Here is a 110,985-nt window from a genome sequence, read left to right as displayed (position 1 = left end):
CACGGCGCCCCGATAAGAACATCGCCGACCTCAAGGCGCAGGTCGCCGCCAACGCCAAGGGCGAGGCCGAGCTCCGCCGCATGGTCGCCCACTTCGGGCTCGACGTCGTGCAGGCCTATATGCGCCACGTGCAGGACAACGCCGAGGAAGCCGTACGCCGACTGCTGTCGCGGCTCGATGACGGGCACTTCCGCGTCGAGACCGACCAGGGCAGCGCCGTCGAGGTGCGCATCACGGTGGATCGCGACAAGCGCACGGCCAAGGTCGATTTCACCGGCACCAGCCCGCAGCAGGAAAACAACTTCAACGCGCCCGAGCCCGTGACGCGCGCCGCCGTGCTCTACACCTTCCGCGTCATGGTCGACGAGCCGATCCCCATGAATGCCGGCTGCCTGAAGCCGATCGAGATCATCATTCCCGAGGGCTCGATGCTGCGCCCGACCTATCCCGCCGCCGTCGTCGCCGGCAACGTGGAGACGAGCCAGATCGTCACCAACGCGCTGTTCGCGGCGATGCGCGCGCTCGGGTCGGCGCAGGGCACGATGAACAACCTCACCTTCGGCAACGACGAGCTGCAGTACTACGAGACGTTGTGCTCGGGCGCGCCGGCCGGCCCCGGCTTCGATGGCGCCGCGGCCGTGCACGTGCACATGACCAATACGCGCCTCACCGATCCGGAGATCCTGGAGCTGCGCTATCCGGTACTGGTGGAAGAGTTCTCCATCCGCCGCGGCTCGGGCGGCAAGGGCAGATGGAAAAGCGGCGATGGCACGCGGCGCGTGATCCGCTTCCTGGAGCGCATGCACTGCGCCATCCTTTCCGGCTACCGCCGCTTAGCACCGTTCGGCGTCGAGGGCGGCGAGCCTGGGGAAGCGGGCGAGAACGTTGTGCGCCGCGCGAGCGGGCGCGTCGATCACCTGCAAGGCTGCGACGAGACCGAGCTCGAGGCGGGCGACGCCATCGTCATCATCACCCCCACCGGCGGCGGCTTCGGGCGCGCCTGAGCGTTACACTGTTTCCACCATGCCTGTGGCATATCGGGGCGCAGCGCCCGACTTTTCGGGAATTGAGAGCTGCGGCCCCTTGTGCGCGCCGGGCACGGCACCCCATCATAGGGAGAGCCTTCACGCGGCGATGAGATAACAAGATGAAAACGACTGATGCCGCACGCCCATCGCTACGGCGCAGCCTGGTCCTTGCAGCCGCCCTGCTGTTCAGCCTCGGCGCCGGCGCCGAGGAAACCGAGCCCGTGTCCCCCGAAGCCGACTTCACGGTGCGCGACATCACCGCGGCACTGTTCAAGGCCAAGCCGGGCGAGCCGCTCGACTACTCCAATCACGACCTCACCTACCTCGACCTATCGGGGCTCAACTTCAAAGGCGCCAAGCTGGCTAAGTCGAACCTCTATGGCGCCGACTTCACCGGCGCCAACCTGCGCGGCACCGACATGTCGGGCACGCGGCTCGACCGCGCCGTGCTCATCCGCGCCGACTTCTCCGGCGCCAATCTTTATGGCGCCAGCATCCTGCGCCCGACCATCTACACCGACCTCACTGAGAACATTGCCGATGCGCCGCGCTTTGCCGGCGCCAACCTCACCGGCATTCGCGTCATGGCCAACATGTCGGGTGCCGACTTCCACGGCGCCGATCTAACGAACGCCAACTTCACCCCGCGCGAGGCGCGCCCCGGTCAGGGCACGATTACGACGCTGGCCAAGAACATGCTGAAGTCGACCGACTTCACCAAAGCGATTGCGCGCGGGGCAAACTTCGACCGCGCCGTGCTGACGTTCGCGCGCTTTGCCGGCGCCGATCTCACCGGTGCCAAGCTGACGGGCGCCGACTTGTCGCGCGCCGACTTCACCGGCGCCGATTTGACCGACGCCGATTTCACCGGCGCCGATCTCGACGGGGCGACGCTCTTGGGCGTCAAAGGCCTCGACACGGTGAAGGGGCTGTCCACCGCGCTCAACTTCGACAAGACCATCCGCTGACAAGTAAACCGTGTCATCCTCGGGCTTGTCCCGAGGACCCACGGTTCGGCACGTTCCAGCCGCCGCAATTGGCCGCCCGTCATCCACAACCGAAGTCAGAGACTGCTGATCGCTGGATCCTCGGACCAAGTCCGAGGATGACACCTGGACGGCGAGCCGCTGACCCAAAACAAAAAAGCCAGGGCGTGGGCCCTGGCTTTCGTTTGCGTGCGGCTGTCGCCGGCTGGTTAGGCGCTGGCGCCCTGCGGACCTTCGCTTGCGGGACGCGAGCGGCGGTCGGCCATGAACTGGTCGAACTCCTCCTTGTCCTTGGCCTTGCGCAGGCGCTCCAAGAACTCGCGGAACTCGCGCTGCTCCTCCTCGAGGCGACGGATCGTCTCCTCGCGGTACTCGTCGAAGGCCGCGTTGCCGCTCGAAGGAAAGCCGCGCATCTCGCGGCCCCAGCGCTCCATGTTGCGCTCCCAGCGGTCCGCCATGCGGCGCTGCCAATGGCCCATGTCACCGTGCCGTCCACCACATCCCATGCGTCCACTCCAGATCAGGTAGGCGAGAATTGCGAGGCCCACGGGCCAGAACAGGATGAAGCCGAGGACCATGACGGCAATCCACGCGGGTTTGCCCCAGTCGTCGAGCGTCGCCACAACTCCAGTCATCGCAGGTCACTCCCATCGAATGCTTCATGTGAATGTTTATCACATTTACATAGTTGGCAGGAGGCCCGGCGCCCGTCAAGGGGATGCTTCGGAAAAATCGGACAGGCTCGGCGGACCGGCCAAAGTTGCCTAGACATGGGAAGTGGCAGGCTGTTCCGCTAGCCGCACACATCAACCACACAAGGTTTCGTCCTCGGGCTTGTCCCGAGGCCCCACGGCTCACCGGGCTCCGCGTTGAAGCTTCGCCCGGCGCTGACGCACGCGGCGCGTTTGATCCTCGGCATAAAGCCGAGGATGACAGTTGAGTTCGACACTCTTGAAAACGTCATGGCTACGTCATGGCGGAGCCATGCTCCGCATGGACCGGCCATCCACGCAAGTCGCAGCGGTCGAGACGACAGCTCGTGCGCGAAATGGTCAAACGCACTGACCTCGTTCGCCAGAAGAGCTTGGGGAAGCTGGCGTGGATCCCGCTCTTCAGCGGGATGACGGTTGAGTGCGTTCCAAAGTGTTGAAGTTACTTATCCGCCGGGACGCCGAGGCCGTCGAGGTAGATGAGCACCGCGGCCTCGAGCAAATCCTCGGGCGACATCGGGATCGGCCGGCGCGCCGCATCGCCTCTGCCGAACAGCGCCGCGATGCCGTGGCTCAAGGACCAGATGTGCAGCGCCATCATCAGCGACGGCGGCCGCTTCTCTTTCGGCAGCGTCGCCGCCACCGCCTCGCAGGCCTCGCGCAGCACGCCGAAGGCGCGGTCGCCCGCCTCGCGCACCTCCGGGTAATCGCCGATCGGCACGCCGGATTCGAACATGGCCGAGAACAGCGCCGGCTCTTTCGCGGCAAACTCGAGATAGGCGCGTCCGACCCGCTCGAAGGCGGCGCGCGGGCTCGGCCGCCCGTTGTCCCAGGCGCGCGATAGCGCTGCGGCGAAAGCATCGAAGCCGCGCCGCGCCACGTCGGCCATCAGCGCGTCGCGGTCGCGGAAGTGCCGATACGGCGCCGCCGGGCTGACGCCGGCCGCGCGCGCCGCGTCGGCGAAGGTGAAGCCGGCCGGCCCCTTCTTGGAAATGAGATCGAGCGCCGCCGCGATCAGCGCCTCGCGCAGGTTGCCGTGATGGTAGCCGCGCCGCGCGCCGGGGCCATCCTTGTGCCATGTCATGGCGCGCTTGTAGCGCAATTCGCCCGGGTAGGGCTATCAGGCTGCAGCGAGCACGTGCACGCTGAACAGGGCCTCGGCGTCCGTCCACACCGCCCCGGGGCGCCAGCCGGCACGTCGCGCTAAGGCCCTAAAACCCTCGATGTCGTACTTGTGGGAGTGCTCGGTGTGGATACGCTCGCCGGTAAAGAAGCGGAAGCGGTGGCCGAGCACGTGCACGATCTGCTCGGTGCGGCTGACGAGGTGCATGTCGATGCGCCCGTGGCGCACATCGTAAGTGGCGAGGTGTGCGAAAGCATCGACGCTAAAATCAGCGCCCAGCTCGCGGTTGGCGCGGTGCAGAAGATTGAGGTTAAAGGCGGCGGTGACCCCCGCCGCATCGTCATAGGCGGCGATGAGGCGGCGCACGTCCTTCTTGAGGTCGGCGCCGATGATCAGCGTGCCATCCTCGCCGAGGATTTCCCGCATGTTGGCCATGAGCTCGACGGCCTCGTCCTCGATAAGGTTGCCGATGGTCGAGCCGGGGAAAAACCCGAGCCGCGGCCTGGCGGCGATCTCCTTTGGCAAGCGCAGCGGCTGGGAAAAATCGCCGGCCACGGGGAGCACGTGCAAAGCCGGAAACCGCGTCGCAATACGGGCCTGCGCCGCGCCGAGCGCCGCGCCGCTGATGTCGATCGGCACGTAGGCGTGGAGAGCCTGCATTTCGGCCAGCAACAGCTCCGTCTTCAAGCTGGAGCCGGAGCCGAACTCGATGAGCACCGCCCCCGGAGATGCCAACGCCGCCATGTCGGCGGCGTATTCACGCAGGATGCGCATCTCGGTGCGCGTCGGATAATACTCGGGCAGCTCAGTGATGCGCTCGAAGAGCGCGCTACCTGCAGCGTCGTAGAAGAAGCGGCAGGGGATGAACTTCTGATGCGCCGACAGGCCCGTGACGAGCGCGGCGGCAAATTCGCCGCAAGACTCGACATCGATTGGGAGTGCATGTCGTGCCGCATCCAGGTTCATGCGGCATCCTCGGCGAGGCGCAGACCGGTGAACTGCCAGCGCTGGTACGGATAGAAGAAGTTGCGGTAGGTGGCGCGGATGTGCCCTGGCGGGGTCGCGCAGGAGCCGCCGCGCAGCACGTTCTGGCTGACCATGAACTTGCCGTTGTATTCGCCGACGGCTCCCGGCGCGGGACGGTAACCCGGGTAGGGCAGGTAAGCGCTGGAGGTCCACTCCCACACATCGCCGAACATTTGTGAAAGGCGCCCGTCGTGCACTGCAGGTGCCGGGCGAGGGCGCAGGGCGTTGGTGCCGAGGTCGTTGCCGGCGAGCGGATAGCCGGCGCTCGCCACCTCCCACTCGAACTCGGTCGGCAGCCGTTTGCCGGCCCAGGCCGCAAAAGCATTCGCCTCGTAGTAGCTGACCTGCGTGACGGGTGCGCACTCATCGACGGGCAACAGCCCTTCGAGCGTCATCTGATGCCAGAGCCCGTCGCGCTCCTCCCAATAGAGAGGCGCATTCCAGCCCTGCGTCTTCACGGTGGCCCAGCCGTCGGCGAGCCAGAGCAACGGGTCGCGGTAGCCGCCCGCCTCGATGAAGGCGAGCCACTCGCCATTGGTCACGCAGCGGCTGGCGAGCCGATAGGGATAGAGCAGCACCTCGTGGCGCGGGCCCTCGTTGTCATAAGCGAAGCCGGCGCCGTCGAAGCCGATGGCGCGGATGCCGCCGTCGAAGCCGATGTACTCGATATCGGCGCCGCCACCGCGCGACTCCACCTTTGGCAGCGGGGCGCGATAGGCAGGGCGCAGCGGCTGCGCGGCGAACAGGCTGAGGACGTCGGTCAGCAGCAGCTCCTGGTGCTGCTGCTCGTGATTGATGCCGAGCTCTATCATGGAAGCAAGATCGGGACGCTCGCCGACGATGCCTTGCGTGAACAGCCGCGCCAGCGCTGCATCGACGTGCGCCCGGTAATCGCGCACCTCAGGCGCCGATGGCCGCGTCAACAGTCCGCGCCGGCCGCGCGGCTGCCGCTCGCCTTTGCTTTCATAATAGGAGTTGAAGCAGTACTCGAAGTCGGCGGAGAACTCGCGGTAGTCCGGCAGGTTCGGCTTGAGAATGAACGACTCGTAGAACCACGTGGTGTGCGCCAGATGCCACTTGGTCGGGCTGGCATCGTCCATCGGCTGCACGGTCTGATCCTCGTCGCTCAGCGGCGCCGCGAGCGCCAGCGACAAGCGGCGGCTCGATAGCAGGCGAGCCTGTAGCCCGGGAACGTGCGAGTTGGCTTCGGTCTGGGCGGCCGCGTCGGCCGGAAGCGTTGACAGCACGAGGGCCTCGGAATCTGGGGTGGCTGCGGAAGCGGGTGAAGAACTGCCTAGTTTTGATCCAGTCGCAGATAACGATCGGTTGCAGCTGATGGTTCGCCGCATGGCGAAAGATAGTTACTCCATTGCGCCGTCGAAACCTGTCAGCAGCGGGTGCGTGGCCATCTGCCTCCATTTTTTGCACCCGCGAATACTCATCCTTCAGCCTCAGACGCTTAGGTTGCCGTGTTCTGGGGCAACGGGCCCCGCCTGAGGCGAAGAAGGATGAGGGCATGTCGCGGCGCGAGCTCGATGTCGGATCGTTCGTGCATCTTGCGGGGCTGGAGACCGGGCTCCTGGCGCCCGAGGCCTCCTATCGCATCGAGCAGCTGTTGAAGCGCGAGGACGGCGGCACGCTGTACAAGATCCGCCACGACGGCGAGCCGTTCGACCGCGTCGTCTCGGAGCGAGATCTGAGCAAGACCTGAAGTTTCGGCCACCGCTTGAGGGCAAGTCCGATGCGCCTGCTGCCGCTGATCGTCGCCCTACTGGCTTGCTTCTCGCTCGCACGTGCCGATACGCCGTCGGTCGTCTTCGACGATGAGCGCTACGCACTCAGTTTCGAGGATCAAGCGACACTGCCCGACGGCGAGCCGGGCGACGGCATTGCCGAGTTCACCCTCGCCGGCGAGAGCGTCGACAACTGGTCGAAGCTGTTCGCCTTTCACGCCTATCCGGAGATGGGGGATGATCCCGTGGCGGCGGTGGAGACGCTCGGCAAAATCGTGAAGGAGAACAACAAGGACGCCAACTACGCGATCATCACCAACGACGAGAGCGGCGAGGCCATGATCGACTTCCTCACCTGGGCGCCGGAAAGCGACGTCATGGAGTTCAACGTCTTCAAGTACGCGCGCTCCGCCGACGGCCGCGGCCTCATCGCCATGCAGTTCGCCCAGCACGTCAAGCTCGGCGAGCTGGACGTCGACGGCATGCGTGCCCTGCGCGTGCGCGCGGTCGACGCCATGGCCGCGACCGATATGGCCCAAGCGCAGGCGTATTTCGCCAATAAGCGCTCCACGTCCGCCTCCAAGGCGCCGGAAGAACGGGAGCCCGCGCTGGCCCGTGCTGGCCGCGACGACTGAAACGCGGTAGCGTGTCCTTTCCCTGGTGAGGGGAGACCTCGCATGCGCATTGTTATGCTGCTCGCCGTCATCGCCGCTGCAGCGGCCGCATCGCCAACCGTGGCGAGGATCCAGCCCGACATCGTCTGCCTGGACCCGGACATGGAGTTTCCCGTCGCTTGCGACGACGAGGAATAGCGATCGCCGCGCTTACTTACACACGGTTTTGAGTCCGTCGGGTCCGCGGCGAGCAAGATCGACGTGGAAGTGATCGTGGTGGTTGGCGTCGTAGTCGGGGCTGAGCACGGTGGTGAAGTGCTGGCAGGCCCCGTCATGCACAGCGCGCAGGAAGGCGCGGTCGCGATAATCGCCGCGCCAGCCGCGCTTCACCGAGATGCTGCGGCCGTCGGCGAGGACGAACCCCGATACGTCGAGCGCGTTGGCGTGGCCGTGCTCGGAGAGATATGCACCGGACACGTGGTTCATCGGCCGGCAAGCATATGAGCCGGCTATCTTCAGCTCGACGAGCGGTGCGCCGTAGGCGCGCATGGCTGCCGGCTGAATGGACGTCTGCACCCAGCGGTTGACTTGCGGGATCATCGGACAGCGCAGCAGCGCGGCCGGCTGCAGGGTGACGCGGCCGCCGTCGGTCGCGGCAAGCTCAAAGGGGCGCTCGGCGCCGCACACGGTCGGGCCGCCCAGCGACAGCTTGGTCTTGATGAATGGGCTTTCCTGCACGGCGCCGGAGGCGAGGCAGGCCCGCTCCTCGGTCGCCCGCCAGGGCTCGTCCTTGGCCACGAAGTATTGGCCGCTGCCGCCGCAGCCGGACAGCCACAGGGCGCTCAAGATGCCAAAAGCTACGCGAAAACGGACGGATGGCATGGCCGGGACGCTAACCGCGGTAACCCTAACGGATTATGAATCTGCCATCTTTCCCAAGCGGATAGAGACCAGCGCATTCCGGCGCATTTGCGACTCGAAAGCGGCGTGGGGCAGAGAACTGATGGCGGAACAACGGCAGGCGGCAGGTTATCCACAGCCGGAATGTCGCGACCGCCGCAGCGCCTGCAGACCTGTCATGGTTGGCTTGCTAAGTGTTGGACGCCTGGAGCTTTCCGGGCCCCCAGGCAGCGGCCAATCCGTACCGCATATGCGCTGCATCCCTGGGTGAGTACTGCGTCTTGGCCCCGGCATTGGTCGAGCGCTGGTCCCTTGGCAACCCCGCGTTTGTCTTTTGGGATTCCGGTGCCGATCGCCGGGGCCTCGTAGTTTTGGGCAACTTCCCCTAGCGCTGCTCCGCAAGAAAGCTCAGCACTGCGGCCTTGAACTCCTTGTCGCCGACCGCCTTCATGTGATCGCGGCCGGGGAGCTCCACTCCGCGTGCACCGGGGATCAAGGCCGCTAGCTCCGCGGCCGAGCCCCCGATCACATCCTTTTCGCCGACGACGACCAGCACCGGACAGCGGAGCGCGCCCAAGGCTTCGGCCGTGATCGGCGCGCGCGAGGAACGGATGCAGACGGCGAGCGCCTTGAGGTCGCTCTTCGTCTGCTCGGCAAAGGCGCGGAAGGTGCGCGCGGTCGGGTTCGTCACCTCATCGATGCTGTCGGCTTCGAGCGCACGCGCTACAGGGCCGGTGCCGGCGACGCCGCGCACCATGTTGAGACCCAGGCCACCGAACACGAGGCTGCGCACGCGGCTCGGATGCGCCATGGCAAGGAAGGCGGCGATGCGCGCGCCCATGGAGTAGCCAATGACGTGGGCGCGCTCGATCCCGAGATGGTCTAGCAGCCGGCGCGCATCCTCGGCCATGATCGGCGCGCCGTAGGCGGCGACGTCGTAAAGCTTGGCGCTCTGCCCATGCCCGCGATTGTCGTAGGCGATCACGCGATAGCTGACCTGCGTCAGGGTATTCACCCAGCCGGTGTCCACCCAGTTGGTGGCGACGTTGGAAGCGAAACCGTGGATGAGCAGCACCGGGTCGCCGGTGCCTTCGTCGATATAGGCGATCTCGATGCCGTCGGAGATGAACGTCTCCACCTTCAGGTTCCTCGTTACCGCAGCAAGGCCGCACCCCTATCATTTGCCACCCGGCAGAGCTATGGTCGGCGCCGCATCGGCTAGACAATGCAGGGCAATTCGATGGCCTCGAGCCCCGTTCCCCACCTCGCCAACGATCAGGGCGTGGAAAAGATCTTCATCGGCGTGCGCGAGCTGAATTGCATGGGCGCCCGCCCCCCGTTCGATCATCCGCACGTCTATCTCGACATGGGGGACGATGGGCAGATTCTCTGCCCATACTGCTCGACCCTCTACATCTACGACCCGCGGCTCTCCACCGATCAGAGCGACCCGGCGGGCTGCCTCGTCAGCCTCGTCGAGGATGCCGCCTAGTGTGATGATCGAGAAGTCCGCTAAATCGAGATCGGCTAGGTGGTGCAGCGGACTTCTCGATCTGAATCACACTAGGATTATTGACTTGGCTCGTGTCCTTCAGATCGCGAAATTCGTTCCGACCTTGCCGCAGAGTGAGACGAATTTCGCGATCAGGACACCAGCAGCTTAACGTACTTGGCAGGGTGAGCGCGCCGCGGCCTGCGACGCATAGTATCCCATGAGCGTGCTGCAGCTCGATCCGCTCGCCAACGAGAACGCCGAAGCGGCGCTTGCCCATGCCCGCCAGGGTCAGCCCGGCCCGGTGCTCATCGTCGGCGGTGGCATCGGCGGGCTTGCCGCGGCGCTGGCGCTCGCGCGCCGCGGTATCCCCTCGCAGGTGCTGGAGCGTCGCCCCGCCTTTCACGAGGAAGGCGCAGGCATCCAGATTGGCCCCAACGGCACCCGCATCCTGCGCCGCCTAGGTGTTGCCGACGAGCTGCGTCCGCACGTCGGCGTACCCGATGCGCTCAGTGTGCGCGACGGGCGCACCGGGGCCGAGATCGCTAAGCTGCCGCTCGGCCGCTGGATCGCCATGCGCCACGGCGCGCCCTATTGGGTCGCGCATCGCAAGGACCTGCATGCGGCGCTGCTGCACGCGGTGCGCACCGAGCCGCTGATCGCCCTGTCGATGGGCTTTTCCGCCAGCGAGGTGGCGAGCGGCAACGGGCATGTGGCCGTGGCGGCCGAAAGCGGCGAGGCGTGGAGCGGCAGGGCGCTCATCGCCGCCGACGGAATTTGGTCGCCGCTGCGCTCCCTGCTGTTCGATGCAACGCGGCCGCGGTTCTGCGGCAAGAGCGCGGCGCGCAGCGTCGTGCCGCTCGATGCGCTGCCGGCCGACTTCCAGCGCAACGAGACGACGATCTGGCTGTTCGCCAACACGCATGTCGTGCACTACCCGGTTTGCGGCGGCACCGAGCTGGCGATCGTCGTAGTGCTCGACGACCTGCACGACAGCAGCGACTGGAGCGCGCCGGTGCCGCCGTTCTGGATCCAGCAGAGCATGCCGCCATGCGCCGAGCCGCTGCAGGCGCTCATCCTCGAGGCGCGCACCTGGAAGCGATGGGCATTGCACACGCTCCCCGTTCCACGCCAGTGGGCGCATGGATCGATCGCATTGCTCGGCGACGCGGCCCACCCCATGCTGCCCTTCCTGGCGCAAGGCGGCGTCATGGCGCTCGAGGACGCGACGGTGATAGCGGACGCACTGCACCGATATATCGACGACGTTCCGGCTGCCCTCAGGTGGTACCAGCGTCAGCGGCGCCCGCGCGTTCAGCGCGTGGTCAGGGCCTCACGGCGCAACGGCCGCATCTATCATCTTGCCGGACCGGCAGCGCTGGCACGCAACTTCGTCCTACGCAAGCTCCCCGCGCAGCGGCTGATGGCGCGCTATGACTGGCTCTACGGCTGGCGGCCAATTGAGACGACGTCTCAGTAGGCGAGGCGCTCCACGGCGATGCGCATGAAGTTGTCGTAGAGCCGGCGCGAGTTGCCGAGCAGCTCGGCGAACCCCTCGCTCACCCGCATCCGTAGCGTGCTGCCGTAGCCCGGCGGATGCAGCCGGCGCAATGCGTCCTCGCTCGACGCCGACCAATCGACGATCGACTGATCCGTCGCCTCGACGTGGTACTGCAGCCCGAATGCCGACGACCCGTAGGCGAACGCCGCGATCGGGCAATGGCTTGTCGAGGCGAGCAGCACCGCACCTTCCGGCATCGCCTTCACCTCGGCGCCGTGCCATTGCACGCCGCGCTTCGTCTCACCGAAACCGGCATAGAGCGGATGCCTGCGTCCCTCCTCACTCAGCGCGATATCGAGCAGGTTGATTTCGCTGACTGTCGCCGGGCCGACCTTGCCGCCCAGCGCGTCGGCGAGCAGCTGGTGTCCGAGGCAAACGCCGAGGAACGGCTTGTCGTCTCCGCAGACCCAGGCGCGGATCGCCGCCTTTTCGTCCTTCAGCCACGGGAAGGCATCCTCCTGCCAGACGTCCATGGGGCCGCCCATGGCCATGAGGATGTCGTAACGATCGAGATCAGGGATGGCCTCGCCGCGGTCGAGCTGCACAATCGTCGGCACGATGCCGTCAGCGGCAAGGTGGCCGGCGAGAGTGCCAGCATGACAGTCCGCGGCGTGCTGAAAAATGGCGACGCGGGGCAGCATCGGAGCCCGTGTTAGCTGGATCGGCGGTTTTTCCCTCCAGGAAAGGGATATTCTCCATCCTGAATATTTGCAAGCACCGCTCAGTTGTCGACTCGGCTTAAGGCAGCTCGCGCGCGTAGCTGATCACCGACAAGAAACGGATTGGCAGCTTCACCAGCTCCTCGGGTCCGTGCGGAGCGTCGGCGTCGAAGAACAGGCTGTCGCCCGGCTTCATGGGATAGAGCTTGTCGGCGTGGCGGTACACGACCTCGCCCTCGAGCATGTAGATGAGCTCGTGGCCGCCGTGCTGGAAGAGCGGGAACACCTCGGACTCTTCGGTCAGCGTAATCATGTAGGGCTCGACGACGACGCTGCCCGACAGGCCGCCGGTATGACCCAGCAGTTGATACTGGTGCCCGGCGCGCGTGCCGCGGCGCTCGATCAACAGCCCCTGGCCGGCAGAGACGAACACCGCGTCGCGCCGCTCCTCGAAACGGCGGAACAACGACGTCACCGGCACGCCGAGCGCCTTCGATAGCCGCTGCAGCGTCGTCAGCGACGCCGAGGTGACACCGTTCTCGATCTTCGACAGCATGCCCAGCGACAGGTCGGCGGCGCGCGCCAGATCCGAAGCGGTGATGCCGAGCTTGTTGCGGAAGCCGCGCACCTCGCGCCCGATGGCCACTTCCAGCATGTTGTCGCGCGCGCCCTGCAGCGCATGCGGATCCTGCTCGCCGGCCGATGTGGACTTGCGGGTCGTGACATGCCGGGAAACGCGTCCGGGTATCGGCTTGGCGCTCGCATCCGCCGCGTGCACGGGTTCGCTGAGCGCATCGAGAGGGTTGTCGGCGATGCGCGCTTTCGCCGGACTTTTGGCGCGGGGCTTGGTCTTTTTCATCCGCCTTCGAGCTTCTGCAATGCCTTTAAGCCAACGATGCGCCCACCGAACTCGTCGGCGGCATCGAGGAGACAATCGCAGAAGTATAAGGCGGCGGCACTGTCCACAAGCAAGTGGAAAACGGGGCTGCCCCCCATATCGGCACGCACCAGGATGGCCGACAACCGGGCAATCGACGTTTGCGCGATGGAAAGGTCGCCGAACTTGTCGGGCCGCAGATCGACGGCGCACAGCTTGGCGAACATTTCCGGCGCTGCCTCGCCCCCCACCGCCAGCCAGGCGTGACTGTCGCGGCGCGGCAACGGATAGGTGCGTTCCTCGTCCTCGATGCGCCAGCCCGCCTCGAGTTGTGTAAGCCTCTCACCGTCGCCGGAGAGGTTCGACAGCAAGATGACCTCGCCCGGGGCCAGCACGAGGCACAGTCCCCCGTCCGGCTGCCGGAAGGCGCGGTTGGGCGCCGCCTCGAGGGTGATGCCGCGGCTCTGCATGGCGGGGATGGTGCCGCGCCCCTTGAATCCGAGACGCGGCAACGGCGACAGGTCGGCGATGAAGATGCTGCCGGTCGCCGGCCCCTCGCCGACGAGGTCGGCAATGGCAACATTGTCCAGGTTGCGCCACGTGGCGCCGACCGTCTGGATTCGGCGGCGCAGCGGAGAGCGGCGCAGAAAGGCAACCGGATCAACCATGCTCACTGTCCCTCGTCACATTTCCTGCCGCTTGTTGTCCGGATCGTAGAACGGCACCGCCACCGTCTCCGCCGCGACCATGCGGCCGCCATCGACGCGGATCTCGAAGCGCTTGCCGGGCTCGGCGAGGTCGGGGGGCAGGTAGGCGAGGCCGACGACCTTACCCAGCGTCGGTGAGCGCGTGACCGAGGTGACTCGCCCGGCGATGTCGCCGTCACGGATGACGAGGTGACACTCCTTGGGCGCCGGCGCCGACGCGTCGAGCAGCGCGAAGCCGGCGAGCTTGCGCGTCAGCCCCTTGGCCATCTGCATGTCGATGGCGCGCTTGCCGACGTAGAACGGCTTCTTCTTGGCCAGCGCCCACTCCATGTTGGCCTCGGCCGGATGCGTCAGGCCGTCGGTATCCTGACCGACGATGATGTGACCTTTCTCGAGCCGCAGGATACGCTGCGCCTCGACGCCGAACGGGGCGATGCCGAACGGCCTGCCAGCCTGCATCAGGCGGTCCCACAGCGCCTCGCCCATGCCCGATGGGCAATGGATCTCGTAACCGAGCTCGCCGACAAAGCCGACGCGCAGGATGCGCACCGGTATGCCGGCGAGCTTGCCCACCCGCGCTGCCATGTAGGGGAATGCCGTGGCCGAGAAATCGATGTCGCTGTCGAGCTTCTCGATCACCGCGCGCGCCTGCGGGCCGGCGAGGTTGATGCCCGCGTAGGCGGCCGTGACATTGGCGACGTCGACATCCATCTTCCACTGCACATTGAACCAGGTCATCTGCCGATAGACCTGGTCGACGGCACCGGTGGTCGCCGTGACGTAGTAGTGCCGCTCGTGCAGGCGCGCGGCGACGCCGTCGTCGATCAGGACGCCAGTCTGATCCGTCATCAGCACATAGCGGGCGCGGCCGACCGGCTGCTTCTCATAGGCCCACGTATACATGCGGTCGATGAAGGCGGCGGCGTCGGGACCGCGCACGTCAAGGCCGCCGAGCGTCGACACGTCGATCATGCCGACACCCTCGCGCACGGCGCGCACCTCGCGCTCGATCGCGCGTGCCGAGCCGGACTTGGTGCCATAGTAGGCGGGGCGCATCCATAGGCCGGCGACCATCATCTGCGCGCCGTGCTCCAGGTGACGGTGATGCATGGCGGAGAGGCGCACCGGCTCGAAGCCCCTTCCGGCGAGCGCGGCAAACTTCTCCGGCACCAGTGGCGGACGGAACGTCGTCGTGCCGATCGAGGCGATCGACTTGCCGGTCTCCTTGGCGACGACGCGGATGGTATTGAGGTTGGCGTGTCGCCCCTGGCTCGGACCGAATCCCGCGGTCGAGTAGCGCTTGACCAGCTGGATGTCGTCGTAGCCGTCCTTCACGGAGTTGACGATGTCCTTGGACTGCAGATCCTCGTCGAAATCGATGAAGTCATGGCCGCCCCTGGCGGCAAAAACCGGATAGGGATGGCTGACCTGCGAGGCGATCGGATCGGCTGCCGGGGCCACACGCTGAGTAGACGAGCCATGCCCCGCCCGAGCCGCCGCGGCGGCGCCCGCATGGCGGCTGTCGCCGATCACCGCCGCCTGCGACCACACGCCGGCCGCGGCGCCGACCAGTGAGATGCCGGCCGGCAGATTGGTTGCGCGGTGCATGTTGATGCTGGGATCGAAAACGACCTTGGCGCCCGCGTGGCTGGCAAGGTTGAGCGCCGGCGAGAAGCCGACGCTCATCAGCACCAGGTCGCAGTCGATCCACTCGCAATCGGCCGCCGTCTTGCCGTCGGCGGTGATGCGCGCCACGGCGACGGACGACACGCGCTTGCGCCCCTTGCTGTCGACCAGCGTGGCACCGGGAATGATGCGCACGCCGCGCGCCCGCGCCGGCTCCGCCACCGTGCTGTCGGCGGTGGCATTGAGATCGACGATGGCGGCCACGGCGACGCCGGCATCGAGCAAATCGAGCGCCGCCTCGTAGCCGAAGCGATTGGCCGTGGCGATGACGGCGCGGCTGCCCGGCTTCACGCCATAGAGGCGCATCAGGCGCTGCGCCGCATCGGCGAACATGATGCCGGGGCGGTCGTTGTTGCGGAACACCAGTGGCTGATCGAAGGCACCGGTGGCGATCACCGTCTCTTTGCTGCGGATCTTGAAGAAGCGGCTGGCGCGCACGGCTGAGGTCCAATTGTCCGCGAACATTCCGGTTGCCGTCGTGCCGGTCATGATGCGCAGCTTCGGCGTTGCCAGCGCCCGCTTGACCAGCGCCTCGCGGCGCGCCACGACGGAAGCGCGGTCGCCGCCGCTGCGCCCGTACAACAACGAGCCGCCGAGTTGCGGTAGCTCGTCGATGAGCAGCGTATCTGCCCCAGCTTCGGCGGCCGCGATCGCCGCCTCGATGCCGGCCGGGCCGCCGCCGATCACGAGCACGTCGGCGAACAAATATGCCTTGTCGTAATACTTGTGCGGCGTCGACGGCTTCAGCGTGCCGAGACCAGCCATGATGCGGATTGGCCGCTCGAACAGGTGCTGCCAGGCGCCGCGCGGCCAGAAGAACGTCTTGTAGTAGAAGCCAACCGGCAGGAAGCGGCCGAACAGGCCCATGACCGCGTAGAGATCGTGGTCGAGCGAGCCGAGACGGTTGATCGACTGCACCGCCATGCCGTCGGCGATGACGTATTGGTCGGCGCGCACGTTCGGCTCGCCGCCGACCTGCACCATGGTGTTGGCGTCCTGCCCGGACATGGTCAGCACACCGCGCGGACGGTGATACTTGAACGAGCGCGAGAGCAGGATGCGGCCCTGCGCATAGAGCGCCGAGGCGATCACGTCGCCCTGAAAGCCGCTGTAAAGGCGCCCGTCGAAGCTGAACGACAACGGCCGCTTGCGATCGATCAGCAGTCCGTAGTCCGGCCCTTCGAGGCGGCCCCCCTCCGCTCCAGCGCTCATGCTTGGCTCCCGCGCTGACGCGCAAAGTAGGCGTCGACCGTCATCGTCTCGAGGATCGTGTCGGTCACGGTGTTGCGGCGCGCGATGAACCAGGTGTTGGTCGGCGCATGCAGCCACCATTCGTAGATCTCGCCGGCGACATTGGCGTCGAGGAATAGGTAGGCGGTCCACTCGTCGTCGCTGGCAGCGCTAGGATCGGGCATCGCCTTCACCTCGCCGCCCCAGACGAACTCCGTGATGTTGCGCGGCCCGTTGATCGGACACGTCAGAATCTTCATTTGCCGTTGCTAGTCCCGATTGGTGCCCGTCAATTAGTGGCCGACCGACGCTGCGCCCTTTTCGCCGACGAGATCGAACGTGCGGAAGCGATCGAGCGCGAACGGTTTCAACAAATCCGGCTGCTTGTCGGTGGCGATGCATTCGGCCATGCGGACCCCGCACACCGGCGTCGCCTTGAAGCCCCACGTCCCCCAGCCGGCATCGATGTAGTAGTTCTTCACCGGCGTCAGCCCCATCACCGGCGAGAAGTCCGGCGTCATGTCGGCCATACCGGCCCACTGGCGCAGAACTTTGAGCTCGCCCATGAATGGAAACAGCTCGAGCATGTGCGCCATCAGGCTCTCCTTGAAGTCGAGCGTCGAGCGCGAGGAATAGAGCCCATAGGCATCGGTGGCGCCGCCCATCACCATCTCACCGCGCGCCGACTGCGAGATGTAGACGTGCAGCGAGCCCGACACGATGATCTGATCGAGGATCGGCTTCACCGGCTCGGACACACAGGCCTGCAGCGGAATGGTGCGAATGGGCAGCAGGAAGCCGGCCATGCGTGCCACCTCGCTGGATGAGCCGGCGACCGCCTGCACGATCTTGCCGGCGCGGATGACGCCGCGGTTGGTCTCGACGCCGACGGCGCGGCCGTTGTCGATGAGGATCTTACCGACGCCCGTCTGCGTGTGCACTTCGACGCCGCGCTTGATCGCTTGCCTTGCATAGCCCCAGGCCACCGCATCGTGACGGGCGATGGCGCCAGGCGGATGATAGAGTGCGCCGAGGATCGGATAGCGCACGTCGTCGGAGATGTTGATCGTCGGACAGAGCCGCTTGATCTCATCGGGGCCGATCACCTCCGAATTGACGCCGAGATGCTTGTTGACCTCGGCGCGCCAGCGCGCCGTGCGCATCGCCGCGTCCGTGTGCGCGAGCGTGAAGTGGCCGCGCTCGGAGTACATCATGTTGATGTCGAGGTCGTTCGACAGCCCCCGCCACAGCTCGACGGATTCCTTGTAGAAGTTGACGCCCTCCGGCGTCAGATAGTTGGCGCGGATGATGGTCGTGTTGCGCGCCGTGTTGCCGCCGGCGAGCCAGCCCTTGTCGAGCACGCACACGTTGGTGATGCCGTGGCGCGCCGCGAGATAGTAGGCAATGGCGAGGCCGTGACCGCCGGCCCCGATGATGACGACGTCGTAGGCGGGCTTGAGCTCAGGGCTCCAGCGCAAGTGCGGATCGTCGGGGTGCTCTTTGGCCAGCGCGTACTTCAGCAGGGCGAAGGGCATTGATGTTTTCGTCCTCCGAAGGCGCTGTCGCGGGGGCACAAATCCATTCCCAGAGTGCAAGAATTTTTCCGACCGTTCAAGTGCCCGAAGTATCACCAGGGTGGGGAATAAATAGGCTTGACTCTCGAATAGCCCGGAAAATCAGAGGTTACGCGGCTTGACAAGTTGCGGCAACCCGTCGCACAATTTTCCGCATATAAAAATCAGTTGCCTGTAGGGCAACTACGTCCGGGTGGAAAACAACGCTAGCCAAGGGGAGCTCAATGCAGAAGAGCACTAACGACTCCCGCGTGCAATCCATGTACGCGGGTGACCGGCGATGGGCGGTATTCGCCGTCGCCGCACTCTGGGCCACCTACGCCTTCGTGTTCTGGAAGGTGCTGCCGTACGTCGGCACGCAGGAGGTGATGTACGCCCTCGCGATCGCGGGCGGCATCGTGCTGCTGTTCAACACCGCCTCGATCCTGGCGATGATTGAGCACTACGCCGGCGACAAGGAGCACATCTACGGCCTCGACATCCACTACCTCGATGTCCTGCGCGGCAAGGGTTGAGGAGGGAATTATGGCCAGACCACAGTACAAGCCGCCCGAGCAGTCCAAATTCGGACAGCTCGTCGATTCGCTCTTTCTCCTCGTGCTCGTCGTCGCGAGCCTTTTTGCTCCCGTCTACTTCGGGCTCGCCGGCGGCGGCAAGACGACGATCGAGTTCGCCGAAAAGACTTGGGCCGGCATGGGGCAGAACGCCGTCATGCAGGCGCAGTGGGAGAAGCTCGGCTACACGCCGGAGACGGCCGCCGATCTCATCGCCTCGCGCTTCGACTACTCCTTCAGTGTGCCGGCCCTCATCGTCACGGCGCTGGTGGTGATCGCCTACTTCGTATTCGTCTTCCGCTGGTCGGCGAAGGAATACAAGGACGTGATCAGCGAACGGTTCGACCGGTAACGGAGAGCTTCCATGGAAAATCTGAGTAACTTCCAGCTGCTGGAATATGCGGCCTGGGGCATCTCCGCCGTCCTCGGTCTGTGGATGCTGTTCGACATGCTGCGCACCAACCACGTCTATTCGGAGCAGACGCTGCTTTCATCGAAAGAAGGAGAGATCGAGGACGTCCTCGTGATCGATCCGCCGCACCAAGGGGGGCACCGGTGACCCAATCGACAGCAATCCACGGCGAGAAAGTCTCGCTACTCCGCGTCCTCGGCCCCGGCCACGTGTGGGCGCTCGGCGTCGGCATCGTTCTCGTCGGCGAGTACATGGGCTGGAACTTCGCCGTCGGCAAAGGTGGCGCGCTGGCCGCGCTCATCGCCTGCTGGGTGGCGGGCATGCTCTACACCTGCGTCGCCATGATCGATTCGGAGGTGACCTCGACGGTCGCCGCCGCCGGCGGTCAGTACGCGCAGGCCAAGCACATCGTCGGCCCTCTTATGGCCTTCAACGTCGGCCTGTTCCTCGTCTTTGCCTACACCATGCTGGAGGCCGCCAACGCCATCACCGCCGGCTATCTTGTGCAGACCGTGGGCGCCATGGCCGGCTTCGAAGGCGTGCACGACAGGCCATTCATCGTGCTCACCATCGCGGCGCTCGCCTGGCTCAATTACCGCGGCGTGTTCGCGACGCTCACCTTCAACCTCGTCATCACCGCGATTGCTTGCCTCGCGATCCTCGTACTGTTCGCGTCGGTGCGCCCGTGGACCGACGAGGTGCTGCAGCCGGGGCAACTTCTTACCGGGCTGCCGTACGGCTGGCTCGGCGTTGTCGCCGCCTTGCACTTCGGCCTGTGGTACTACCTCGGCATCGAGGGCACCACGCAGGCGGCCGAGGAGGTGCGCTCGCCGGCGCGTGCGCTGCCGCTCGGCACCATGACTGGCATGATCACGCTGCTCGTAGCGGCGACCATGACCTGGTACGTGTGCGTCGGTCTGATGCCGTGGGAGTACCTCGGCCAGGCGATCACGCCGCTGTTCGATGCGGCGCGGCTGACCGGCTCGCTGCCGCTGATGGTATTTCTGTTCGTCGGCACCATCTTCTCCACGCTCGCCTCGGCCAACGGCTGCATCAACGATGCCTCGCGCGCCTGGTTCTCCATGGGCCGCGACCGCTATCTGCCGGTGTGGTTCGGCGCCGTGCACCCCAGATACCGCACACCGTATCGGTCGATCGTGTTCCTCGTTCCGGTGGCGCTGATCTTCGCCCTCGGCGCTCCGCTCGATCAGGTGATCACGTTCTCGATCCTGTCGGGACTGCTCGGCTACACCTTCATGTCGTTCAACATGGTGATGTTCCGGCGCAAGTGGCCGCTGGGCTCGATCCGCCGCGGCTACGTGCATCCATTCCACCCGCTGCCGGCGACCGTGCTGTTTGTGCTCTGCGCGACCACCTACTTCGCGGTGTTCCTCGGCTACGGCACGCAGCTCGTGGCGATGATGGTGTTCTACATCCTTGCCTCGGCGTGGTTTGCCTTCCACCGCTACAAGTACGTGAAGCGGGGCGACCAGTTCACGATGCCGTGGCCACGTCCGGCCGTCTACTAGAAGTGCAAGAGTGTCGTGCCGCGGGATCCCACGACCCGCGGCACCTCCCCTGGCGATCCCCGTCTGGCTCTGCGGGGGTCGCCCCTTCGTTACCAAGCCTTGCTTCAGTAGCCGCGTGAGAACGAAGCGATGTCCCTGATCATGCTCCTCGCCGCCGGCTCCATCGCTGCCGTCCTCTTCGTCGGCGTACGCGATCATCGCGCCGCGAAAGCAGCGCGGCGCGGGCTGCTCGATGGTTGCGTCAATGCCGTCGAGCGTCCCCACCTCACCCATGGCGGCGACGGTTTCCCGCACCTTTCCGGTCGGCTTCTTGGCCGTGAGGTTCGCGTCGATCTCATCCCCGATACGATGACCATCCGCCGGCTGCCGCAGCTGTGGCTCAGCACGACGATCCTTGACCACAACGCCGCCCTGCCGCGGCTTAGCGTGCTCGTACGCCCGGCGGGCACCGAGTTCTACTCGCTCAACGCGCGCTTCGAGCATCGCTTGGATGCCCCGCACGGCGTCCCGGCCGAGGTGCTGATCCGCGGCGACGCCGGCGCCGAGCGCCTGCTTGCGGCGCTCGCCGAGACGCTCATCGATGTGCTCGCCGATGCGCGCATCAAGGAGATCGTCATCACCGAGCGGGGCTTGCGCATCGTGCGTCAAGCCGGCGAGGGCAAGCGTGGCGAGCACCTGCTGCTGCGCCAATCGGTATTTGAGGACGCCGCGGTGGCGCGGCACGATCTGGCAACGGTGCTCGACCAGCTGCAGACCATCCGCGCCATCGCCTCCGCTTACGGCCGGGCACGCGCCGCATGAGCGCTAAGAAGCCGATCAACCCCTATATCGTTCTCGCCCTCGCCATCCTTGCACCCGGCGCAGGACATGTCGCCGCCGGCGCGCCGCAGCGCGGATTGGGCTTTGCCTTCTTCTCGCTGCTGCTGGCCATCTTGACCTGGCACACGACGACGCCGGACACCTCGTTCATCGGACGCTCCGCTGGCGGCTTGTTCGTTTGGGCGCTCTCCATTCCGGACGCCTATCGCATCGCGCGCCTGCGCTACGAGATGTGGCGTCATGGGCAAAAAGTTGCCTCAGGGGAAAATAGTATTCATAGCAGTTGAATTGCATCGAAGCCCCTGCTAAGTTTCCTCAGCCATCTAAGCATGTGGGGACCGTAGAAAATGTGCGGCATCGTCGGCTTATTCATCAAGGACGCCGAGCTTGAACCGAAACTCGGAGCGCTCACCTCGACCATGCTCGCGACCATGTGCGAGCGCGGACCGGATTCGGCGGGCTTTGCCGTATATGGACCGGCTCTCCAGGGACGAGCCAAGATCACCCTGCAGTCGCCCGATCCCGATCGGGACTTCGCCGGACTGACGGCGACGATTTCCCAGGCCATCGGCACCGATGTCAGCCTCGAGCGCAAGTCGACGCACGGCGTGCTCACCGTTCCCGCCGACAAGGCTCAGGCGGCACGCGAAGCGCTGCGCACCGGCCACCCGAAGCTGCGCATCATGAGCACCGGCGAGGCCATCGAGATCTACAAGGAGGTCGGCTACCCGATGCAAGTCGCCAGCCGCTTCGACCTCAGCAAAATGCAAGGCTCGCACGCCATCGGCCACACCCGCATGGCCACCGAGTCCGCGGTGACCACCATGGGCGCGCACCCATTCTCGACCGGGTCGGACCAGTGCCTGGTGCACAACGGTTCGCTGTCGAACCATCACAACCTGCGCCGCGAGCTGGTTCGCGACGGCATGACCTTCGAGACTGAGAACGATACCGAGGTCGCCGCCGCCTACATTTCGTGGCGCATCAAGCAGGGCATGAACCTCGGCGAAGCGCTGCAGAAGAGCCTCGACGACCTGGACGGCTTCTTCACCTTCGTCGTCGGCACCAAGAACGGCTTTGCCGTGGTACGCGACCCCATCGCCTGCAAGCCGGCGGTGATGGCGGAGACGGATCGGTACGTCGCCTTCGGGTCGGAGTACCGCGCCCTCGCTGGACTGCCCGGCGTCGATAGCGCGCGCATCTGGGAGCCCGAGCCCGCCACTGTCTACTTCTGGGAGCGCTAATCCTAATGCCGACCATCGATCTCGCCACCTTATCGCTACGCGACCTGAACGAGCTGCTGCACAGGCAGACCGCCGGCACTAACGAGACGCAGTGGGAAGTTCTAAACCCCAAGGGCAGCCATGCCGTCGCCGCCGGCGTCGACGCCCCGCTCAACATCGATATCAAGGGCAGCGTCGGCTACTACGTCGCCGGCATGAACAAGCAGGCGACGATCACCGTGCACGGCTCGGCCGGCCCCGGCGCTGCCGAGAACATGATGTCGGGCAAAGTGGTCGTCAAAGGCGATGTCAGCCAGTACGCTGGCGCCACCGGGCGCGGCGGCATGCTCGTCGTCGAGGGCAATGCCTCCTCGCGCTGCGGCATCTCGATGAAGGGCATCGACATCGTCGTCAAGGGCAACATCGGCCACATGTCGGCGTTCATGGCGCAGACGGGCAACCTCGTCGTTTTCGGCGATGCCGGCGATGCTCTGGGGGATTCCATCTACGAGGCCAAGCTGTTCGTGCGCGGCCAGGTCAAGAGCCTAGGCGCCGATTGCATCGAGAAGGAGATGCGCGACGAGCACCTGGAACTCGTCGACAACCTTCTGCAGCGCGCCGGCCTCAATGGCGTCAAGCCGAAGGACTTCCGCCGCTACGGCTCGGCCCGCAAGCTGTATAACTTCAATATCGACAACGCGGACGCCTACTGATGAGCTACCACAACCCGCCGACCACACCGCGCAAGTCCGCCATTTTCGACGAGTACACGCTTTCAGAGATCCGCCGCGCCGCGACGACCGGCATCTATGACATCCGCGGCGGCGGCGCCAAGCGCAAGCTCCCGCACTTCGACGATCTGCTGTTCCTCGGCGCCTCGATGTCGCGCTATCCGCTCGAAGGCTACCGAGAGAAATGCGCGACCAACGTCGTTATCGGCACGCGCTACGCCAAGAAGCCGATCGAGCTGAAGATCCCCATCACCATCGCCGGCATGAGCTTCGGCTCTCTCTCCGCCAACGCCAAGGAAGCCCTCGGCCGCGGCGCCACGATCGCGGGCACATCGACGACGACCGGCGATGGCGGCATGACGCCGGAGGAGCGCGGGCAGTCGCAAACGCTGGTCTACCAGTACCTGCCCTCGCGCTACGGCATGAACCCCGACGACCTCAGGAAGGCCGACGCCATCGAGGTGGTGGTCGGCCAGGGCGCCAAGCCCGGCGGCGGCGGCATGCTGCTCGGCCAGAAGATCTCCGACCGCGTCGCCGAGATGCGCACCCTGCCCAAGGGCATCGACCAGCGATCGGCCTGCCGGCACCCCGACTGGACCGGTCCCGACGATCTCGAGATCAAGATCCTCGAGCTGCGCGAGATCACCGACTGGGAGAAACCGATCTATATCAAGGTCGGCGGCGCGCGCCCCTACTACGACGTGGCACTGGCCGTGAAGGCTGGGGCCGACTGCGTGGTCGTCGACGGCATGCAGGGCGGCACGGCGGCGACGCAGGAGGTGTTCATCGAGCACGTCGGCCAGCCGACGCTCGCCTGCATTCGCCCCGCCGTGCAGGCGCTGCAAGATCTCGGCATGCACCGCAAGGTGCAGCTCATCATCTCCGGCGGCATCCGCAATGGCGCCGACGTTGCGAAGGCTCTGGCGCTCGGCGCGGATGCCGTCTCCATCGGCTCGGCAGCGCTCGTCGCCCTCGGCGACAATGATCCCTCGCTAGAGAGCGAATATCAGCAGCTCCAGACCACGGCCGGCTCCTACGATGATTGGCACGAGGGCCGCGACCCGGCCGGCATCACCACGCAGGACCCTCATCTTGCAGGGCGCCTCGATCCCGTCCTCGCCGGCCGCCGCCTCGCCAACTACCTCAAAGTGATGACGCTCGAGACGCAGACCATCGCGCGCGCCTGTGGACACAATCACGTGCACAATCTCGAGCCCGAGGATCTCTGCGCGCTCACCATCGAGGCCGCCGCCATGGCGCGCGTGCCGCTCGCTGGGACGAGCTGGATACCGGGACAGGGCAACCTTTAGAAACAGGGCGGCTAGGTTTGGGTCTGTTTGCGAAGTTTCGATCGCCCGCGAAGCGCGCCAACGTAACCACGGTTGGGGAAGTACCTATGGCTCAGGATATGGCTCACATCGCCACTCAGGACCTCGCGCAGATCGCGAAGGAACGCGGCATCCGCTACTTCATGATCTCCTACACCGATCTGTTCGGCGGCCAGCGCGCCAAGCTGGTCCCGGCGGCAGCGATTGCCGATATGCAGAAGGATGGCGCCGGGTTCGCGGGCTTCGCCACCTGGCTCGACATGACGCCGGCGCACCCCGACCTGTTCGGGATGCCCGATCCTTCGGCCCTCATCCAGCTTCCCTGGAAGAAGGACGTTGCCTGGGTGGCCGCCGATTGCGTCATGGAGGACAAGCACGTGGCGCAGGCGCCGCGCGTCGTGCTCAAGAACGTTCTGGCGAAGGCCAATGCACAGGGCCTCTACGTCAAGACCGGCGTCGAATGCGAGTATTTCCTCACCAACACCGACGGCACTGCAATCTCCGACACGAAGGATAACGCTGCCAAGCCGTGCTACGACCAGCAAGCCCTGATGCGCCGCTACGACGTCATCAGCGAAATCTGCGACTACATGCTGGAGCTGGGCTGGGGCCCCTACCAGAACGACCACGAGGATGCCAACGGCCAGTTCGAGATGAACTGGAACTTCGATGACGCGCTGATCACCGCCGACCGGCACTCGTTCTTCAAGTTCATGGTCAAGTCGATCGCCGAGAAGCACGGCCTCAGGGCCACCTTCATGCCCAAGCCCTTCCCCGGCCTCACCGGCAACGGCTGCCACGTGCACATCTCGGTATGGGACAGGGCCGGCACCACCAACGCCTTCCTCGACAACACCGACGAGATGGGTCTGTCGCAACAGGGCTACAATTTCCTCGGCGGCATCATGCGCCATGCCGAGGCGCTGGCCGCCATCACCAACCCGACGGTCAACTCCTACAAGCGCATCAACGCGCCGCGCACGATCTCGGGTGCCACCTGGTCGCCGAACACGGTCACGTGGACCGGCAACAACCGCACGCATATGGTGCGCGTTCCCGGCAAGGGCAGGTTCGAGTTGCGCCTCCCCGATGGCGCCGCCAATCCCTACCTGCTGCAGGCTGCCGTCATTGCCGCGGGCCTTTCCGGCATCGCCCACAAGGCAAGCCCGGGACGCCGCTACGATATCGACATGTACCAGCTCGGGTACACAGTCACGGATGCGCCGAAGCTGCCGCTCAACCTGCTCGATGCCCTGCGCAACTTCGACAAGGATGCGGAGCTGAAGGCGGCGCTCGGCAACGAGTTTGCCGATGCCTACCTGAAGCTCAAGCAGAACGAGTGGAACTCCTACGCCTCGCACTTCACCCAGTGGGAGCTCGACAACACGCTCGACGTCTGAGCCCTGAGAACGAGGGGCTCGCATCGTCCGACGGAGACCGTGCGAGCCTCATCCCTCCTCACAAAAAGAAGACGCAGAGCCTGGAGGGTCCCATGACAGCCGCGCCGCCCGGCAATGCATCCCACGCGGCCGAACCCAATCCCCCGCGTTCCGCTGCGGCCGAGCCCCTTCCCTACGATCTGGTGGGTGGCGAAAAGGGCCTGCGCAATCTGGTCGAGACGTTTTACGACATCATCGAGCGCGAGCCGGAAGGACGTGTCCTGCACGTGCTGCATTTGCGCGGGCACGGGGTCGCTCACTCGCGCATCGAGCAGTTCAATTTCCTATCGGGCTTCTTTGCCGGCCCCAGCCTCTATGTGCAGAAGCACGGCCACTCGGACGTGCGCCAGATGCACGAGCACGTGGAAATCGATGCCGAGGCGAAGGATGCCTGGCTCAATTGCATGGCGATCGCCATCGATCGCGTCGGGCTGCCGGCCGATATCAAGGCGCGGCTGATGGCGCCGTTCGCGCGCGTGGCGACGCTCCTGGTCAACCAGAAGTAATCTCAGGCAAAAAAAAGCGGAAGGACGTCGGGTGCCCTTGAGCACACGACTACCTTCCGCAAGTGCGCGGCGCGCGGACGGTAGCGGGCCGGCGCACGCAGCGACTAGGGCAAATTTCCCGGTCTCGATTTCTGAAAGTTCCCGAATAGCCCGACGCGACGTCGCGGGCGCGGTGGTCGGCGCGCTACTTCATTTCCATGGAAACGCGGATCAGATCCGCGGTGCGCTCGACGCCGAGCTTGCTCTTGATGATCGAGCAGGTGTTGGCCACCGTCTTGTAGGCGACGCCGATGGTTTGCGCGATCTCGGTGAGGCTGTTGCCCTCGCCCAGAAGGCGCAGGATCTCGATCTCGCGCATGGTGAGCTGCTGCAGCGGGTCCTCGGCCGAAAGCTGCGTGAAGGCCAGCTCGCCGGCGATCTCGCGCTCCACGTAGCGCCCCCCCTCCGCCACCTTCTTGACTGCGGTGACAAGCTCATCGGCGCCGGCGCTCTTGCTGACGTAGCCGCGCGCGCCGAGCCTCAGCGCCCGGGCGGCGTAGATGGGCTCGGCGTGCATGGAGAACACCACGACGCGCACCTTCTCGTCCTCGCTCAAGAGGCGGCGCAACAGCTCGAGCCCGCCGATGCCAGTCAGGTTGAGGTCGAGCAGCACCAGCTCGGGGCGTATCTCGCGGAACATGGCAAGCGCTTCCTCGCCGGTCGAGGCCTCGTGCAGCTCGGCGCCGCTCATGCCCGACAACAGGCGGCGAACGCCCTCGCGCACGACGATATGATCATCCACCAGCAGGATCTTCATTGCAGCGTTGCCTCGTGACTTTCGTAGGAGCGGGCTGGTGCTGTGGTCGCCCGCGCAGGTAGACGTGCAGTGACGACCACCCCGGGCCCGTCGGTGCGATTGGCCACCTCGAGGCGGCCACCGAGCGTGGCGACGCGCTCTTGCATGCCGACGATGCCGAAGCCGCCAGGCGCCGTGCCGGCCTTGAGGCCGCAACCGTCGTCGGTGACGCAAATATCGATCGAGCGATCGGCGTTGGCCCTGACCTCGATACTTATCGTCGTCGGGGCGCCGTGGCGCACGGCGTTGCTGAGGCTCTCCTGCACGATGCGATAGATGGTGCCGTCGATCAGCTCGCCGAAGCTCTCCTCGGGCACGTCGACGCGGACGATCAGCTTCGGGCGGTGGGCGCGCCAGAACGCGACGAGATTGTCGATGGCGTGCGCCAGACCGACGTCGAGCAGCATCGCCGAACGCAGGCGCCCGAGAATGTCGCGCACGTGCCGCTGCATGCGGCCGATGGCCTCGCGGATGATGCCGACGCGATGCGGAATGTCCTCGTACTCGCCCGCCTTGGCGAGCTGCTCGATGGCCACGGCATCGACGTCGGCGGCAAACAGCAACGGGCCGATTTCGTCGTGCAGGTCGCGGGCGAGATCGGCGCGCTCCTCGTCTTGCACGGAGGTGAGCTGCTGCTGCAGGCGCTTATTCTGCGCCTCCGAGCGCGCTAGCCGCGCAACCATTTGGTTGAAGCTCTGCGAGAGGCGCACGAGCTCCAGCGGGCCACGCTCGTTGAGGCGCTCGCGATAGTCGCCGTCGCCGACGCGCGCGAAGGCGGTGGTGAGGTTCTGCAACGGGCGGATAGTCGTCGCCAGCGTCCAATAGATGAAGGCGAGCACCAGCGCGCAGAAGATGGTGAGCACGCTCAGCGTCAGCCAGACGTCGCTCCACACCTCGGCTACCTCGTTGCGCGGATCGGTCTGCAGTATGACGGTGCCGAACCGATCGAAGACGGGCGGCAGATCCACCGCCACTTCCTTCGGAGGCGCCGCCAGCAGTGAGACCAGCCAGGCAGGCGCGGGGGTTTCCGCCCGCGCGACCTGCGAGGAGCGGAGCACCTTGCCATCCGCGACGAGCATGGCGCGCAGGTGCCGGTCGCCCTCGAAATCCGCCACCAGCAGGGCCAGGCGGCGCGCCGGGTCGGTCGCCTCCTCCCAATCGTCGACGGCGTTGTGCGCGATGCGGCTGCCGACCGCGATTGCCGCCTGCATCTCGGTCTCGATCTTGGCCACCGCATGCCAATAGGTGAAGGCGCCGCCGGCGACGAGGCTCAGCAGCAGCGTGGCAAGGATCGAAACGAGCAGGCGATTGCGCAGCGACAAGCGGAAGTACCTCGGTGCCAGATTTGGAACATTATAACAGTGTGCCGCCTCCGCCTAGAGCGGCCAGGCAATCCTTACCCATAACCTCGAGCTGGCGCTAATGGGCGCGTTGCCAGCCTAGCCGGACCAATGTAGGCGGGACATCATGACGTAAACGGGGAGCAGCGCCGCGGTGAGGGATGGCTCGAGTTGCAGCGTCGCCGTCGTCGGGGGAGGCCCGGCCGGCCTGATGGCGGCGGAGGTGCTAGCCGCCGGAGGCGCCGCCGTTACCGTTTACGACCGCATGCCCTCGCTGGCCCGTAAGTTTCTGCTCGCCGGGCGCGGCGGCCTCAATCTCACGCACAGCGAGGACTTCGCGCACTTCCTTGCCCGCTACGGCGCGGCGCAGGAGCACTTGCGTCCGGCGCTCGAAGCGCTGCCGCCGGCAGCGGTGCGCGCCTGGTGCGAAGAGCTGGGCCAGCCGACGTTCATCGGCTCGAGTGGGCGGGTGTTCCCCGTCGCCATGAAGGCTTCGCCGCTGTTGCGCGCCTGGCTCGCGCGGCTGATCGGCGCCGGGATCGTGTTCCGCAATCGCCATCGCTGGCTCGGCTGGGATGCGGCGGGATGCCTAAGGTTCGAGACGCCCACCGGCACGCGAGCGACAGGCGCCGATGCCGTCGTCCTCGCCCTCGGCGGCGCGAGCTGGCCGCGCCTCGGCTCCACGGGGGACTGGGTGCCAGCGCTCACCGGAGCGGGCGTCGCCGTCGCGCCGCTGGCGCCGTCCAATTGCGGCTTCCTCATCGACTGGTCAGAAACGTTTCGCGGCCGCTTCGAGGGCCAGCCGTTGAAACGCATCGCGCTGAGCTTCGGCAATACGAGCGTACGCGGGGAGGCGCTGATCACCGCGCAAGGCATCGAGGGCGGTGCCGTCTACGCGCTCTCGGCGCCCTTGCGCGATGCCCTCGCGTCCAGCGGAACTGCGGAGCTGCGCGTCGACCTGCGTCCCGACGTGTCCGTCGCCGATCTCGCCGCACGTCTCGGCAGGCCGCGCGGCAAGCAATCGCTGTCGACCTTCCTGCGCAAAGCAGTCGGCTTGTCGCCGGCCGAGATCGGCCTCCTGCACGAAACGGCAACTGCGCGTGTGACCGCCATGGGGGCAGACGCGCTCGCGGCCCTGATCAAGTCGGTGCCGCTGCCACTCATCGCGCCGGCGCCCATCGACAGGGCCATCTCCACCGCCGGTGGTGTCAAATGGGGCGAGGTCGACGCCAACCTGATGCTGCGTCGCCGCCCCGGCGTATTCGTCGCCGGCGAGATGCTCGACTGGGAGGCGCCGACGGGCGGCTATCTGCTGCAGGCCTGCCTGGCGACCGGCGCCCAGGCCGGCCGCGGCGCCTTGCAGTGGGTCGCGCAGCAGCATGTGCTGTCATCCCGGAAGCCGACGCGTTAGCGGAGGCTATCCGGGACCCAGCATGAGAATCGTCAAAGACACCAACGATGAAAAGCATGCGCTGGATCCCGGGTCTTCGCTCGCTGCCGCTCGCTTGCCCGGGATGACAGATTGGTGGGAAGCGTCACGCTAGGCGCCCTCGATCTCCTCGCGCAGGATCTCGAGCTCCAGCCACTTCTCCTCGGCAGCGCTGAGCTCGGCCTGCACGGCCGTCAGCCGCGCCGACTTCTCGGCGAACGCCTTGGCGTCGCGCGCATAGAGCGCCGGGTCGGCGAGCGCGTCATGCAGCTTATTCGCCTCGTCCTGCAGCGCGGCGAGCTGCTTCGGCAGCGTCTCCAGCGCGTGCTTGTCCTTGAAGCTCAGACGGCGCTTAGCTGTGGATGCTGCCGCGGGCCTCTCCGCGATGATCTTCTGCTCGGCCTTCGGTTTCGCGATGCGCTTGCCGCCAATGTCGGCGCCGCGCTGCGCCAGCATCTCGCTATAGCCGCCGACGTACTCGGTCCACTTGCCATCGCCCTCGGGCACGATCACCGCGTGCACGATGCGGTCGAGGAAATCGCGGTCGTGGCTGATGAGGATCACCGTGCCGGCGTACTCGCTCAGCATCTCCTCCAGCACGTCGAGCGTTTCGAGGTCGAGGTCGTTGGTGGGCTCGTCGAGCACCAGCAGGTTCGACGGTTTGGCCAACGCGCGGGCCAGCATCAGCCGGCCGCGCTCGCCCCCCGACAGCACGCGCAAGGGCGTGCGCGCCTGCTCGGGCTGAAACAGGAAATCCTTCATGTAGCTGACGACATGCTTATGGCCGCTGCCGACGGCCACGTGGTCGCCGCGCCCGCCGGTCAGAGCTTCAGCCAGCGTCGAGCTCGGGTTGAGGCTGTCGCGATCCTGCTCCAGCGCCGCCATCTCGATGTTGGCGCCGAGCCGCACCTCGCCACTGTCCGGCGCCAAAGCGCCAATGAGCAGGCTGACGAGCGTGGTCTTGCCGCTGCCGTTCGGCCCGACGACGCCGATGCGGTCGCCGCGCATGATGCGGGCCGAGAAGTTGTCGACGATCTTGCGGGCGCCGAACGCCTTGCCGATCCCCTTCGCCTCGATAACCAGCGCACCCGACTTCTCCGCCTCGGCAGCCTCGATCACGGCCTTGCCGGTGGCTCGGCGGTGCTCGCGCCGCTGCTGACGCAGGGCGCGCAGCTCCGCCATGCGCCGCACGTTGCGCTTGCGCCGCGCGGTGACGCCATAGCGCACCCAGTGCTCCTCGCGCACGATCTTGCGGTCGAGCTTGTGCTGTTGCACCTCCTCCTCGGCGAGCTGCTGGTCGCGCCAGGCCTCGAACTCCTTGAACCCGACCTCGACGCGCCGCGCTTTGCCGCGGTCGAGCCAGACGGTGATGCGCGACAAGTTCTCGAGGAAGCGCCGGTCGTGGCTGATCAGCACCAGCGCGCCACGCTGGCCGGCGAGCGTTGCCTCCAGCCACTCGATGGTGGGCAGGTCGAGGTGGTTGGTCGGCTCGTCGAGCAAGAGGATGTCCGGCGCTGGTGCCAGCACGCGGGCGAGCGCGGCGCGGCGTGCTTCGCCGCCCGACAGATGCGCCGGGTCCTCGTCCCCATCAAGTCCGAGCTGCTGCAGCAGATAGCGCGCCTGGTGCGCGTCATCGCTGGCGCCGAGCCCGGCCTTGACGTACGACAGCGTCGTCGCGTGCCCCGCGAAGTCCGGCTCCTGTGGCAGGTAGCGCACGCTGGCGCCCGGCTGCACGAAGCGCGTCCCATGGTCGGGCTCGATCAGTCCGGCCGCGATCTTCAACAGCGTCGACTTGCCCGAGCCATTGCGCCCGACGAGACACACGCGCTCACCCGTCGACACCGACAGCTCCACGCCGTCGAGCAGCGGATGCCCACCAAACGTGAGCGCAATATCACTGAGCTGCAGGAGCGGAGGCGGCATGTGCTGATCCGACCATGGACGCAGAAGGGGAGCGAGCGTCAGCCCGCCTCGCCGATGATGTAGCGCGCGATGGCGCTCTCCTTGACGCCCTTCTCGCTGCGCACCCAGCCACGCACCGAGACGCCGGCGGCGTGCACTGTGTCGGGATCGCCTGAAACGAGCGGATGCCACCATTCGAGGCCGCGGCCCTCGGCCAGGCTGCGATAAGCGCACGTCTGCGGCAGCCAGGACAGGTCGTCGATGTGCTTCGGGCGCATGCTGATGCAGTCGGTCACGCGCTTTTTACGGTTGGCGTAGTCGCTGCAGCGGCAGGTCTGCGTATCGAGCAGCTTGCAGGCGAGGCTGGTGAGATAAATGGCGCCGGTGTCCTCATCCTCGACCTTGAGGAGGCAGCACTGCCCGCAGCCGTCGCACAGGGATTCCCACTCCTCGCGCGACATGGCGGCGAGGGGCTTTGCCTCCCAGAACGGGCGATGGCCGGGGGCTTCCTGAATTACGTCGGGCATGCTCATGGCGGCGCCTTGTAGCACATCCCACGCCCCCGTCACTTCCCAAGCTGGGAGAGCTTGCACTCGGGGCATCGCGGGGCCATGTGCTCGCATCGCACTACATGCGGCACCGCGCCGCGCCGAATGGAGACCACCCATGCGCACCCTAGCCGCCTGCGTCGGCTTGCTCTTCCTGCTCGTCGCTTCGGCGGCGGCCGAGGACCCCGACCTCATCTTCAAGAAGACGACGGTGTGGAAGTTGCTGTCGCCCGACCACAAGCTCGGCACCTACGCCATCGACGACCCCGAGGTCGAGGGCGTCACCTGCTACTTCACCGTGCCGGAGAAGGGCGGCTGGACCGGCTGGCTCGGCCTTGCCGAGGAGTTGTCGAACGCCTCGCTCGCCTGCCGGCAGGTGGGCCCCATCAAATTCAAGCGGAAGCTCGCCCAGGGCGACGAAGCCTTCAGCCAGCGCCGCTCGCTGATCTTCAAGAAGATGCAGATCGTGCGCGGCTGCGATGCCAAGCGCAACGTGCTCGTCTACCTGATCTACACCGACAAGCTCATCGAGGGCAGCCCGGAGAACTCCACCTCCGCCGTGCCCATCAGCCCCTGGGGCGAGAACGCTCCGCCGGCGAAGTGCGCCGACTGGATCGCCGGCTAGCGCCGTATTCCTGCTTAGCGTCCGCGGCTGCGCTTGGCTTCCTTGGCTTCGGTGTCTGGCAGGGCCGTGACGTTGCCGTCGATGCCCTGCATTGCATCGAGATCGAGGGAGGTCAGGCGCTGTTGCCGGCCGACGATTTTCGTCGTCGACGCAGATACCTTGTCCAGAGACCTCATCGATAAGGCAAAGTGCCGTTCGAGATCGGCGATGCGCTCGACGAGCTGCGTGACATCGGTGAGCAGCAAGGCGACCTCGCGCTGGATGACGTCGGCGTGGTCGCGCATCTTTGCGTCCTTCAGCAACGCCTGCAGGGTCTGCACCGCCAGCATCAGCGTGTTGGGTGCAACGATCATCACGCGCATGCGGTGCGCCGCTTGCACGAGATCGGGAAATTTCTCGAACAGGTCGGCGCAGATCGATTCCGAGGGCACGAACATCAAGGCAGTGTCCTGCGTCTCGCCGGGGATGAGGTACTTCTCGGCGATCGCCGCCACGTGACGCCCGACGGCTTCGCGGATGGCCGCGCAGGCGGGCTTCATCTCCTCCGCCGACTGGGCGATACGCAGTGCCTCAAAGCCCTCGAGCGGAAACTTGGAATCGATGACCAGCGCGGCTTGCGCGTTGGGCAGCCGGATCACGCAGTCGGGGCGCTTGCCGTTCGACAGCGTCGGCTGAAAATCGAAGGCGCCGGCTGGCAGCGCGTCGCGCACGATGGTCTCCATGCGCATCTGCCCGAAGGCGCCGCGCGCCTGCTTGTTGGCCAGCACCCCGTGCAGCGAGCCAACCTCGCTCGAAAGATCCGAAAGGCTGCGATTGGCTTCGTCGATCAGCGCCAGGCGCTCATTCAGCGTCGACAGGCTTTCCGAGGTGCGCCGCCCGGCCTCGTGCAGGTTGTCACCGAGGCGCGCAGCGGTCGTATCGAGCGTCTGCGACAGGTGCCGCGCCAGGGTGTCGATGCGCTCATTGAGGGTGCGGGCTTGCTCGGCGCTCTGCTGCGCCGCCAGCTCGGCCATCGCCGACAGCCGGCCTTTGAGCTCGGCGAATTCCATCTGCGCCGCGCGCCCGCGCCCGCGGCTCACCAGCATCAGCGCGAGAATGAGAGCCACGCCGATGGCCACGCTGCCCGCGTAGAAGAATTCCGGCGGCATGCTGCCAGGGAAAATCTCAAGCGGACCAAAATCAACCGTTTGCAGCCATTCGAGCATTGCCGAGCGATAGCTGATTCGCCCGCAGAGAATTCGACCCTGGCTGCTTTCTGCGCCGCGCCCGGGCGGAGAGGATTCTCGCCCCCGCCCGGAACGATTGCGTTCGTTCAACGTTGTCGCTGCACGAAGCCGATCCCCCCGCGGCTTCATCTTCGGTTGCCCCAGGCGCCCTCCCGCGGCAACCAGAGCCCCGGACCTGGTGGTCCGGGGCTTGTCATCTGACCTCGCTTATCGGCGAGCCGGACGCTCACATCTTCGCTGCGCCCCCGAGTCGCTGCCCACTCATCCACAGGCTTTGACGCGTACGCACATTTGCCGGGTGGCATGTACGCCGGCGATGAAATATAATGCATCAAACATCAATACTGATATGTAGCGCATGATAACGTCCGCTCAGCTCCGAGGTGCGCGCGCTCTGCTCGGAATTGATCAGCGCAAGCTTGCCGAGCTCGCGGGGCTGTCGCTGCCGACCATTCAGCGCATGGAGGCAAGCGGGGGCGTCATCCGCGGCAATGTCGATTCGCTGACCAAGCTCGTGTCGGCCCTGGATGGCGCCGGCATCGAGCTCATCGCCGAGGGCGCCACCAGTCTTTCCGGAGGTCGCGGCATTCGCCTCAAGGCCTGAGCCAAGCGCAGGTGGCAACACACCGCCTCGACGCGGTTCGCATTCAACGTCCTCTCAGCAAAGGTAGCTGGCGATGGCAGTTGCGGTGACATTGTGGGGCGTGGCGGCGCTACTCGGCATCGCCGTGCTGGGTGTCGCCGTGCAGCGAATGGCGATCGGCTCGCGCCTCATCTATCTGGCGTGCCTGTTGACCTGCCTCGCGATCCTGTTCGCTGCATGCACCGAGCTACTGGCGGGCGCCGGTCACGTGGAGTCGCTTCGGCTACCCGTCGGCCTGCCGTGGATCGGTGCACACTTCGTCGTCGATGCCCTCGCCGCATTCTTCCTGGCGGTGGTCAATCTCGCCGGTGCTGCCGCCAGTCTCTACGCGCTCGGCTATGGCGAGCACGAGAAGAGCCCGGGCCGCGTGCTGCCCTTCTACCCAGCCTTCCTCGCCGGCATGAACCTCGTCATCGTCGCTGCGGATGCGTTCAGCTTCCTCTTCGCGTGGGAGTTCATGTCGCTCACGTCGTGGCTCCTGGTCATGACCTATCATCAGGATCCAGACAATCGGCGGGCCGGCTACATCTATATTGTGATGGCGAGCTTCGGGACGCTCGCGCTTCTCCTCGCCTTCGGCTTGCTGGCTGGTCCCACTGGAGGCTACGCGTTCGCCGATATTCGCGGCGTGGAGAATGCCGGTTGGCACCGGGGCCTCATCCTCGCGCTCGTTCTCTTGGGAGCCGGCTCGAAGGCCGGCCTCGTGCCGCTGCACGTGTGGCTGCCGCTCGCCCACCCGGCGGCGCCGAGCCATGTATCGGCCCTGATGAGCGGCGCCATGACCAAAGTCGCGATCTACGGCTTCATCCGCATCATCTTCGATCTGCTGGGGTCGCCGGTGTGGTGGTGGGGCAGCGTGGTGCTGGTGCTCGGCAGCGTCACGGCCGTGCTGGGCGTGCTGTTTGCGACCATGCAGCGCGACTTCAAGCGGCTGCTGGCCTACAGCACTGTCGAGAACGTCGGCATCATCTTCGTCGGACTGGGATTGGCGCTTGCCTTCAAGGCCAATGGCATGACCGCGGCGGCAGCGGTCGCCTTCTCGGCGGCGCTGTTCCACGTGCTCAATCATGCGCTGTTCAAGAACCTCTTGTTCTTCGGCGCCGGGGCCGTGCTCGGCTCCACGGGCGCGCGCGACATCGAAAGGCTCGGCGGTCTCATTCACCGCATGCCATGGACGGCGTTTGCCTTCCTGGGTGGCTGCGTCGCGATATCCGCCCTGCCTCCGCTCAACGGGTTTGTCTCCGAGTGGCTCGTCTTCCAGGCCGTCTTGCTCAGTCCCGATCTTCCGCAGTGGGGACTGCGGCTCCTGGTGCCGGCGGCCGGTGCGATGCTCGCGCTCGGCGCTGCCCTTTCAGCTGCCTGCTTCGTGCGCGCTTACGGCATAACGTTTCTTGGCCGGCCGCGCTCGGATGCGGCGGCTGATGCCCTGGAGACGGACGCCTTCTCCCTCGCCGCCATGGCGATACTGCTCTGCCTTTGCCTGCTGGCCGGCATTCTCCCCGGGTTCATCATCGACGCCATGGCACCCCTTGCCCAGAATCTCGTCGGACAGCGCATGCCGCAGCAAGCGGCGCTCCCCTGGCTGTCGATCGTACCGGTGGCCGAGAGCCGCAGCTCCTACAATGGACTACTTGTTTTCGCCTTCATCGCGATGTCGGCAGTGTTTGCAGCCGAGGTCATTCATCGCTTTGCCTCGCGCGCCGTCCGCCGCGGCCCGGCTTGGGACTGCGGCTATCCCGATCCGATACCGGCAACGCAGTACACTGCCGATAGCTTCGCGCAGCCGCTGCGCCGCGTGTTCTCGGAGGTGTTCCTCGCGCGCGAGCGCGTCCACATGCCGGCCCCCGGCGACGCGCGCCCGGCGCGCATCGACATCAGGCTGCGGGATCTCGTGTGGGAACTGATCTACGCGCCGATCGAGGGCTGGATCGCGTTTGCCTCCGAGCGCATGAATTCCCTGCAGTTTCTGACCATCCGCCAGTACCTCAGTCTGGTCTTCGGCGCCCTCGTCGCCTTGCTGCTCGCGGTGTCGCTATGGCCATGATCGCTTTCCTCCCGGCGCGAACAGCGATGCGCCTCCCTCACAAGGGAGGCGCAGCATGACTCCCGTGGGGGCCGCATTGTGGAGCGTGCCTGCGCTCCTCAGCGTTTCGGCGCTCGCCGTGGGGACGCTGCGCTGGAGCGCGGCAACGCGGGCTGTCTACGGGGCGTGCCTGGTGATCACTCTCGCCACACTGGTCGTATCCGTCGCCTTCCTGGTTGGCCCCGATACCGCGCCTTCGTCGCTGCGGCTGCCGCTTGGGCTGCCCTGGATCGGGGCCAATTTCCGTATCGATGCACTCTCGGCGTTCTTTTTCGCCGTGAGCAGCCTGGGGGGCGCAGGCGCAAGCCTCTATGCCATCGGCTACGGCGAGCATGAGGAAATGGCGGGACGGGTGCTGCCGTTCTATCCCGCGTTCTTGGCCTGCATGAATCTCGTCGTGCTCGCGGACGATGCTTTCACCTTCCTCGTCGCCTGGGAGTCCATGTCACTCACCTCCTGGATGCTCGTGATCGCACACCATCGAGATCCAGAGAACGTGCGCGCGGGCTACATCTACATCATCATGGCGGGCTTCGGCACGATGGCGCTGCTGCTGGCTTTCGGCCTGCTCGCAGGGCCGACCGGCAGCTATGCGTTCGACGAGATGCGCGGCGTGACCACGCCACTCTCGGGCCTCGTTCTGCTGCTGGTCATCCTGGGCGCCGGCTCGAAGGCGGGGCTCGTGCCCCTGCACGTGTGGCTACCGCTCGCGCACCCGGCGGCGCCGAGCCACGTCTCCGCGCTCATGAGCGGGGTGATGACAAAGGTAGCGGTCTACGGATTCATCCGCATCATCTTCGATCTCAACGGGGCGCCGGTGTGGTGGTGGAGCATACTGGTGATCGCGCTTGCCGGCTTGACCTGCGTCTTGGGCGTGCTCAGCGCCCTCATGCAGCACGACCTCAAGCGGCTGCTTGCCTATCACACGGTGGAGAACATCGGCATCATCTTCATCGGCCTCGGCCTCGCGCTCGCTTTTTCGGCACATGATATGGCGGCGCTCGCCGCGCTTGCTCTGACGGGCGCCCTGTTCCACGTCTTCAATCACAGCATTTTCAAGAGCCTGCTGTTCTTCGGCGCGGGCGCCGTTCTGGCGGCGACCGGCGAGCGCGACATGGAGCATCTGGGCGGCCTCATACATCGCATGCCGCTCACCGCCTTCACGTTCCTCACGGGATGCGTCGCAATCTCGGCGCTGCCGCCGCTCAACGGCTTCGTCTCCGAGTGGCTGACCTTCCAAGCGATTCTCTTGAGCCCGGTGCTGCCGTCTTGGGGCCTGAAGCTCATCGTACCTGCCGTGGGAGCGATGCTCGCGCTGTCGGCGGCGCTCGCCGCGGCCTGCTTCGTCAAGGCGTTCGGAGTAACGTTCCTCGGCCGCCCGCGCACACCGGCGGCGCGAAATGCGCGCGAGACCGACAGGGCGTCTCTCGCCGCCATGTTCGCATTTGCTTTCCTGTGCCTCGCGGCGGGCGTCCTTCCGGGCTTCGTCATCGATGCGCTGGCGCCCTTGACGCAAGACCTCGTGGGCGGGCGCATGCCGGCGCAGAGCAGCATTGCGTGGCTGTCGATCGTGCCCATTGGCGAGAGCCGCAGCTCCTACAACGGCCTACTGGTCTTCGCCTTCATCGCCATCTCGGCGCTTGCCGCCGTCGAGATCATTCACGGCCTCGCCTCGCGCGCTGTGCGCCGTGGCCCGGCTTGGGATTGCGGCTATCCCGACGCCAGCCCGGCCACCGAGTATACGGCCGACAGCTTCGCGCAGCCGATCCGACGCGTTTTCGGGGAGATCGCGTTTTCGGCGCGCGAGCGGGTCGAGATGCCGCCGCCCGGCGATCCCCGGCCCGCACGCATCACGGTCACGATGCGCGACCTCGTGTGGGATTCGATTTATGAACCGATTGTGGAGGGGACTTCATATGCGGCCAGCAAGTTCAACTATCTGCAGCTACTCACGATCCGCCAATACCTGAGCGGCGTGTTCGTCGCCCTGGTCGGTCTCTTGATGGTGCTTGCCTTTTTGATGCTCGTATGGACCTGATCCTCAATCTCCTCGCTCAGGGCGTGCAAATGGCGCTGGTGCTCGTCCTGGCACCGCTATTGTTGGGTTTCACGCGCAAGGTGAAGGCGCAGCTCTTGCGCCGCCGGGGGCCGCCCATTCTCCAGCCCTACCGCGATCTGCTGCGGCTCATTCGCAAGGAGGTCGTGCTCGCCGAGAACGCGTCGTGGCTGTTTCGTAGTGGTCCCTACTTGATCTTCGCGGCCACTTGGGTGGCGGCCGCGCTGGTCCCAACCTTCGCAACCGGGCTCTACTTCAGCTGGACCGCCGACCTCATTGCTATCACGGCGCTGCTCGGATCGGCGCGCTTCTTCCTGGCCCTCGTCGGTATGGATGTCGGCACGAGCTTCGGCGGCATCGGCTCGAGCCGCGAAATGATGTTCGCCTCGCTTGCCGAACCGGCCATGATCATGATCGTGTTCACGGTTGCACTCGTCGCCGGCTCGACTCAGCTGTCGGAGGTGGCGGGATACATGCTCGCGCACGGGAGCCTGCGCGTGTCCCTCGGCATGGCGCTCGTGGGGCTGATCATCGTCGCGATCGCCGAGAACTCGCGCATTCCGGTCGACAACCCGGCGACGCACCTGGAGCTCACCATGGTGCACGAGGCCATGGTGCTCGAGTACTCCGGCCGACACCTCGCAGTGATCGAGCTCGCCGGCGCCCTCAAGTTGCTGCTGTATATTTCCCTCATCGCCTGCATCTTCGCGCCGTGGGGGCTTGCACCGCCGGGGAGTGGTCTCAGCGCCCATGTGATCGGCACCGCGAGTTATGTGGCGAAGCTTCTGGCGGGCGGCTTCCTGCTCGCACTGTTCGAGACCTCGATCGCCAAGATGCGCGTGTTCCGCGTGCCCGATTTCCTGGGCATAGCCCTCATGCTGGGCCTCCTCGGCATGCTTCTCCTCTTCGTCTCGCGGAGCTTCTGATGGACAAGACCGCTATCGACGTTGCCCACATGCTCGCCGGCGGCATGGTCCTGGTCAGCTTCATGCTGCTTTACCAGGACCGCATGTTTGGTCTGCTCAATGTCTTTGCGCTGCACGCCCTGATGCTGTCGCTGTCGGTCGCCTGGCAAGCTTATATCCAGAATGCGCCACATCTCTACGTCACAGCCGCATTGGCGCTCGTGCTCAAGGCCGTCATCATCCCAGTTGCCTTGCACCGGGTGGTAGTGCGGCTCGGGATCCATCGCACCATTGAGACGGTCGGAGGCATCGGACCGACCATGCTGTTCGGCATGGGGCTCGTTGCACTTTCGATGGTAGTGATGCTGCACGCGACCGCGGCGGCCGATCCTCTCGCGCGCGAGGACCTAGCGTTCGCCCTGTCAGTCGTACTGCTTGGCCTGCTGATGATGGTCACGCGGCGCAACGCGGTGAGCCAGATAGTCGGCTTCATGTCGCTGGAGAACGGGCTCATTCTCGCTGCCACCGGCGCCAAGGGTATGCCGCTGGTGGTCGAGATCAGCGTCGCCTTCTCCGTGCTCATCGCCTTTATCGTGATTGGCGTGTTCTTGTTCCGCATTCGCGAGCGGTTCGACTCCGTCGACGTTCGGGCACTAGATGAAGTCCGGGGTGAACGGGAATGACCGCTCTTATTGCTCAGTTGCCGTTTGAGCCGGTGACCGCCGTGTTGGCCATTCCCGGCGTCTCGGCCGTGCTTCTGGCGCTGCTGCCCGGCTACCGGCTGACGGCTCGCCTCAACGTGCTGGCGACCCTGCTGACTTTCCTGGCCGCAGTGTCGCTGCTGTTCGTGCGCCCGGCGCCAGGCACATACCTCTTCGTCGATGATCTCAATGTCGTCTTCGTCGTGCTCGGCACCTTCGTCGGCTTCACGACGAGCGCCTTCAGCGCGAGTTACATCGCCCATGAGATCGAGATCGGGCGGCTTACGCCCACGTACCTGCGTTTCTATCACGCCATGTATCAGGCGCTGATGTTCGCCATGAACCTCGGGCTACTCGCCAACAACATCGGGCTAATGTGGGTAGCGATCGAGCTTGCCACGCTCACCACCGTGTTGATGGTCGGCATCTACCGGACGCCGCAATCGCTCGAGGCGGCGTGGAAGTACTTCATCCTTGGCAGCGTCGGCATCGCCTTGGCCCTGTTCGGAACCATCCTCGTCTACATGGCAGCGCGGCCTGTCATCGGCGAGGGCCAAGATGCCATGGTGTGGACATCGCTCGTCGACAAGGCCAGCGGCTTCAGCCCGGAGATGCTGAACGTCGCCTTCATCTTCTTGATGCTCGGCTACGGCACCAAGGTCGGCCTCGCCCCACTGCATGCCTGGCTGCCCGATGCGCATGCCGAAGGCCCCACGCCGATCTCCGCCGTGCTCTCGGGTCTCCTGCTCAACGTCGCCCTCTACGCCGTGTTGCGCTTCAAGATGCTGTTGGCGGCCAATCCGGCGGCGATCGCTCCCGGTCCGTTGATGGTCAGCTTGGGCCTCTTGTCGCTCATCTTCGCAGGCTTCATGCTCTACCGGCGACGCGACATCAAACGCCTGTTCGCCTACTCCTCGATCGAGCACATGGGGCTCATTACGTTCGCGTTCGGCATGGGCGGCCCGCTGGCCAACTTCGCAGGTCTACTGCATATGACGATGCATAGCCTGACCAAGTCGGCGATCTTCTTTTCGGTCGGGCACATTTCGCAGGTCAAGGGAACGCAGAAGCTATCCGAGATCCGCGGATTGACCGAGAGTCACCCGCTTCTGGGCTGGGGTCTCGTTCTCGGCGTCGTGGCCATCGCCGGCCTGCCGCCGCTCGGCATCTTCATGAGCGAGTTCCTGATCGTCAGCTCGACCTTCGCCCGCGAGCCGCTGTTGGCGATCCCTCTGGTGCTCGGCATCCTCGTCGCCTTGGGCGCCCTCATGCTTCGCCTCGGCGAGGTGGCATTCGGCAAGCCCACCGGCAGCACGGCTCCCGTGGAAGCCTCCTACTTGCCGCTTTACGCCCATCTCGCGCTGGTGCTGGCGGCCGGCATCTACCTTCCCGGCCCGCTCGTCACCTGGTTTCAGAACGTCGCGCGCCTGCTCGGCTGAGGAAAGGAACGCGCCCATGGCCTTCGTTCCAGCACTGACGAAACGCGGCAAGCCCGTCGACGGCCACCGCCCCTGGCCTCGTATCATCGTCGACGCCGACACGTGGCGAGAGGCCGTTCTCGGCATTGCCGCGGGCGAGGCGACGCTGTCGGCGCTGTGGAGCGATGGGGAGGCCGTGCACATGGCCCTCGTGGGCGTCGGCAAGATCCTCGTGGTCAGCTTGCCCGCCCGCAAGCGGCGCTTTCCGTCCGTTGGACTGACGCACCCGCCGGCGTTGCGGCTGGAGCGCGCCATTCGCGATCTTTATGGGCTGGAGCCGGAAGGATCGCCGGATGTACGCACGTGGCTCGACCACGGCCGCTGGGGCATGACGCAGCCCCTGGGAGCGCGCCAGGCGAGCCCGGCGACGGGCGCCCCTTACGAATTCCTCAAGGCCGAAGGGGCGCCAATGCACCAGATCGCCGTTGGGCCGGTGCATGCCGGGATCATCGAGCCCGGACATTTTCGTTTTACCGCCAACGGCGAAACCATCGTTCGCCTCGAGGAGCGCTTGGGCTATGTGCACAAAGGCATCGAAGGCCTGCTGCGAGACGCGCCGCTAGAACGCGCGGCAAAGCTCGCCGGTCGCGTTTCGGGCGATTCGACCGTTGCCTACGCCATCGCCTTCGCACAAGCGGTGGAGGCTGCGCTCGCCGTGAAGGTTCCTCAGCGGGCCGTGTTCCTGCGCGCGCTGATGGCCGAGCTCGAGCGTCTCGCCAACCACTTCGCCGACATCGGCGCCATCTGCAACGACGCCTCATTCTCGTTGATGCACGCCCATTGCGGTGTGCTGCGCGAACGCGTCCTGCGTACCGCGGAAGCTTGCTTCGGCCACCGGCTGATGATGGATCGCGTCGTGCCCGGAGGAACGGCAGCCGACCTCGACGAGAGCGGCCTCAGCGCGATACGTGCATTGATCGCGGCCGCGCGCCGTGAGTTTCCCCCGCTCGTCGAGCTCTACGACAACACCGCGTCGCTACAGGACCGTACGGTCTCGACAGGAATCGTGAAGCCCGAGCTGGCACGCCAATACGGCGCCGGAGGCTACATCGGCCGCGCCTCCGGTCGCGCCTTCGACGCGCGCCGCACACCCGGCTACGCACCCTACGCAGAGCTCCGCTTCGAGGTCCCCGTGCGCAGCGACGGCGACGTCGATGCGCGCGTGTGGATTCGCGTAGACGAGATCGAGCAGAGCCTCGCACTCATCGAGCAGATCGTGCAGCGGCTGCCGCAGGGCTCGACCCGCATAGACGTGCAAAGCACCGGACCAGAACACGGGGCACGTGAGGGTCTGGCCCTGGTCGAAGGGTTCCGCGGCGACGTCCTGGCCTGGGTGCGGCTCAAGGAAGGCGGTATCGAGTGCGCGCACCTGCGCGATCCTTCTTGGTTCCAGTGGCCGCTATTGGAGGCGGCTATCGAAGGCAACATCGTTGCGGACTTCCCCCTCTGCAACAAGTCCTTCAACTGCTCCTACGCGGGGCACGATCTTTGAGGGCAAGCGGCCATGCGTAATCTTCTGTTCAAGAGCTTGCTGCAGCGGCCGCTCACCGAGCCTGCGCCCGCCGGCGGCGAGCGGGCGCTTTCCGAGCTCGCCAGGGCACTCGATCACGCTGCGCGCAGGCGCCTCGGTCGCTCGCTTTCGATCCGCGAGGTGGATGCGGGCTCGTGCAACGGCTGCGAGTTGGAGATTCACGCCCTCGGGAATGCCTTCTACGACCTCGAGCGGTTCGGGCTGCGGTTCGTGGCCTCTCCCCGCCACGCCGATGTGCTGCTGGTCACGGGACCCGTCACGCAGAACATGCGCGAGGCCCTCGAGCGTACGTATCAGGCGACGCCCGACCCGAAGTGGGTCGTTGCCGTTGGCGACTGCGCGCTTGATGGAGGCATGTTCGCCGGCAGCTATGCGTGCGTTGGAGGCGTGTCGAAGGTCATTCCCGTCGACCTGCACATCCGCGGCTGTCCGCCGAGCCCGGTCGCACTTCTGCAAGGCCTCATCGCGCTCGTCGACACATGCTCCCGCTCAGACACGGGCTCCGACAAAACGCGAGATTGACCACACAAAGGCGTGGCTGTGCGTCATCCCACCCCGCCGTCCTCACAAGCCCTGTGCGGATCGGCGTCGTCACACCAGACCGTGCAATTGCGGCCGGCCTCCTTGGCCCGGTAAAGGCGTCTATCGGCGAGCTTCAGCAGCTGCGCCACGTCGGTGAGATGTGTCTCCGCCTGCGCAATGCCGATGCTGATGGTCAGGTTGGTCGGGGCGCCGTCGATGATGAGCGGCTCGCTCCTGATGGCCGCGTGCAGTCTCTTGGCAAAAGCGAGCGTCGCCTTTCCATCCGATTGCGGCAGGAGCACCACGAATTCGTCACCACCCATGCGTCCCACGAGGTCGGTCGAGCGTTTCGCCTTGTTGCACACCTGGGCGGCGCGGATGATCGCCTGGTCGCCGGCATCGTGCCCGAACCGATCGTTGATGGCCTTGAAGTTGTCGATGTCGAAGTAGAGCAGCGAAAAGTCCTGCTCGTAGCGCCGGAAGCGCGCCCACTCGGCCTCGGCAAGCCGCAACAGGTGCCGCCGGTTGCACAGCCCGGTGAGGACATCCGTTATCGCCAGCAGCTCCTGTTGGCGCGCCCGCTGCACGAGATCGGTGACGTCGGTGTAGGTCAGCATGCGGCCGCCGCCGATCAGCGGCGTGCACTGAGCGCGGATCGTTCGGCCGTCCTTGACGGGGATGTCGAGCGGCATCGGATCGCCCAGCTTGATGATCGTCACCCGCTTGACGACATAGTCTTCCAGCGCCTCGTCGGGAATTCCATACAGTCCCGCCTTGCGCACGTGCGTGATGAACTCGACGACGGTCAGCCGGCTCCGGCACAACTCGTCGGTCAGGCCCCAGAGGCGTTTTGCCTTCTCATTGACGAACTGCACCAGCAGCTCGTCACTGATGAGCACGACGCCCAGATCGATGGTATCGACGGCGTTGCGCAGCACCTCCAGCTCGTCCGAGCGATGGACGATATCGGTGACGCGGGTGTAGCTCAGCATGCGTCCCCCGCTGGGGAGCGCGACGCACTGGAAGCGAAGGACTTCACCGTCGGGCAAGCGAAGATCGACCAGCGAAGGATCGCCCGACGTCGCGCGCACGACGGTCGCATGCACGTGCTTCTCGAACGCCTCCGCTGACACGGAGGGCCCCAAGGCCGCTTGCCCGTGGCGCATGAGGTCAACGAACGCCGGCCGGCTGGCGCAGTCCCGCTCGGAGAGTCGCCAGAGCTTGCGGAATGCGCTGTTGACAAACGTTACGCGCAGATCCGCATCGAGGAGAACGGCGCCGAAATCGACGTCATCGAGCGAAACCTGCAGCTCGACGAAGTTGCCGCGAGCCGCCGGGGCCGGCCGATGACTGCGGGCCCAAACATCGACACTGCTCTTACAATATTGTTCTTCCATGTGCTGAGGTCCGCGCCTGCAATCTGTCCCTCGCGCGAGCCTGCGGCCATCCGCTTAATCTCCACTAAATCAGCACACGAAGTTTTTGGCCGTTGGGGTGGGAGAATTCGCCTTCCGGGTTGTACTTTAGGCCAATGCGAAGCCGCATCTCGGATCGCGACCTCTGCCCACCCTTGGCCAACGCCACGAATTTTGCGGCAGGCGCCTCGAATGGTGCGGACGGTGGGAGTCCACTCCTGGAGTGCTGAATTGCCCGTTTTGCTGATGTTATGGCGCGTGGATGCACGCCGATCCGGGGCAAATGTGCATCGGGTAAGTGTACATGGCAAATACCAGACGTCTGCGGGGTGGCTAACAGGTGCAGATCTTCGCGCCCAGCTCTGGCCGTGCAGCGAAGCTCAACCAGGCTTTCGCCCCCGCGCAGCTTGCCAAGGCGACGTCCGCACAAAACCTGTCAGCCGCATGATCCCAGAAGAGGAAGTCGACTGACCTATGATCGACGACGCAGATGCTGTTGCCGACCAAGTCCGCTAAGGGGGACCAGCCAACGTGGGTTGATGGCCTGATGCGTGTTGATGACCCGAAGCCCCGAAGCTGTACTTGCCTAAGACCGCTACTTACCCGCCCATGCTGCCAATGGCGCGCTTCAGACTCTGCGCGACCTCTGCTGCAGCATCTTTCAGCCGCGGATTGTCAACGGCCTGCATGGATGCAACTGGATCGATGGCCGCCACCTCGACAGTGCCGTCTTCGAGCTCCTGCACAACCACGTTGCACGGCAACATCGTCCCGATCTTGTCTTCCAGCTGCAGCGCCTCGTGCGCCAGCTTGGGATTGCACGCTCCTAGGATTTTATACTTGCGGAAGGCTGCGCCGATCTTTTCACGCAATGTCCTCTGCACATCGATCTCGCTGATGATACCGAACCCCTCCGCCTTGAGCGCCAGGACTGTCCGGGCAACAGCATCGTCGAATGAGGTGGGTAGTGTCGTGTTGAAGTAGTAGGACATGATGTCACCGCAGCTTGCGTTTCCTTGATCATGCCGCCGGAGGCTCTTGCGGCGCGGACATCTATGAGTTTCCTCTGAGGCGTACGGAGACCGAACTTGGTGCCCAAAGAGGAATCGAGCGCCGGCCCGCCCGCGCTCCCGGGTTCGGTCGTCGCACTCTTGTATGTCTTGGCGGCGCTCTTGCCAATGTTCGCCGCCCTCGCCACCGGGATCGCGCCCGTTGGCGCTGTGAGCGAATTCGGCACCGCGCTCGGGCTCACAGCGGGCGCGCTGCTGTACAGTTACTGACCTCGCAGGCGACACCGAACAAGATCGTGAAAAGCACAGCGCGCGCGGAACCCTTTACGAGCGACAGCGACGCGATCGGTGTCCTTTCCAGTCTTCTTGCCATTGGCTTTTTGCCCAAGCATTAGGCACACCAAAATTGCATAGGACTCGGGCAAACGCACATTCCGTACCGTGCCCCAAGCTCCTGAGGCCAAACCGATTTTCGGCTCGATGCAAACTGGCATATGCCCTGCACCAGCGTTACCCAGCGGCGCGCGCAGCGATGCGGGATGCGCGCCGCGCCCAACCATGCTTGGCTGGGGGCGTCGCCCAAAGACAAACACCAGGAATGTCAAACACCGTACGACAACAAATCAGCGCCATTTCGCAGCTCGCGAGCCCATACTTCTGGTCAGAAGAGCGGACGACTGTCGGCCTTGGTCCGCTCGGTCAGTGGACAGTTCGGGAGCGCTGGCTCGGCTGCGGCCTGCTCGCTGCCGATTGCGCCCAAGTCGCCCTGACGGTCTACTTCAACCAGTGGAACGCCCTCCTTCTTCGATGCCCTCCAGAACAAGGACCTGCCCGTCTTCTGGCAGCAGCTCCTCATCTTCATATTCATCGGCGCCGCCTTCGTGGTCATCGCCGCCTATCAGCTCTACCTCAATCAGTGGCTGCAGATCCGCTGGCGGCGGTGGCTGACGGACAGGTATCTCAAGAATTGGCTGGCGGAGGGCACGCACTATCGGATGCGGCTCAGCGGCGATCCCGCGGACAACCCCGACCAGCGCATCTCTGACGACATAACCATGTTCGTCGAGCGGCTACGCCTTCACTATTCCCGGCTACCTCCTGTGGGTTGCACTGGCGTTCTCGCTGGTGGCCACGGTCGGTGCACATCTCATCGGCCGCAAGCTCATCGGTCTCAACCGAGACCAGCAGCGGTTCGGGGCCGATTTTCGCTTCGCGCTCGTTCGCCTGCGCGAGAACTCGGAGCAGGTCGCAATGCTGGGGGGCGAAGGTGCTGAGCAGCGTCAGCTCACGAGCCGCTTCGCCAACATCGTCAGCAACTGGCACGCCGTTATGAACCGGCAAAAGATGCTGACGTTCTTCACCGCCGGCTACAACCAGTTCGCGGTGATCCTGCCGTATGCCATTCTGGCGCGTCCGTTCTTTACAGATCAGATCCCGCTCGGGACGCTGATGCAGACGGCTGGCGCGTTCGGGCAGGTGCAGACATCCTTGTCGTTCTTCGTAACGAGCTACGCGCAACTTGCCGAGTGGAAGGCGGTGGTCGATCGCCTGTCAGGGTTCGAAACGCAAACACGGCTCGCCAAGGAAGCGGCCTCGAACAAAGGCCAGGCTTGGCATTGGGCGTCCGGAATCCCCCTGTGCCTCGCCGATGTCCACGTGGCGACTCCCGAAGGCGCGCCGCTTCTCAACGCCACCTATCTTGCGGTCGAGCCCGGCAAGAACGCTGCTGCTCAAAGGCTCGTCAGGTTGCGGCAAGTCGACGTTGCTGCGCACCATTTGCGGGTTCTGGCCTCATTCGCGCGGGCGGGTGCTGCTGGCCCCTGGAGTCCGCGTGCTCGCCCTGCCACAACGACCGTATATCCCGCTCGGCTCCTTGCGGGCCGTTCTTGCCTATCCCGCCGAGGAGCATGCGGTGGCGGAGGAAAGGCTGCATGGCGCGCTGGCCAAGGTCGGGCTCTCCGATCTCGTCGACTCGCTCGATGCGTGCGCGGCGTGGAGCGATATTCTCTCGCTTGGCGAGCAGCAGCGCATTGGCTTCGCGCGGGCGCAGCTGATGAGGGCCGATCTCCTGTTGCTCGATGAGGCAACGTCGGCGCTGGATGAACCCTCGGAGGCGGCGCTTTTCCGTATGTTGCGCGCCGAGCTGCCGACCGCGGCAATCGTGTCCATTGGGCACCGGTCGACGCTCGCCGCCCTGCATCACCGCACGATCGATCTTGATCGGCGGCTTTCTCTCTCTCGCTCGGCCTGATGTGGCTGGGACATACTCCATGGGGAGCGGGACCCGCTCGCCGAAGTGAACGGGCCACGCCTGCCGAGCCGTTACGCGCGTGTGCGCATCTTGGCTGGTACTCTAGTCACCGCTGCTCACTGCTTGGGAGAGGGAAGCTGCGGTGCGGTCGGTCTGATCGGCTCATAGCAACCCTTGATAGAGGTGCCCGGAGGCGGGCACTTATGCTGCGCCTGGGCGACGCCGGCAAATCCGACGACCGCCAATGCGCTCAGAGCCAAAGCTGAGATCAGCGATTTGATCATTGGTGTATCTCCTCTTAATTCCCCTGGTTGGGCTTGGGGAGCTGCGGTCCCGTTGGCACAAGTGGGCACCCCGCGACGACCACACCGGGCGGGAAGCAGTGTCCGGTCTTGTGGTGGGCCTGCGCGATGCCGGCTAATCCGACGGTTGCCAGTACGCTCAGCGCGATGGCTGACATGAGCGACTTCGGCATTGGGTATCTCCCGAGTTGATAGCTTCATCAGCCGTGCAGTCGGCAGACTCCACGGCCTCACCCGAGCGTCGCCGCTCGGCAATTCAGGTTGGAAGCATCAAACGCGGGGAGGCGGAGTGGGGGGATGCTGAGTGAGGCCCTGATGAAACCCAGGCACGATGCCTCGCAATGCGGCATGGCCGATCGGAGCGGCACGGAAGTTGACATCGGAAGCAGGACCGAGCTGCGCGCAGCTCATCTTGCAGATCGCCGCTGCGAAGCACTTGCCAACACCGCAGCAAGGACACGAGTCTTTGGTGGGTAATGTTGACTTCGCGGTGTGCGCCGCGTCAGGGGTCATGCTAGACCACATCGATCCCATCGCATGGGCGACGGGCATCGGCGCTAGTACGAGCCCAACGCTAACAAGGGCTGCAAGGATCGGTCTGAGGATCCGCATGCGATCAACCACTCATCCGCCAGTCGCGCTGTTCGCTACCATAATGTTGGAACTTTTGGGCTTGGATGCAATGGACGCGTCTCGCACTGCAACAGGCTAGTAGGACTTGAATTATGCCGCCGATCCCATCCCAGCAGTAAAGAAACAGACTTCTCCCATTGGCCCACAAGCAACTAGACTGGCTCCGCAGAATTTGGGCGCACGAAAGCGGACTTCATCCTCGCCGGACCTATCGGGCGCGACGGGATTTGGCCACATACCTCCGAAAAACTTCGAGCGTTACGCACTCACATGGTGCTCGATGCCCTCGGCGTCCGCTTCCGCCGTCTCGGCATCGACACCCAAGGCAACGAGAAACTCTCGCACGACTTGGTGGCGGTCGCGTGAGGACACAGCCAGCCGCATACCCTTCTCCGTGAGAAAGATCGACCGGTAGGGCTCGCTACTTACAAATCCATCGCGCTGCAGGCGCTGAATCGCGCTGGTGACCGTGGGTTTGGTGACACCGAGACGGCCGGCGAGATCGACCACGCGCGCCTCTCCCTTCTCGTCGATCAGATCGGCGATGAGCTCGACGTAGTCTTCAGCCATTTCCGTCTGATGTGCGTCGCGCACGCGCTTGAAGCGCTGAGCCCGGCGGGCAACGTCGCGCTCGGGGTCGTCGATCGATGCCATGTCATCTCCTCTGCGTTCAGGACGGGGGCGAGACTGACTTCTCCTTGCGCTAATGGTTGGGCTGCTCACCTTTCCTCATCGTCGACGCGGCGGAAGATGCGCTCACTGGCGCTCCGCGGCGCGCCCGCTTCCGATCATGACGTGGCCCTGGAAAGCGGGCCGCGGAGCGCCAGTAAGAGAATTTGGCGCATTTTTCCTGGCTCCTTCTCCGGAACGGTGTTCCCCGCGGTCGCCGGTCCTTCACCCACCTCCTGCCGGCGGCGCGCCGAACCGTCGATCACGAAGCCGATCCCGCGAGCGCGGTGATGATCCCGTCGAACGCGAAGTGCTCCGGGCCGACGCCCAGGAACGGCGGCCCGACAGGTCCATGAGCCCGGACATGCCCGCCTCCAGCAGTCCCCCACCAGCAGCACGCGACCGATGACGAGAGACCAGGTTCGCGAGCGGCCGGGATTGCGTCCGCTGCCCTCGACTGCATGAGCTTGATTTGCCATGGCACGGTCCTTTCCTGTCAGGTGTGCATCCCCTCCCGAGGAGCACCAGGGTCCAGGATGGTCCTGTTCTACAAAGTCATTCTTCCCGAGCCCCCTTCGTGATGCTGTACCGATCAGCTGAGCGGAATGACTTGCCGGAACTTGCCGCCTTTGGACTGTTCCGGCGGCTCCTCGGCGCGTTCGATGGTCACGTGCTCGAGTTTGTGCTCGGCGAGCAGGCGAACGAGCGCGTCGTGCGCTGCCTGCCAGACCCGGTCGGGGTCGCTCCCGGCGACGAGCAACAGACGCACGCGCAGGCTGGCCGGCGTGGTCTGCACGACCTGGGCCACCTCGATTCCGGGGATGTCGTCGAGTTCCAGCGCCAGCGGCGGGAGCGAGACGCGCTCGCCGCCTGGCGTCTCAAAGTTGAGCACGTCGCCGGAACGGCCCTCGATCCTCACCGCGGGCTGCGGGTTGCCGCACGGGCAGGCGTCGGGCCGCACAAGGATGCGATCGCCAAGATCGTAACGGAGGATCGGCTGCACCCGGTTGGCGAGGTTGCTGATGAGCACGGTGTGCGACTGCTCGCCGGCCGGCGTCGGCCGGTAGTCGGCGTGGACCGGCTCCACGATGAGCCAGTCTTCCATGACGTGCAGCCAGCCGTAGGCGCAGCTATAAGCTACGGCCGGCATCTCGGTCGATCCCCAGACGTTGCCCACCTTTGCGCCGAAAACCCTCGCCATCCGACCGTATTCGTCTTGCGGCAGGCCTTCGGCCGTCACCACGACGAGGACCGGGTTGATCCGCAGGCGCCCCGCTTCCCGTTCGCCGGCCAGCAAGGAAGTCACGGTCGCGTAGCCCGTGAGGAGTGCCGGGCGAAAACCGTTCAGCTCCGCCACGAGCTGCGGCAACGGCGTGTGCACCGAGAACTGCCGAATCTGCCTTGCCGCAATGCGGCTGGAGCGCTGCATCCGGGTGACGGCTCCCACCGAGGCGTAGTGCCCGCCGGTGGCGTGAAGGGCCGCCGTCCGCATCCCCCGCGCCAGAATCCTCACCCAATCCCAGACGCTCAGCCATTGACCGAATGCACGCCGGACGGCTGTCATTCCGAGGCTGACGTGGCGATCGTCGAGCACGAAGATGCCGGGCGTGCCGGTCGTGCCCGATGTCGTCGCGACGACATATTTGTCGAGGAACTTTTCGCCGATCAGCGCGGGGTTGCCGATGAAGCGTTGCACCTTGTCTAGCGTCACGTCGCGGTCGGCCACCCAGTCCTCGAAGCGCGCCACGAGCGCCTTCTTATGGGTCACGGGTAGCAGCGTCGGGTCTTCGACGCGCTCTGGAAGCCCTTGATAAAGTTCACGATAGTAGGGCGAGCAGGCGCGAGCGTGGGCAACCATTTCGGCAAGCCGCGCGCGCTGTTGTCTGGCGGTCTTCTCCTGCTGCGGCGAAGCGGGCGCGCCGCGGAGTGCCGGTAAGAGAACATGGGTCATTTTTCCTCCTGCTCCCTCTCCAGAACGGTGTCCCCCCGGCGGGCGCCGGCCCTCTAGCCATGTCTTGACAAGCGGCGCGCCGAACCGTCGATGACGAAGCCGATCCCGCGAGCGCGGCGATGATCCCGTCGAACGCGAACTCCGGGGCCGACGCCCAGGAACGGGCGGCCCGACAGGTCCACGAGCCCGGACATGCCCGCCTCCAGCAGTCCCCCATACGCGGCGCGATAGAGCCCATAGCCGACTTTCGCACATTCTAGCACCGCGGAACGTCTATGGCGGTAAGGCCGCGCGTCCGAATGACGCCCGGCTGCAGGACCAGTGCCACTGCGCGCTCTCTGAGCGACGGCTCTGGCCCCCCGCAACAGGGGGAAGCCATGGTCTTAGGTTCTGCACGATGGCGGCGAGATGGAACTCGTCGCGGGCGCCGGAGAGGCGCGCAACCACGGCCGCCTGTGATGCCATTTTCAGTTCGGCAAACCGCGTCTCGACGTGCTTTCTCTCATCAGGGGCCCCTATTTTGGGCCGCCGCAAGGTCCGCGCATTTCGTACACATCGCGCGCGATCTGCTCGCCTCGGTCATCGTGCCAGCACTGCGCTCTCAGCGGGCACGCGTCGTAGTCCCGCTCGGCGCGGTTCCATGAGCCAGACCGGCTCAGGACCTTCATCGGCCATCCGCCCCCCTTGAACCTATAGTCACTCTAGGTCGTATCGTTCTGACAGCGATGGAAACTTGCGAGGACACGAGCAACACAATGTCCCGGGCCCAAACCCTCGAGCTGCGTGTGCACAATCTCGACTGCGAGAACGAGGCTGCTGCACTCCGACGCGGTCTCGCGGGCGCTCCTGGACTCCAGTCGATCACGATCTTCCCCAAGGCAGCCAGGGTGACACTGGCCTTCGATCCTGCTGTGACTTCCGCCGAGGCCGTGAGCCAGCGCCTTTCCACGCTCGGCTTCCCGCCCGTACGCGACCCGGGCAGCCTTGGTCCTCCTCCGCCATGGAAGAATGCAAAGGTGCTGGCAGCAGCTGGCTCGGGCCTCCTCCTCGCAGCCGGGTGGCTCTCCAGCCTCGCAGGCGCAGCAGACGCGATCCCGGTCGCCATCTACTGGATCGCGATGGTCACGGGCGGCTGGTTCTTCGGTCGCGAGGCCCTCGAAGAACTGCTCTATGAACGCGAGATCGGCATCGAACTTCTCATGACCACGGCCGCGCTCACGGCCGCTGCAATGGGGCTGCCTGGCGAAGGCGCAACTCTCGCCTTCCTCTACTCGATTTCGGAGGCCGCCGAGGGTTACACCGAGGATAGAACGCGTTCGGCGATCCGGGCGCTGATGAAGCTCACCCCCAAGGTGGCCTTGGTGCGCCGCGACGGCCACGACACAGAAGTGTCAGTCGAAGAGCTGGTACCCGGTGACATATTCATTGTCCGTCCAGGCGAAGCCATTGCGACCGACGGAACGGTCCGGGCGGGCGAGTCGAGCGTCAACCAAGCACCCGTCACCGGAGAGAGTGTGCCTGTCGCGAAACGATCGGGCGATACTGTCTTTGCCGGCACCCTCAACGGAGAAGCCACGCTCGAAGTCGAGGTCAGCAGGACGTTCGCCGAGAACACGATTTCCCGCATCATCAAGCTGGTCGAGGAGGCGCAGGAGCGCAAGGGAACAGCGCAGCGATTCATCGAGCGTTTTGGACGCCGCTATAGCCCCATGGTCCTCGCGCTCGGCATCGGCCTCGCGCTGCTCGTGCCACTTGCTTTCGGAGGAGAGTGGCGTGAGTGGATTACGCGCGCGACGGTTTTCATCGTCGCGGCGGCGCCTTGTGCCCTCGTCATCTCGATTCCGATCACCATGGTCGCGGCCCTTGGCACGGCAGCCCGACATGGCGTTCTCGTGAAAGGCGGCATCTACATGGAAGAGCTGGCCAAGATCCGCGTCGTTGCCTTCGACAAGACCGGGACGATCACGCGCGGTGAGCCGGATGTCACCGATATCGTCCTCTTGCCAGAACCTGTGACGGCCCTTACGCCAGATGAGCATGCACTGCTCTCCCTAGCCGCCAGCCTTGAGATTCGCAGCGAGCATCCTATTGCACGCGCCATCGTCCGCGCAGCGCATGCCCGCGGACTGCGCTTAGCCGCCGTCGAAGAGTTCCGGGCCCTCCCGGGGGCGGGCGGCACGGCGCGCCTCGCGGATGGCTCAGGCATTTCCTTCTATATCGGCAGCCCACGCCTCTTCGAAACGCGGCTGCGCATCGATCTCACGCCGGTGGCCGCGCAGATCGCTCGGCTTCAGGCCGACGGCAAGACCGTCGTGGTTATCGGCACGAGTGATGCCCCGCTGGGCCTGATCGCCGTCCAGGATACGATGCGGCCCAACGCTCCGGCAGCGATTAGCGCACTGCGCGCCGCGGGCATCAGCCGCACCGTTATGCTCACGGGAGACGCGCCGGCAGTCGCGCAACTCATCGCCGCGCGCGCCAGGATCGATGATGTCTTCGCCAACCTTGCGCCCGAAGATAAAGTCTCCAAGGTGCGAGAGCTTGCCTCACACTACCGGCACGTCGCCATGGTCGGCGACGGCATCAATGACGCGCCAGCGCTGGCGGAAGCCAACGTCGGGATAGCGATGGGGACGGCCGGGACCGACGTGGCGCTGGAGACTGCCGACGTCGCGCTCATGGCGGACAACCTCGAAAAGATCACCGAGGCGCTGCGCCTTGCCAGGCGTGCCGATGTGCTCGTCCGCCAGAACCTCGTCCTCTCCATCGCAATCATCACCGCGCTTGTGGCCGGTGCCGTTGCGGGCTTCCTCTCTCTACCGGTTGCGGTGCTCGCCCATGAGATCACCGAGTTTCTGGTGATCGCCAACGGGCTCCGTATGTTACGGGCATGAAGGGCAGAGCGCCATGAGCCCTATCGAGCTGGAACCAATTGGACGACTGGCCTTAGCCGCGCTGATCGGCTTCATTATCGGCCTGGAACGGGAAGCTGCCGGTCAGCCGGCAGGAGAGCGCACCCACGCACTAGTCGCCCTCGGCAGCGCCGCCTTCGCTCTCCTGTCGCTCACTGCCTTCCCCAACGCGGATACAGCGAGGGTCGCCGCTGGCGTGGTTACCGGGCTCGGTTTCCTCGGGGCTGGCATGATCCTCAAAGATACGCGCGATCGCATCCACGGACTAACCACTGCCGCCGGCATCTGGGTCGTTGGCGCCATTGGCCTGGCAATCGGATCGGGAATGTATCTCATCGGCGTTGTTTGCGCGACGATCACGGCCCTCGTTCTCTTGAGTGAAAAAATCTTGCGCCTTGGGGAACGACTGGCGCCCAGACGCTCGCCACCAAAGAAACAATCATGAGTGTGCTGCTCGCCGCGAACAATCTGCCCCGCGTCTCGATCCAGCGGGCCGAAGAGTCGGCGCAACAGTCGCCGGGCGGCAAGCACCGAACGGTAATACCGCTCCGCGCCAAGGAGAACCGGCCATGGCCGCGATACCGCGTGACGCCAGTATCGACAGCACGCTGGCAATGCTCCGCGATACCTACAGATTCATTTCAAAGCGATGTCAGTTCTACGGGTCCGACCTCTTCGAGACCCGGATCATGCTGCGCAAGACGATCTACCAACCAACCCTCTTCATGCGCGGGGGCATCATGCCGGGGCGAATTGAGAAAACCCTTTTTGGGCGGGGCGGCGTGCAGGGGCTCGACGACGCGGCGCACCGGCATCGCAAAAAGATGTTGCTCTCGGTTATGACCCCCGCGCAGGTTGAGCAGTTGATTGAGACTGCTTCCCGCGAGTGGCACATTGCGGCGCGCAAGTGGGCATCGATGGGTGAGGTGGTGCTTTACGATGCGCTTCAGGAGCTTCTCACGCGCGCCGCTTGCACCTGGGCAGGCGTGCCGCCCCGCGAGGAGGAGACGCGCTTAAGAACCCGGCAGATCACTGCCCTTTTTGACGACGCGGCTACACTCGGACCCAGGCACTGGTGGGCGCGTCTGGCCCGCAAATTCGCCGAACGCTGGATGTCGCGGATTGTGGCTCAAATCCAGACGGGTGACCTCACCCCGCCTCCCACTAGCGCCGCCCACATCATCGCGGGGCACCAAGACCTGACAGGCGGATTTCTCAGCCACCGTATCGCGGCGGTCGAATTGCTAAATGTCGTTCGACCGACGGTAGCCGTTGCGGTCTACATCACTTTTGTCGCCCATGCCCTGCAAAGCCATCCCGAATGCCGGCAAAAGCTTCGCAGTGGCGAGAAAGGTTACGCGGAACTCTTTGCGCAGGAGGTGCGACGCTTTTACCCCTTCTTCCCCTTCGTCATGGCGCGGGCGCGGCACGACTTCGACTGGAAGGGTTATAAATTTTCGCGAGGCACGCGCGTTCTCCTCGACCTGTACGGTACCAATCATGACACGCGCACCTGGCGCGCGCCGGAAAAATTCGATCCCGATCGATTCCGAAAATGGGACCCGAGCCTCTACAACTTCATCCCCCAAGGTGGCGGGGATCCGGCCGTCAATCACCGCTGTCCAGGGGAACGCAATTGCCCCAATTGACGACGAGCGCCCCAGTGGATCGGCAGGCGCAATTCCGCACAGTCGCGCTGCAAAATTGGGCCATCGAAAGGAGCACTACGATGAACGGGAAGGAAGTTGCCAAGTTCTTTTCCGGCTTCGCGGCAAATCAGGTTTTGACCCATGGAGCCCTCGCGCTAGCCGGCACTCAATTTACGGCGTTTGGGATTGCCTACGATGCAACACTAAATGCCACAGCAGTAGTCATCTGGGCGATCGTTTTGGCTGCGTTGGTTTACTATGCGTGGATCAGGAAATGAATGCTGGATGGGAAAGGCTGCGAAAGGATCGAGGTCACCGTGAACATGGCGATCGGCTTGCAATGCCCGGTGATCCTGATACTTTCCTTGCCTTGCGCACGACCACTCGTTGGCGTTTTTGCGTCCGCGGCTCGCTGCTTTCGTCGGCGCGGCAGATATGACGCCGCTGCTGATAGCGAGGACCGCAGAATAGGCCCTGGGATGATGCCGGATTTCTATGGCGGCCAGTCGCACGCACCGAACCTGTCGCTTCTGCGCGTGAGCCTTGCGTCAACACAGCGATTGAAGTTGCTGTGTGGCAACATATTTCCGTTCCAGCGAAGGGCGCGCTTTCTTTGCCCTTGTATCTTGGGAACCAAAGTCCCATCAGAGCAAAGACTGTGAGTAGGATTCGATCCATGCGAAGTTGGCAGCGCTTCGTCGCCACGCTTTTTCTGACCATTTTGGTGCCGGCCAGCGTGTTGGGGGCACCTTTGGTCTATTGCGTCAGCGCCGGCCATCGGGCTGTTGAGTTGCCCTGTATTTCAACGAACACGACGCTGATCTCTGCATCGGAGGTGGATGGTGCAGAAGGCAGCGGCTGCGGTCTCTGTCTCGACCTGAAGATCGTTCCGACCGGTCACATCGAGCAAGCCCCCAGCGCCAAACTGGCCATAGGCTTGGTCGATAATTCTCCGCAAGCGAATTGCCCACCTATGCCAACCTCTCGGCAGCCTTGGGCCTGGGCGCGCTCACGTGCGAAGCGTGTTAGTGACCATCTTGTCGCAAACGATCAGCTCGCAGCATTGAGAACGGTTGTTCTCCTGAATTAGTCCGCTCCAAAATCGCGTTGAAGTTGGGACGTGCCGTCAATTTCGGGTGCGCGTCCGGCTCTAGCTGTGGGGGGATGATAATGCCAGATCACTCTGGCGCCAGGAGATGCGTTCACATGACGGCCGTAGCGCTTTGCCTTGCCGGATGCAGCACGCACGGCGATCGCGTCGTCCTGTCCGAAACGCTGCCTGCCCCAGCCACATACGCATGGCGCGCAACTTCGTTTGCGCAACAAGGTGCTGCGTCGAGCGACGGGCTGACTTTTCGCGAGGCGATAGGCAACGCGGTTGCGTTCAGTCCGAGCGTCAAAGCCGCATACGCCGAGATCGACGCCAAGCAGGGCGAGGCTCTGCAGGCATCCTTCAGGTTGAACCCTGAGCTTGCGGTCGCCCTTCCCGAGGTGGCCAACAACGGGGGCCTCGCTGAGGAGGACTCTGGGCAGGAGCTGCAGATTTCGCAGACGCTCGAGCTGGGGGGCAAACGGTTTAAGCGATTGGCGGCCGCCGATCTTGAGACCTCGCTCGCCGTCTGGGATTACGAGGTCGCGCGGGTACTAGCTGCGAGCCAGGCCGCCGAAGCGTTCGTCGACGTGCTGGCGGCGCAGGACCGCCTGGCTATCCTCAACGAGTTCGTCACGGTCGCCGAGAAGACGCGCTCCGTGGTCGAGGCCCGCGTCAAGGGCGGCAGAGCCAGCCCCATTGAACTCGATCGGGCAAAGGTGTCGGTCGCCCAAGCGCGCGCGTTGGTGGAAGCGGAGCGTGCCAGGTTGGAGGCAGCTCGTCGGAAACTTGCATCTCTCTGGGGCGCCGACTACCCCACATTCGATCGTGCCCGAGGCAGGCTGGGCCGCAACCGGTCTGTGCCGACAGTGGATGAGGTCAAAGCATTTCTCGAGGGCAATCCCACACTGGCGCGTTGGGCGGATGGCATCGCCCACCGCTACGCAGTGCTGCAGGTAGAACAATCCAAAGCCATCCCGAACATGACGGTGGGATTGGGTGTTCGCCGCTTCGATGAGGACAACTCATCAGGCCTTCTCGCCTCACTATCCGTTCCCTTGCCGATTTTCGATCGTAACGAGGGCAACATTGCCGCCGCCGAGCGCCGCATCGCCAAGGCGGAATTCGACGCGCAAGCTACGCGCACGCAGCTCATCGGTCTGCTCATCGAGGCGCTCGGCGCGCTACGAGCCGCCGACATCCAGGCGCGCGCCATCGAGGCCAACGTGCTCCCGGCGGCGCAGTCTGCCTTCGACAAGACGCGCACCGGCTACGAGGAAGGCAAGTTCGACCTGCTCAACGTGCTCGATACGCAACGGACCCTGTTCGAAGCGCGCCGCGACCTGATCAACGCGCGGGCGGAATTCGAGAAAGCCCGCGTTCAAGTCGAAGTGTTGATCGGTCGGGATTTGAATGAAAGGTGATCGGCTTGGCAACGTCGCAGATAACCCCGGACGGCAACATCTCCGGAGTGGTTCAAAAGTGAATCGGAAGCTGAAGCTTCTGTTTGTGGTTGGCACCATCTTCCTTGGCGGTGCCCTTGCGTATCGCCAGCTCGACAAATCGTGCGCCTCGCCAAACGTCCATGAGCAGACACATGGCGGCGCCGAAAAGACGGCTAACAAGGAGGGGCTGGCGGCCTATATCTGCGAGGTCGCCGCATGGGTTGGTGCCGGGCCCAGCGGGCCGCTCGCCACGCGACAGGTTGGAGCCGTGGATCACGGCGAGCGTCAGGAGGCCGCCAAGTCACAAGAGCATGGTCAGGAGGAAGCCGAGGCAGGCGAGAAAACGCTAGTTCGCCTTTCCCCCGAGAAGATCCAAGAATTCAAGATCGAGACCCAAGTGGCCGCGGCGGGCCCGGTCAATCTCCACATCGAGCGCCCCGCAGAGGTCAAATTCAATCGGAACAAGCTCGCGCACATCGTGCCTCGCGTTGCCGGCGTCGTCAGCCGTGTTGAGGTCTCCGAGGGCCGGCGCGTCGAGAAGGGGCAACTCATGGCGGTTCTCGAAAGCCGGGAACTTGCCGATGCCAAGGCCACCTATCTCGCGGCAGTCGAACGCCGCGACCTCGCAAAAGAGGCTTTCGTCCGTGAAGAGCGGCTATGGCAGCAAAAGGTTTCTGCGGAAAAGGAGTACCTGACCGCGAAGACGGAGCTTGCCGAAGCCGACATTAACGCAGCGAGTGCCGAGCAGAAACTCCGAGCGTTGGGATTGCCCGCGAGCACCATTAAGGGCCTGAGCCGAGACGATGCAAATTTGACGGAATACAAGATTATGGCCCCGCTCTCCGGCACGATAATCGAGCAACACCTTTCGTTGGGGGAGGCCGTGGGTACGGACCGAGCGGTGTTCGTCATTGCCGACGTCAGCACTGTTTGGGTCGATGTCACCATCTATACCAGTGACGTTGCTTCCATAATGCCTGGCCAGAAGGTTCAAATCGACCTCGATGGTGAGCAACCGATCTCAGGAACGATCGAATTTGTGACGCCGGAAGTTAAGGAAGCGACGCGGACGGCGGTGGCGCGTCTGGTCCTCGACAATTCGGCTCAACGGTTGCGCCCCGGCATGTTCGTGACGGCTCGGCTCGAGATTCCGCAAGAGCCGGTGCCGGTCCGCGTCGCGAGATCAGCCGTGCAACGCCTGGACAAGGCGAACGTCGTATTCGTCGAGCGTGCGGGTGGCTTTGCACCTCGCCCGGTTGAGCTCGGGCGCGAGAACCATGACTACGTGGAGATCGCTGCCGGGCTGCGGCCGGGCGAGACCTACGTTAGCAACGGGGTGTTCCTTCTTAAGTCGCTCATGCAAAAATCTCAGTTGGGCGACGCAGACTGAGGCCGGCTATGCTTGAAAAGATTGTCGAGATTTCGCTTCGCTACAAACTGCTGGTCATCATCGCCTTTCTCGCGGTCGGCTTCCTCGGTTGGCGCGCCATAACCAACTTGCCGATTGATGCCTTTCCCGACGTCACGCCGATTCAAGTGAATGTCTATACGGAGGCGCCAGGTCTTGCGGCGGAGGACGTCGAGCAGCTGCTCACCTTTCCGGTCGAATCCGCCATGGCCGGTCTACCCTACGTCGATCAGATCCGCTCGATCAGCTTGTTCGGGCTGTCGTATGTCTCGGTCTATTTCAAGGACCACGTCGACGTCTATTTCGCCCGCCGTTTGGTCATGGAACGACTGGCGGAAGTGCGTGATCGCATTCCCGAAGGATACGGAACGCCGGAAATGGGGCCGAACGCCTCCGGTCTCGGTCAGGTGTTCTGGTACACCGTCGAACGGGCCGACGGACAGCTCGCGGCGGGTATCACCGATATGGACCTGCGGACGCTGCAAGATTGGTCAATCCGCCTCATTCTGCGCACAGCGCCTGGGGTTGACGATGTGATGTCCTGGGGCGGCCAGGAGCGCCAGTATCAGGTGCAAATCGATCCACTGAAACTCATTAAGTACAAGCTTGGCTACCGGCAGGTGATCGAGGCGATTGAGGCCAATAACCGCCAGGTTGGCGGCCAATATATCGATCAAGGTCCCGAGCAGTTCCTGGTCCGCGGCCTTGGCCTTCTAGGTGGCGAGCGCGATATGGAGAGGATCGTCCTCAAGGTTGAGGATGGCACTCCCGTCTACTTGCGCGATGTCGCCGCCATTACGCAAGCGCCCGCGCTGCGCTTTGGCGCTGTGACCCGCGATGGAAAGGAAGTCATCCTCGGAATGGCGCTGGCACGCATCGGTGAGAACGCCAAGAACGTCGTCGATGCGGTCAAGGGAAAACTCTCCGTTGCTGAACGGGCCCTGCCGGAGGGCGTCACGCTCAAGCCGATCTATGATCGCACAGAGCTTGTCGAGAAGGCCGTGTCAACGGCGGAGCGCGCATTGATCGAAGGCTCGGTCCTTGTCGCCATTATCCTCTTTCTCTTCCTGGGCGAACTGCGGTCGGCCATCGTCGTCATCGCCGCCCTGCCCCTCGCCATGCTGATCGCCTTCATTTTCATGGACCAAGCGGGTCTATCAGCCAATTTGATGTCCTTGGCCGGGCTCGCCATCGGCATCGGCATGATGGTCGATGGCGCGGTGGTAATGGTTGAGAACTCCTTCCGCATCATGGCCGAACGGCGCGCTGCAGGCGAAGACGTCAATCGCACGGCCGCGGTGCTGGCCGCTGCACGTGAGGTCGCCAATCCGGTTGCTTTCGCAATTCTCATCATCATTGTAGTCTTCTTGCCGCTGTTCAGCCTGCAGGGGCTGGAGGGCAAAATGTTCAAGCCCATGGCATTCAACATCAGCTTCGCCATGGCCGGGTCCCTGCTCTTGACGCTGACGATTATTCCGGTGCTGGCGGCGCTCATCCTCCAACCGAAGGAAGAACGCGACACGCTGCTGGTGCGGTGGATCAAGCGTGGGTACCTGCCGCTGCTCGCCTGGTCCCTCGCGCATAAGAGTACGGTTGTGGTCGCGGCGGTTGGCTTGTTGCTCGGCAGTCTGGCTTTGTTTCCGCTGCTCGGCAAAGAGTTCATGCCGCAGCTACAGGAGGGCTCGATCATGTGGCGGGTGACATCAATCCCGTCGACGTCACTCGATCAGTCCATCAAGATCTCTAAAGACATCGAGCAAGCGCTTTCGAAATTCCCCGAAGTTGAAACGACACTAGCGATGATCGGCCGCGCGGAAAAAGGCGAGACGGCCGATGTCAACTATATGGAGATCTACACGGCTCTAAAACCGCGCGATCAGTGGGCCTCCAATCGTTCCATCGAGGAATTGGCGGACGCCATGCGCGAGAAGCTGGAGGAGGTGGTGCCGACGGCGGTCATCGCCTTCACGCAACCCATCCAAATGCGGGTGGAGGAGTTGATCTCCGGCGTGCGCGCGACGTTGGCCGCCAAGCTCTATGGCGAAGATCTCGCGGAGCTTGACCGACTCAGCCAACAGATCAAAAGTGCGATTGCAACAGTGCCGGGCGTCGCCGACCTCTCGCTGGAGGCCAATCTCGGCAAGCCGCAGGTGCGCATCCGGGTCGATCGGGAACAATTGGCCCGTTACGGCCTCAATGCAGACGATGTCTTGACGATTGTGCGGACAGGGATTGGCAACGAACCCGTCTCGACGCTCATCGATGGGGTCAAGCGCTTCGATATCACCGCCCGCCTGCGCGATGCCTCAAAGACATCGCTCGAAGCCATCCGCAATATCCCCCTGCGCACGGCCGACGGGGCCGTCGTCCCGCTGTCGCGCGTCGCCGATGTCTCGGTGGCCGATGGCTACTCCTTCGTGCGGCGCGAACAGTTGCAGCGCTATGCTGTCATTCAGATGGATGTCCGTGGCCGCGATGTGGATGGATTTGTTCGTGACGCAAACACCGCCATCGCGCAGAAGATTGATCTGCCGCCGGGATATTGGATCGAGTGGGGTGGGGCATTCGAAAATCAGCAGCGCGCCATGACGCGGCTCGCCATCATCGTCCCCCTGACGATCTTCCTCATCTTTGTTTTGCTTTATACGGCATTCAATTCGATCCGCTACGCTACGCTGATCATCGCCAATGTGCCCTTCGCAACCAGCGGCGGGCTGATTGCGCTTGCGATCACTGGACAATATCTCTCTGTGCCCTCGGCCATCGGCTTTATCGCCGTCTTCGGCGTTGCCATGCTGAATGGCATTGTGCTCGTCGCCTTCATCAACGAGCTTCGCGACAGGGGGCTAAGCGTCGCAGAGGCGGTCCGGCGCGGAACGGAACTGAGATTGCGCCCCGTACTGATGACGGCAAGCGTGGCCATCCTCGGCCTCATCCCGATGCTGCTGTCGAGCGGCGTCGGCGCGGAGACGCAGCGGCCGCTCGCAACCGTCGTTGTCGGGGGACTGATCACCTCAACACTGCTGACGCTGGTTTTGCTGCCGGTGATCTATCAATGGATGGAGACGCGTGCCCAAAAGCGGGATGAGGTTGCCTCAGAGTTGGAAGCGCAAGAGGCCTAAGGTGAAAGAGATCAAGGCATTTATCCATCGCAACCGCGTTGCCGACGTTGTCCATGCACTCAGGGCAGCGGGTTTCAACAATATTTCCGTCGTCGACGTCAAGGGGATGCTGAAAGCTCTCGATTCGCGAGAGGAGCAGTACTCCATAGAAATCGGTGAGAAAGTGATTGCGGAAGCAAAGCTAGAACTTGTCTGTGCCGCAGATCAAGTCGATCTCGCTGTCGAGGTCATTCGTAAAAATGCACGCACTGGGAGAAGACACGCCGGCTCGATCTACGTGACGGGTATCGACGCAGCCTTTCCAATCGACGGCTGACGCCCGGTGCGTCAAGCCCGCCATGCAAAGGGAGATTTGCGACAACTCACTTTCATCTGCTCGACAGAAAAAATTTCCCGGCCAGCGTGCAGGCGGATATGACCAAATGCTCGGCTTCGCGTGCGAAGCGGCACACCTGCTTGGTTGTGCCAAAAGTAATCTCGAACTGGTCCGCCCCCTGGCCCTTCCATAGTCCACCAAGGATTTCATGACCGCTCAGCTCGAACGTGCCGCTTTCATCCGGCGTCGTATCGATGAAGCGAAGATTCCCCGTTTCGCCGACCCATAGACCCGGTGGCGGACCCACCAGGTCGATGTCAGGCGCCGCAGTCCTGCGCGCGGTACTGCACGCCGACAAAACCACCGCCACTGCAGAGATTAAGAGGCTTGCGTGAGCCATCCAATACCCTCTGAAACGCGCCCCCGAGCAGAACAAGACGCTCAATTGCGCCTTGGCAACGAACGACCAACTGCACGGCCTGCGAGTGAGGCAAACTGCCGCTCGGTCAGCAAAGCTCTTTTCCCCAGGCGGGTCGGGGGTGTCAGTGTCGCCAACTTAAGATCGGCTGTTTTCGGGACAACTCCTCGCCCACAGCCGATAAGTGCCTCCAAACACCTCTGGATTTTGCTCCTCAAACGCGTGCCATGCTTTCAGTGCCATTAAATCGGAAGCCTCCGGAAACTGGAGGCGAAACCGAGTGAAGTCAGGGGCATGAGGCACCTCGAGGCCCAGGAATGCAAGGCCTTCTCGAGCGAACATCGCTTCAACCTCCAGCAGCGTGAATTGGTGCTCCTCAACGTGGAACATGAGGTCGCGGCATTCCGACAAAGTCCAGAAGTCGGAAGCGGGACTGGCCAGGATCGCAAGCTCAGGATCTTCCACGCCGCCCGTGAGGATTTCGCGACGAATGTGGCGGATACCATCCTTTGTCGCCTTGATCTGCCGCTCTGCGATCAGCGTTCGCGCCTTCACCAACGGTCTCCGCGCAATCTTACTGTAGAGACCCAAAAAAAGAATTCCGCCCGGTTTCAGCAAGCGAGACAAGATAGCAAGCCCTCGTTGGGGGTTGGCCATGTGGTGAATAACACCGAAGCTGTGGATCAAATCGAAACGATCTTCCAAGTGGCCGAGAGCGAGGATGTCCGCCTGTCTGTGATCCACGTTTGTGACGCCCTGCTCTTTAAGCTTGCGACAGGCGTAGCCTAAACTTGCTCGACTCAAATCAATGGCAAGCACAGATGCCACCTCGAATGCGTTGATAACGTTCATCGTCTCCAGGCCCGTACCGCAGCCTGCAATAAGGACGCGCGGTGTGTCGGTTGGAGGTAGAAAGTGCTCGGCTAGATGCGGCAACCGATCGAGTAGCGCCCGTCGAAACGGCCGCGGCGCACGCGGGCCGACGCGGACCCATCTGGGATACGGGTTCTGCTCGTACTGCGCTCTGACGCGAAGGGAAGTGCTGTCCGTGACCGACGACAATGCAGGCACTTCCGCGGCGAGTGCTCGCTCTTCGGCGGGCTCGCCTATTTGTTGGCGGATAAGCTCAGCCACCGCAGCAGGTGCCCCCCGAGCCTCAAAGTGGTGCTCTGACCATGGCGTATAGCAGGCCGCCAGCGCAAGTCTGGACCATCGCCCTTCCGCAGACAGGTCGGCGATGAGTTCCGTAAGAGCTGTTTCCTCCTCCGCTGTAACACCCCAGACGTACTCGTTGAGGAACGCTTGACGGGCTAAGGCAGAAACAAATTCCAGATCAACACTATTGGACTTCACCGCCTCGAGGGTAAGCTGCCGGCGTAGGTTCGTCAGCGCGAGTTCGAGCTGCCCATCCGTGACGGGAGCATTGCGTAGGTGCGCCAGCAGCAGTGAGTTGCGAGTGACCTCCAATAATTGCTGCGCTTCGATTGGAGTTGACCCGGAACTCAGGACGCGGAGCGATTTCACGAAGGCAGGATCGGCTTTCAAAGCCGCCGCGGCTGCCGATGCAAGGTCCCTGGGGTCGACCTCCTCGTGCTCGAATAGGCGTAGCAGCACTTGCCGGAAACCGTCCCCTTCTGGGATAACGCGCACATGCCGTAGGCTTCGGGCCAGCAGCAGCAGCAATTCGCCGTTGTCCGGCGCCAAAGCGGCTGCGTCTGCAAGGACCCTCAGTCCATCCAATCCGGCGCCCGTCCGAAGCAACGCTCTCCCTACATTCGCTAGAACACGCGCCCTGTTGAGCGTGTCCTGCGGCGGCAGCGCCTCGAGCGAAGCCGTGAATGCTTTTACGGCCCCCTCATGGTCGCCGGCACGCATCAAGCACTGGCCCAGTCCGTTCAAAGCGACGGCATTTTTTGCGCTGTATTGAAGTGCCGTCTGATAGGCTCCTATCGCTCGCTGCCACTCACCGAGTTCCTTTAGCGCCTCGCCCTTCAGAGTTTCGGCATCGGCGTACCCGCGACGCGCTCGCGAAGCGATGTCATAGTGCTCGACAGCCTTCTCGAGCTCCCCCCGGCGACGATAGATTCCAGCGAGATTAAAGTGCACGCCAGCATCGCGTGGCTTGGCAGCGGCAGCGCGCTCCAATGCGCTTAAGGCTTCCGTCAAATTACCCTTTCGAAGTGCAATGCCCCCGAGCAGGTTGAGCGCGTCGCCATCATCTGGCCGGGCGGTCAAAGCGAGACGAACGGCAAACTCAGCTTGTGAGAGGTTCCCGGCATTCAGCTCTTCGACGGCAGTTTGGAGAGCTTTTGCCGAGGGAGATTTTTTTGTGGAGGGACGAACTGACTTTGCCACGGGTGCACGAGCCTTATTCAACTTCGACGGTACCGCTGCCTGCGCCTAATTACAGGCGCTCACTTCGGCTAACATATGAAGTCTTTGCTGCAAACCTCGGCAATCACACCCGCTCAGGTAATACATGATCTCGTGGCCGACAGTGCATCTGAAGGCAATGCATCTCACCGTCACCGGACCTGTTTCGCCGCCAGTTCTGCCAAGTCGGTCGTAGTCTGAGCTCATGCAAATGTTCCCGGCGCTTCGCAGTCAACAACGAAAGCCTGTAACTACGCAGCCACGCGGGCGGAACGCCGAAGAAGGAGCCAATGCCACTTGCCTTGGAAGCGCCGTCCGCAGTTGTCGTCCGACCGCCCTTACCGCGGGCCCTGATAGGTATAGCCGCGATGGCATTTGAGGCCCGTGCGGATCGTGTTGTGACAGTGCAGGGCACGCTCATCTCGCGGTGGTTGCAGTTTCCGCGCCTCCTTCTCAGCTGTTACGGGTCCTACCGTTCGGTATTTCGAACTCAGCGACAACCCTTGATGCACGTCCAGGCAAACGCAAGCGAGCAAGGTGATCACGGCTACCTTCATTCATCGACCTCTTTGGTTCACTCGCCGGGGCGCAGCTAGCGCGTGCATGCCGCGACCGGTCCGAGAAACATCAGTACTATGGATCGAGCTACCGAACGCCACTACCGGGTCACCACCATGGATTGCCCGTTCTGTGCGGCAAAGATCGGACGCGGTCGCCGGCGTGAGCCCGTGCGCGCCTCCTGCGCAGCGCGGCAGTTGCGCTATACCGCAAAGAAAAGTCGCGCACGCCGCACGCTCGGCGGTGGCGGAGCTTGGCTCCGGTTTGGAGCCACTGGATGCGCTGCCAGCATCATAGTATCATGACGTACTGTGGATCGTGATCGTCCTGAACGTGGGTTTGGCACCATCGAGTTCCGCGGCGGTCTCCTCGCCGATTCGCAGGCATTCAACCGTCCCCGAGAAAGGCGAGGGCATCTGTCAGGAGTGATTACGCTGCTCGGCGTTCTTGCGATAAACTACGGCCCACCGCGTCGCGGCCAAGCGGCGCTCTTGCTGGGCTTTCCTTCCTGGCGCCCTCGGGACGCGCATTACCATCTACCGGCTCGTTATCCTCAATGAACCGGTGGCCGGTGTGATGGGTCTGTTGGAGTTCGCGGCGCTCATCATCAATATTGTCTCAGCGCTTGTCCTCGTGCGGCACGGGACAGACCCTCACCGGCGAGCGGGGCGAAGAGCCCCACAACAGTCGCCGGGCGGCAAGTACCGTACCGTCATCCCGCTCGACTGACGCACCATGTTAGCGGCTGCCGAGATCATCTCGCCGCTTCAAGTACTCCTCGCGGTCAATCTCACCGCGCGCGTAACGCTCGTCGAGAACATCAAGGGCGCGCCGTCTCTCGGCTGGGGCAGGCCCCGGCCACAGATAGCGCACCAAGGCAACGATGCCGAAGACAATCAGTCCAAAAAACACGAGCGGCATCAGCATGTGCCACGGTCCCCACCACCACATCCATTCGTAACCAGGACCGCCCGGACCGGGGGTCTGGGCGAGGGCAGGCGCCACCAGTGTCATCACCGCGCCGATTAACAGAGACTTTGGCATTTTCGCACCTCACATCATCCAGAAGCAGCCGTTGCGTGCCGCCCCGGGCACGTCAAAAAGAACCGCCGCGAGCCTCCCGGCGCCGCCGAGCCAGTGAGCTTGCTTAGCTCGCCTAACGGGTGATTGCGAGCGTTTGGAATCCCCTCGCGGGCGTACTCATCGGCGCCGCGAATATCGATCAAGATGCCGCCCGTATCGATGAAGCGCTTGGCCTCGATAGGGCTGACTTTGGCTGGACTCATACTCGTTCTTCCTCGTTGGCTCATGCCGGTGGGCAATAGAGCTTTTGCAACTGCTTGAGCAGGAGCCTGATGCGCGGATCAGCGACCCGGTACCAGAGCGTCTGACCTTCGCGGCGGAACGCGACGATCCCCTCTTCGCGCATCTTGGCAAGATGCTGGGAGAGCGCCGACTGCGACAGCCCCACCGCCTCGGCCAATGAGTTCACATTGGCCTCGCCCCACTCGACCAGCTTGCACAGGATCATGAGCCGGCGCTCGTTGGCGAGGGCGCGCAGAACCTGCGCCACATCGAACGCGTTGGCCTCGAAGGCTGCGAGATCACTCAGGGCGTAGTTCATTTCGCCTCCTGCCCCTTTAGCTATTGCTAATTTAGGAATCGCTCATATATCTGTCAATGACAGATCCGCTGTGAGCCTGCAAGGAGCTTTCCGACATGAAACCGATCATTCGCGCCTTTTTCGACGAGCCGACCAACACGGTCAGCTATCTCGCGGCCGATCCCAAGACCAAGCGCGCGGCCATCATCGACCCCGTGCTCGACTACGACCACAGGAGCGGCAAGGCCGCGACCAAGTCGGCCGACGCCATTCTTGAGGCGGCGGCGGCCGAGGGGTTCACGGTCGACTGGGTGCTCGAAACCCATGCCCATGCCGACCACCTTTCCGGCGCGCCCTACATCAAGCTCAAGACCGGTGCCAAGGTTGGCATCGGCGAGCACATCCGCGAGGTGCAGCGCATCTTCCGCCCGGTATTCAACGCAACCGACCTCAAGGGCGACGGCAGCGAGTTCGACCATCTCTTCAAGGACGGCGAGAGATTCCCTCTCGGCGAGCTCGAGGTCGAGGTCCTCTATGTCCCTGGCCACACGCCGGCCGACGTTGCCTATAAGGTTGCCGATGCCGTATTCGTGGGCGACACGTTGTTCATGCCGGATTACGGCACCGCCCGCGCCGACTTCCCCGGCGGCAGCGCCCGTTCACTTTACCGCTCAATCAAGAAGCTATTCGAGCTGCCGCCCGAGACCCGGCTCTTCATGTGCCATGATTACAAGGCGCCAGGTCGCGACCACTATGCTTGGGAGACGACGGTCGCCGAAGAGCGTGCCAAAAACCCGCAAGTCAAGGACGGCGTCACTGAGGTGGAGTTCGTCGCCATGCGGGAGGCTCGGGACGCCACGCTTGCCGCGCCGCTCCTGCTGATGCCCTCAATCCAAGTGAACATTCGGGCAGGCAAATTGCCGCCGGCAGAAGCCAATGGGGTGCGCTACCTCAAGATTCCAGTGCGGCTCGTGGCCTGAACAGCCTGGCAAGCGCTGGAACTAAGTTGGCCGGCACAGTCGAACGCCGCTATCTGCGCCCGCACCTTTGCGCTGGGCGCAGGTCGCTGCAAAGCAACGTATTTGACCAATAAGGATCCGCCTCCTCGGCCACTCATTCGTCCGGTCCAGTTCCCGTTGTTGGCAGTAGGTCTGCCCGTCGGCGTCGAGCTGAACCGATTTGCCAGTGGCGAGCGTCCAGCCACGCGGATGGGCGGCTGAGAGCCAGAGGTACAGGTGAAGCATGGCGTGGAATGCCCCGAATCCACAAGCAAACTTGGCGCTTTCTTTCGGGAGTCACAAGCCTTTGTATTCGTCATGCCCCGTAGTATGCCACCCTAAGACGGGATACCCAGAGGCAATGAAGCTTCATCGAAGGCCAGAGAGAAATTCGGCGACGGCCTTGCGATCCATTTCGGTGAGTGCTGAAGCAATATCGCCCATTATGTCGGATTGCCGTTCTCCACTACTGAAGCGGTTCAACTGGTCAACGATGTAGGCTGCGTGCTGGCCGTTTAAACGAGGCGCATCGCCCATCATGCCCATCATTGGCATTCCCTGCTCTACGCCATGCCGGCCGTGGCACATGACACACGCAGACATCATTCCAGATCCGACACCTGCGAAAAAGATATCCTGGCCCAAGGCGGCTAGGCCGGCATCGGCTATAGCATCGGGCTGCACCCTTTCTTGGCTATAGAAGCTCGCAACATTCGCCATGTCAGCATCAGATAGGGCTTTGACGATGTCGGCCATAATATCAGACTTGCGACCGCCCATTTTAAAGGATTGAAGCTGCCTATAGATGTAGGTTTCGCTCTGTCCAGCGAGCTTAGGGTAACGTGGATCGGAACTATTCCCGTCAGCGCCGTGACATCCAGCGCACACGGCCTGCGCGGTTGCCTTGCCCTGCTTGGAGTCGCCGGCTGCCGACCTGGGCGATTGATCGTCCCACCACCCCATTTCGGCGCGGCTCTGGGGCTGGGCTATCACGAAAGCCGCAGCAATGATGAGCACTAGGCCAAGCGAGGTGACTCCGCGCATCTGCGATCCCCTTTCCTTTGGCAAGCCCTTACGGGCTTCGTTCATCCGAGCGCCAACTCGCAGGCCGGAATGGCCTTGCACTTTCATACCTCTGGAACTCGCCGGGAGCGCGGGCACCGCGCCCTCTCTTCGAGCGCATTAAGGGGAAGCCGCGACGCCAGCGTCCCTACGACTCACATCATCCAACTCATGCCTATGAACAGCGCGTCTGCCTTTTGCTTCTGCTCAGGCGTGAGTGCCTGGTAGAGGGCGACATAAGCGGTTTTGAGTTCCTTCATGGCATCGTGACACGCGTCCATGCTGGCAACGAGCGCCTCGGCTCGCTGCGCCGAGGTCGTTCCGGCTCCCATGGCCGTCATCATCGCCTGATGGTGCTGCTGCATCGCTGTGAGATGCTTGCGAAATGCGGCCAAGTAAGCGTTCCACGTCGTCGCCTGCGCGTCGGTTATACCGAGTTGCGCCTTTACGTAAGTGGCTCGCGTATCCCGCATAGGTGTTGGCGTCCGCTGGCGTCATCATGGGCATATTGCCCATCATCCCCATGCCCATCGGCATGTTACCCATCATGCCGGGCCCCATCATGTTGCCCATCATGCCGGGGCCCATGCCATGACCCATCATGTGGCCCATCATTCCCGGACCCATGCCATAGCCCATCATGGGCGTCTGCTGCCCGGTGTTGGTCTGAGCCATAGCCACATCGTCGTTCACTCCTTCATCGGTCTCGATTTATCCCTGACTCTAGAACCTCAAGGCACTCGAGGTTCAAGAAGGACGCGCAGACGCATGCTGTGGCCTTGCCACCCGCGCCATTGCAACTCATGCAGGGTCCGCCCGGGAGAGAACGGTGCAGCTGACCAAGATCAGCGCCGTGCCGCAGGTGATTGCAACGTCCGCCAGATTGAAGCTCGGCCAGTGCCAGCCAAAGGCGTGTGCATCAATGAAATCGGAGACAAAACCGTCGCGCGCGCGGTCGACCATGTTGCCGAGCGCGCCGCCAATGATGAGCCCATAGCCGATGCGCTCGATCGCGCCCGACGCACGCACCCCAGACCGTGCGAGTGCGACCACCATCACGGCCGCGAAAGCCAGCAATCCAATCACCCCCCCGGGGCCGGTCGCGGAAAGCAGGCTGAAGCTGATGCCTGAATTGTAGCTAAGCCTGAGGTTGAAGAACGGCGTCACCGCCACACCAAGCGGCGCTCCGGAAAGCCAAAAAACTGCCACCTGCTTTGAGAGCACGTCCGCGAAGACTACTGCCGCAGCCACAACCCCCAGATCCATCCAGTTCTTCGTGCCGATCAACGCGGCGTCCAGCCTCTTCGCCCACTGCCCCTCCATCCCTCCTCCTTCTCCCAATTCAGAAGCTGACCTTTTTCCGGTTGCGGGCTTTGTCCCATCCACGCACCGTCTCCAACCCCTTCACGTCCTTCAGCACTGCTCCGTAAAGATCAGCGTCCGCGAAGTTGGCGCCCGCAAGATTGGCTCCGGTCAAGTCGGCGCGTGAAAGGTCAGCGCCATAAAGATTGGCGTAAGTTAAATTCGCATTGGTCATCGCTGCGAATGCCAGGTTGACCCTGGTGAGATCTGCCCGGGTCAAGTCTGCACCCACCAGTGATGCGCCCGAAAGATCGGTTTGCTTCGGGGTCTTGAACTCGTTCCGCTGCGTGCCAAGGTGTGCGTCGGTCAGCTTCGCTCCACGCAAATTCGCACGGCTCAAGCGGGCCATGACGCGGGCGCCCGACAGGTTCGCGCCCTCGAAGTTCGGTGCGTTGGCGGCTGGCTCCGCAAGACTCAAGGATCCGACAACATCGAACAGGCTCGCGCCTGAAAGATTGGCCCCCTTAAGATTGGTGCGGCTGACCTGGGCCCGATCCAGCTTCGCGTTGCGCAGATCGGTGGAAGCAAGGTTGGCCCCTGAAAGATTCGCGCCAAGCAGGTTGGCACCTGCAAGGCTGGCCTGCTTGAAATCGAGTTCGCTTAGATCGAGGAAGGAAAGGTCCTCGCCGGAAAAATCGGGTTTGCTACCCGGTTCCGCCTTGAACAGGATCTCGACGATCTTGCGCAACGGCAGTTTGGCGGCCATGGCAGGCCACGTGACCGCGGCCATCACGCCGCACAGCACGCACACTGCAATTCGCCTCATCACGCCAAGATCTGTTCCCATTGCCTCAACTTCCGGTCCTACAAAAACCAGTATAGAGTCTCTAGCAACTAGAGCTTCAAGAGGTCCACATGACTGAGGTGGGAATCGGGAAACTCAGCGCACTAACGGCAGTGAAGATCCCGACCATCAGGTATTACGAGCAAATTGGGCTATTGCCCCAACCCGCGCGCACCGAGGGAGGGCAGCGGCGCTATGATGCGCAAGCCATCAGGCGCTTGAGCCTAATCCGTCACGCGCGAGACCTTGGCATTCATATCCGGGATATCCGGATGCTCATCAAACTTTTCGACAGCCCGAATGCGCCGTGCCACGCCGCCGAAGATCTTGCGCGCCGCCAGTTGGCCGTCGTCGATGCCAAGTTGAAAAAGCTCAGGGCAATACGTGCCGAACTAGAAGGGATGGCTACCAGCTGTCCCGACCGCCGCGCGGCTGACTGTCGTATCCTTGGACTGCTTTCGCAGTCGCCGGTAAGTTCCAGGCGCGCGCGTGGGCGCCTCAGCTCAACGTAATGATGAGCGTAGGCGAGAAGGTAATCATGAGCATAGGCGACAAGCGCTCCTTAGATCACACTATTCTAGCAGCAGGATCCCGATTGGGGGTCTGCGATTGCCGAAACGCAACTGTCACGTCCTTCGCGGAGCCTGCGCTGCCGCTCCATCAGCACAAAGTCATTGTCAATGATGATGCTCATAGTCTTCTCCCTTCCTGTGGTGGTTGTCCGCCGTTCTCGATGGCTTCAAGTTTTCAATATCCCTTCGCGCCACGCGGGCTCCCTCGCGCAGCTTTAGTTCACCGCGCCCCACAATGGCGAATAACTCCACGAGCGAAACGTCGAGCAGGCTGGCAGCCGAATGGAGGGAGATCAACACCTGTTCAGAGCGCGCTGACGCTCGCCCATCCCTTAGAATATTGAAGCACTTCACCAGCGCATTCAGGCTATAGGTCTCGGTGGTACGAGGTTCGGGAAAGATGCCATCGGCCACTAGATCGCGAAACTCATCGGCTGATAAACCCAACTGAAATGCGGCCTCACCCACTGTGTACAGCATGCCCGTCCCTTTATTTGTTTGCGCACCACGCGCTCGTTACGTTGAACTCGGGCTCGATCTCCAAGGCAGCTAGCCGCCGAACGGCCCGATCACTGAATTCGGCGTCCAGGTAGACAAATGGCTCTGGTGTAGTGCGCGTGCGATCACACAGGGCGTGTGTGTAGCCCGCGCAGTGCCTCCACCATTCTTCGGCAACCTCAAAGGCGTTTGCCGACTGATCAAGTAGGAGGGCTTCCGCTGTGCCGCGAATGCAAAATGCCAAAACGAGTATAGCCAGCCAATCACCTTGCGGGCGAAGGGCTACAACGCACTTCTTTGGTCGTTGCGGCCCCGTTATTCCCTCAGGCAACACACCACCGCACACGCGGGCTGATTGCCTTTCGATTTCGTTGACGCCCCAAACGACCAAGTTACGCCGGGCACGCACATAGGCTATTGGATTCAAGTCCCCGTTTCCCTTCAATACGTAGCCCTTAATATAGGTAGCCGTTAACCATATTTCAAGAGTTGCCAAAGGTTCACTTCTTGTACCTGGCGGGCGAAAAACCCAGGTGGGCGTTTTTGCCAACCCTACTCCCATATACCGCTGATGGTGCCATCAAACCTGCCAATGCCGGCCGAAACGCATTAGGCAACTCCATTTTAAATGCAATATTATGGGCACATTTCTAGTGCAATTCTTTTTGTCTTTTCAGACGCAAAAAAGCGGAATTATGAAGATGCAGTCTCGCAGCGAGGCGTGCGCCTGCACAGAGGTCTCCGCCCAACAACACTCACAACGCCGAAAGCCTGCCGATACCGGTACACACATTGCAGCAAGGTCAAGCGGACTGACTGCGCAGCCGATTGAACAGCGCATTCACCGCATGGTGCGTTACCCGATGGCCTAGCTGCGCGAAGTGACTCGCGGCTAGGCGGGACGAATAGCCTTTGGCTAGCAAGGCACGGGCAGTCGCAATGATCTCCGGTATCGGCTCTAGGTAGTGCACTGGCGCGCCGTGCCGCGTCGTCTCGCCCGATGCGCTGGGCACCTTCCGGTAGCCGAAGGGGGCGTCGCCGCCGCCATATACGCCCCGGGCAGTCAAACTGCGCTTTGAATCGCGAATTCTCTCAGCGATTCGCTTTCTCTCAAAGGTGGCAAAGCTGGCAAGCATACTGAAGTGCAGCTCACCTGCCGCGTCCCCGGCGATGTAGCCGCGCATGTCGGCGAGGTACAGTTTCACACCGTGCGCGTTGAGCGCCGCAGCGGTATCAAGCGCGTCGCTCGTATTGCGGAACATGCGGTCAAGACGCAGCGCCACTATGACATCGCCCCGTTTTGCCGTTTGCAGGAGCTTGGCGCCTTCAGGACGGGCGGAAAATGGTCTTGATCCCGAAATACCCTCTTCAACATAAATGGCCGCCAGCGCCAATCTCTCGGCCGCACAGATGGTTTCTATGCGGGATCGCTGAATTTCGAGTGATTCGCCCTTTGTTTGGTCCTCGGTGCTGACCCGGCAATATCCCAGACCCCGCGCGATATCCTGCTTCTGCCTACTCATTGGAATTCTATTCTCCAATTTCTTTGATGGATTATGCCACATTCTGTCTGGCTGCTCTATCTGCCCGCACAGAATTGGTTATTTTCTTGTAAATTTGACCGTCGATAGCCATATGGCATACCAGCGAATGGAGGCTCTTTTGATTTCGTTTGAAACAGCGTGTCGCGAAGTAGGCATTGACCCTACGCATATTCCCGATCTCACCGCTCCCCCGCGAAGCGACGAGCCATTGGCCGATCCGTTCTTTCACCTTGTTGAGCCGATGACCGATGCTGAGTGGGCTTGCCTTCGACAAGCCATTCCGCCGGGGCGCCGGGGCGATCAGCGAGACAGGCAATTCGTGGAGGCGCTGCGAACCCTGATCCGATATGGGGAAGGAGCCCTCAACTGGACCCTGCTCAGAACCCCCTATGGAACCTGCACAGCGGTGCGCATGCGCTGGATTCGCTGGTGTGAGTTAGGCCGGTTCACGGAGCTGCTACAGGACGCCGAGAGTACCGCGATTGAGGGTGCGCTACGTGCTGATCTGCAGAGGTTGGCTTTAGAGGAACGCAGCTACAATGAGAGGGTCAAGCACCACCGGTCATTGCGGGTCACGAACAAACAAAAGAGCCAGCACGCTCGTGAGCCCCATATTTGAGGCAAAAGGTGCTGCGTGGTCCGCTCGGTCCAGTGGTCCACGCCATCTGCGCTCCCGAGAGAGAGCGCGCGTGTGTGCGTGTGTGTTTTTTTGAGTTAGATGATCTTCTCAATCTCCAAAAAAGACTGGACCGACTGGACACGTTGGACCGACGCGCGTCCAACTAGATTTTACCTGGGCCAGCCCCCCACACACGCCCCGGACCGGGGCGGACCGGGATCAGGCCCGCCGCCCCCGCTCACGCGCTGGCAGAGCGCCCGTTAGACGACCCCCGCCCGCGATAGCCGTGCATAGGCACGACACAAGTCGCAGCTTCGGGCTCAACAGTCTGTTCGTCAGCGCCGTCAAGCGGGTCATCGATCACGTCTCCTGTAGCTTCTGCCCAAGCTTGCCGCATTTCGTGCAGCGGCGGGAAGACGTATGTGCGTGAACGCTCACCGTCGTGTTCCCGCAACCGCGGACCCTCACGGACTGATACACCGAGCGTTCTGACCAGGAAGGTGCCAATCTCGCTCGGGGACGCCGGGCGGCGGTCATTGCCAAAGTGACGGCGCGCGCCCTTGAACACGTCGTCCTTGCGCACGATTGTCTCCGACGACGCATTGAGCCGCACGGGCGTGGTGTCGTCATCGGGTCGAAACTCGCCGCTCACCAGCACGTCACGCCACCATCGACGCCGCGTGTCGTACGAGTGCAGACGCTGCTCAACCAGCCATTCAGTCAAAGGGGCGCGGCGAAGATTGACCTTCGAAAAGTCGTGGCGCAGCAGGTCGTAAAGCATGGCCGCCAGACCGCCGTCCTCCATCTCTTCATCGAGCGCCTTGAAGAACGCATGGTCCTGCTCCCGACCATTGCCAACCTCAAGAACGAACCAACGACGGCCACCCGAACCAGCGGGCACAACCCAATCCTCATTCGAGGCGAGCATCAGCCGCAGATAGTTTCTCCCGGCGTACGGATCGAGGCCCTTGCGCTCATAGTCGAATTCCTCCGCTGTCGCGAGGGACTTGAGCACACCTTCCGCCCGCTTGTCGCCCGCCCAAAATGTTTCTTCGATCAAGGCGAACAGAAGACTTTCTAAGTGTGCGTTGAACCGACCGGTGATGCGTTCTCCGGAAGTGATCGGCATGGCGCTAGGAGCCAACAATCGAATCATCCACTCGCCGAGTTTGCTCTTACCCGTCCCCTCCGCCCCCTTCAGCACAACGTGCGTGCCTGGCTTGATATGAGGTTGTTGTGCGAGTTGAGCGAGCCAAGCAATCAGCCATCGGAAGCGGTCGGCGTCTCCGCGGCAAACATTGCGATAGATGTGGCCTAGAAGCAGCTTCCAGGACCCCTTCTTAGGCTCAACAGCAAAGCCTTGATGGGCGTTATAGTAGCCTTCCGGGCAGGCAAGCGGATGCCCTTCGGGAGCGGGGAAAAAGCCATACCCGTTGTACTGGCGCCGCTCCGTCCAACCTAGCCAACGCGGCAAGAATCGCCGAATGACAATTTCACCCCGCTTCGTCATATCTTCGTAGTATGCGTTCTCGAATAGATTATTGAGGCCTTGCTTATCGACAAACTCACTCTGCGCGTCGTGCCGAAGAACCATATAGCGGGTTTTTCCGCCGATCTTAACGACCGCCCAACGCTCATTCATTTGCTTCAGGGCGGTATCCATTTGCCCAAACGGCACAACAAAGCCGCCAACCTCGGGGAGCGTGAAAACGTTCTTTGTATTTGCTTGGCTACTCATGACTCTTTCCTCTATGTTTCAAAGTCCGTACGCCACGGCGTACAAATCTGGACCGTCTGTTTTCGATGGGGATGTTCTCGGCGGCAATACGTAAGCCTCAAGCCGGTCGGCCGAGAACCAGCCGTCGGCAAGCATCTTGGCGATGTAATCAGCGACGCAATGGTCGTCTTTATGTGAGTGCAAACAACCGGCAGCGCCGCTGTTCGTCACAAAGAACGCGCTGTCACTCTCATCGCCCGCGTTGGAGTGCAGCTCATCGAATGGGCATTCGCACTCGATGAGGCCATCTCTCTCATCGCGCTTGTCGGCGCGGACGCGCTCATTCGCGCAATCCCATATGAGATCGCCAAGCGCGTAGCGCTTGTTGATGGGGTTGGCATGGACGCGCGCTGGCTCCGCAGTTCGGCGCTCATCGACGCGTGCGCGGCGTTCGGCTTCCAACCGGCGACGCGGTTCCTCCCACGCCTGCTGCCATTCGGCGAACTTGTCGCCATTGAGATCAAGCGCATCGCCGGGCACGTATCGGCTTCCGACTCCGTCCAGCAACCGGGGCAGGTAGAAGGCGCCGTTGGTGTCGAAGCGTGCGGTGTCTGCCGCAAAGCCCAGCGCATGCGCCAGCGGCTCCATCACCTCGCGACGCCAACGTAGGGCGAATGCACGCGAAGATTCACCGGGCCGACGAGTAAATGGCTCTGCCAGGACGATGACCACACGTGTCTTGGCAATGGGATTGTGGTGCACGACGATCCAGACGGTTCCGTAGTCATCGAGCAGGTGATCGTCGATGATCTGCACATCGCCAAGTATCGCGGGGCTAAATCCGTCTGCTATAAGCTTGTTTAGACAAGCTTCAACCGTCGGCTCACAGAGTGTCTTGCCGTCCGGTCCAGTGCGACGAATCTTCGTGATCTCTTTGCCGTCGCTCGGGGAGCGATACACGGTCGCGCACAAGCCAAGTTCGATGAGCCGCGCGATCACGGCATCGAAGGCAGCATCCCCTTTGTCATAGTCGAGGACGCAGAAGCTCAGCGCCCAGACATTCGCTTGAAGCCGCTGAACGATCTTTCCCTGCTCAGTTCCCACAAGCCGACCGGGCATGAACAGCGGCAACTCTTCCTTGGGTTTGTCGTAGGGATTGGCAAGTAGGCGCAGAAAGTGTCCCTGCCATATTTGGACGGGAATCCAGTGACACCAGAACTTCTGCGGCGCGAATGATACCCACACCGGATCGAGAGCGTGGGCTCCATACTGTTCGACGAGCTGTTGAGGATCGGGAAGTGCCTGCGCTAGCGAGTTGGAAAGTTCAGTCGCGTATCTCAGCTCATGTTGACGAGGCGGGCGCAGGCGTGATCCTACGGTCGAAGCAAGCTTAGCCATTTGCATCGCTCCCTTCCGGCACCACGAACAGCACCCGCGCACCGAGCCGTACATGCTCGGGCGCGGCGCCGTCCTTCATCATCTGCTGTAGCTTGCGTATCGAGATGCGCAGCTTCGCCGCCATCTCTTCCGGCGTCAGGAACACTATTCCGGCATTGACTTTGATCATCATTAGTACCTCTCGGGTTTGACAGTCGCCGCACGTTGCGGCGCTGTGCATAAGATGGCCCGAGAGGCGTACAGGCGGCTATCCGCGATTCGACATTCCGCCTACGAAAGTCGTCCGCGCCAATGCAGGTAAGGATCAGGAATGCCGCATGCGGATGATGTCCCGGAGAATGGGGCCGAGAGCCTTACAGGCGGTCAACCGCGATTCGACATTCCGCCGACGAAAGTCGTCCGCGCCAATGCAGATAAGGATCAGGAATGCCGCCTGCGGATGATGTCCCGGAGAATGCGAGCGTGGCAATCCACGGGAGCCTGGTCGAGCAGAAGCTCTTGACGGATGACCTTGGCGAACTCGTTGCCTTGCCGCACGGCTTCGCGAGTCGCGTGGTCAAGGACTTCCCTGCGGCCTGAGTAGATGCGCAAGGCCCTTTGGCGCCTCATAGAGCCGAACCATGCGGCCGCATCTGGACTCTCAAAAATGAATGCAATAGCCGCCTCCGCCGAAGGCTTGCGGCCTTCGATTTCCTCAAAGTGATCCCGTACGGAATCGACCAACTCTATGAGGCCCACACTGTCTACAGTGGCTCGGCGCCTCCTTTTGACGCAAAAACCTTTCACGTGACGGTGCGCAAGGGTCATGAGCAGCTTGCGTTCCCAGACGGGGTCACGTTGGTCGACCCCGTAGAGCGTGCAGAGGGCAGATAGCCGCGCTGGGATTTCAGCAGCAAGGTTTGCTGTCGGGTCTAGCGGGGTACGGAGTCGCCCTCGGTATACCGGCCACTTAGCTGATGATCCTTTGCCCATAGGCCACTCCTTGCCGACTTGCCGACGCCCGCTCAGAAACGCACCAACCGCAGCACCTTTTCGCGTTCTACAAGTAGTTCCATATCGTGTGCCTCGGCCTCGTAGCCCTTGCCGTATCGTCCAGCCATGCCCTGCACAGCGTGGCCCACGAGACGCTCGCGTGCTTCTGCATCGCGGGGCGCGAACCTCTTCAAGGCATCGATGAACGTATGACGAAGAGAATGAAATGACAGCCTGGGACGCTTGATTCCCAACTTCCGAAGGTATCTCGAGAAGGCTTTGCTAGGTGCATCCGACAGCCGCCCACTCTTGTGGATTGGCAAATCCGGAAAAAGATCATCGGAGCGAGATTCCACGTATTCTAGGAAGCCAAGCTCCACGAGCCGAGGATGGAGAGGAACCGAGCGGATACTCGACCTCTCTTTCAATCTCAGCTGTGCACCGAAGTAGATGTAGTGCAGATCGCCGTGCCGCAGGATGGCAGACTTCGAAAGCTGGCATAGCTCATTCAGGCGAGCCCCCGTGTAGAGGCTGAGCAGCGAGAGCCAATACAGGTGGCTGGGCATGGCCGGGTGAAGAGAGACAAGAAGTTTTTTCAGCTCATCAGAGTTGAACGGACCGCCCTGGTCGTTGCCTCCGTTGCCATTACCGAGTGCGAGCGACTTACCACTGAAAGGGTTGATCACACCCTCATAGTTGCGCTGGGCGTAATCAAACAGCCGCCCCAGCACACCCCATTTCTTGCGGATCGTGGCCGGAGCCTGCCGCGGCAGACCCGTCTGCGCGGCCTTGCGGCTCGCCTCGACGATGCCGTACTCCCGTAATCCCTTTCTCTTGTTCCAATTGCCCGGGACGGAGAGGAGGACCTCCTTGAACGCCTTAGCGTCGTCCTTGCCGTACTTCGTGATCTCCTTGTCGCCATTAACGGCAATCAAATCCCGTACTGTGGCTCTGATCGTTTCGGTCCGCTCGTTGGTCAAAGATTGGCCGCGTTCGCTGATGTAGGCCTCGCAAAGGACCGACAAGCTCGGTGTTGATGACGGCGACCGACCTTCACCTGGGCCAGGCTTCTGCACTGCCCTGGAACCGATGGGCAAGTCGTCGTGAGGTGGTCGCACGAAGAACGACCCCTCTTCCTCATCTACAAACCAGAACATGCCCCTATCGTCGTGGGCGACGCGATTCCAAAAGCTCAAGAGCGTATTCGCAATCGCGAATACGAACTCATGGTCTTCACTATGCGGTGGGTTGAAATACTTCCGAACCAGCTCCTCGACCCAAGCTAGCTGGCCCATAGCGAGGTCGTGAGAGACGCGCCTGTGGCGATCTGCTGCACATGCCGCAAAGGCACGGGCAGCTGTCCCCCATGTGTCATTCTTGTCCAGCCCAACGCTCGGAAGAGGGACAATCTCGCCGCGCCACAAGGCTTCGGGCTCGGTCTTTATGCGTTCAGCGGCTTCGTAGCGCTTCACTTGCTCTGCAAAGCGGGCCGTTTCGTACATGTAGGCGCAGGCGTGCTCCACGCTGTCGAAGCAGCAACCGTGCTTGCCCGCTATTCGCTGTGGACCGCCCGAGCCCCCAGCGGGCGGCGGTACAGCCTCGCCGAGCAGCTTGTCCCACTCCTGATAGAGCTCCTGCATGACCGCATGCGCCCGCCGCTTCGCCTCGCGCGCGTCGCGAGTTCCCAAGGAGCGGGTCACGTGCGTCGCCCCTACGACGCCTTGATATTGCGAGGGTACGCGGGGATGGATCTTGTAGGTTTTCGAGCCCTTGGGCAGGTAAGGCTTGACCACGATGACGGGTCCCATTGTGAACCAGGTTTGTGCATCGGATCACCGTGCACGTCCCATGCCACAACAGCCGAAAATCAAGCTCCATTCAGCGACATCAACGAGTTAACCGTTCCCTCGCCTGATGATGGTGCGGACGGTGGGAGTCGAACCCACACGGCGTTGCCGCCTCAGGATTTTAAGTCCTGTGTGTCTACCAGTTCCACCACGTCCGCGCCGCGCCCTTATGGGCCGGCAAAGCGGGCCGCGCAATCACTCCGCGCGGGTCGGCGCGCCATGCCGGATGGCGCCCAATAGGAGCACGTACAACAGCAGGCCGTTGAGGCTGTGCCACAGGAAATGCGTGCCCACCCCGCGCCCGCCACGCACCGCCCAGCGGCACAGCTCGAGGTCGATAGTCCGGAAGGTCATGGCGGCGAGGAAAAGGAAGGCGGCGGCGAGGATATAGCCGGCGGCGCGGTGGCCCCGCACCAGCAGCGCGCCGCCCACCAATACGAGCGCGGCAAACGCCGGCGTATAGCCTAAGGTTCCGTTGAAGCAGCGCTTGCCTGCCCCGCGCGTCATCGGCAACAGCTCGTTCGAGCACTGAATGCCCTGCGCATATCTGACGCTGAAGTAGAAGCCGATGAGCGCCGCGATGACGACCAGCCACGGCATGCCCGCATAGCGGCGCAGCGCGTAGCCGAGATAGCCGAGCATGAACAGCGAGATCGGCACCGTGTCGAACGGGATCGCCCACACCGTCGCATAGGTATGGAACATGAAGCTGCCGATGCCGATGCAGATGACCAGCACGATCAGCAGCCATTCGAACAGCGCCCAATCCTTGCGCGGAGAGCGCGCCAGCTGCACGGCGGCGATCAGCCCGGCGATGATGAAGGCGCCGTTGGAGATGGCATTGAGCGGCTCGGCCCAGAAGCCTGGATCGCCGCCGCGCTCGCAGTAATTGTAGACCTTGCCCCAGTCCATCCCTGCTCCTTGCGGAGCAGCGAATAGCGAATAGGGAGTAGCGAATAGACTTGGTGAGATCTCTATTCGCTATTCGCTACTCACTATTCGCTGGCTCTCAGTCCTTGCGCGCTTCGCGCATTGCGCGGTCGAACTCGGCCCAGGTCATGAAGTGCGGCTGGTGCTTGCCACGCGGCCGCCAGCGCAGGCCACCCTTGCTGACCACGAGTTCGCCGAACTTGCCATCGTTGTCGGCGACGACGAATACGATACCGTTCTCCTCGCGGCTCAAGGGATGACTGGTGATGTTCACCTCGACCGAGTGGGCCATCTTAAGTCTCCTTTCGCGCCCCGGAGATATGTGAACCGCTAATCCTTCTTCTCCGGTGCCACGACGCGGATGTGCAATTCGCGCAACTGCTTCGGCGCCACCTCGGACGGGGCGCCCATGAGCAAGTCGCTGGCCTGCTGGTTCATCGGGAACAGCGTGACCTCGCGCAGGTTCTTGGCGCCGACGAGGAGCATGACGATGCGGTCGATTCCCGCTGCCATGCCGCCGTGTGGCGGTGCGCCATACTGAAAGGCGCGGTAAAGCCCGCCAAAGCGGCTCTCCACCTCGGCCTGTCCGAGGCCCGTGATCTCGAACGCCTTCACCATCGTGTCGGGTCGATGATTACGCACCGAGCCGGAGGCGATCTCGTAGCCGTTGCAGACGACGTCGTACTGATACGCCTTGATGTGGAGGCGCTCCTCATCCGACTTCGCGGCTTCCAGCGCCTGCAGCCCGCCCTGCGGCATCGAGAACGGGTTGTGCGAGAAGTCGATCTTCTTCTCGTCCTCGTTCCACTCGTAGAACGGGAAGTCGACGATCCAGGCGAGCGCGAACTTGCCCTCGTCGATGAGCTTCAGTTCCTCGCCGATGCGCGAACGCGCCTCACCGGCGAACTTGTAGAACCGCGCCGGGTTGCCGGCCGTGAAGAATACGGCGTCACCAGCGTTCAGTCCGAGCTGTCGCCGAATAGCTTCCGTCCGTTCCGAACCGATATTTTTAGCGAGCGGTCCGCTCCATTCATAGTACTTCGACCAAAATGACGCCGCCGCATCAGGGTCAGTCTGATTGAGATGCTCTAGAATTCTAACAAGGAATTTGCGGTCCAACTCGGTGAGCTGGCTTCCCACATCGCTGGGACCAGCACCACCAGAAATGGCCACCAGCTGATCAGAGATCGCGGAGAAGTGCTGGTGAAACTCTGAGTCAATACTTACGCTCTCTTTTGGACGCCAAAAGATGTAGCCCAGGCCCGGCTGCCCCTCGCCCTGCGCCCAGGAGTTCATGCGGTCGCAGAAGGCTCGGCTGCCGCCGCCCGGCGCCGGGATCGCCCACACGCGCACCTTCGGGTCTTTCTCGATCATGCCGGCGAAGATCTTGAAGCCCGAGCCGCGGAAGTGCTCGGTGACATCCTGCATCTCGATCGGGTTACGCAGGTCCGGCTTGTCGGTGCCGTACTTGGCGATCGCCTCGTCATACGGAATGCGCGGCCATTTCTGTGTCACGGACTTGTCGCCGGAAAATTCCTCGAACACGCCGGTGATCACCGGCTCCATGGCCGCGAAGATGTCGTCCTGCTCAACGAAGCTCATCTCCACGTCGAGCTGATAGAACTCGCCCGGCAGGCGGTCGGCGCGCGGGTCCTCGTCGCGAAAGCAGGGCGCGATCTGGAAGTAGCGGTCGAAGCCCGAAACCATCAGCAGCTGCTTGTACTGCTGCGGCGCCTGCGGCAGGGCGTAGAACTTGCCGGCGTGGATGCGCGAGGGGACGAGAAAGTCGCGCGCGCCCTCGGGCGAGGATGCGGTGAGGATCGGCGTCGAGAACTCGAAGAAGCCCGCTTCCACCATGCGCTTGCGAATCGAGGCGACGATGGCGAGGCGCTGCATGATGTTCTTGTGCAGGCTCTCGCGGCGCAGATCGAGGAAGCGGTACTGCAGGCGCAGGTCTTCCGGGTAGTCTGGCTCGCCGAACACCGGCACGGGCAGCTCCTTCGCCGCCGACAACACCTCGATCTCGGTGGCGAACAGCTCCACCTCGCCGGTCGGCAGCTCGGGGTTGACCGTCCCTTCGGGGCGGGCGCGCAGCTCGCCGTCGACGCGGATCACCCACTCGGAGCGCACGCTCTCCGCTGTCTTGAAGGCGGGGCTGTCCGGGTCGGCGACCACCTGCGTGATGCCGTAGTGGTCGCGCAGGTCGATGAACAGGAGGCCGCCGTGGTCGCGCACGCGGTGCACCCAGCCGGAGAGCCGCACCGCCTTGCCGATATCGGGTGACCGCAGCGCGCCGCAGGTGTGCGAGCGGTAGCGATGCAGCGGTGCTGACCCAGCCGGCGCCGTTTCCGCCTTCTTCGACTTACTCTTAGCCTTCGCCTCAGCCATCGTGCGTCCCGTTGCGTGCCGCAAATTGTCCTGAAAGTTGGCGCGAAAAGCGCATGCGCTCAGCGGGTTGTCAAGGATCGGAATTTCCTGCCTTTCGGAGCAACGTCTCAGCGTTCCGGCTGGGCGGGGCGTCCGGCTATGATGCTTGAGACTGACTGATATCGGATGAGCTCTCCAGAGAGGTAAAGGCGCGCGAATGATCGAAGGCACTTGTCTCTGCGGCGCGGTCCGCTGGAGCTTTGACGGACTCCCCCAGTCGGCCACGGCCTGCAATTGCACGGCCTGCCGGCGTTACGGGGTGCTCTGGGCATACGACTACGAGAACGAGCGGATCCGGATATCGGGTCCGACCCGTGCGTATATCCGCGGCAGGCACCTCGGTTTTCATTTTTGTCCGGACTGCGGGTGCGTTGCCTATTGGCGCGGGCTCGTGCCCGATGCGCATGGGCGCCGCAGGATTGCGGTCAATCTGCGCCTCGCCGAGCCCGGGGCGGTGGCCGCCATCATCATCGACCACTTCGATGGGCTTGAAAGCTTTGAGGACTTGCCGCGCGACGGCCGCTGCGTCGCCGATATGTGGTTCTAACTGCGCGCGCCACGCCACAAAGGCGTGCTTCTGCGATGTTCAGTGCAGCGCCGGGCGCGCCACAGCGGACAGCTCCGAGCTCTGCTCCTGCAGTTGCTCGGCCAGCGCCTGGGCAACCTCCAGCTCGATGGCGTACGGCGCCTCGTCGTCGAAGCGCAGGAGCACCATACGCTCCCCGGTCGCGTGCCCCACGGCGCATGTCTTGGGCAGGCGCGTCAGCTCGCCCGCGGCTCCCGCCGGCCGCGCAGCGGCGACCGACTCGAGCACCGGCACGAGATCGGCCGCGACGGCGGATGGAATGCTGATCGCGTGCCGCCGCCCCTCCGCGTCGACGAACGTCAGCTCGAAGCGGCGCCCGTCCGGCGAGACGGCCGTTTCAGTCAGAGTGGTTGCAAGGAACGTTTTCATCGCCGACCCCCCAGGTAAGCGTAGGGTGCATAGTGGGCGCAAGTCCATAGCGCCCACAAGGACTTTGCGCCGCGCGTCAAGAAGAAGTCGCCGCCCTGTGCCCAAAAAGAAATAGCGCGGCCGAAGCCGCGCCATTTTTCAAGCAGCGTGCCGCGCTCACGCGCGGTTCAGCCAGTCGTCGATATCCTTTTTCACCTGGTCCTTGGCGTAGCCGTAGCGCGCCTGGATCTTCCCCTCGAGCTGCTCGCGGTTGCCGTTGATCTGGGCGAGGTCGTCGTCGGTGAGCTGGCCCCACTGCTCCTTAACCTTGCCGGTGAACTGCTTCCAGTTGCCTTCAACGCGGTCCCAGTTCATGCGTCTCCTCCAAATTGCACACGCCGGCACAACGCGCGATGGGAACGCGCGTTCCCTGGGATGACAACCAAAAGGCAAACGAAAAGGCCGCGGGTGAGGCTCCCGCGGCCCTTCGCTTCAAGCGCAGTGGCGTCGATTAGCGGCCGCCGTAGGTGTTGCCGCCGAACACGCCGTGCACGCTGAACGAGCTGTCGGCAGACGCGGGAGCTGCAATACCGGCGAGCGAAGAGATGCCGAGCAGAGCGGCGAGGACGAAGGTCTTCATGGGTAGTCTCCTTTGGGTTTGCGGTTGCGACGTTGCGGACTGGCTGACAAGTGCCAGCGCTTCCGTGCTCTCGTTATGCCGAACCGCGCCCGCGATCTGAAATGCCGAGTGCCTCTGGAATCGATGCCCAGCCGCTATGAAACGCGGAGAGATGCCAGGCAACATCGTGCCCTCCTTCCGCGAATTGGTGGTTGATAGCCGCTGGCTATGGAGACCAAAGACAATGCGCATTTCGATCAAAGGCGAGATATCGCTAATCTCGCCTTTCGAGACTTGCCGCTGCGATCATTTCGGTCACTATGAGAAGGACGCGACCCATGCTGCGCATCGTCATCCTCATCGCCACGCACGCCGCCGCGCTCGGCCTCGGCTTTCTCATCGGTATCTACGCGCTGCCGATCCTCACTGCGCCCAAGGGGCCCGACGCGGCGATGCTCGAGGCGACGGCGACGGGCGCGCTTTACAAGGGCCGCTTCGAGCGCAACCTCAAAGGCAGCGATTTCGTGCACTGGGGCGAGGGCGAGGTGCGCGTGCTGCCCGACAAAATCGCCCACGCGGGGCGCTTGGCGCCGGGGCCCGACTACAAGCTGTACCTCACGCCTGAGTTCGTCGACACCAAGGAAGGGTTCCTGGCCATCAAGGACAAGGCGCGGCGCATCGGCGACGTGAAGACGTTCGACGGCTTCATCGTCGACGTGCCGGCGGGGGTGGATGTCAGTGCATACACCACCGCCATCGTCTGGTGCGAAGCCTTCAGCCAGTTCATCACCGCCGCGAAGTATCGGTGATGGGCTGCCGGCACCGCTGACTAGATGGCCGCTCGCGAGCGCGCACCTTCATGGTCTCAGCGCCCCATTCAGGGCCGCCGCCAACAACGCGTGGTCAAACGGCTTAGGGATGAAGCCGAGGATTTGGGCAGGCGCGGCGCGCGCACGCGTCTCGGCATCATAGTAGGCGCTGACGATCAGCGAGGGGATGTTAAACCGCCGCCGGATCTCAATAGCGGCGTCGACGCCATCGCCGCCACCTGCCAGGCGGATATCCATCAACACCAGATCGGGTCGTTTCTCGTCCGCCAAGGCGACGGCCTGCTGCGCCGTGCCGGCGAACCCCACCACCTGATGGCCCGCCTTGAGCACCGCCGCTTCGATGTCCATGGCGACGAACATCTCGTCCTCGACGACGAGGATGCGGCGGGGCGCGCCGTCGTCCGCGGATGCGCGCCGACCATGGGGAGCGTGCGTTTCGAAGCCTGGCTCTGAGGACATTCACCGCGCCTACGGAAAGCAGCCACAACGTTTGTGCACTGCACCAAGTTCCGTTTTTAAAAAGCCGGGAATGCTTATAGGCAAAATCTATTTTGCCATAGTCAAGGTCGATGATAGAAGGACGACCAAGGATGTGGGGATAAACCTGCACCAGCTCGGGAGGACAGGATGAAGCTCAAAGAAACGGCTCGCCGCCCTGGGATCAACCGCCTGCCGTCGAACTTGACGCCGCGCCAGCGGGCGCTTGTCGCCGCCACCGGCAACGACGCGCGACGCGGTTTCTGGGCCGTGGAATTGCTCGAGCGGCGCGACGCGGTCGCGCGCTGGCGCGGACAGCCGGGCTGCACGATCCACGAGGTGATCCAACGCATCAACGGGCTGCCGGCCTGAGTACTCCTTTTGGGCTTCTGACAACCGGCAGCACTATTGGCCGAGCTCAAGCGTGTGGGATAGCGTTCCTACATGCTGCATCGCGCGTTCTGCTCGGACATCGTTGCGGAGACTGTCGTCGTCGCGTCGGTCTTGCTCGCGGCATCCGGCGCGCAGGCGCAGACCCCGCCGTATTTTCCGACCTCGCACGCCGCCGTCGAGAAGATGCTCGCGATGGCCGAGGTGAAGGAAAGTGACTTCCTCATCGACCTCGGCTCGGGCGACGGGCGCATCCCCATCACCGCCGCGCAGCGTTTCGGCGCTCGCGGCCTCGGCGTCGACATTGATCCCCAGCGCATCGTGGAGGCGAACGACAACGCAAGGCGCGCCGGCGTCGCCGACAAGGTGACGTTCCGCAAGGAGAACCTTTTCGACACCGACATTGGCCGCGCCTCGGTGCTGACGCTCTACCTGTCGCTGAAGATCAACATCGGCCTGCGCCCGCGCATCCTGAAGGAGATGCGCCCCGGCACGCGCGTGCTCTCCAACGACTTCAACATGGGCGACTGGCTGCCCGACAAGTGGGAGCGGGTAGGCGACCGCGTCGTCTATCTGTGGATCGTGCCGACGCAGGTCGCGGGAAGGTGGCGGCTGACGTTCGACGCGGCGGAGGGGGCGCGCGCAGCGGACCTCAAGCTCGCGCAGCAGTTCCAGGAGCTGTCGGGGAGCGCCACCATTGATGGCCAGGCCGTGCCGCTGCGCGACGGCATGGTGACGGGCGAGCAGGTCGAATTCGTGCTCGATGTCGGCCACGGCGAAGCGAAGCGCTTCAAGGGGCGGCTCGTCGACGGCCACCTCGAAGGCGAGGGCTGGCGCGCGATCCGGCAATAGCGAAGCGCCGAGCCATGGGCTAGCGTGCACGCCACGGGGTTTCGCACGCTTCACGGGGGACGCATGGCACTTTCGATCGCCGGCTGGCTGGTGGGCCAGGCGCGCTACCGGATGTCGGTGCTGTCCGACGCCGCCGCCGTGTCGTGGCGCCCGAAGACCTTCGCGCTCGCACGGCTGCAAGGCGAGGCATCGAACCTCGCTGCGGCCGGGCGATTCCTCGTCACCGCCATCGGCATCATCCTCATCATCGAGGCGGCCTTCTCGCTTGTCTTTGACACCGCCTTCTCCGACTTCGTCCACCACCTGTTCCCGATCTTCGTCGCCGCAACCGGTGGCTTCACGATCTATCTGTTCCTCAAGCTGCTGTTGACGCGCGGCATCACGCTTATCCGCACGCTGGAAGCCACGTTCTACGTCGGCGGCGCGGCGCTGCTGGTCATGATCGGCGGCATCTTCCTCATGCTCACCGTCGACTTCGCGCTGAACTACGCCAGCGTCATGGGCAGCGGTTGCGCGCCGCGCACCATCATGTGCCTCGTCAGCGGCAACATCCAGCACGAGTACGGCACGCTGGCCGACGGGCACACGTACGAGAGCCAGGGCGTCAGCTTTCCCTTCATCTTGCTGTGGATCGCGGTGTCGACGTTCTACTTCACGCATGTGGCAGCGACGGCCCTGAAGGCGACGATGGGGGTGGCACGCTGGCGCACATGGCTCGCCGCCATGGCGTCGCTGCTGCTCCTGGCGCCCGCCTATCTCGTCCTCATCAATGGCATCTACCGCCTGCTGTACAGCTGAGCCGAACGGCGCGCCGTGTGTACGGCACCTCTCACATTTTCTCTGCCGTGATCGCCTCGAAGGAGACGGGGAAAAGCGCATTGACCCTAAACTGCCTGACGCTCCGGGTCTGAAGGTCGACCGCCGCAAAATACTGCGGGTAGTCGTAGATCGGATGCAAAGGAGTTCCACCAAAGAGCCAGAAGGTGAACATGGAAAGGGAATAGTACATGCGCTGCAGCGTGCGCGCTGTGAGGCGACCCTTCGGGTGCGAGAAATCGCCGATCAGCAGCTTGCCGCCCGGCTTCACCATCCTCGCCAAGTGAGCGAGCACGATCTTCATGGTGGGCTCAGTGAATATGTTCAGGAAGAAGTTGGCGACGACGACGTCATAGTAAGCTGGGCGCTCGTGCTCGAGCACGTCAGAGCAGATGACCTCGATGGAGTCCTCGGCGCCCGCAGCGCGGAATTTCACCGCGGCGCGCTCGAGCATCGCCGGCGATGCATCAAGGACCGTCAAGGCCACGTGGTGATTTGCAGCCAGGACGGCATCCTCGCCCCCGCCGACGCCGGCGTACAAGATCCGGCCACCGGGTTGCAGCTCGCTAATTTGCGATGCCTTGAGGGCGTGGATCTGGCCCCCGCTATAGAGGTTTGCCGCTGCATCGTAGAGCCAAGCCAGCCGGTCGTAGCTCTCACCTGAGTGCTGCATGCTATCGCTCCGTGACTATGATTGTGGGTTGGAGTGGCCGCGATAGCACGCGAAACGGCACGCCATCGTTCCCCGCGGAACTGCGCTGGCATTTGGCCCTTCACGGATCTGGAGTGCTTTTCACCCGACGGCCCGCTGGCGCATGTGGCTCGCGGCGATGGCATACAGAATATCGTGCGTGGTGTCGGAAGAACGACATACGTGCGCGCAGCTCCCGGCGGGGGAGTCACCGGGAGCCCGCGGTGAGCATCACGTCGAGGTGGTTACTTCGTCTCGCCGTGGTGCTCCGGCGTACGGTCGGACGTCTCACCCTCAGCGGTCTTATCGACCTGGGTGTCCGGGGTAGGCGTTGCCTTCTCCGGTGTGCGGTCCGACGTTTCGGTGTCGGGCGTCTGTCCTGATGGCGCGCCCTTGGCCTCCTCGGCCGCGCCCTGCATGCCCTCGTCCGGCGTACGGTCGGACGTCTCGCCCGCAGCGGACTTGTCGACCTGAGTGGCCGGGGTCTGCGTTGCCTTCTCAGGCGTACGGTCCGACGTTTCGGTACCAGGCTTCTGGCCCGCCGGCGTGCCGGCGGCTTGCTCGGCGCTCAGCACCTTGTCCGCCATATCGCCGGCCACGACCTGCGGCGCCAACAGCGATAGCGCGGCGGCCATGGCAGCGGCGGCGATGGTTCTGGTCATTTCGACCTCCTTGCCCCCGCGTCGGGATAAAAACGCCGCGCGCACAAGGCGGTTTCATCACGATTGCGTATAATGCTCAGGGTTAAGGCATGCCGCTCAACAGGGAAGCGCAAGACGCCGCAATTCCGCAGCGTGCTCGGCGCGCGCCAGGTCGGCGACGAACGCCTCGACCTCGGCGACATTCATGCTGCGGACGTCGTAGTATCTCTCACCGCGCGCAACGACGACGATGTCCGATGCCGCCGCCTGCACGGCGCCGCCCTCGATGATGAAGTCAGCCTCCAGCTTGCTGATCTCGATCGCCTTGTGAAAGCGCATCGCCGCCTCAGCCTCGCTCGATTTCGTCCGCGTTGCGGCTTAGCGGGTAGTCCTCGCTGTCGTAGAGGGCGCGGATGTCGGCAATCTCGAAGCGGTCGTCGCCCACCTCCATGACAGTGCCGCGCTGCATCATCTGCGGCAGCTCCTCGATGGTGAAGCGGATGGCTTCGGCGCCGCTGGCAAAGCGGCGATAGGAGACCGGCCGCTTGCGGGCACCAGTGCCCGCACTCGAATAGATCTCAGCGGGCGCGTCATAGGCGAATTTTTCCATCGATCCTCATAGCATAGATGCGCGCCTGGCGCACCTTGTGGCCGGTGCGCGCCGCTGACAGCCGTCAGGCGGCGCTGCGCGGCCGGTACGTGACGGGGCGCGTGCGCCCTGGCTGGCTGGCGCGCCGCACGTGGAACTCACAGTATGGATGCCCATCCTGCTTGCGCTGGCCGCAGAAGTGGAAGCCGGGGAGCTGCGGGTCGCCGATCGGCCAGCGGCAGTCGTTCGGCAGCAGCGTCGTCATCGTCTTGCGCTGCGCGAGCGGAATGTCGAGCTCGTCCTGCGGCACCGGCCACGGCGGGCTTTTGATGGGGTCCATGACGTATCCTTCACATGCGAGTGGCGGAAGCGCGGCCACCTAGCGCTTCTTGCCGGCCTTGTACGAGGGGATGGCGAAGGTCGAGGTGACGGTCGAGGCGACCGCCGCAACGCTCTTCTGCTTCTTCGGCTTCCTGATCTCGCGATTGGACTTCTGCTGACCTTTGGGCACGTGGGCCTCCGTCGCTGTGTTCATCTTCAATGCACCAGCGCATCAGACCGGCGAAGACGTGCGCAACAGCTCGCTCTCGCGCGCGACACGCTCGTACGCCTCGGCGATGGTCTTGATGCGGTAGAGCTGCTCGCCGCCTTCGTTGGGCAGCACGCGCAACACCTTGTAGGAACGCGCCGAAGCCGGCACGGCTCTATTCGAGGGAACGAAATCGACCATCTGGCCGACCTTGAACTTGCTGGGCACTAGGCGTCTCCGCGTGGTGGCAAAGCCGCCTGAAGCACAGCGGATTCGACTTGGGGGCCGTCAGAGAGAGGCAAAACGGCGATGGCAGCCGGCTCGCCGCGTTGGTCCGCCGACACGCCGAGGGAATAGCTAGTCAGCGCAATGCGTCAAAAATATATAGCACGTATGGTGCGTATATGCGCTCGCAATCGCCTGGTTTGCGCCGGCGCGCGGATATAGCGCGCATATAGGGTAAACCGTGCGTTTGCGACACGTCACAGCGTCTTGGCTCAAAGTGCCGCCGCGGCGGCGAGCAACAGACCGCCGATGATGGCGATGTTCGAGGCCCAAACGTTCTGCAGCGCTTCGCGCTCCTCGCCCGGCGGCATGTCCCAGAAGTTCGCCATCACCACCGAGGCGGCGATGGTGAATAGGATGAGGCCGAGTGCTGCGGGGACGATGAGCACGCCGAGCATCAGGCCGGCGCCGCACACCAGCTGGAAGACGCTGGCCACATAGAGCGCCTGGCGCGGCATGGGTACGCCGCGCGCCTCGAACAGCGGGATGATCTTTTCCGCCGCGGGGCCGAAGTGGCTGAGGCCCCCGTAGACGAACAGCGCGCCGATGAGCAGTTGGCCGAGCGCGATAAGCGCGTTGGTGAGGGTGAATTCCATGCGTCAGGGTCCGCTTGTTGCGTCGTCAGGCGAGAAAGGCGAAGGCGAGGCTCGAGGCCATGACGGCCCAGAAGCCGTAGTCGAGCGCGCCGGGGAACTTGTCGATAAACGCGGGAACCTCGCGGTAGCGCGGCACCATACGGATAAGCCACAGCCCGCCATAGAGGATGAAGGCGACGGCGAACACCGTGGCGGCAGCGGCGGTCGTCTCCGACTGCGGGCCGGAGAGCAGCGCCAAGACGAGACCGATGCCGGCGAAGACGTAGAGAAAGTAGGCGCCAAGCAGGCGCAGCGATTTCCAGAAGCCGGCCGGGTCGCGGCGGTACTGATTAACGCAGGCGGGGATCGAGGCGGCAAGCGCCCCCAGCACCAGAACGAGACCGAGCCACTCCATGCCTCTCTCCGCCGTGCTGACGTTCGCGTATATTGCTAGGGTGCAATCATCCCTATTTGCTCCCCCTGACCGGCGTCAGCGGTAGATGTAGGTGACCGTGAAGGTACGGTCGACGAGCGTGGAGTTCCTGGGCGGGAACGGATAGGCGGTTTGGCGCGCCGCGAACACCACGTTGAAGTCGAGGTCGGGATCGCCGCCGCTCTGCAACAGCTTCACGTCGGCGCGGCTGCCATTTTCATTGAGCACGATACGCACGGTGACGCGGCCGCGCGCCCGCTCGCGCGGCATCGTCCTCTGCAGTGCGCGGATGACGTTGCGCGCGAACTCGTCGTTCTCACCCGAGCGGGTGATGCCGGGTGGGCGCTGCACAGCGGACGAGCCGCCGGGCTCGGCGGCGCTGGAGCCGCCGTCGAACGGCACCGACAGATCGAGGGCCGAGGTCTGCGTGCGTTTCTTCGGCGGCTGCTTCGCCTGCTGTTGTTTGGCCGGCGGCTTTTTTGCCTCCGCCGGCTTGGGCTCTGCCGCCTCGGGCGTCGGGTCCGGCTTGGCCTCCTCGAGGGCGGGGATCGCCTCGGCGGTGAGCTTTGGCGCCTCCTTCTCGGCGGGCGCAGCTTCCGGCGGCGCGGGTGCCGGCTCGGCGACCTCGGGCTGCGGCTCGGGTTGCGCTTCCGGCTCGGGCGGCGGCTGCGCCGGCTGCTCGGCGGGAAGCGCGGCGGTGGGCTGCTGGGCGCCGGGCGGAGTGGTGGCCGGCGTCGGCTGCTCCATGCTGTCCTTCAGCGTCGCCCCGTCGACGATCTCCACGGCGATGGCATCGGCCGCCCCATCCGGCGAGCCGAGCGTGCGCTGGCGGGCAGTGCCCATACCGACGATGGCGACGGCGTGCACGAGGACAGCCGCGGCGAGCCCGAACCAGAACACGCGGTCGCGCTGCTGGCGCAGCCCTGCCAGGTGCTCGCTCGTCGCCGACGCGCTATCCGCCGCCAGCAGGATCTCGTCAGCGTGCATATCGCCCGCTCGCCCTGAGTTGCTCCCTCGTGCGGCCACGTGCGATGGTGTGGCCGCCACGGCGGCAGTTGTCCATGCGATCTAGGCATTTTCAACAACGTGCACGTCGCACACGGCGCCTAAAATGCGGGCGCAGGCCGATAAAATGCGAAAGGGCCCCCTTTGGGGGCCCTTCGTGAGCTCGGCGGCGATCGGCGGTGGCAACCTTCGGGGCCGAGAAGCTTACTGGTTGACGGCGTTCAGGGGCTGAGGCCGGCAACGGCAGGAATGTAGGTCGGATCGAGCAGCTCGGCAAGGTCCCACATCACCTTGCGCGCGGCAGCATCCATTGCCGGGTCCTTGATTACGAACTCGACGCGGCGCCCGTAGGCGGGGTCGATGCCCTTGCTGTAGGGAAGCACGGGCTGCGTGGCTCCGCGGCCGATGGCGGCGAGGCGGTTGGGCGCGATGCCGGCGGCGATGAGGTAGCCGGTGACCGCCTGGGCGCGCGCCTGCGCCATGCTGCGGTTGGTAAAGGCCGGACCCGTCCCGTCCGAGTAGCCGTGGATCTCGATGCGCATGCCGGGGCAAGCCTTGGCCAGGCCGGCGAGGCGGTCGAGCTCGTTGCGCATCGTCGCGTCGAAGTCGAGGCCATGCGCAAAGTGCAGCGGACCGAAGGGCGCGCCGGCGGCGCGGCACGGCTCGGTGGAGATGCCATGGCGCAGCTCGTTCTGCGGCAGCGGGCGCGCCTGCGGCTGGGTCGGCATCACCGGAATGCCAAGGGCTCCAGTCTCAAGCGACGAGGCGTTGTTGTCGTAGGCCGAGGCGCTGGCGTTCGCTCCCGTCTTGCTGCCATCGGCGATGGTGCTGGCGGTCGCCTGACGGCTCTGTGCGCGTGCGCTCTCGACGGCGGCGATCGACCGGTTGATCTCGGCGTTGCGCGCGATGTGGAACTCGCGGTTGCGCTCCTCGGTGCAGCGCGGGCTCGTATCGGCTCCCGACTTGCAGTGCGTCAGGCTGGCCTGCAGCTCGCGGTTGCGCTCCGCTTCGCAACGCGGGCTCGCCTCGTTCTGCGCGCAATGGGACGTGGTGTAGGCGATGGTCTGTGCGCGATTGCGGGCGACGGCCGAGATCGAGCGCTCGATCTCGGCGTTGCGGGCGGTGGCGAAAGCGCGCTCGCGCTCGGCCTTGATGCGCGCCGCCGACGCGGTGGCGATCGCGTTCTGCTGCGCCGCGAACTCGCGGGCACGCTGTGCCAGGCAGCGTGGGCGCTGATCGTCGGCCGACTTGCACGGCGACAGGCTGGCGGCCAGACGGCGGTTGCGCTCGATTTCGACTCTGATCACCGACGCTGTCGCGAGTGCGTTCTGGCGCGCAGCGAAGCGACGCTGCTTCTCGGCCTCGACAGCAGCCAGCGAAGCCTCGATCAACGCGTTCTGTGCGATCTCGAGCCGGCGCTGACGCTCGGCCGCGACAGCAGCGAGTGAGCGCTCGATCTCGGCGTTGCGCGCCGCTTCGTAGGCGCGAACCTGCGCCACGCGTGCGATCGAGGCCTCGGCAAGCTCGTTCTGACGGTCGGCAAATCGCTGCGCGCGCTCGGCCAGGCAGCGCGGCGTGCGCGAGTAGCGGGATTTGCAGTGCGTCAGGCTGAGCGCCAGCTCGCGCGCGCGCCGCGCTTCCACACGCGCGATCGAGGCGTCGATCTCGGCGTTGCGCTGGCGGGCGAACTCGACCTGCTCGATGAGGCAACTGACGCTATCGGCGGCGAAGTAGCAGACGCTGTAGTCGGCGGCGGCGGCGGGAAGGGCGACGGACGATAGTAATAAGGGGAGAAGGGGAGGCATACGCATGACGGGGTCCTCGGCTAAGGGGGCGCGGAGCGCTAAGACGCGCTTGAAAGACCCGTACAAATTGCAGCTATTTTGCTTAAAATTCAGTGCGGTGAGCCACTAAGTTCAGGCCAACACGCAACCCAAAACGAGACGCTCGCGCGCTTTTTTTTCCGCGCACGGAAATTATGACGACAACCCGAGCGAAGAAGTGGAGAGAAGGTCAGCGCTGGCGGTAGAGGACGCGATAGCGCGCCGGGTGCGCGTTGGCGACCGGCTGCCCAGGGACTTCGAAGATGCTGATGATGCGGCTCGCATCGAGCCCGCGCGCTTCGAGCGCCGCGTTGAGCGCGTCGAGCCGCGCCTCGGTGATGAACTCGCCGACCAGGCCGGCAGTGTTGGATAGAGTCTTCAAAGCTATCGTCGCCATCGCATCGTTCCGACTTGCATTGCCTTCATGAGGAGAAGTGTGGCGGGCGCGCCAGGAGCCAACGCGCCCGCGGTCGGCCTCCTATTCCGCCGCCTCGGCGGAAAGATCGCCGGCGCCAACACCCATGCGCCGTGCGACGCCGAGCCCATAAGCCGGATCAGCCTTGTAGAAATGGCCCACTTGGCGCCTGACGATCTCCAGCGGCACGCCCTGCATGGCTGCGGCGATGTTGTCCATCAGCCGCCACTGCGCGTCAGCGGGCATCAGGCGAAACAGATCGCCCGCCTGCTTGTAGTCGTCATTGCCGATGCGATGGCTGTAGCGATCGGCGTCGCCCCAGATCTTCAGCGGCGGCTCGGCGAACCGCTTGTCCTCGCTAGCGCCGCCGAACGAGTTCGGCTCGTAATAGGCGTCGACGTTGCCCGTCTTGCCCTCGAAGAACCGCATCGGGCCGTCCTTGTGGTAGTGGTGCACGGGACAGCGGGCGGCGTTGACCGGCAGGTGCTCGTAGTGCGTGCCGAGCCGGTAGCGGTGCGCGTCAGCGTAGGAGAAGACGCGCGCCTGCAGCATCTTGTCCGGCGAGAAGCCGATGCCGGGCACGGTATTCGACGGCGAGAACGCCGCCTGCTCGATCTCGGCGAAGTAGTTCTCCGGATTCCGGTTCAGCTCCAGCACGCCGATGTCGATGGGCGGGTAGTCGGCGTGCGGCCACACCTTGGTGAGGTCGAACGGGTTGTACCAGTGCTTGCCGACATCCTCCTCCGGCATGATCTGCACCTGCATCTTCCACTTCGGGAAGTCGCCTTTGGCGATGGCGCCGAACAGGTCTTCTTGGGTCGACTCGCGGGTGCGTCCGACGACCTCGGCGGCCTCGGCGTTGGTCCAGTGCTTGTGGCCCTGCATGGTCTTGAAGTGGAATTTGACCCACACCCGCTCGCCCTTGGCGTTGATCAGCGAATAAGTGTGCGAGCCGTAGCCGTTGATGTGGCGCACGTCGGTCGGCAGGCCGCGGTCCGACATCAGGATGGTCACCTGGTGCAGGCTTTCGGGGCTCAGCGACCAGAAGTCCCACATTGCCGTCGGCGAGCGCAGGTTGGTCTTGGGGTGACGCTTCTGCGTGTGGATGAAGTCGGGGAATTTGTAGGGGTCGCGGATGAAGAACACCGGCGTGTTGTTGCCAACGAGGTCCCAGTTGCCCTCCTTCGTGTAGAACTTGATGGCGAAGCCGCGCACGTCGCGCTCGGCATCGGCGGCGCCCAGCTCGCCGGCGACGGTGGAGAAGCGCAGGACGAGGTCCGTCTTGGCGCCCGGCTGCAGGGCGCTGGCCTTGGTATACTTGGAGATATCGCCGGTGATAGTCAGCGCGCCGTAGGCGCCCCAGCCCTTGGCGTGCACCGTGCGCTCCGGGATGCGCTCGCGGTTCTGGTGCGCCAGCTTCTCGATCAGCTGGTAGTCCTGGATGAGAAGCGGCCCCAGCGGGCCGGCGGTCATGGCGTTCTGGTTGTCGGCAATGGGGGCGCCAGCGGTCGTTGTCAGGGTCTTCTTGGACGATTGATCGGACATAAGGAGGTCGCTCCGGAGTGGCTCTTGGTGCGACGCACAAAGGACCCGGCACGTCCGTCAATGTAAAATTAGCTTTCCTGCTGCAACCCATAAGCTGAGCTGATCTGACAGCCGATTTTGCTCGCTTTTACGGTTCCTTACGCACGTTGTGGCTGACTTCGGTCAGCCTCGACGACCGCGCCGGCTTCAGGGAGCCGCACCCATGACGATCGCCCCGCCGCTCAAGCGCCCGCGCCGCAAAACGTCTGCCAAGAGCATGGCCAAGGCGGTGCACGAGCCGCTGCGCCGGTCGGCACTGGCATCCTTCAAAGCGGAGTGGCCGGAACCCCCGCAGCCGACGCGTCCGCGCCGTGGCGGCAGCGACCCGGGCCCGCGCGACGCGCTTCTCGACGCGCAGAACCCCGACCTGTTCACGCCGCCCAAGACCGACGCCGGCATCCTGCCGAATTTGCGCTTCTCGTTCGCCGACGCGCACATGCGGCTGGAGCGCGGCGGCTGGACGCGCGAGATCACGGTGCGCGAGCTGCCGGTATCGACCAACATGGCCGGCGTCGACATGCGGCTCAACGCCGGTGCCATCCGCGAGATGCATTGGCACAAGGAGGCCGAGTGGGCGTACATGCTCTACGGCCGCGCGCGCATCACCGTCATCGATGCGGAAGGGCGCAGCTTCATGGACGATTTGGGCGTCGGCGACCTGTGGTACTTCCCGCCCGGGCTGCCGCACTCGATCCAGGGCCTCGGCCCCGACGGCTGCGAGTTCCTCCTCGTCTTCGACGACGGCGCCTTCAGCGAGGACAACACCTTCCTCTTGAGCGACTGGGTGAAGCACACCCCGCCGGAAGTGCTGGCCAAGAACTTCGGCGCGCCGGCCAAGAGCTTTGCGAAGACGCCCGATCCCTCCCAGCTCTATATCTTCGCGGGCAAGGTGCCGCCGCCCCTGAAGCGCGATCGCGTCAAGGGCGCCAAGCCGACGCCGCTCGCTTACACCCATCGCATGCTGGCGCAGAAGCCGATCCGCACGAAAAGTGGCGCCGTGCGCATCACCGATTCGAGCAACTTCCCCGTCGCCACGGCCATCGCCGCGGCCCTGGTCGAGGTCGAGCCCGGCGGCATGCGCGAATTGCACTGGCATCCGAACGCCGACGAGTGGCAGTACTACATCGAGGGGCAGGCGCGCATGGGCGTGTTCGGCTCCACGGGCAACGCCCGCACCTTCGACTACCGCGCCGGCGATGTCGGCTACGTGCCGTTCGCCATGGGGCACTACGTGGAGAACACCGGAGAAGGCCCGCTGCGCTTCCTCGAGATGTTCAGGAGCCCGCGCTACGCCGACGTCTCGCTCAACCAGTGGCTGGCGTTGACCCCGCCCCAGCTGGTCGAGGCCAGCCTTGATATCGATGCGGCGACGGTGCTGGCGCTGCGCCAGAAGAAGTCGCCCGTCGTGCCGGCCTGAGGGCGCCGTGCGGGTCCGGCTGGCCGGTATTGCGGCCAATTTTCAAGGGCCTGGGCCCGCCGACGAACTGGATTCGCGGGATTCGATGCGCTATACCGCGCCCCACATGCGTATCGTCAGCTCCTCCCAAGACCTCACCCAAGCCGTCCGGCGTCTTTCGACCAGCGACTTCGTCGCCGTCGACACGGAATTTCTGCGCGAATCTACGTTCTGGCCGCAGCTCTGCCTCATCCAGATCGCTTCCCCGGAGGAGGCGATGATCATCGACCCCATGGCGCCGGGCATCGACCTTGCCCCGTTCTGGGAGCTGATGGGCGAGGAGCGCGTGGTCAAGGTGTTCCACGCCGCGCGTCAGGACATCGAGATCGTCTACGCCCGCGCCGGCATGGTGCCGCGCCCCGTGTTCGACACGCAGGTGGCGGCGATGGTGTGCGGGTTCGGCGAGAGCGTCTCCTACGTCAACCTGGTCAAGAACGTCACCGGTGTCGACCTCGACAAATCTTCGCGCTTCACCGATTGGAGCCGGCGGCCGCTGTCCGACAGGCAGCTCGAATACGCGCTCGGCGACGTGACGCACCTGCGCGAAGTCTATCGTCACCTGAAGGCCGACATCGACAAGGCGGGGCGCCTCGACTGGCTCAACGAGGAGATGGGCATCCTCACCGACCCGAAGACGTACGAGTCGCATCCCGAGGAGGCCTGGCAGCGCCTGAAGCTGCGGGTGAAGAACCGCAAGGCGCTGGCAGTGCTGATGGAGCTCGCCGCCTGGCGCGAGCGCCTGGCGCAATCGCAGGACGTGCCGCGCTCGCGCATTCTACGCGATGAAGCGCTGTACGACATCGCCAACCAGGCGCCGACCTCGTCGGAGCAGCTCAGCCATCTACGCACGCTGAGCGAAGGCTTCTCACGCTCGGCGCGGGCCCGCGACATCATCGAGGCGGTGAAGCGCGGGCTCAGCCGCGATCCCAAGTCGGTGCCGGCGGTCTCGCGCGGGGCGCAGCTGTCGGCCGAGTCGACGGCGCTCGTCGAATTGCTGCGCGTGCTTCTGAAGGCTTCTGCGGCGCGCCATCGCGTGGCGCCGAAGCTGATCGCCAGCTCGGAGGATTTGGAGCGCATTGCGGTGGAGCCCGATCCCGACATTGCGGCGCTCAAAGGTTGGCGGCGGCGGCTGTTTGGCGAGGATGCGCTGCGCCTGAAGCGCGGCGAGATCGCGCTGACGCTCAATGGCAGCGAGGTGGTGCCCATCGCCACCGCGAAGGTCGGCCGCGAAGCCGCTCAGTAGTCCGTCGGCAGCGGGCGATGGGCTCATCGTCCGCGCTAGTCATGGCCGCTAAGGCGGCCATGACGGGCTAGGCCGAAGCATTACGCGCGAAGCACTGTCGCACGCGCAAACGCCCACTGCTTCTTACTTGCGGCCGGGGTCGTAGCGGTTCTTCTGCCGCCACTCGGAGAAGAAGTAGGCGAGCGTGTCGTCGACCGTCTCGGGCAGCACGATCTTGACCGTGACCAGTTGATCGCCGGCTTCGGCGCGGCCGGCGCTCTTGACGCCCTTACCCTTCAAGCGGAATACGCGCCCCGAGCTCGTACCCTTGGGGATGGTGAGCTGCACGCGCCCCGAGATGGTCGGCACCTCGACCTTGGCGCCGAGCACCGCCTCGTCGATGGTGATCGGCACCTCCACGAGGATGTCGTCGTCCTCGCGCTTGAAGAGCGCGTGCGGGCGCACGCGGATCTCGATCAGTGCATCGCCCGGCTCGGCGCCGCCGGCGCCGCGCTGCCCTTTGCCCTTCAAGCGCAGCACCTGACCGTCGGTGACGGCCGCCGGCACGTTGAGGTCGAGCGTGCCGCCACCGGGCAGCGTCACACGCTTGGTGGCGCCGGAGGCCGCCTCGAGGAAATCCACCTCCAGCGTGTAGCGGACATCATGCCCCTTGGAGACGAAGTTGGGTCTCCCACCAGCCCGCGAGCCGACGCCGCCGAAGATGTCGGAAAAGATGTCGCCGAAGCCGAACTCGTCGAAGGGACCGCCCGCACCGGCGCCAGCACCGGCGCGTGCGCCGCGCGCATAGTGCCGAAAGCCCGCATGGCGCGGCTCGCCGCGCCCGTCGATCTCGCCGCGGTCGTAGGCGCGGCGCTTCTCGGGGTCGCCGAGGATTTCGTAGGCCGAGGACACCTTCTTGAAGCGTTCCTCGTTACCCTTGGAGATGTCGGGGTGTAGCTCCTTGGCGAGCTTGCGGAAGGCGCGGCGGATGTCCTCGTCCGAGGCGCTTTTGGGCACGCCCAGGGTGGCATACGGATCATCGGCCATTGCGCAAACGTCCTGTCCCCAACGCCGGCCCCCCGCGACCAGCACGCCTCAGTTTAGCAGGAAATATGGCGGCGACAGGCCGCCGGCAATGGTTGCTCACCGGCCGATGCGGATTTCCGGCACCTTCTCCACGAGCTGCGCCAGCGTTTCGAAGCGGCGGCGCAGGCGCTCGCCGTCGAGCCCGGCGTACGACTTGGGGATGGTGAGGACGAGCTTGTCGCCGTCGTAGCTGAGCGGCGTCTCGTCGATGACGCCCGGAACCCCGACTGACAGCATGTGGGCGGTGCGCACCGCGGCAGCGACGATGCGCGCCCGCTTCTGGGCGCGCTTGGACATGAGGCTTTTCAGCCGCTCCGACAGCTCCGCGGCGTGCTCCTGGCTGGCGCCGACGTGGCGGTAGAAGATGGCAAGCGCCAGAAACACGCGGCCCGGGTGGTCGATGCCGGACAGGCCGGCGTGCGCCAGGAGGTTGAGGCTCTGCTCGCCGCGGTAGTCGGGATGCTCGCGCCAGCCGATGTCGGAGATGAGGCAGGCAGCATAGCGCAGGCGGCGCTCCTCGGGAGTCTCCTTAGGGCCGGGCGGCTCGAACAAGGGGTCGGTCCACTTACACAGCTCCCAGGCGTGCTCGACGGAGCGCGAACGCAGGCTGGCGTACTCGGCGCAGAACGACAGCAATGGATCCTTGCGGCGCTCATGCGCCGGGAGCAGCGAGTAGATCAGACCCTCGCGGATGCCGAAGATGGAGAAGATGACCTCGCTCGGATTGAGCGTCTTTAGGAGCCGCTCGAGCACCAGGGCGCCGTAGGGGAGCACCTCGCGCCGCGCCTTGGCCAGCTCGTCGAAGCCCGACATGCCGGAGAGCTTCTTGGTCTTGCGCAGGAACTCGCAGAAGGCGATGGCCTCGAGCGTCGGGATCGCGTAGCCGTGCGTGACGTGCAGCGGATAGTTGGTCTGCTCCATGTGCAGACGCGCGATGGCCCGCCAGCTTCCGCCGACGGCATAGAACGGGTGCCCCGCGCCCTGGCTCAGCCACGGCACCTGCGCGATCGCCTCGTCGATCAGCGGCTGCGCCTTCTCGATCTTGTTGCCGGTGGCATCGATGAGCCGCAGGCCGCCGACGGGCAAGGTCGAAGCCTGCTTCAGGCGATCGGAGGCGATGTCGATCAACTCGAGACTGCCACCGCCGAGGTCGCCGGCAACGCCGTCGGGGGCAACGAAGCCCATCATGATGCCCTGGGCGACGAGCTTGGCTTCCTTCTCGCCGGACAGGACCTCGATGCGAATGCCGAGCGCCTTCTCGGCGCGGGCGATGAACTCGGCGCCGTCCTCGGCCTCGCGCACGGCGGCGGTGGCGAAGGCGCGCACGTTCTTCACCTCGAGGATGCGGGTGATGGAGCGGAAACGCGTAAGCGCGGCCAGCGTCCGCTCGATGGCCTCGCTGCCGAGCCGCCCCGTCGAGGCGATATCGCGCCCGAGGCCGCACAACACCTTTTCGTTGAATACCGGCGTCGGCGCGCGCACTGCGCCCTCGTAGACGACGAGGCGCACGGAGTTGGAGCCGATATCGATGACCCCAATGGGCTCGAGCTCGTGAACCCGGCTCTGCTCGCCGAACAACCGCTCCAAGCTGGTCAAATGCAGCCCCTGATCCGTCTCTTGGCGTCAGTCTTTGGCAAGCATGCTGAAGCGAGGCGGGAAGTTCTCCTTGAGCGCCTGCCCTCGGCCCGAGAGGCTCGGGTTGGTGAGGAAGTATTGGTGGGCGTTGAAGGCTTCTTCTCCCTTGGCCGGATGAATGCGCTCCGAGGACCCATCCGACTCTATGCTCCAGCTCTGCTGGTTGTCCTTGAGGTTGGCGACCATGATCTGATCCAGCACTTGCTCGTGCACGGTCGGGTTCATGATCGGCACCATGGCCTCCACGCGACGATCGAGGTTGCGCGGCATCATGTCGGCCGAGCTGATGTAGACGGCTGCTTTCGGGGAAGGCAACCCCTGGCCGCGCCCGAAACAGTAAATGCGCGCGTGCTCGAGGAAGCGGCCGATGATGCTCTTGACGCGAATGTTGTCGGAGAGCCCGGGGATTCCCGGCCGCAGGCAGCAGACGCCGCGCACGACGAGATCGATTTCGACGCCCGCCTGGCTCGCCTCGTAGAGCATGGAGATGATCTGGCTGTCGACGAGGGCATTCATCTTCATCCAAATCGCCGCCGGCCGCCCTGCTTGGGCGTGCTCTATCTCTTCCCGGATATGTGCGACGATTCGCTGGCGGATGCCATGCGGGCTGGCTGCCATCGCTTCCAGCTCGGCCGGCTCGCCGTAGCCGGTGACGAAGTTCAAGATGCGCGTCACGTCGCGGGCGATGGCCGGATCGGTGGTGAACAGCGACAGGTCGGTGTAAACGCGCGCCGTTTGCGGGTGGTAGTTGCCGGTGCCGATGTGGCAGTAGCTCGTCAGCTCCGAGCCTTCGCGGCGCACGATGATGCCGAGCTTGGCGTGCGTCTTCAATTCGATGAAGCCGTAGACGACGTGCACGCCGGCATTTTCCAGGTCGCGCGCCCAACGAATGTTGGCCGCCTCGTCGAAGCGCGCCTTCAATTCGACGACGGCGGTGACCGACTTGCCGGCCTCCACCGCCTCCTTCAGCGCCTGCACGATGGGGCTGTCGCGCGAGGTGCGATAGAGCGTCCACTTGATGGCCATGACGTTCGGGTCGGCGACCGCCTGGCGCAGGTACTGCACGACGACATCGAACGATTCGTAGGGGTGATGGACGATGATGTCCTTCTTGCGCACGGCGGCGAAGCAATCGCCGTTGAACTCGCGGATGCGCTCGGGGAAGCGGCTGTTGAAGGGCTTGAACAGCAGGTCAGGCCGGTCGCCGACGATGAGCTGCGCGGTGTCGGCGAGAGCCAAGAGGCCGTCCTTGACGAACACCGCGTCCTCGCCGACCTCCAGCTCCTCGACGACGAACTTCTTCAGCCGGTTCGGCATCGCCGCTTCGAGCTCGAGGCGGATCACGTGGCCGCGGCGGCGACGCTTCAGCGCCGATTCGAACGAGCGCACCAGGTCCTCGGCTTCCTCCTGGATCTCGATATCGCTGTCGCGCAGCACCCGGAACGCGCCCTGGCTCTTGATCTGAAAGCCGGGGAACAACTCGGAGATGAAGAGGCCGATCATCGTCTCCAGCCGGATGAAGCGCAGGTCCTTGTGCTCGGCATCGGTGCCGCCGAGGCGGATGAAGCGCTCGAGCTGTCCGGGGATGGGGATGAGGCCATTCATCGCCTTAGAGTCGCTTTCGCGCAGCATCTCGACGGCGATGGTGAGACCCTTGTTGAGAATGAACGGGAAGGGATGCGCCGGATCGACGGCGATGGGGGTCAGAATGGGGAAGATGTGGGTGAGGAACAGGCGCTGCAGCCAGCTCTTCTCGGCGGGCTTCAAATCGCCCGGCTCGAGGATGTGAATGCCGGTTTGCGCCATCTCTGCCTTGATGGTGCGCCAGCATGCCTGCTTGTCGGCGACCAGGCCGGCGGCAAAGCGGTTGATGGCGCGCAGCTGTTGCGCCGGGTTGAGCCCGTCGTTCGACAGCGTCTGCACGCCGGCAGCGATCTGGCCGTAGATGCCGGCGACGCGCACCATGTAGAACTCGTCGAGGTTCGAGGCCGAGATCGACAGAAAGCGCAGTCGCTCGAGCAGCGGGTGGCGCTCGTTCTGCGCCTCCTCGAGGACGCGACGGTTGAACTGCAGCCACGACAGCTCGCGATTGTAGAAGCGGGCCGGCCCCTGCGGCGGCGGCTCGATCGCCTCTTTGCGTACGACTGCCTTCTCGCGCACCTTGTTCCTCGCGCTCGCCATCTGATTATCCTCGCCGCCGCCCATCGATTGAGCGGAGGAACGCTAGTGTGATGATCGAGAAATTCGCCATCATCAACGGCGCGGTGTCGAGCGAATTTCTCGATCTGGATCACACTAGCAAGTCTATACTTTCTAGTGTCCCTCATGATTGCGAAGTTCGCTCCTCGTCCCGGCCGAGAACTCTGGCGAACTTCGCAATCGGGACACTAGGTCACAAATATGACATGCTCGCCACGGCGGGCGTTGAAAACTTGTTATTCACGGCTCTCGCCAAGGCTAGCGAGCGCCTCTGCAGCCAGCGGCCGCGTCACCTTCCGGTGCTTAGCGAGCGCCAGCCGGTCGACCGTAGCGACGACGCGATTGGCCGCTGCCATCGACCGCTCCATGCGCACGCTCAGGTAGTCGATCACGGCCGGCTCCACATTCAGCTGGCGATCGGCAAACAGCTTCACGAGCACCGCCTTGAGGAGGGCCTCGTCCGGCGGCTGCACCTCCACGATGGGCAGCGCGCGCAGGCGCGAGCGCAGATCGGGGATGCGGAATTGCTGCTCGCCCGGTGGAATGCGCGAGGTGAGCAGCACCGAAAGTTTGCTCTCGCGGGCGCGGTTGAGCAAGTGGAAGAGGGCCTTTTCATCGGCGATGCCGCGGTCGAGGTCCTCGACGACGAGGGCTCCACCATCGCTGAGGCAGGCAACGGCGGCGTCATCCAGCGCGCCGGCGGAGAGCAGCGCGGCGGCGGAGCGCAGGCGCCACACATTGGCGAGATGGCTTTTGCCCGACCCTTGCGGCCCGGCGACCATGGAGGCTGGATGCGGCCAGTTGGGCCACCGGTCGATCATTTCGACGGCGGCGGCGTTGGAGCGGCTGACAAGGAAATCCTCCGCCCCCAGCGCTTGCCGGTGGGCGAGGTCGAAGACGAGCTGGCGCGGAGAGGCGGTCATGCCAACGTGTGATCGCGGATGATTACGGCGAAACTGGCTTCTGCAGCGGCGGCGCCGAGTTGGCCGCTGTGGGCGGCACCGGCGCCGGCGGCTCGCCCGGCGCAACGCCACTATAGACGGGGCTCGCCAGGTAGATCTTCAATGCAAAGCGCACCAGCACGCCGATCGCCGCGGCGATGGGAACCGCCACCAACACGCCGACGAAGCCAAACAGATAGCTGAACACGAACAGCGAGAAGATCAGCCACACGGGATGCAGGCCGATCTTGGAGCCGACGATGTTTGGACTCAAGAAGCCGGCGTCGAGCACCTGCGCGATGCCGAAAATGGCGATGACGGTGAGGATCGGCACGGTCTCTGGCCAGAACTGCACGATGGCGATGATAGTCGCCGTGATGAGGCCGAGCGCCCAGCCGACGAACGGCACGAAGCTCATCAGGCCGGTGGCGAGCCCGACGAGCAGGCCATAGCGCAACCCCATCGTGCCGAGCGCCACCGCATAGTAGACGGCGAGCACGAGGCACACGGTGCCTTGTCCGCGGATGAAGGCGGAGACGGCGTCGTTCACCTCACTGGTGAGGCGACGGATGGTGGGCGCGTGCGCGCGCGGCAGCCACGAGTCGATCTTAGCCAGCATCGGGTGCCAGTCGATCAAGACGTAGAAGACGACGAGCGGCGTGACGAGCAGCAGCGAGAGGAAGTTGAACAGTGCGCGTCCCTGGCTCCACAGCGATCCGGCGATGTAGCCGGCAAGGCTCGTCATGTTCTCGGCCAGGGTTTGCGAAGAACGGTCGAGGCCGGCCTCGAATTCCGGATAGTGCGTGCCGAGCCGCTCGCGTGCCCACGTCTCGACAAGGGCGCGCAGGCGCGTGATCTCGTCGGGTAGCGCGACGGCGAACTGCTGCGCCTGGGTGAGCAGCAGCGGCACGAGGAAGATCAGCGCCACCGCGATGAGACATCCGAAGGCGGCGACGATAACAGTGGCGGCGACGCCGCGCGGCAGCCCCCACTGTGTGAGCCGATCGGCGGCCGGATTGAGGAAGTAGGCGATGACGATGCCGGCGACGAACGGCAGGATGATGCCGCGCAGCAGCGCGATGAGGAGCACGAGGACTATCGCCGCGGACAGCCAGAACAGCACCTGACGTTCGACGCGCATCGCTTCGAGCCCCCTCGGCCCGCTGGCCAACCCCGGCGTCGCGGCAGGATCAGCCGCGCGCATCCGGCGATTCATATCCGGACATATGTAGCAGCCAACTGTGCAAATAGGCAGCCAGCGAAGCGACAGTGAGCGCGCCGGTGAGCCAGACAAGGATGAAGCGCGGCCAGGCGAGGCCGAGGCCGAAGCCTTCGTCGGCCAGCACCGTTCCCGCCAGCACGATCTGCGCCACCGTGTTGGCCTTGGAGACGATGAGCGGGCGGATGCGTACCGGATTGCCCAGCACCCACGACAGCATGACGGCGATGACGATGAGGATGTCGCGCGAGACGACGGCGACGACCAGCCACAGCGGCAGCTTGCCGTCGACGCCGAGGGCGAGAAAGATGCTGACGATCAGCAGCTTGTCGGCCAGTGGATCGAGATAGGCGCCGAGCTCGGTCTGCCAGCCGAAGGTCTTGGCGAGGTAGCCGTCGACGGCATCCGAGATGCCGGCAATGATGAACAGAAAAAAGGCGACCTCGGTCTGGCCAGTTATGAGCAGCCAGAACACCACGGGGACGAGGATCACCCGCACCAGCGTGATCAAGTTGGGAAGGTTCAACGCCCGGTCCACGTGCCGTCCATCCGCTTCGGCCAGCGTAGTACACGCTAGCGCCATCTTGTCCCGCCGCTTGTCGCCGCTGCGTTTGCCTGGTGCCTAGTAGGCCGAGCGAAGAATGAGCCGGTCGGTGCCATTTTCCAGGGCGAGGCCGTGCCCGTAAAGGGCCGAAGCGAGCTCGCTGGCGCCCCCCGGGTAGCGCAGGGTCAGATCCGCCCCGCGCGCCGATTCCGCCTCGATGCGCATGTCCTCGACACCCGGAAGATTGAGGAGCTGGCGGCGCATCTGGCTCCATTCGGCGAGGCTCTGGTACTGCGCGCGCATGGATACCTGCGTGCCGCCGCCGGAAGAGGACGAGGAATAGGCGGGTGAATAGGCCGACCCCGCGAGCGGCGGGACCTTCCGCGCCTTCCAGCGGCCTTCGAGCACGCCCAAGCCGACGACGGCGGCGAGCTCCATCGCGTAGGCGGTGTCGCCGTCGAAGATGCGGTAGCTGCGGCGCAGGGTGAAGCTCCCGACGGCATCGATGCCGGACAGCGTCACGGTCAGGCGCTTGGCTGCCGGATCGGGATCGGCGATGGCAAGCACGACGTAGGGTGAGGAATATTCGGAGGCGAGGATGCGCTCGGCGCCGCCGCCGCCGTCGACCGCCAGCTTCAGGGTATCGGGATGGATCTGGCTCTTTACCGGCTGCAGGCCGAAGGGAGTCAGCGTGTGCTCGAGGTCGAGCCCCTTCCATGATTCTGTCCAGGTGCGAACGGCAGCACCAGCATCGATAGTGCCGTCGGCGTTGCGCACGACGGGCACGACTATGATCTCGCGCGCCTGCTCCTCGACGAAGGGGATGCCCTCCTGCTGCAGGACGGCGCGCACGCTATCGGGGCGGAAGGAAAAGTCGAGGCTGGCGATGTAGCGGGTCGAGGAGTTGCGCTCCGAGCGCACGGCGACGCCTTCGAGGAAGCCCGAGGCCTTGAGGCCCGAAAGCCGCTTCAAGCGATCGTAGTCGGTGACGGGCACAAGGCGCTTCAGGAGTGAGCGGAAGGCGGCCTGCTGGCCATCGGCCAACGCCTGCTTCTTGGCCGTGACGGCG

General features: G+C 64.1%; 114 protein-coding genes, 1 tRNA gene and 2 pseudogenes (2 of these 117 running past the window's edge). 51 read left to right on the top strand and 66 right to left on the bottom strand.

Annotation, left to right across the window (positions count from 1 at the left end; all coding sequences use genetic code 11):
- A protein-coding gene (locus F9K20_RS07590; RefSeq protein ID WP_290999425.1) for a hydantoinase B/oxoprolinase family protein crosses the window boundary here: on the top strand, positions 1-1,004 show its 3' end. Its footprint begins 2,848 nt before the window's first position; the window shows 1,004 of its 3,852 coding nt (coding positions 2,849-3,852); its start codon lies off the left edge, out of view; its stop codon occupies positions 1,002-1,004.
- A 143-nt stretch (positions 1,005-1,147) separates the two neighbouring features.
- Entirely contained in the window at positions 1,148-1,996 is an 849-nt protein-coding gene (locus F9K20_RS07585; RefSeq protein ID WP_290999422.1) for a pentapeptide repeat-containing protein, read from the top strand.
- A 227-nt stretch (positions 1,997-2,223) separates the two neighbouring features.
- Here the strand turns inward: F9K20_RS07585 and F9K20_RS07580 are convergent, their stop codons facing one another.
- From F9K20_RS07580 to egtB, 4 genes are all read right to left on the bottom strand, one after another.
- Positions 2,224-2,649 (bottom strand): DUF2852 domain-containing protein, encoded by a 426-nt coding sequence (locus tag F9K20_RS07580; RefSeq protein WP_290999419.1) that lies wholly within the window; start codon positions 2,647-2,649, stop codon positions 2,224-2,226.
- A gap of 517 nt (positions 2,650-3,166) precedes the next feature.
- Complete coding sequence (locus tag F9K20_RS07575; protein ID WP_290999416.1) at positions 3,167-3,808, bottom strand: TetR/AcrR family transcriptional regulator; 642 nt, start codon at positions 3,806-3,808, stop codon at positions 3,167-3,169.
- Between the two features lie 36 nt (positions 3,809-3,844).
- Complete coding sequence (gene egtD / locus F9K20_RS07570) at positions 3,845-4,813, bottom strand: L-histidine N(alpha)-methyltransferase (protein WP_290999413.1); 969 nt, start codon at positions 4,811-4,813, stop codon at positions 3,845-3,847.
- A complete protein-coding gene (gene egtB, locus F9K20_RS07565; protein ID WP_290999487.1) occupies positions 4,810-6,045 on the bottom strand; it encodes an ergothioneine biosynthesis protein EgtB in 1,236 nt (411 codons plus the stop codon). The genes egtD and egtB overlap by 4 nt, the downstream gene beginning before the upstream one ends.
- A 344-nt stretch (positions 6,046-6,389) precedes the next feature.
- Between egtB and F9K20_RS07560 the strand changes: the two genes are divergently transcribed.
- The 3 genes from F9K20_RS07560 to F9K20_RS07550 are packed head-to-tail and all read left to right on the top strand — an operon-like array spanning position 6,390 to position 7,418.
- A complete protein-coding gene (locus F9K20_RS07560) occupies positions 6,390-6,584 on the top strand; it encodes a hypothetical protein (RefSeq protein ID WP_290999411.1) in 195 nt (64 codons plus the stop codon).
- Between the two features lie 30 nt (positions 6,585-6,614).
- Positions 6,615-7,241 carry a hypothetical protein gene (locus tag F9K20_RS07555; RefSeq protein WP_290999408.1) on the top strand — a complete coding sequence of 209 codons (627 nt, stop codon included), beginning with the start codon at positions 6,615-6,617 and terminating at the stop codon, positions 7,239-7,241.
- 42 nt (positions 7,242-7,283) lie between these two features.
- Complete coding sequence (locus F9K20_RS07550) at positions 7,284-7,418, top strand: hypothetical protein (protein WP_290999405.1); 135 nt, start codon at positions 7,284-7,286, stop codon at positions 7,416-7,418.
- A gap of 12 nt (positions 7,419-7,430) precedes the next feature.
- Here the strand turns inward: F9K20_RS07550 and F9K20_RS07545 are convergent, their stop codons facing one another.
- Entirely contained in the window at positions 7,431-8,102 is a 672-nt protein-coding gene (locus F9K20_RS07545; RefSeq protein ID WP_290999402.1) for an extensin family protein, read from the bottom strand.
- 403 nt (positions 8,103-8,505) lie between these two features.
- Positions 8,506-9,258: an alpha/beta fold hydrolase gene (locus F9K20_RS07540; protein WP_290999399.1), complete on the bottom strand. Its 753-nt coding sequence runs from the start codon at positions 9,256-9,258 to the stop codon at positions 8,506-8,508.
- 102 nt (positions 9,259-9,360) lie between these two features.
- On the opposite strand from F9K20_RS07540, the gene F9K20_RS07535 reads away from it, so the two are divergent.
- Positions 9,361-9,612: a zinc-finger domain-containing protein gene (locus tag F9K20_RS07535; RefSeq protein ID WP_290999396.1), complete on the top strand. Its 252-nt coding sequence runs from the start codon at positions 9,361-9,363 to the stop codon at positions 9,610-9,612.
- A gap of 220 nt (positions 9,613-9,832) precedes the next feature.
- Positions 9,833-11,092 (top strand): FAD-dependent monooxygenase, encoded by a 1,260-nt coding sequence (locus F9K20_RS07530; protein ID WP_290999393.1) that lies wholly within the window; start codon positions 9,833-9,835, stop codon positions 11,090-11,092.
- On the opposite strand, the gene F9K20_RS07525 is transcribed toward F9K20_RS07530, so the two are convergent.
- From F9K20_RS07525 to F9K20_RS07500, 6 genes are all read right to left on the bottom strand, one after another.
- Positions 11,086-11,814: a type 1 glutamine amidotransferase gene (locus tag F9K20_RS07525; protein ID WP_290999390.1), complete on the bottom strand. Its 729-nt coding sequence runs from the start codon at positions 11,812-11,814 to the stop codon at positions 11,086-11,088. The genes F9K20_RS07530 and F9K20_RS07525 overlap by 7 nt on opposite strands.
- A gap of 97 nt (positions 11,815-11,911) precedes the next feature.
- Positions 11,912-12,691 carry an XRE family transcriptional regulator gene (locus F9K20_RS07520; RefSeq protein WP_290999387.1) on the bottom strand — a complete coding sequence of 260 codons (780 nt, stop codon included), beginning with the start codon at positions 12,689-12,691 and terminating at the stop codon, positions 11,912-11,914.
- Positions 12,688-13,377, bottom strand: coding sequence for a hypothetical protein (locus tag F9K20_RS07515; protein WP_290999384.1), 690 nt, complete (start codon positions 13,375-13,377; stop codon positions 12,688-12,690). Before F9K20_RS07515 ends, F9K20_RS07520 begins: the two co-directional genes overlap by 4 nt.
- Before the next feature lie 15 nt (positions 13,378-13,392).
- Positions 13,393-16,314: a 2Fe-2S iron-sulfur cluster-binding protein gene (locus F9K20_RS07510; RefSeq protein ID WP_290999381.1), complete on the bottom strand. Its 2,922-nt coding sequence runs from the start codon at positions 16,312-16,314 to the stop codon at positions 13,393-13,395.
- Positions 16,311-16,592: a sarcosine oxidase subunit delta gene (locus tag F9K20_RS07505; protein WP_290999378.1), complete on the bottom strand. Its 282-nt coding sequence runs from the start codon at positions 16,590-16,592 to the stop codon at positions 16,311-16,313. The genes F9K20_RS07510 and F9K20_RS07505 overlap by 4 nt, the downstream gene beginning before the upstream one ends.
- Positions 16,593-16,625: 33 nt before the next feature.
- Positions 16,626-17,867: an FAD-dependent oxidoreductase gene (locus F9K20_RS07500; protein ID WP_290999374.1), complete on the bottom strand. Its 1,242-nt coding sequence runs from the start codon at positions 17,865-17,867 to the stop codon at positions 16,626-16,628.
- Positions 17,868-18,130: 263 nt separating this feature from the next.
- On the opposite strand from F9K20_RS07500, the gene F9K20_RS07495 reads away from it, so the two are divergent.
- The 11 genes from F9K20_RS07495 (at position 18,131) to F9K20_RS07445 (ending at position 26,447) form a co-directional block, all read left to right on the top strand.
- The gene (locus F9K20_RS07495) at positions 18,131-18,421 is read left to right on the top strand and encodes a hypothetical protein (RefSeq protein WP_290999372.1); all 291 of its coding nucleotides are present in this window, start codon (positions 18,131-18,133) and stop codon (positions 18,419-18,421) included.
- Positions 18,422-18,431: 10 nt separating this feature from the next.
- The gene (locus tag F9K20_RS07490; protein ID WP_290999369.1) at positions 18,432-18,812 is read left to right on the top strand and encodes a hypothetical protein; all 381 of its coding nucleotides are present in this window, start codon (positions 18,432-18,434) and stop codon (positions 18,810-18,812) included.
- A 12-nt stretch (positions 18,813-18,824) separates the two neighbouring features.
- A complete protein-coding gene (locus F9K20_RS07485; protein ID WP_290999367.1) occupies positions 18,825-19,019 on the top strand; it encodes a hypothetical protein in 195 nt (64 codons plus the stop codon).
- Positions 19,016-20,401, top strand: a complete 1,386-nt coding sequence (locus tag F9K20_RS07480) for an APC family permease (protein WP_290999364.1) — start codon at positions 19,016-19,018, stop codon at positions 20,399-20,401. Before F9K20_RS07485 ends, F9K20_RS07480 begins: the two co-directional genes overlap by 4 nt.
- Before the next feature lie 129 nt (positions 20,402-20,530).
- Positions 20,531-21,202, top strand: coding sequence for a hypothetical protein (locus tag F9K20_RS07475; protein WP_290999362.1), 672 nt, complete (start codon positions 20,531-20,533; stop codon positions 21,200-21,202).
- Positions 21,199-21,507, top strand: a complete 309-nt coding sequence (locus F9K20_RS07470; RefSeq protein ID WP_290999360.1) for a hypothetical protein — start codon at positions 21,199-21,201, stop codon at positions 21,505-21,507. Before F9K20_RS07475 ends, F9K20_RS07470 begins: the two co-directional genes overlap by 4 nt.
- A gap of 60 nt (positions 21,508-21,567) precedes the next feature.
- Positions 21,568-22,464, top strand: coding sequence for a glutamine amidotransferase family protein (locus F9K20_RS07465; protein WP_290999358.1), 897 nt, complete (start codon positions 21,568-21,570; stop codon positions 22,462-22,464).
- A gap of 5 nt (positions 22,465-22,469) precedes the next feature.
- Entirely contained in the window at positions 22,470-23,156 is a 687-nt protein-coding gene (locus tag F9K20_RS07460) for a GXGXG domain-containing protein (RefSeq protein ID WP_290999356.1), read from the top strand.
- Positions 23,156-24,484, top strand: coding sequence for an FMN-binding glutamate synthase family protein (locus F9K20_RS07455; RefSeq protein WP_290999354.1), 1,329 nt, complete (start codon positions 23,156-23,158; stop codon positions 24,482-24,484). Before F9K20_RS07460 ends, F9K20_RS07455 begins: the two co-directional genes overlap by 1 nt.
- 86 nt (positions 24,485-24,570) lie before the next feature.
- The gene (gene glnT, locus F9K20_RS07450) at positions 24,571-25,902 is read left to right on the top strand and encodes a type III glutamate--ammonia ligase (protein WP_290999351.1); all 1,332 of its coding nucleotides are present in this window, start codon (positions 24,571-24,573) and stop codon (positions 25,900-25,902) included.
- Between the two features lie 92 nt (positions 25,903-25,994).
- A complete protein-coding gene (locus tag F9K20_RS07445; RefSeq protein ID WP_290999348.1) occupies positions 25,995-26,447 on the top strand; it encodes a group II truncated hemoglobin in 453 nt (150 codons plus the stop codon).
- 184 nt (positions 26,448-26,631) lie between these two features.
- On the opposite strand, the gene F9K20_RS07440 is transcribed toward F9K20_RS07445, so the two are convergent.
- Positions 26,632-27,243 carry a response regulator transcription factor gene (locus F9K20_RS07440; protein ID WP_290999345.1) on the bottom strand — a complete coding sequence of 204 codons (612 nt, stop codon included), beginning with the start codon at positions 27,241-27,243 and terminating at the stop codon, positions 26,632-26,634.
- Positions 27,240-28,604 carry a HAMP domain-containing protein gene (locus tag F9K20_RS07435; protein ID WP_290999342.1) on the bottom strand — a complete coding sequence of 455 codons (1,365 nt, stop codon included), beginning with the start codon at positions 28,602-28,604 and terminating at the stop codon, positions 27,240-27,242. The genes F9K20_RS07440 and F9K20_RS07435 overlap by 4 nt, the downstream gene beginning before the upstream one ends.
- A 172-nt stretch (positions 28,605-28,776) precedes the next feature.
- Here F9K20_RS07435 and F9K20_RS07430 point away from each other — a divergent pair, with 172 nt between their 5' ends.
- A complete protein-coding gene (locus F9K20_RS07430) occupies positions 28,777-30,033 on the top strand; it encodes a TIGR03862 family flavoprotein (protein WP_290999339.1) in 1,257 nt (418 codons plus the stop codon).
- 129 nt (positions 30,034-30,162) lie between these two features.
- On the opposite strand, the gene F9K20_RS07425 is transcribed toward F9K20_RS07430, so the two are convergent.
- The gene (locus F9K20_RS07425; RefSeq protein WP_290999336.1) at positions 30,163-31,974 is read right to left on the bottom strand and encodes an ABC-F family ATP-binding cassette domain-containing protein; all 1,812 of its coding nucleotides are present in this window, start codon (positions 31,972-31,974) and stop codon (positions 30,163-30,165) included.
- 38 nt (positions 31,975-32,012) lie between these two features.
- Positions 32,013-32,486, bottom strand: a complete 474-nt coding sequence (locus F9K20_RS07420; protein ID WP_290999333.1) for a YcgN family cysteine cluster protein — start codon at positions 32,484-32,486, stop codon at positions 32,013-32,015.
- A 133-nt stretch (positions 32,487-32,619) separates the two neighbouring features.
- On the opposite strand from F9K20_RS07420, the gene F9K20_RS07415 reads away from it, so the two are divergent.
- Positions 32,620-33,126: a CreA family protein gene (locus F9K20_RS07415; protein WP_290999330.1), complete on the top strand. Its 507-nt coding sequence runs from the start codon at positions 32,620-32,622 to the stop codon at positions 33,124-33,126.
- A gap of 14 nt (positions 33,127-33,140) precedes the next feature.
- Here F9K20_RS07415 and F9K20_RS07410 read toward each other — a convergent pair whose 3' ends face one another.
- Complete coding sequence (locus F9K20_RS07410) at positions 33,141-34,274, bottom strand: DNA recombination protein RmuC (RefSeq protein WP_290999327.1); 1,134 nt, start codon at positions 34,272-34,274, stop codon at positions 33,141-33,143.
- A gap of 436 nt (positions 34,275-34,710) precedes the next feature.
- On the opposite strand from F9K20_RS07410, the gene F9K20_RS07405 reads away from it, so the two are divergent.
- From F9K20_RS07405 to F9K20_RS07370, 8 genes are all read left to right on the top strand, one after another.
- The gene (locus tag F9K20_RS07405; RefSeq protein ID WP_290999324.1) at positions 34,711-34,956 is read left to right on the top strand and encodes a helix-turn-helix domain-containing protein; all 246 of its coding nucleotides are present in this window, start codon (positions 34,711-34,713) and stop codon (positions 34,954-34,956) included.
- Between the two features lie 73 nt (positions 34,957-35,029).
- Positions 35,030-37,039, top strand: a complete 2,010-nt coding sequence (gene hyfB, locus F9K20_RS07400) for a hydrogenase 4 subunit B (protein WP_290999322.1) — start codon at positions 35,030-35,032, stop codon at positions 37,037-37,039.
- Positions 37,040-37,094: 55 nt separating this feature from the next.
- On the top strand, positions 37,095-39,116 hold the full coding sequence (gene hyfB / locus F9K20_RS07395) for a hydrogenase 4 subunit B (protein ID WP_290999320.1): 2,022 nt from the start codon (positions 37,095-37,097) through the stop codon (positions 39,114-39,116).
- On the top strand, positions 39,107-40,060 hold the full coding sequence (locus F9K20_RS07390) for an NADH-quinone oxidoreductase subunit H (RefSeq protein ID WP_290999318.1): 954 nt from the start codon (positions 39,107-39,109) through the stop codon (positions 40,058-40,060). Before hyfB (F9K20_RS07395) ends, F9K20_RS07390 begins: the two co-directional genes overlap by 10 nt.
- Positions 40,060-40,722 (top strand): hydrogenase-4 component E, encoded by a 663-nt coding sequence (locus F9K20_RS07385; protein ID WP_290999316.1) that lies wholly within the window; start codon positions 40,060-40,062, stop codon positions 40,720-40,722. The genes F9K20_RS07390 and F9K20_RS07385 overlap by 1 nt, the downstream gene beginning before the upstream one ends.
- Entirely contained in the window at positions 40,719-42,179 is a 1,461-nt protein-coding gene (locus F9K20_RS07380) for a hydrogenase 4 subunit F (protein WP_290999314.1), read from the top strand. The genes F9K20_RS07385 and F9K20_RS07380 overlap by 4 nt, the downstream gene beginning before the upstream one ends.
- Positions 42,180-42,195: 16 nt before the next feature.
- Positions 42,196-43,710 (top strand): NADH-quinone oxidoreductase subunit C, encoded by a 1,515-nt coding sequence (locus F9K20_RS07375; RefSeq protein ID WP_290999312.1) that lies wholly within the window; start codon positions 42,196-42,198, stop codon positions 43,708-43,710.
- Between the two features lie 12 nt (positions 43,711-43,722).
- Positions 43,723-44,271, top strand: a complete 549-nt coding sequence (locus F9K20_RS07370) for an NADH-quinone oxidoreductase subunit B family protein (RefSeq protein WP_290999310.1) — start codon at positions 43,723-43,725, stop codon at positions 44,269-44,271.
- Between the two features lie 23 nt (positions 44,272-44,294).
- Here F9K20_RS07370 and F9K20_RS07365 read toward each other — a convergent pair whose 3' ends face one another.
- Both F9K20_RS07365 and F9K20_RS07360 read right to left on the bottom strand, forming a co-directional pair.
- Positions 44,295-45,668: a sensor domain-containing diguanylate cyclase gene (locus tag F9K20_RS07365; RefSeq protein ID WP_290999306.1), complete on the bottom strand. Its 1,374-nt coding sequence runs from the start codon at positions 45,666-45,668 to the stop codon at positions 44,295-44,297.
- Between the two features lie 617 nt (positions 45,669-46,285).
- Positions 46,286-46,678, bottom strand: coding sequence for a DUF302 domain-containing protein (locus tag F9K20_RS07360; protein WP_290999303.1), 393 nt, complete (start codon positions 46,676-46,678; stop codon positions 46,286-46,288).
- Positions 46,679-46,774: 96 nt separating this feature from the next.
- On the opposite strand from F9K20_RS07360, the gene F9K20_RS07355 reads away from it, so the two are divergent.
- The 4 genes and pseudogenes from F9K20_RS07355 (at position 46,775) to F9K20_RS07350 (ending at position 48,947) form a co-directional block, all read left to right on the top strand.
- Entirely contained in the window at positions 46,775-46,966 is a 192-nt protein-coding gene (locus tag F9K20_RS07355) for a hypothetical protein (RefSeq protein WP_290999300.1), read from the top strand.
- Positions 46,967-47,508: 542 nt separating this feature from the next.
- Positions 47,509-47,763, top strand: a pseudogene (locus F9K20_RS21265) (SbmA/BacA-like family transporter); the annotation flags it as partial.
- Between the two features lie 16 nt (positions 47,764-47,779).
- A pseudogene (locus F9K20_RS21260) lies at positions 47,780-48,253 on the top strand (SbmA/BacA-like family transporter); the annotation flags it as partial.
- Positions 48,254-48,344: 91 nt separating this feature from the next.
- Positions 48,345-48,947, top strand: a complete 603-nt coding sequence (locus F9K20_RS07350) for an ATP-binding cassette domain-containing protein (protein ID WP_290999298.1) — start codon at positions 48,345-48,347, stop codon at positions 48,945-48,947.
- Positions 48,948-49,063: 116 nt separating this feature from the next.
- On the opposite strand, the gene F9K20_RS07345 is transcribed toward F9K20_RS07350, so the two are convergent.
- The 4 genes from F9K20_RS07345 to F9K20_RS07330 form a co-directional block, all read right to left on the bottom strand.
- Entirely contained in the window at positions 49,064-49,231 is a 168-nt protein-coding gene (locus tag F9K20_RS07345) for a hypothetical protein (protein ID WP_290999296.1), read from the bottom strand.
- A 14-nt stretch (positions 49,232-49,245) separates the two neighbouring features.
- Positions 49,246-49,422 (bottom strand): hypothetical protein, encoded by a 177-nt coding sequence (locus tag F9K20_RS07340; RefSeq protein ID WP_290999294.1) that lies wholly within the window; start codon positions 49,420-49,422, stop codon positions 49,246-49,248.
- 718 nt (positions 49,423-50,140) lie between these two features.
- Positions 50,141-50,536 (bottom strand): manganese-binding transcriptional regulator MntR, encoded by a 396-nt coding sequence (gene mntR, locus F9K20_RS07335; protein ID WP_290999291.1) that lies wholly within the window; start codon positions 50,534-50,536, stop codon positions 50,141-50,143.
- Between the two features lie 607 nt (positions 50,537-51,143).
- Entirely contained in the window at positions 51,144-52,502 is a 1,359-nt protein-coding gene (locus F9K20_RS07330) for a phenylacetate--CoA ligase family protein (RefSeq protein ID WP_290999288.1), read from the bottom strand.
- Between the two features lie 1,118 nt (positions 52,503-53,620).
- Here F9K20_RS07330 and F9K20_RS07325 point away from each other — a divergent pair.
- From F9K20_RS07325 to F9K20_RS07285, 9 genes are all read left to right on the top strand, one after another.
- Positions 53,621-55,396 (top strand): heavy metal translocating P-type ATPase, encoded by a 1,776-nt coding sequence (locus tag F9K20_RS07325; protein WP_290999285.1) that lies wholly within the window; start codon positions 53,621-53,623, stop codon positions 55,394-55,396.
- A gap of 13 nt (positions 55,397-55,409) precedes the next feature.
- Entirely contained in the window at positions 55,410-55,859 is a 450-nt protein-coding gene (locus tag F9K20_RS07320) for an MgtC/SapB family protein (RefSeq protein WP_290999282.1), read from the top strand.
- Between the two features lie 124 nt (positions 55,860-55,983).
- Positions 55,984-57,063: a cytochrome P450 gene (locus F9K20_RS07315; RefSeq protein ID WP_290999279.1), complete on the top strand. Its 1,080-nt coding sequence runs from the start codon at positions 55,984-55,986 to the stop codon at positions 57,061-57,063.
- An 80-nt stretch (positions 57,064-57,143) separates the two neighbouring features.
- Positions 57,144-57,341 (top strand): hypothetical protein, encoded by a 198-nt coding sequence (locus F9K20_RS07310; RefSeq protein ID WP_290999276.1) that lies wholly within the window; start codon positions 57,144-57,146, stop codon positions 57,339-57,341.
- Positions 57,342-57,739: 398 nt separating this feature from the next.
- A complete protein-coding gene (locus F9K20_RS07305) occupies positions 57,740-58,153 on the top strand; it encodes a hypothetical protein (protein WP_290999273.1) in 414 nt (137 codons plus the stop codon).
- A gap of 116 nt (positions 58,154-58,269) precedes the next feature.
- A complete protein-coding gene (locus F9K20_RS07300; RefSeq protein WP_290999270.1) occupies positions 58,270-59,577 on the top strand; it encodes a TolC family protein in 1,308 nt (435 codons plus the stop codon).
- Positions 59,567-60,988: an efflux RND transporter periplasmic adaptor subunit gene (locus tag F9K20_RS07295; RefSeq protein WP_290999267.1), complete on the top strand. Its 1,422-nt coding sequence runs from the start codon at positions 59,567-59,569 to the stop codon at positions 60,986-60,988. The genes F9K20_RS07300 and F9K20_RS07295 overlap by 11 nt, the downstream gene beginning before the upstream one ends.
- 8 nt (positions 60,989-60,996) lie before the next feature.
- On the top strand, positions 60,997-64,128 hold the full coding sequence (locus F9K20_RS07290) for a CusA/CzcA family heavy metal efflux RND transporter (protein ID WP_290999265.1): 3,132 nt from the start codon (positions 60,997-60,999) through the stop codon (positions 64,126-64,128).
- A 1-nt stretch (position 64,129) separates the two neighbouring features.
- Positions 64,130-64,444, top strand: a complete 315-nt coding sequence (locus F9K20_RS07285; RefSeq protein WP_290999262.1) for a P-II family nitrogen regulator — start codon at positions 64,130-64,132, stop codon at positions 64,442-64,444.
- A 52-nt stretch (positions 64,445-64,496) separates the two neighbouring features.
- Here the strand turns inward: F9K20_RS07285 and F9K20_RS07280 are convergent, their stop codons facing one another.
- The 5 genes from F9K20_RS07280 to F9K20_RS07260 form a co-directional block, all read right to left on the bottom strand.
- Positions 64,497-64,844, bottom strand: coding sequence for a hypothetical protein (locus tag F9K20_RS07280; RefSeq protein WP_290999259.1), 348 nt, complete (start codon positions 64,842-64,844; stop codon positions 64,497-64,499).
- A gap of 156 nt (positions 64,845-65,000) precedes the next feature.
- Positions 65,001-67,217, bottom strand: a complete 2,217-nt coding sequence (locus F9K20_RS07275; protein ID WP_290999256.1) for a class I SAM-dependent methyltransferase — start codon at positions 67,215-67,217, stop codon at positions 65,001-65,003.
- 1,314 nt (positions 67,218-68,531) lie between these two features.
- Positions 68,532-68,837, bottom strand: coding sequence for an SHOCT domain-containing protein (locus F9K20_RS07270; RefSeq protein ID WP_290999254.1), 306 nt, complete (start codon positions 68,835-68,837; stop codon positions 68,532-68,534).
- A 14-nt stretch (positions 68,838-68,851) separates the two neighbouring features.
- Entirely contained in the window at positions 68,852-69,079 is a 228-nt protein-coding gene (locus tag F9K20_RS07265) for a rhodanese-like domain-containing protein (RefSeq protein WP_290999251.1), read from the bottom strand.
- Positions 69,080-69,099: 20 nt separating this feature from the next.
- Entirely contained in the window at positions 69,100-69,417 is a 318-nt protein-coding gene (locus F9K20_RS07260) for a metalloregulator ArsR/SmtB family transcription factor (protein ID WP_290999248.1), read from the bottom strand.
- Positions 69,418-69,512: 95 nt separating this feature from the next.
- Between F9K20_RS07260 and F9K20_RS07255 the strand changes: the two genes are divergently transcribed.
- On the top strand, positions 69,513-70,376 hold the full coding sequence (locus F9K20_RS07255; protein WP_290999246.1) for an MBL fold metallo-hydrolase: 864 nt from the start codon (positions 69,513-69,515) through the stop codon (positions 70,374-70,376).
- A gap of 387 nt (positions 70,377-70,763) precedes the next feature.
- On the opposite strand, the gene F9K20_RS07250 is transcribed toward F9K20_RS07255, so the two are convergent.
- The 4 genes from F9K20_RS07250 to F9K20_RS07235 form a co-directional block, all read right to left on the bottom strand.
- Complete coding sequence (locus F9K20_RS07250; RefSeq protein WP_290999244.1) at positions 70,764-71,483, bottom strand: c-type cytochrome; 720 nt, start codon at positions 71,481-71,483, stop codon at positions 70,764-70,766.
- Positions 71,484-71,611: 128 nt separating this feature from the next.
- Positions 71,612-71,929 (bottom strand): Spy/CpxP family protein refolding chaperone, encoded by a 318-nt coding sequence (locus F9K20_RS07245; RefSeq protein ID WP_290999242.1) that lies wholly within the window; start codon positions 71,927-71,929, stop codon positions 71,612-71,614.
- 328 nt (positions 71,930-72,257) lie between these two features.
- Positions 72,258-72,779 carry a signal peptidase II gene (lspA, locus tag F9K20_RS07240; protein ID WP_290999240.1) on the bottom strand — a complete coding sequence of 174 codons (522 nt, stop codon included), beginning with the start codon at positions 72,777-72,779 and terminating at the stop codon, positions 72,258-72,260.
- 19 nt (positions 72,780-72,798) lie between these two features.
- Positions 72,799-73,605: a pentapeptide repeat-containing protein gene (locus F9K20_RS07235; protein WP_290999237.1), complete on the bottom strand. Its 807-nt coding sequence runs from the start codon at positions 73,603-73,605 to the stop codon at positions 72,799-72,801.
- 68 nt (positions 73,606-73,673) lie between these two features.
- On the opposite strand from F9K20_RS07235, the gene F9K20_RS07230 reads away from it, so the two are divergent.
- Positions 73,674-74,114: a helix-turn-helix domain-containing protein gene (locus F9K20_RS07230; RefSeq protein WP_290999234.1), complete on the top strand. Its 441-nt coding sequence runs from the start codon at positions 73,674-73,676 to the stop codon at positions 74,112-74,114.
- Between the two features lie 165 nt (positions 74,115-74,279).
- Here the strand turns inward: F9K20_RS07230 and F9K20_RS07225 are convergent, their stop codons facing one another.
- The 5 genes from F9K20_RS07225 to F9K20_RS07205 all read right to left on the bottom strand — a co-directional run bounded on the left by F9K20_RS07225 (position 74,280) and on the right by F9K20_RS07205 (position 80,122).
- The gene (locus tag F9K20_RS07225) at positions 74,280-74,654 is read right to left on the bottom strand and encodes a hypothetical protein (protein ID WP_290999231.1); all 375 of its coding nucleotides are present in this window, start codon (positions 74,652-74,654) and stop codon (positions 74,280-74,282) included.
- 821 nt (positions 74,655-75,475) lie between these two features.
- Positions 75,476-76,195, bottom strand: coding sequence for a recombinase family protein (locus tag F9K20_RS07220; RefSeq protein ID WP_290999228.1), 720 nt, complete (start codon positions 76,193-76,195; stop codon positions 75,476-75,478).
- A gap of 878 nt (positions 76,196-77,073) precedes the next feature.
- Positions 77,074-78,573: a primase-helicase family protein gene (locus tag F9K20_RS07215; protein ID WP_290999226.1), complete on the bottom strand. Its 1,500-nt coding sequence runs from the start codon at positions 78,571-78,573 to the stop codon at positions 77,074-77,076.
- Between the two features lie 18 nt (positions 78,574-78,591).
- Positions 78,592-79,950 (bottom strand): hypothetical protein, encoded by a 1,359-nt coding sequence (locus F9K20_RS07210; protein ID WP_290999223.1) that lies wholly within the window; start codon positions 79,948-79,950, stop codon positions 78,592-78,594.
- Positions 79,943-80,122, bottom strand: coding sequence for a helix-turn-helix domain-containing protein (locus tag F9K20_RS07205; RefSeq protein WP_290999220.1), 180 nt, complete (start codon positions 80,120-80,122; stop codon positions 79,943-79,945). The genes F9K20_RS07210 and F9K20_RS07205 overlap by 8 nt, the downstream gene beginning before the upstream one ends.
- Before the next feature lie 254 nt (positions 80,123-80,376).
- Between F9K20_RS07205 and F9K20_RS07200 the strand changes: the two genes are divergently transcribed.
- Entirely contained in the window at positions 80,377-80,529 is a 153-nt protein-coding gene (locus F9K20_RS07200; protein ID WP_290999217.1) for a hypothetical protein, read from the top strand.
- Between the two features lie 425 nt (positions 80,530-80,954).
- Here the strand turns inward: F9K20_RS07200 and F9K20_RS07195 are convergent, their stop codons facing one another.
- The 5 genes from F9K20_RS07195 to aspS form a co-directional block, all read right to left on the bottom strand.
- Positions 80,955-82,715 (bottom strand): DUF6538 domain-containing protein, encoded by a 1,761-nt coding sequence (locus F9K20_RS07195; protein ID WP_290999214.1) that lies wholly within the window; start codon positions 82,713-82,715, stop codon positions 80,955-80,957.
- Between the two features lie 125 nt (positions 82,716-82,840).
- Positions 82,841-82,927 (bottom strand) — tRNA-Leu (locus F9K20_RS07190).
- A gap of 37 nt (positions 82,928-82,964) precedes the next feature.
- Positions 82,965-83,681: a ceramidase domain-containing protein gene (locus F9K20_RS07185; protein ID WP_290999211.1), complete on the bottom strand. Its 717-nt coding sequence runs from the start codon at positions 83,679-83,681 to the stop codon at positions 82,965-82,967.
- A 97-nt stretch (positions 83,682-83,778) separates the two neighbouring features.
- Complete coding sequence (locus F9K20_RS07180; protein ID WP_290999208.1) at positions 83,779-83,991, bottom strand: hypothetical protein; 213 nt, start codon at positions 83,989-83,991, stop codon at positions 83,779-83,781.
- Positions 83,992-84,029: 38 nt separating this feature from the next.
- On the bottom strand, positions 84,030-86,021 hold the full coding sequence (gene aspS, locus F9K20_RS07175; RefSeq protein ID WP_290999484.1) for an aspartate--tRNA ligase: 1,992 nt from the start codon (positions 86,019-86,021) through the stop codon (positions 84,030-84,032).
- 262 nt (positions 86,022-86,283) lie between these two features.
- Between aspS and F9K20_RS07170 the strand changes: the two genes are divergently transcribed.
- Entirely contained in the window at positions 86,284-86,673 is a 390-nt protein-coding gene (locus F9K20_RS07170; protein WP_290999205.1) for a GFA family protein, read from the top strand.
- Positions 86,674-86,712: 39 nt separating this feature from the next.
- Here F9K20_RS07170 and F9K20_RS07165 read toward each other — a convergent pair whose 3' ends face one another.
- From F9K20_RS07165 to F9K20_RS07155, 3 genes are all read right to left on the bottom strand, one after another.
- Positions 86,713-87,081: a hypothetical protein gene (locus F9K20_RS07165; RefSeq protein WP_290999202.1), complete on the bottom strand. Its 369-nt coding sequence runs from the start codon at positions 87,079-87,081 to the stop codon at positions 86,713-86,715.
- 156 nt (positions 87,082-87,237) lie between these two features.
- Positions 87,238-87,435 carry a CsbD family protein gene (locus F9K20_RS07160; protein WP_290999199.1) on the bottom strand — a complete coding sequence of 66 codons (198 nt, stop codon included), beginning with the start codon at positions 87,433-87,435 and terminating at the stop codon, positions 87,238-87,240.
- A gap of 136 nt (positions 87,436-87,571) precedes the next feature.
- Positions 87,572-87,700 carry a hypothetical protein gene (locus tag F9K20_RS07155; RefSeq protein WP_290999196.1) on the bottom strand — a complete coding sequence of 43 codons (129 nt, stop codon included), beginning with the start codon at positions 87,698-87,700 and terminating at the stop codon, positions 87,572-87,574.
- 317 nt (positions 87,701-88,017) lie between these two features.
- On the opposite strand from F9K20_RS07155, the gene F9K20_RS07150 reads away from it, so the two are divergent.
- A complete protein-coding gene (locus F9K20_RS07150) occupies positions 88,018-88,488 on the top strand; it encodes a DM13 domain-containing protein (RefSeq protein WP_290999193.1) in 471 nt (156 codons plus the stop codon).
- 48 nt (positions 88,489-88,536) lie between these two features.
- On the opposite strand, the gene F9K20_RS07145 is transcribed toward F9K20_RS07150, so the two are convergent.
- The gene (locus F9K20_RS07145) at positions 88,537-88,968 is read right to left on the bottom strand and encodes a response regulator (RefSeq protein WP_290999190.1); all 432 of its coding nucleotides are present in this window, start codon (positions 88,966-88,968) and stop codon (positions 88,537-88,539) included.
- A 168-nt stretch (positions 88,969-89,136) separates the two neighbouring features.
- On the opposite strand from F9K20_RS07145, the gene F9K20_RS07140 reads away from it, so the two are divergent.
- The 3 genes from F9K20_RS07140 to F9K20_RS07130 all read left to right on the top strand — a co-directional run bounded on the left by F9K20_RS07140 (position 89,137) and on the right by F9K20_RS07130 (position 91,026).
- Positions 89,137-89,358, top strand: coding sequence for a hypothetical protein (locus tag F9K20_RS07140; RefSeq protein WP_290999187.1), 222 nt, complete (start codon positions 89,137-89,139; stop codon positions 89,356-89,358).
- A 72-nt stretch (positions 89,359-89,430) separates the two neighbouring features.
- Positions 89,431-90,228, top strand: a complete 798-nt coding sequence (locus tag F9K20_RS07135) for a methyltransferase domain-containing protein (RefSeq protein WP_290999184.1) — start codon at positions 89,431-89,433, stop codon at positions 90,226-90,228.
- 63 nt (positions 90,229-90,291) lie between these two features.
- Positions 90,292-91,026 (top strand): hypothetical protein, encoded by a 735-nt coding sequence (locus F9K20_RS07130; protein WP_290999182.1) that lies wholly within the window; start codon positions 90,292-90,294, stop codon positions 91,024-91,026.
- 31 nt (positions 91,027-91,057) lie between these two features.
- Here F9K20_RS07130 and F9K20_RS07125 read toward each other — a convergent pair whose 3' ends face one another.
- From F9K20_RS07125 to F9K20_RS07065, 13 genes are all read right to left on the bottom strand, one after another.
- Positions 91,058-91,717, bottom strand: coding sequence for a methyltransferase domain-containing protein (locus F9K20_RS07125; RefSeq protein WP_290999180.1), 660 nt, complete (start codon positions 91,715-91,717; stop codon positions 91,058-91,060).
- Between the two features lie 263 nt (positions 91,718-91,980).
- On the bottom strand, positions 91,981-92,397 hold the full coding sequence (locus tag F9K20_RS07120) for a hypothetical protein (protein ID WP_290999178.1): 417 nt from the start codon (positions 92,395-92,397) through the stop codon (positions 91,981-91,983).
- Between the two features lie 96 nt (positions 92,398-92,493).
- Positions 92,494-92,715 carry a hypothetical protein gene (locus F9K20_RS07115; protein WP_290999176.1) on the bottom strand — a complete coding sequence of 74 codons (222 nt, stop codon included), beginning with the start codon at positions 92,713-92,715 and terminating at the stop codon, positions 92,494-92,496.
- A gap of 7 nt (positions 92,716-92,722) precedes the next feature.
- Positions 92,723-92,986, bottom strand: coding sequence for a hypothetical protein (locus tag F9K20_RS07110; protein WP_290999173.1), 264 nt, complete (start codon positions 92,984-92,986; stop codon positions 92,723-92,725).
- A 64-nt stretch (positions 92,987-93,050) separates the two neighbouring features.
- Positions 93,051-93,305, bottom strand: a complete 255-nt coding sequence (locus tag F9K20_RS07105; RefSeq protein ID WP_290999170.1) for a GcrA family cell cycle regulator — start codon at positions 93,303-93,305, stop codon at positions 93,051-93,053.
- Positions 93,306-93,344: 39 nt separating this feature from the next.
- Positions 93,345-93,500, bottom strand: coding sequence for a hypothetical protein (locus tag F9K20_RS07100; protein ID WP_290999489.1), 156 nt, complete (start codon positions 93,498-93,500; stop codon positions 93,345-93,347).
- Positions 93,501-93,518: 18 nt separating this feature from the next.
- Positions 93,519-93,722: a hypothetical protein gene (locus tag F9K20_RS07095; RefSeq protein ID WP_290999167.1), complete on the bottom strand. Its 204-nt coding sequence runs from the start codon at positions 93,720-93,722 to the stop codon at positions 93,519-93,521.
- 269 nt (positions 93,723-93,991) lie between these two features.
- Entirely contained in the window at positions 93,992-94,375 is a 384-nt protein-coding gene (locus F9K20_RS07090; protein ID WP_290999164.1) for a DoxX family protein, read from the bottom strand.
- 25 nt (positions 94,376-94,400) lie between these two features.
- A complete protein-coding gene (locus F9K20_RS07085; RefSeq protein WP_290999161.1) occupies positions 94,401-94,769 on the bottom strand; it encodes a hypothetical protein in 369 nt (122 codons plus the stop codon).
- A gap of 75 nt (positions 94,770-94,844) precedes the next feature.
- Positions 94,845-95,774, bottom strand: coding sequence for a TonB family protein (locus F9K20_RS07080; protein ID WP_290999158.1), 930 nt, complete (start codon positions 95,772-95,774; stop codon positions 94,845-94,847).
- A gap of 239 nt (positions 95,775-96,013) precedes the next feature.
- Positions 96,014-97,603, bottom strand: a complete 1,590-nt coding sequence (locus tag F9K20_RS07075) for an OmpA family protein (protein WP_290999155.1) — start codon at positions 97,601-97,603, stop codon at positions 96,014-96,016.
- A gap of 202 nt (positions 97,604-97,805) precedes the next feature.
- Positions 97,806-98,012: a hypothetical protein gene (locus tag F9K20_RS07070; RefSeq protein ID WP_290999152.1), complete on the bottom strand. Its 207-nt coding sequence runs from the start codon at positions 98,010-98,012 to the stop codon at positions 97,806-97,808.
- 81 nt (positions 98,013-98,093) lie between these two features.
- Positions 98,094-99,575 (bottom strand): catalase, encoded by a 1,482-nt coding sequence (locus F9K20_RS07065; RefSeq protein ID WP_290999150.1) that lies wholly within the window; start codon positions 99,573-99,575, stop codon positions 98,094-98,096.
- A gap of 202 nt (positions 99,576-99,777) precedes the next feature.
- Here F9K20_RS07065 and F9K20_RS07060 point away from each other — a divergent pair, with 202 nt between their 5' ends.
- Together F9K20_RS07060 and rnd are read left to right on the top strand one after the other, a co-directional pair.
- The gene (locus F9K20_RS07060; protein ID WP_290999147.1) at positions 99,778-101,031 is read left to right on the top strand and encodes an oxalate decarboxylase family bicupin; all 1,254 of its coding nucleotides are present in this window, start codon (positions 99,778-99,780) and stop codon (positions 101,029-101,031) included.
- A gap of 106 nt (positions 101,032-101,137) precedes the next feature.
- On the top strand, positions 101,138-102,313 hold the full coding sequence (gene rnd / locus F9K20_RS07055; RefSeq protein ID WP_290999144.1) for a ribonuclease D: 1,176 nt from the start codon (positions 101,138-101,140) through the stop codon (positions 102,311-102,313).
- Positions 102,314-102,436: 123 nt separating this feature from the next.
- Here the strand turns inward: rnd and F9K20_RS07050 are convergent, their stop codons facing one another.
- The 7 genes from F9K20_RS07050 to F9K20_RS07020 form a co-directional block, all read right to left on the bottom strand.
- Positions 102,437-103,339: a DnaJ C-terminal domain-containing protein gene (locus F9K20_RS07050; protein WP_290999141.1), complete on the bottom strand. Its 903-nt coding sequence runs from the start codon at positions 103,337-103,339 to the stop codon at positions 102,437-102,439.
- Positions 103,340-103,435: 96 nt separating this feature from the next.
- Entirely contained in the window at positions 103,436-104,974 is a 1,539-nt protein-coding gene (locus F9K20_RS07045) for a Ppx/GppA phosphatase family protein (protein WP_290999138.1), read from the bottom strand.
- Positions 104,975-105,001: 27 nt separating this feature from the next.
- Positions 105,002-107,194, bottom strand: a complete 2,193-nt coding sequence (locus F9K20_RS07040; RefSeq protein WP_290999135.1) for an RNA degradosome polyphosphate kinase — start codon at positions 107,192-107,194, stop codon at positions 105,002-105,004.
- Positions 107,195-107,448: 254 nt separating this feature from the next.
- Positions 107,449-108,135, bottom strand: coding sequence for a DnaA/Hda family protein (locus tag F9K20_RS07035; RefSeq protein WP_290999132.1), 687 nt, complete (start codon positions 108,133-108,135; stop codon positions 107,449-107,451).
- A 22-nt stretch (positions 108,136-108,157) separates the two neighbouring features.
- Positions 108,158-109,294, bottom strand: a complete 1,137-nt coding sequence (locus tag F9K20_RS07030) for an AI-2E family transporter (protein WP_290999129.1) — start codon at positions 109,292-109,294, stop codon at positions 108,158-108,160.
- Between the two features lie 49 nt (positions 109,295-109,343).
- Positions 109,344-109,898: a CDP-alcohol phosphatidyltransferase family protein gene (locus F9K20_RS07025; RefSeq protein WP_290999481.1), complete on the bottom strand. Its 555-nt coding sequence runs from the start codon at positions 109,896-109,898 to the stop codon at positions 109,344-109,346.
- 96 nt (positions 109,899-109,994) lie between these two features.
- Positions 109,995-110,985 carry the 3' portion of a DUF2066 domain-containing protein gene (locus tag F9K20_RS07020; protein ID WP_290999126.1) on the bottom strand. It continues 131 nt past the right edge of the window, so only the last 991 of its 1,122 coding nucleotides appear in the window; the start codon falls outside the window, past its right edge; it ends in the stop codon at positions 109,995-109,997.

This window comes from Hyphomicrobium sp., from assembly GCF_009026145.1.
Lineage (GTDB): Bacteria > Pseudomonadota > Alphaproteobacteria > Rhizobiales > Hyphomicrobiaceae > Hyphomicrobium_A.
The sequence above is the reverse complement of the archived record's forward strand: the minus strand, read 5'-3'. Positions and strand labels throughout refer to the sequence as shown.

What these genes read in the sequence shown, in the direction of transcription:
- F9K20_RS07235 (WP_290999237.1), bottom strand. Translation starts at nt 73,605, where the DNA reads ATGGGAACAGATCTTGGCGTGATGAGGCGAATTGCAGTGTGCGTGCTG.
- F9K20_RS07545 (WP_290999402.1), bottom strand. Translation starts at nt 8,102, where the DNA reads ATGCCATCCGTCCGTTTTCGCGTAGCTTTTGGCATCTTGAGCGCCCTG.
- F9K20_RS07030 (WP_290999129.1), bottom strand. Translation starts at nt 109,294, where the DNA reads ATGCGCGTCGAACGTCAGGTGCTGTTCTGGCTGTCCGCGGCGATAGTC.
- F9K20_RS07360 (WP_290999303.1), bottom strand. Translation starts at nt 46,678, where the DNA reads ATGTCCTACTACTTCAACACGACACTACCCACCTCATTCGACGATGCT.
- F9K20_RS07365 (WP_290999306.1), bottom strand. Translation starts at nt 45,668, where the DNA reads ATGGAAGAACAATATTGTAAGAGCAGTGTCGATGTTTGGGCCCGCAGT.
- hyfB (WP_290999320.1), top strand. Translation starts at nt 37,095, where the DNA reads ATGACTCCCGTGGGGGCCGCATTGTGGAGCGTGCCTGCGCTCCTCAGC.
- hyfB (WP_290999322.1), top strand. Translation starts at nt 35,030, where the DNA reads ATGGCAGTTGCGGTGACATTGTGGGGCGTGGCGGCGCTACTCGGCATC.
- F9K20_RS07245 (WP_290999242.1), bottom strand. Translation starts at nt 71,929, where the DNA reads ATGCGGGATACGCGAGCCACTTACGTAAAGGCGCAACTCGGTATAACC.
- F9K20_RS07310 (WP_290999276.1), top strand. Translation starts at nt 57,144, where the DNA reads ATGAACGGGAAGGAAGTTGCCAAGTTCTTTTCCGGCTTCGCGGCAAAT.
- F9K20_RS07370 (WP_290999310.1), top strand. Translation starts at nt 43,723, where the DNA reads ATGCGTAATCTTCTGTTCAAGAGCTTGCTGCAGCGGCCGCTCACCGAG.
- F9K20_RS07035 (WP_290999132.1), bottom strand. Translation starts at nt 108,135, where the DNA reads ATGACCGCCTCTCCGCGCCAGCTCGTCTTCGACCTCGCCCACCGGCAA.
- F9K20_RS07050 (WP_290999141.1), bottom strand. Translation starts at nt 103,339, where the DNA reads ATGGCCGATGATCCGTATGCCACCCTGGGCGTGCCCAAAAGCGCCTCG.
- F9K20_RS07080 (WP_290999158.1), bottom strand. Translation starts at nt 95,774, where the DNA reads ATGCACGCTGACGAGATCCTGCTGGCGGCGGATAGCGCGTCGGCGACG.
- F9K20_RS07250 (WP_290999244.1), bottom strand. Translation starts at nt 71,483, where the DNA reads ATGAACGAAGCCCGTAAGGGCTTGCCAAAGGAAAGGGGATCGCAGATG.
- F9K20_RS07200 (WP_290999217.1), top strand. Translation starts at nt 80,377, where the DNA reads ATGCCGCCTGCGGATGATGTCCCGGAGAATGCGAGCGTGGCAATCCAC.
- F9K20_RS07530 (WP_290999393.1), top strand. Translation starts at nt 9,833, where the DNA reads ATGAGCGTGCTGCAGCTCGATCCGCTCGCCAACGAGAACGCCGAAGCG.
- F9K20_RS07425 (WP_290999336.1), bottom strand. Translation starts at nt 31,974, where the DNA reads ATGCCGCCTCCGCTCCTGCAGCTCAGTGATATTGCGCTCACGTTTGGT.
- F9K20_RS07440 (WP_290999345.1), bottom strand. Translation starts at nt 27,243, where the DNA reads ATGAAGATCCTGCTGGTGGATGATCATATCGTCGTGCGCGAGGGCGTT.
- rnd (WP_290999144.1), top strand. Translation starts at nt 101,138, where the DNA reads ATGCGTATCGTCAGCTCCTCCCAAGACCTCACCCAAGCCGTCCGGCGT.
- F9K20_RS07385 (WP_290999316.1), top strand. Translation starts at nt 40,060, where the DNA reads ATGGACAAGACCGCTATCGACGTTGCCCACATGCTCGCCGGCGGCATG.
- F9K20_RS07140 (WP_290999187.1), top strand. Translation starts at nt 89,137, where the DNA reads ATGAAGCTCAAAGAAACGGCTCGCCGCCCTGGGATCAACCGCCTGCCG.
- F9K20_RS07230 (WP_290999234.1), top strand. Translation starts at nt 73,674, where the DNA reads ATGACTGAGGTGGGAATCGGGAAACTCAGCGCACTAACGGCAGTGAAG.
- lspA (WP_290999240.1), bottom strand. Translation starts at nt 72,779, where the DNA reads ATGGAGGGGCAGTGGGCGAAGAGGCTGGACGCCGCGTTGATCGGCACG.
- F9K20_RS07155 (WP_290999196.1), bottom strand. Translation starts at nt 87,700, where the DNA reads ATGAAGACCTTCGTCCTCGCCGCTCTGCTCGGCATCTCTTCGCTCGCC.
- F9K20_RS07320 (WP_290999282.1), top strand. Translation starts at nt 55,410, where the DNA reads ATGAGCCCTATCGAGCTGGAACCAATTGGACGACTGGCCTTAGCCGCG.
- F9K20_RS07415 (WP_290999330.1), top strand. Translation starts at nt 32,620, where the DNA reads ATGCGCACCCTAGCCGCCTGCGTCGGCTTGCTCTTCCTGCTCGTCGCT.
- F9K20_RS07295 (WP_290999267.1), top strand. Translation starts at nt 59,567, where the DNA reads ATGAAAGGTGATCGGCTTGGCAACGTCGCAGATAACCCCGGACGGCAA.
- F9K20_RS07345 (WP_290999296.1), bottom strand. Translation starts at nt 49,231, where the DNA reads ATGATCAAATCGCTGATCTCAGCTTTGGCTCTGAGCGCATTGGCGGTC.
- F9K20_RS07525 (WP_290999390.1), bottom strand. Translation starts at nt 11,814, where the DNA reads ATGCTGCCCCGCGTCGCCATTTTTCAGCACGCCGCGGACTGTCATGCT.
- F9K20_RS07165 (WP_290999202.1), bottom strand. Translation starts at nt 87,081, where the DNA reads ATGAAAACGTTCCTTGCAACCACTCTGACTGAAACGGCCGTCTCGCCG.
- F9K20_RS07130 (WP_290999182.1), top strand. Translation starts at nt 90,292, where the DNA reads ATGGCACTTTCGATCGCCGGCTGGCTGGTGGGCCAGGCGCGCTACCGG.
- F9K20_RS07465 (WP_290999358.1), top strand. Translation starts at nt 21,568, where the DNA reads ATGTGCGGCATCGTCGGCTTATTCATCAAGGACGCCGAGCTTGAACCG.
- F9K20_RS07475 (WP_290999362.1), top strand. Translation starts at nt 20,531, where the DNA reads ATGTCCCTGATCATGCTCCTCGCCGCCGGCTCCATCGCTGCCGTCCTC.
- F9K20_RS07065 (WP_290999150.1), bottom strand. Translation starts at nt 99,575, where the DNA reads ATGTCCGATCAATCGTCCAAGAAGACCCTGACAACGACCGCTGGCGCC.
- F9K20_RS07075 (WP_290999155.1), bottom strand. Translation starts at nt 97,603, where the DNA reads ATGCGTATGCCTCCCCTTCTCCCCTTATTACTATCGTCCGTCGCCCTT.
- F9K20_RS07495 (WP_290999372.1), top strand. Translation starts at nt 18,131, where the DNA reads ATGCAGAAGAGCACTAACGACTCCCGCGTGCAATCCATGTACGCGGGT.
- F9K20_RS07505 (WP_290999378.1), bottom strand. Translation starts at nt 16,592, where the DNA reads ATGAAGATTCTGACGTGTCCGATCAACGGGCCGCGCAACATCACGGAG.
- mntR (WP_290999291.1), bottom strand. Translation starts at nt 50,536, where the DNA reads ATGGCATCGATCGACGACCCCGAGCGCGACGTTGCCCGCCGGGCTCAG.
- F9K20_RS07350 (WP_290999298.1), top strand. Translation starts at nt 48,345, where the DNA reads ATGTCCACGTGGCGACTCCCGAAGGCGCGCCGCTTCTCAACGCCACCT.
- glnT (WP_290999351.1), top strand. Translation starts at nt 24,571, where the DNA reads ATGGCTCAGGATATGGCTCACATCGCCACTCAGGACCTCGCGCAGATC.
- F9K20_RS07180 (WP_290999208.1), bottom strand. Translation starts at nt 83,991, where the DNA reads ATGGCCCACTCGGTCGAGGTGAACATCACCAGTCATCCCTTGAGCCGC.
- F9K20_RS07220 (WP_290999228.1), bottom strand. Translation starts at nt 76,195, where the DNA reads ATGAGTAGGCAGAAGCAGGATATCGCGCGGGGTCTGGGATATTGCCGG.
- F9K20_RS07305 (WP_290999273.1), top strand. Translation starts at nt 57,740, where the DNA reads ATGCGAAGTTGGCAGCGCTTCGTCGCCACGCTTTTTCTGACCATTTTG.
- F9K20_RS07375 (WP_290999312.1), top strand. Translation starts at nt 42,196, where the DNA reads ATGGCCTTCGTTCCAGCACTGACGAAACGCGGCAAGCCCGTCGACGGC.
- F9K20_RS07215 (WP_290999226.1), bottom strand. Translation starts at nt 78,573, where the DNA reads ATGAGTAGCCAAGCAAATACAAAGAACGTTTTCACGCTCCCCGAGGTT.
- F9K20_RS07280 (WP_290999259.1), bottom strand. Translation starts at nt 64,844, where the DNA reads ATGGCTCACGCAAGCCTCTTAATCTCTGCAGTGGCGGTGGTTTTGTCG.
- F9K20_RS07185 (WP_290999211.1), bottom strand. Translation starts at nt 83,681, where the DNA reads ATGGACTGGGGCAAGGTCTACAATTACTGCGAGCGCGGCGGCGATCCA.
- F9K20_RS07535 (WP_290999396.1), top strand. Translation starts at nt 9,361, where the DNA reads ATGGCCTCGAGCCCCGTTCCCCACCTCGCCAACGATCAGGGCGTGGAA.
- F9K20_RS07315 (WP_290999279.1), top strand. Translation starts at nt 55,984, where the DNA reads ATGGCCGCGATACCGCGTGACGCCAGTATCGACAGCACGCTGGCAATG.
- F9K20_RS07040 (WP_290999135.1), bottom strand. Translation starts at nt 107,194, where the DNA reads ATGGCGAGCGCGAGGAACAAGGTGCGCGAGAAGGCAGTCGTACGCAAA.
- F9K20_RS07115 (WP_290999176.1), bottom strand. Translation starts at nt 92,715, where the DNA reads ATGCGCTTTCACAAGGCGATCGAGATCAGCAAGCTGGAGGCTGACTTC.
- F9K20_RS07120 (WP_290999178.1), bottom strand. Translation starts at nt 92,397, where the DNA reads ATGACCAGAACCATCGCCGCCGCTGCCATGGCCGCCGCGCTATCGCTG.
- F9K20_RS07135 (WP_290999184.1), top strand. Translation starts at nt 89,431, where the DNA reads ATGCTGCATCGCGCGTTCTGCTCGGACATCGTTGCGGAGACTGTCGTC.
- F9K20_RS07380 (WP_290999314.1), top strand. Translation starts at nt 40,719, where the DNA reads ATGACCGCTCTTATTGCTCAGTTGCCGTTTGAGCCGGTGACCGCCGTG.
- F9K20_RS07145 (WP_290999190.1), bottom strand. Translation starts at nt 88,968, where the DNA reads ATGTCCTCAGAGCCAGGCTTCGAAACGCACGCTCCCCATGGTCGGCGC.
- F9K20_RS07470 (WP_290999360.1), top strand. Translation starts at nt 21,199, where the DNA reads ATGAGCGCTAAGAAGCCGATCAACCCCTATATCGTTCTCGCCCTCGCC.
- F9K20_RS07060 (WP_290999147.1), top strand. Translation starts at nt 99,778, where the DNA reads ATGACGATCGCCCCGCCGCTCAAGCGCCCGCGCCGCAAAACGTCTGCC.
- F9K20_RS07330 (WP_290999288.1), bottom strand. Translation starts at nt 52,502, where the DNA reads ATGACCCATGTTCTCTTACCGGCACTCCGCGGCGCGCCCGCTTCGCCG.
- F9K20_RS07555 (WP_290999408.1), top strand. Translation starts at nt 6,615, where the DNA reads ATGCGCCTGCTGCCGCTGATCGTCGCCCTACTGGCTTGCTTCTCGCTC.
- F9K20_RS07390 (WP_290999318.1), top strand. Translation starts at nt 39,107, where the DNA reads ATGGACCTGATCCTCAATCTCCTCGCTCAGGGCGTGCAAATGGCGCTG.
- F9K20_RS07405 (WP_290999324.1), top strand. Translation starts at nt 34,711, where the DNA reads ATGATAACGTCCGCTCAGCTCCGAGGTGCGCGCGCTCTGCTCGGAATT.
- F9K20_RS07090 (WP_290999164.1), bottom strand. Translation starts at nt 94,375, where the DNA reads ATGGAATTCACCCTCACCAACGCGCTTATCGCGCTCGGCCAACTGCTC.
- F9K20_RS07300 (WP_290999270.1), top strand. Translation starts at nt 58,270, where the DNA reads ATGACGGCCGTAGCGCTTTGCCTTGCCGGATGCAGCACGCACGGCGAT.
- F9K20_RS07340 (WP_290999294.1), bottom strand. Translation starts at nt 49,422, where the DNA reads ATGCCGAAGTCGCTCATGTCAGCCATCGCGCTGAGCGTACTGGCAACC.
- F9K20_RS07225 (WP_290999231.1), bottom strand. Translation starts at nt 74,654, where the DNA reads ATGCTGTACACAGTGGGTGAGGCCGCATTTCAGTTGGGTTTATCAGCC.
- F9K20_RS07210 (WP_290999223.1), bottom strand. Translation starts at nt 79,950, where the DNA reads ATGGCTAAGCTTGCTTCGACCGTAGGATCACGCCTGCGCCCGCCTCGT.
- F9K20_RS07410 (WP_290999327.1), bottom strand. Translation starts at nt 34,274, where the DNA reads ATGCCGCCGGAATTCTTCTACGCGGGCAGCGTGGCCATCGGCGTGGCT.
- F9K20_RS07170 (WP_290999205.1), top strand. Translation starts at nt 86,284, where the DNA reads ATGATCGAAGGCACTTGTCTCTGCGGCGCGGTCCGCTGGAGCTTTGAC.
- F9K20_RS07255 (WP_290999246.1), top strand. Translation starts at nt 69,513, where the DNA reads ATGAAACCGATCATTCGCGCCTTTTTCGACGAGCCGACCAACACGGTC.
- F9K20_RS07085 (WP_290999161.1), bottom strand. Translation starts at nt 94,769, where the DNA reads ATGGAGTGGCTCGGTCTCGTTCTGGTGCTGGGGGCGCTTGCCGCCTCG.
- F9K20_RS07560 (WP_290999411.1), top strand. Translation starts at nt 6,390, where the DNA reads ATGTCGCGGCGCGAGCTCGATGTCGGATCGTTCGTGCATCTTGCGGGG.
- F9K20_RS07105 (WP_290999170.1), bottom strand. Translation starts at nt 93,305, where the DNA reads ATGGACCCCATCAAAAGCCCGCCGTGGCCGGTGCCGCAGGACGAGCTC.
- F9K20_RS07420 (WP_290999333.1), bottom strand. Translation starts at nt 32,486, where the DNA reads ATGAGCATGCCCGACGTAATTCAGGAAGCCCCCGGCCATCGCCCGTTC.
- F9K20_RS07265 (WP_290999251.1), bottom strand. Translation starts at nt 69,079, where the DNA reads ATGAGTCCAGCCAAAGTCAGCCCTATCGAGGCCAAGCGCTTCATCGAT.
- F9K20_RS07290 (WP_290999265.1), top strand. Translation starts at nt 60,997, where the DNA reads ATGCTTGAAAAGATTGTCGAGATTTCGCTTCGCTACAAACTGCTGGTC.
- F9K20_RS07490 (WP_290999369.1), top strand. Translation starts at nt 18,432, where the DNA reads ATGGCCAGACCACAGTACAAGCCGCCCGAGCAGTCCAAATTCGGACAG.
- F9K20_RS07205 (WP_290999220.1), bottom strand. Translation starts at nt 80,122, where the DNA reads ATGATGATCAAAGTCAATGCCGGAATAGTGTTCCTGACGCCGGAAGAG.
- F9K20_RS07455 (WP_290999354.1), top strand. Translation starts at nt 23,156, where the DNA reads ATGAGCTACCACAACCCGCCGACCACACCGCGCAAGTCCGCCATTTTC.
- egtD (WP_290999413.1), bottom strand. Translation starts at nt 4,813, where the DNA reads ATGAACCTGGATGCGGCACGACATGCACTCCCAATCGATGTCGAGTCT.
- F9K20_RS07580 (WP_290999419.1), bottom strand. Translation starts at nt 2,649, where the DNA reads ATGACTGGAGTTGTGGCGACGCTCGACGACTGGGGCAAACCCGCGTGG.
- F9K20_RS07550 (WP_290999405.1), top strand. Translation starts at nt 7,284, where the DNA reads ATGCGCATTGTTATGCTGCTCGCCGTCATCGCCGCTGCAGCGGCCGCA.
- F9K20_RS07150 (WP_290999193.1), top strand. Translation starts at nt 88,018, where the DNA reads ATGCTGCGCATCGTCATCCTCATCGCCACGCACGCCGCCGCGCTCGGC.
- F9K20_RS07110 (WP_290999173.1), bottom strand. Translation starts at nt 92,986, where the DNA reads ATGGAAAAATTCGCCTATGACGCGCCCGCTGAGATCTATTCGAGTGCG.
- F9K20_RS07260 (WP_290999248.1), bottom strand. Translation starts at nt 69,417, where the DNA reads ATGAACTACGCCCTGAGTGATCTCGCAGCCTTCGAGGCCAACGCGTTC.
- F9K20_RS07445 (WP_290999348.1), top strand. Translation starts at nt 25,995, where the DNA reads ATGACAGCCGCGCCGCCCGGCAATGCATCCCACGCGGCCGAACCCAAT.
- F9K20_RS07575 (WP_290999416.1), bottom strand. Translation starts at nt 3,808, where the DNA reads ATGACATGGCACAAGGATGGCCCCGGCGCGCGGCGCGGCTACCATCAC.
- F9K20_RS07325 (WP_290999285.1), top strand. Translation starts at nt 53,621, where the DNA reads ATGGTCACGGGCGGCTGGTTCTTCGGTCGCGAGGCCCTCGAAGAACTG.
- F9K20_RS07485 (WP_290999367.1), top strand. Translation starts at nt 18,825, where the DNA reads ATGGAAAATCTGAGTAACTTCCAGCTGCTGGAATATGCGGCCTGGGGC.
- F9K20_RS07520 (WP_290999387.1), bottom strand. Translation starts at nt 12,691, where the DNA reads ATGAAAAAGACCAAGCCCCGCGCCAAAAGTCCGGCGAAAGCGCGCATC.
- F9K20_RS07585 (WP_290999422.1), top strand. Translation starts at nt 1,148, where the DNA reads ATGAAAACGACTGATGCCGCACGCCCATCGCTACGGCGCAGCCTGGTC.
- F9K20_RS07160 (WP_290999199.1), bottom strand. Translation starts at nt 87,435, where the DNA reads ATGAACTGGGACCGCGTTGAAGGCAACTGGAAGCAGTTCACCGGCAAG.
- F9K20_RS07500 (WP_290999374.1), bottom strand. Translation starts at nt 17,867, where the DNA reads ATGCCCTTCGCCCTGCTGAAGTACGCGCTGGCCAAAGAGCACCCCGAC.
- F9K20_RS07460 (WP_290999356.1), top strand. Translation starts at nt 22,470, where the DNA reads ATGCCGACCATCGATCTCGCCACCTTATCGCTACGCGACCTGAACGAG.
- F9K20_RS07100 (WP_290999489.1), bottom strand. Translation starts at nt 93,500, where the DNA reads ATGAACACAGCGACGGAGGCCCACGTGCCCAAAGGTCAGCAGAAGTCC.
- F9K20_RS07515 (WP_290999384.1), bottom strand. Translation starts at nt 13,377, where the DNA reads ATGGTTGATCCGGTTGCCTTTCTGCGCCGCTCTCCGCTGCGCCGCCGA.
- F9K20_RS07070 (WP_290999152.1), bottom strand. Translation starts at nt 98,012, where the DNA reads ATGGCGACGATAGCTTTGAAGACTCTATCCAACACTGCCGGCCTGGTC.
- F9K20_RS07270 (WP_290999254.1), bottom strand. Translation starts at nt 68,837, where the DNA reads ATGCCAAAGTCTCTGTTAATCGGCGCGGTGATGACACTGGTGGCGCCT.
- F9K20_RS07510 (WP_290999381.1), bottom strand. Translation starts at nt 16,314, where the DNA reads ATGAGCGCTGGAGCGGAGGGGGGCCGCCTCGAAGGGCCGGACTACGGA.
- F9K20_RS07125 (WP_290999180.1), bottom strand. Translation starts at nt 91,717, where the DNA reads ATGCAGCACTCAGGTGAGAGCTACGACCGGCTGGCTTGGCTCTACGAT.